This window comes from Lentilitoribacter sp. EG35 (genome assembly GCF_040784015.1).
Lineage (GTDB): Bacteria > Pseudomonadota > Alphaproteobacteria > Rhizobiales > Rhizobiaceae > Lentilitoribacter.
Genome location: NZ_JBFNGQ010000001.1, coordinates 576,715 through 692,057, shown reverse-complemented (window position 1 = coordinate 692,057; position 115,343 = coordinate 576,715). Strand labels below are relative to the sequence as shown.

Below are 115,343 nucleotides of genomic sequence, written 5' to 3'. Positions count from 1 at the left end.
GCGTCTTTCACCAAGACAACATCGTTTTCAGTACTCTGTTTACTCCCTGTTGATTGATATCGACCAACTTGATCAGGCTTCCAAACTGTCATCAATATTCTCAATTAACCGCTTCAACTTAGTTTCATTTTACCCCTCAGACCATATGGTAAAGGGATGCACAGGAACGCTTCGACAGCACGTCGAAGCCTGCCTAAACGAAGAAAGCATTCGTTGGACACCATCAAGAATTCTTCTTGCTTGCTATCCACGCATACTAGGACGTGTATTTAATCCGCTTTCCGTATTTTATATCTATAAGGAAAACCAAAAAATTGGTGCGATGATCTATGAAGTGCGCAATACATTCGGGGAGAAACACCTATATGTACTAGAAATCAACTCGAACGACACGACAAATAATCATATCCGCCAACAGGTGGACAAGAGTTTTTATGTCTCACCATTCATGCAAATGAACATGCGTTATTTCTTTATTATGTCAGAACCTTATAAAAAAATGAGCTGGCGGATTATAGAGAAACAACAAGATATCCCGACGTTGTCGGCAACATATTTGGGTACACAAACACACCTCTCAACAGCAAATCTCGCAAGATTTTTCTTGCAAATACCACTTTTAACGTGGAAAATCCTTGGTGGAATACATTTTGAAGCACTTAAGCTTTGGCTTAAGGGACTAAAATATGTGCCGCGCAAGAGCCACGAGAAAAGCACATCTTAAGTACTTCAAAATAATTTGAGCTGGGGAGCATCCAGTATTCAAAGGGAGATGATGTAATGTCAACTATGGCAACCGACCAAGGTACACAAAAAACGGAAAATTACCTTTCGTCTGAAAATGTTTCTACCTTCGTGAAAGGCTTACCTGCAAGAGCGCAAATTGCCCTGCGTTCATTGGTCAAATTGCAATATGGTATTCTGAATTTGCAGATTCCCGATGGTCGTCGAGTGACTATAAAGGGTAGAAATGCAGGACCGGAAGGCACACTCATTCTACACAATTGGAATTTGATACATAAGGCACTTACTAATGCGACCATTGGTGTCGGAGAATCCTATATTGATGGCGATTGGGAGAGTCCTGATGCAGGCGCTGCTTTATCAGTACTGGCGATGAACCAAGGTGTTGACGATACAATTGCCCGGCATGCTCGAGGTCTGCTTCGATTTTTTGAACGTTTGCGCCACTCTTGGAGATCCAATACCAAGACGCAAGCTCGAAAGAACATCTCTGCGCATTATGATTTGGGAAATGATTTTTATGCGCAGTGGCTTGATGAAACAATGACCTATTCATCTGCACTTTATGAAGACGGCGCTAATGATTTAGCAACTGCGCAAAAAGCTAAGTATAAAGCACTCGCAGAAGCCACTGGCATTCAACCAGGTGATCGCATCCTTGAGATCGGCTGTGGTTGGGGTGGATTTGCAGAATATGCAGCTAAAGAACTTGATTGTCACGTAACTGGCCTATCACTCAGCCAGGAACAATTGAAATATGCCCGTGAAAGACTAGATAAGCTTGGCCTTTCTCACAAAGTAGACTTTAAGTACCAGGATTATCGCGATGAAACCGAAAAATATGATCGTGTCATTTCAATTGAGATGTTTGAAGCCGTTGGTGAGAAATATTGGCGTACATATTTTGATAAAGTCAAAGACTGCCTAAAACCCGGCGGGAAAGCGGGTTTGCAAATCATCACCATAAACCCAAGAAATTACAAACACTACAAAAATAATCCCGACTTCATTCAAAAATACATTTTCCCCGGCGGAATGCTACCTGCCGACGATGCCATCGAAGAATTGGGCGCTGTTTCCGGTTTATCCACAAAATCGAATAGAGCATTTGGTCTTGATTATGCTAAAACATTGGCCGAATGGCGCAAACATTTCTGGGATAAGTGGGAATCTATAAAACCGTTGGGATTTGATAATCGCTTTAAAAAGCTATGGGAGTTTTACCTCTATTATTGTGAAGCAGGTTTTCGAGCAGGTACGATCAATGTACGCCAAATTGTTTATTCAAACGACTAGGTTTAAAGGCGACAAAGCGTACAAACGCCCAAAATATAGGAAGTTTTTATTTTGACGTCATGCCAACCAGTGCAAAATATAGCTTGTACGGCAGCAGGTTCAGAAACTTAAGCACATACGTAAAACGTTTGGGGAATGTTATCTCGAAACAGTCTTTTTTCAAACCTTCAGAGATGCGTTTTGCTGCTTCTTCTGCGGGTATAATCGCGGGCATTTTAAAATCATTCTGATCAGTTGCAGCGGTCTTAACAAAGCCTGGATTGATAACTTGAATTCGGATATTCAATTTGTCCAAATCAAATTTTAGGCTTTCAGCCATATTGATAACAGCAGCCTTTGTTGCACCATATGCTGCGCTTGTTGGCAGACCGCCATAACCTGTTACCGAAGAGACAATTGCGACCTGCCCCCATCCCTGAGTTTTCATAGCCTCAATGGCTGGAACCATACCATTCACAACACCATAGAGATTCACAGAAAACGTACTCTGAAAATCTTCAATTTTAAGACTGTTACCACTCACCGGAATATAGACACCTGCGTTTAATATAACGAGCGAAATAACCCCATGCTCGTTGGTAATACTGCCAACAATGTCGCTCATGGAAGCAGCGTCTGTTACATCACCTGCGCACGTAATAATCTCGCCGCGAAGGTTTGATGCCTCATTTTTTAGTGCTTCAAGCTTATCAACAGAACGTGCGGTTGCAACAACATTGTAACCTTCGGAACAAAGTTGGAGTGCAACAGAGCGGCCAATACCTGAACTCGCACCAGTTACCCAAGCAACGCCGTCTGACGGTGAAGCATTGTAGATAGACATGAATTTGTCCTCAGCTTTTGAGTACTATCCGATTAAATCGCCCACAAGTTGGCCCCATGAACCTGTCAATTTCACACCATCTTCAAGCACAGCAAACCCAATACAAGGGCGATCTGAGCCTGCTTTTGGTCTGTGATCAACACTTGCATCAGCAATTGAGATATCACCCTTGCCAAAACGCCCGCGCTGGTCGGTAAATGCACCATCAAGCACAATGGAAAGCTCGCACCCTTTGTGGGTATGTGCCGGCACAGTACGCCCGGGCCGGATCCAAAACATGTTTACGTGACACCCGTCCACTTCACCAAGGTCATATTCTTTGAAACCAGGCAACTTACTGCGCCAAGGAATATCATCTACATCATAACCAACAAAACGGCGCAAAGAACTTGGTAATTGAGTAGAATTACTACCGGATTGAATGATGTTTTCATTATCGACAATATCGTCTCCAGATGAAGCAAATATGGCAGCTAATGTATCGGAGGGCGCCAATAAATCTGTTGGCTGCAACTGCTCAAGGGCGCCACCAGCCACAGTTTCCAAATCCCGTACAAATCTCCGATTTTCAGATTTCAACTCAAGGTGAGCTTCAACTAATATACTTGCAGGCTTTGACAAACCGCCAGAAGCGTATTGCCCCAACAACGTATCTATCGCATCAATTTGACTTAGGCTCATTGTAAAATTATCTACCTATTGATCTGATTCAGTAACAGCACATTTAGACTCTAAATTGTCTGTTTTAGTTTGTTACGCAAAAACACTCAATTTGGATCATTTTACGAACTCAATCCACACTATTTCATCTTTTTTGAAAAATCACACAACAAACAATGACAAATTGTCTAATTTTTATTCACATTCAGAAATAATTTTCTACAATCACGAACATTCTATTATCTCAAATCCTTGTAATTTACATAGCAAAAATGCAATGACTGGAGAAATAGAAAACACATTTTGGAATTAAGATGAGCACCTCAGAAAATATACTAAACTTGATTGGAAATACACCGCTGGTAAGGCTGAAAAAGGCGAGTGAAGAAACAGGTTGCACAATCTTGGGGAAAGCCGAATTTTTAAACCCAGGCCAATCGGTAAAAGATAGAGCCGCACTTTCTATGATCAGAAACGCGGAGAAAAGCGGGAAACTAAAACCCGGAGGTACAATTGTCGAAGGTACAGCAGGAAATACCGGCATCGGAATAGCAATGATCGCGCGAGTTTTAGGATATCGCGCGTTGATCGTTATCCCGGAAACACAGTCTCAGGAAAAGAAAGACGCACTGCGATTAATGGGGGCGGAATTGGTTGAGGTTCCTGCTGCGCCATACAAAAATCCAAACAACTATGTGCACGTATCAAGCAGAATTGCAGAGCAATTGGCAAAAACAGACCCTAATGGCGCTGTTTGGGCCCAACAATTTGACAATGTTGCAAATCGGCAAGCCCATATTGATACAACAGGGCCTGAAATATGGCGCGACCTCGATGGAAAAATCGATGGATTTGTCTGTGCTTGCGGCTCTGGTGGTACATTAGCTGGCACTAGCATAGCGCTAAAAGAACGCAGCAACGATATTAAATCCGCAATTGTCGATCCCGACGGTGCAGCGCTTTTCAGCTACTACACTCAGGGGGAATTGAAATCTTCTGGCGGTTCAATCTCCGAAGGTATCGGTCAGGGTCGAATTACAGCTAATCTGGAAGGCTACAAGCCTGATATGGCTTATAATGTTTCCGATAAGGAAGCTCTTCCAATTATTTTTGATCTCGCACAAAATGAGGGACTTTGCATGGGCCTCTCAACTGGTATCAACATTGCGGGTGCTATTCGCATGGCGAAAGAAATGGGCCCCGGCCATACGATTGTTACAATCCTGTGTGATTATGGAAATCGATATCAGTCCAAGCTTTATAATCCGGAATTTTTGCGCTCAAAAGACTTACCAGTTCCGGCATGGTTAGAAAAGAAAGTTGATATCGAAATCCCCTTCATTACAGAAAGCTGATCGGAAGATGACAGAAACCCTTTTTCGGCAGGATGCATATCTTTCTGCGTGTGAAGCGCATGTTATAGACGTTGATCCACGGCGTGGAATTATTCTGGATAAAACATGTTTCTATGCAACATCGGGCGGACAACCAGGCGATATAGGGTTTCTTGAACGTGAAGATGGTTCAAAAATTGAGATATCCGATACCATTCACGGTGAAACCAAGGACATTATTCTACACATTGTTGCCGATGGTTCTGCCCTTCCGGAAAAGGGCGAAAAACTTGTACTTCATATCGATTGGCAGCGCAGGTACAAGCTTATGCGCATGCATACTGCGTGCCACCTCCTATCGGTCATATGTCCCTTCCCGATAACGGGTGCGCGCGTCGGAGAAGATGAATCCCGTATAGATTTTGATATGAGCGAGACCGTCGACAAAGTCGAGACAACAAAACAAATGATGAACCTAGTAAAAGAAAACCATACTATCTTCAATCAGTGGATTACCGAAGCTGAGCTTGATGCCAATCCAACATTGGTGAAATCCAAAAACGTTCGCCCTCCCCGTGGGTTAGGAGACATTCGGCTTGTCTGTATTGGCGAAGACTCAGCAATTGATAGCCAGCCATGCGGAGGAACACACGTAGCGGAAACGCAAGAAGTCGGAGACATTCACATTGGAAAAATTGAAAAAAAAGGTCGTGAAAATCGTCGATTCCGCATACGATTTGGCAAAATACCAAACTAAGGCAGAAATTATGACAGACCAACAGAACCCTTTTCTGAAATCATTCGAGTGGCTTGAAGAAAATTTGAGCGATAAAGACCTTCGTATCATCGATGCATCTTGGTTTTTGCCCGCTCAAAACAGAGATCCAATCGCAGAATTTGAAACTGCCCACATTCCAAACGCTATTTTCTTTGATCAAGATGAAATTGTCGATCCAGAATCAAACCTTCCACACCCACTCCCAGACCCAGATACATTCGCAAAAGCAGTCGGAAAATTAGGCATATCGGAAGAGAATGTGATTGTTGTCTACGATGCGATGGGAATGATTACAGCCCCTCGTATCTGGTGGATGTTTAAAATCATGGGAGCTCGATCTGTCTATGTGCTAGATGGAGGATTTGATGAATGGAAAGCAAAAGGCCTACCCATAAGTTCCGAAGAAAACCCGTCAAAACCATCAACTTTCACACCTTATTTTGACAAAGACGCAGTCTCTTCCATTGATGATGTATTGGCCGCTATTGGCGACGAGCAGATACAAATTCTTGACGCACGAGCTGCTGGCCGTTTTAACGGAAGCGAAGCCGAGCCCCGTGCAGGCATGCGCTCCGGACACATGCCAAGCGCTATCAATACACCAGTCTTATCACTATCAGAAAACGGAAAACTTAAATCTATCAGTGAGTTGAAAGCCCTATTTGAATCTAAATCTGTAGCTTTTGACAAACAGGTTATAACGACATGTGGATCTGGAGTTACCGCTGCGGTCATTACTTTAGCGCTTAATTCCATCGGACATACGAATGTGCAACTTTATGACGGCTCCTGGTCTGAATGGGGCGGAAGAGACGATACGCCAATTGAGACAAGCACCGATGATGTTTGAATACAAACCAAAACCAATTGAAACCACCATAACGCACTTGCGTATGGATGAGCACACTTCGCATGCTCACACGCGACCATCCAATATAAATGCTGCATTAATGCGTGCTGAAAATCCACCTCTACATTTCTATCGCTACCTACAACACAGCGTGGGCGAACAACATGTATGGGTTGCGCGCTTGCGCATGACTGATGATGAACTATCTAAAATCATCCACGCAAAGACAACAGACATTGATGTGCTTTACATCGATGGTGTTCCGTCTGGCTTTTATGAAATTGATAGATCCAAGCCGGAGTTTGTTGACCTCGCTTACTTTGGATTGATGGAGCATGCAATTGGACGCGGCTTAGGAAAATGGTTTCTATCCCAAGCCATATCATCTGCGTGGGCTTCTGAACCCGATGCAGTATCTGTTTGCACATGCACGCTCGATCATCCAGCAGCGCTTGGTCTTTATCAAAAACTAGGATTTAAGGCGATTGCTCAGCAACATAGCAAGTATGCGCCGCTCTCCAAAAAGGAACGACTGGCAATCCTTAAATAAAAAGCGCCGCCAATTTGGCGACGCTTTTCTCAATCTAAATTTCAGATCAACTATGCAACGTTGCGCACAGCTTCTTCTGATGGAAGCAAATCATAATTAAGTGCTTCAGCAACCGCCTGGTTAGTGATCTTGCCTTTGTGAGTGTTCAGACCTGCGCGTAAGTTAGCATCTTCAGCAAGAGCAGCTAGACCTTTATCTGCAAGGGCCAAACCATGTTGCAATGTTGCATTGTTAAGTGCATGTGCAGATGTGATAGGAACAGCGCCAGGCATATTCGCAACACAATAGTGCACAACATCATCAACCACGTAAGTTGGCTCAGAGTGAGTTGTTGCTTTTGAAGTCTCAAAGCACCCACCTTGGTCAATTGCAACATCAACAATAACAGCACCGTTTTTCATGCCGGACAACATCTCGCGTGTGACCAATTTAGGAGCCGCTGCACCTGGAATAAGAACCGCGCCAACAACGATATCAGCCGAGAAAACTTCATCTTCAAGAGAATCAATTGTTGAGAAACGTGTATGAATTGCGCCATTGAAAATATCGTCAAGTTCACGAAGACGTGGAAGCGAACGATCCAAGATCGTTACATCAGCACCTAAGCCAACAGCCATTTTTGCAGCATTCAAACCAACAACGCCACCGCCGATGATTGTAACCTTTGCAGGAAGAACACCAGGCACACCGCCAAGAAGAATACCACGACCACCATTTGCTTTTTGCAAGCCTGTAGCACCCGCTTGAATAGCCAAACGACCAGCAACTTCTGACATGGGCGCAAGCAACGGAAGACCACCACGATTGTCGGTCACAGTTTCATACGCTACAGCTGTACAACCACTGTCCAACAAGCCTTTTGTTTGCGCTGGATCTGGAGCAAGGTGAAGATATGTATAAAGCAACTGATCATCACGAAGTTGCGTATATTCAGATTCCTGAGGTTCCTTCACCTTAACGACCATATCGCTCTGTTCAAATATATCAGAAGCAGTAGCAACAATCTTCGCGCCCGCTGCCTGGTAAGCAGCGTCATCGGCGCTAATGCCAAGGCCAGCACCTGTTTCAACGATCACATCATGACCATGAGCTACATATTCACGAACAGAACTTGGTGTTAAGCCAACACGATATTCATGGTTTTTAATTTCTTTTGGGCAACCTACACGCATAACGTGATCTCCTCCGGGTTAAATTGAATTAGTCGGATTTAATCATTAATCGTTTGGTGAATCCTTGAAATTTGAATTGAAATTATCACGATTTTCGAATAATATTCGAATTTTTAACTTAATAACTAAGGAATATTCGAATGAACGATCTTGATACTGTGGATATCTCGATATTGAGAGTCCTCCAAAAAGATGGACGAATTTCCAACGCTGCACTTGCTGATGCTGTTAACCTTTCACCATCAGCATGTTCCCGTCGGGTAGATATACTTGAAAAAAAGGGAGCGATTAAAGGCTATCAAGCACGACTTTCCCATCGTGCATTAGGTCATAAGATGATGGTTATCGTTCATATCTCACTATCAGGTCAATTCACAAAAACTCTCAAAGAATTTGAATCTGCAGTAAAGCGCTGCCCGAATGTATTGGTTTGTTATCTTATGTCAGGAGAATATGACTATATATTGCGCGTAGCTGCCAAAGACCTTGAAGATTATGAATATATTCATCGGGACTGGTTATCTGCCCTGCCCCATGTTGTCAAAATCAACTCAAGTTTTGCCTTACGAGAAATCGTTGAAAGACCAAATGTAGGTCTTTCCTAGATCATTGTTGAAAAATTCGATCACCAAGTTGATCAATCATCTGCTTGCCCTTATGCATGGCGAATTCATCGGCTTGGTCTTTAGTCGGAAATAGATCAGCACGAATAAACTTATGTTCCAGCATTTCACCGTTCACTTCCTTCGTCACCGATCCGGCAAGGCGAAATTGTCCAGAGTCGGAAATAGGTTCGGCTGTGATAACAAACCCTTCGTACTCCTCTGTCGCCGCAGGAGCGTTAGCGCCGCTTGTATCGCCGCCAAATAATCGTTTTAAGAAACCAGCCATATCACTCACCTCAAACTGTCATGATTTTGTTACATTATTTTACAAGAAACTTCGCACACCCGCTAGCCCTTTTCAAAAGAAGCAAACAACCAAGACATCAATCATGCGAGGAAATCAGCTTTAATAGCTTCAAGATCAAGTTTCAACTTCGATAAGATATCCAATTTCAATTCTATTTCTGATATAAAAACAACACAATGATCATCAAATTGAATGGAGTTTTTGATGCTACGATTTTTTCTCTTGGTTTTCTCTCTGGGTTTTACGTGTCATCTGGCTACTGCGCAAAATCAATCAAACAATGCATTTAACGCAGAACAGGTTTTTTCGGTTGCAACAGGCGACTGGAACAATGACGAAACGCCAGATGCAGCCATGATCATGGTGACGAATGAACACCAATTTGATCTTCTAATCTATCAAAGTGACAAACAGCAAAGATTAAAACTACATTCGCATATGCCTGATTTTGTATGGGGGTCTGATGTAATGTATGGCCAAGAGCCATCTGTAATAGCGCTGAAAAATGGTTCGATAAACGTCACATCCCAAAATTCGGCGATTGGGCGAAACCGATGGGAACAAAACCTGACAATTGCCTATAGAGGCGGTGAATTTTTGGTCGCTGGTTTCTCCTACTCTTATTATGATACGCTTGATGTTGAAGCAAATGGTGGCTGCGATCTAAATCTGTTAACTGGCAGAGGCACAGTAGATGATTTGCCAATAAAACTTACTATCCCTGTCCCAACTGTAAAAAACTTCGCAAAATTCAATGATATATTGATCGAAACCTGTCTCAAGACCGAATAAAAACGTGATCTAAAACAAAATCAGTGCGCTCATCGATCGTTATTTTGGGTACGAAGATCAATTCGTACCCAAATTGTTCATAGGTTTTGATCAAAAACTGAAATTCATTGACTGCTTCAGTGTAACTTTTTCGTCGTTCGTCATCCTCTTCATAAATCTCCAACCATGGCGGCACCATAAAGACACGGCGTTGAAAACGCATTTGCTTTAAAAGGTTTGTAAGTTTCTCTGGAGTTGAAAGTTTTAACTGGCATAAATAAGCGTATAGATCGACAATTGAGCGATCAATAAAACTGATGTCTTCTGAATGTATTTGCATTCTCAGATCTTGCTCAACAAGTTCTGCAGCCAACAATGCAAACTTTTGAGGGTTCTTCCAAGGAAGCCCATCACTATCTCTAGCTATTTCAGCTTTAACGATCCGCCGACCGGCTTCTTCAATAACGGGAAACCCGCGAACCTTCATCTCCTTTAGGAGAGCAGATTTTCCGCCACCAGAACAGCCTGATAAAATAAATGGCAACATATGCCACACCTATAGTGATTAGATAATCGCTAGATCTCAATCAGAAGACCATCTCTTAATGTCACACAGCGATCCATACTTCTTGCCAATTCATGATTATGAGTGGCAACCATTGCTGAAAGGCCAGATTGCTTTACCAGCGCTTCGAGCGCCTCAAAAACATATGATGCTGTTTCCGGGTCAAGATTTCCGGTTGGCTCGTCGGCCAGAAGCACGCTTGGCGCATTTGCCACCGCACGCGCAATGGCAACACGTTGCTGCTCACCACCAGACAACTCCGAAGGCCTATGGGTAATACGATGCCCAAGCTTAAGATAACCAAGTAATTCGACAGCGCGTTGCTCCGCCTCAGATTTATCTAACCCATTTATAAGTTGGGGAATAACCACATTTTCAGCTGCGGTAAATTCCGGAAGAAGGTGATGGAACTGATATACAAATCCTATACTGTCACCTCTAACTTCTGTACGCCTCTCGTCACTCAGCTCACCACATGAAGTGCCATCGATTATGATATCACCTTCATCGGCCCGCTCAAGCAATCCAGCAAGATGTAACAAAGTGGACTTTCCTGCACCCGAAGGGGCAATCAACGCAACCGTCTCGCCACGGTAGAGTTTAAAATCCACACCATTGAGAATATCGAGCGTTTCCTCGCCTTGCTGATAACGGCGCTTTACGCCAATCATTTGCATAGCAAGGTTTTCAGCATTTCCTGATACGGAATTGTTTTTTGCTATTTGGCTTAATTCATTCATGAGTTATTACTCGTATCGCAAGGCTTGAACTGGATCAATTTTTGATGCGCGCCAGGCCGGAATCAGAGTCGCCAAAAATGTCAATACAAACGCCATGATAATAATTGAAACCGTCTCGCTAACATCCATATCGGCTGGCAACTGGCTTAAAAAATATAGTTCCGGGTCAAACACTGTTGTTCCAGATAACCACGAAAAGAAGTGACGGATATTCTCGACATTCAGACAAACCAATACGCCAAGCGCCACGCCTGCGCCTGTCCCGGCAACACCAATTGCGGAACCTGTCATAAAGAAAATGCGCATAACAGAACTTGATGTGGCACCCATTGTCCGCAAGATCGCAATATCCCTTCCCTTGTCTTTCACCAACATAATAAGGCCCGAAATAATATTTAGAGCGGCGACGAGTATGATCAAAGTTAAGATCATGAACATAACATTACGTTCAACTTCAAGTGCCGAGAAAAATGTACGATTGCGTTGCTGCCAATCTGTTATGAATATTTGACGTTCAACAGATGCTTCAATAGGTTGGCGATAGTCATCAACCATGTCCGGATCATCAATAAATACCTCAATTGACTGAACTTCATCATCTGAATTGAAATAAACCTGAGCTTCTTTCAGCGGCATATAAATAATCGATGAATCATATTCAGACATTCCGATCTCAAATACGCCAGAAATGGGATAAGCTTTTACCCGTGGCGTAACACCAAAAGGAGTTACATCTCCTTCCGGTGAAACAAGTGTTATATCATCACCTACAATAAGCCCGAGAGATTCAGCCATACGCGAGCCAATAAGAACACCATCTCCAGCGGCAAAACTGACTAAATCACCGGCAATTATATTTTTAGAGACCCAATCAAGGCGCGTAAGATCATCCATACTCACACCGCGAACCAATGCACCGCCACCTGCTCCGCCGTTGCCTGAAGCCAATGTCTGGCCTTCAACAGTAGGGATTGCCATTTGCACACCCGTTACAGCTTCAATGCGTTTTGCCAGGTCCAGATAATCATTCAATGGAGCATCAATTGGCTGAACAATCATATGGCCATTTATACCAAGAATTCGATTAATCAGCTCCGCGCGAAATCCATTCATCACCGCCATAACAATGATCAGTGTAGCAACGCCCAACATAATCCCTGCAAATGAAAACCCTGCTATAACAGAAACAACAGTTTCCTTCCGGCGAGAACGAAGATAACGCCAAGCAACAAGCCGTTCAAAAACACCAAATGGTTTTGCTTTTTCAGAAGTATTCATTTCGTCAGCCAAAGAGTGATCGCCTTTAGTCTATTTACCTGATGTCAGTTTGTTAATTGCTGCTTCAATTGTTAGATTATCGCGCTCCCCGGTTGCGCGAGACTTAAGCTCGACTTCGCCATTTGCAAGACCGCGCGGCCCGACAATGATTTGTTGTGGGACACCGATAAGGTCAGCGGTTGCAAACTTTCCACCAGCGCGCTCGTTGCGATCATCCAATAAAACATCAATCCCAGCTTTTGATAGCTCAGAATAGATCTTCATAGAGGCTTCGTCACAAGCTTCATCGCCCACTTTCATATTAATAATTCCCGCATTAAAAGGCGCAACAGAATCAGGCCAAATAATTCCATTTTCATCATGAAACGCTTCAATGATGGCGGGAACAAGGCGTGTAGGGCCGATACCGTATGACCCCATATGCACTGGGTGTTCGCGCCCATCTGGGCCCATCACCTTAGCACCCATAGCTTCTGAATATTTGGTTCCAAAATAGAATATGTGACCAACTTCAATACCACGAGCAGATACTTGCTCTGCGGCATCAATTTTTGCGAAGGCATCCATGTCATGCATTTCAGACGTTGCTGCGTAGGACGCTGTCCACTTATCAAAAATACCTTTCATCTCAGCGTGGTTTGAAAAATCAATATCTTCCGATGGGATATCAAAATCTAGGAAGTCTTTATGACAAAAAACTTCTGACTCGCCCGTGTCAGCGAGAATAATAAATTCGTGACTTAGATCGCCACCAATTGGTCCAGTATCTGCCTGCATGGGAATTGCCCGCAAGCCCAAACGATCAAAGGTGCGCAAGTAAGCAGCAAACATTTTGTAGTAAGCAAATTCGGCACTTTCTTGGTCGAGATCAAATGAATATGCATCTTTCATAATAAATTCACGAGAACGCATAGTACCAAAGCGAGGTCTAATTTCATCGCGAAACTTAGTCTGGATATGATAAAGGTTAAGCGGCAGTTCTTTATATGAACGTACATAAGACCGGAAGATATCTGTGATCATCTCTTCATTGGTCGGACCATAAAGCATCGCCCTATCCTGACGGTCGGTTATGCGCAACATCTCCTTACCATAGTCATCATAGCGTCCGCTCTCTTCCCACAATTCAGCAGATTGCACCGTGGGCATTAGACACTCAATTGCACCGCTACGATCCTGCTCTTGGCGTATAATCGTATTGACCTTATCCAAAACGCGTTTACCCAACGGAAGCCACGAATAAATACCAGCAGATTGCTGCCGGATCATACCTGACCGAAGCATGAGGCGGTGAGAAACTATCTCAGCTTCTTTTGGGTTTTCTTTCAAAATTGGTAAAAAATACTGAGAAAGGCGCATTCGAAATCCATCGATTTTTGAGGTTTGTTAACGAGGTGAAATTCCAACTGGAATCATTACCTACCTATTAAGAAACACTTCTAGCCCTTTACCTGCCGTGAGGAAAGAGCAATCACAAAATGCATGCATCTTTAACAGGAACGGTTAGGAGTTGAATAAATTTTGTCTGATTAAAATTTTAACGTGACAAAAAGACCTAGTTGGTCTACGTTGCAAAAAAAATGAGGCACAAGTGTCATAAATGTGTCCAAATCGCGATCAAGTCTTGGGAGGATTAGATCTCGGGCGCGCTTAGAGCGCTGCCACCGGCCGACGGTTAGGGATCCGCGACAACTTCATGGCAAGGCTTTTAGCCTTGCTTTTTTATTGGCCCTATCAAAATCATCCAAATTTCGGGAGGAAGGTAAATATATCTTCAAAACTTACCCCGAACACTTCAACAGTGATGTAAAAAATTGCAAACATCACACTCGCAACAATACTATTTATGATGATGATACGTCCAAATTTTGGGTCAGACGGTGCGCTTTTTACAGTTCCCAGTGTTACATCACCAGATTCTGCCTGAGACTTTCCTGTAAAAGGAAGTACTAAAAACAATGTGATCCACCACATGATGAAGTAAATTGCTAGATAGGTTGTAATGCCCATAATTTGGCTTTCGTTTAAACTTGTTCTAACTCAATTAAAGTGCCGGTAAAATCCTGCGGGTGCAAAAATAACACAGGCTTGCCATGCGCACCTGTCTTTGGTTCACCACCACCTAAAATACGAGCTCCTTGATTAATCAAGTGATCGCGCGCAGCAATGATATCATCAACCTCATAGCAGATGTGATGCATGCCACCTTTCGGATTTTTTTCCAAAAACGATGCAATGGGCGATGTATCATCAATAGCTTCTAACAACTCAATTTTACTGTTGGGAAGCTCTATGAAAACAACAGTCACACCATGTTCATCCAAACGTTGGCGCTCAGATACTTTTGCATTTAGCTTATCGGCATATTGCTTTATGGCAACATCAAGATCCGGCACAGCTATCGCCACATGGTTTAATCTGCCTAGCATAATGGCTCCTAAATCTTATCTACAAACACAGTCGCAATGGGCTTCTTTCCCCACTCTTCTCTTACAGCAGCACGTATGGCGCGTCGAACGGATTCCTGAACAAGTGCGAGGTCCTTTCGACGCACGCGCGGAATACTCTCTACCGCACCAATAATAGCGTCAAAAATCACATCATCAATCTCATCACCCGCACTATCATATTCAGGCAGACCAAAGCTACTTACCATCGGGTCACGATGGAATTCATGCCTGCTATTGAGCAGAACCTGAGCGCTAACATGACCGGCGAAAGAGAGCTTGCGACGAGCTGAAATGCCAAGTTCATCATAATCACCTATGAATCTTCCATCTTTGTAGATCCGGCCGCTTGGCGCATTGTCGATCACTTCTGGTTCACCAGGTGCCAAGCGAAGCATGTCGCCGTTACGAACATGCGGCACATGCGCAATACCATGCTCACTTGCAAGTTTTGAATGCGCAGTAAGGTGAGCTGCTTCACCATGCACAGGCACAAGTATTTCAGGGCGCACCCAATCATACATCTGTTTCAATTCATTGCGGCGCGGATGGCCAGAAACATGTATCGGCAATTCGTCAGAATCCTCTACAATTTCAATACCCATCTCTATCAGGCTATTTTTAATGTTCAGAATTGGCTTTTCATTACCTGGGATTGCACGTGCAGAAAACACAACTCTATCGCCTTTAGATAGTGCAACATGGCGCATCTCATCACGAGAAAGCTTAGCGAGTGCGGCGCGGGGTTCGCCTTGGCTACCTGTCATAATGATAACGACTTTGTCACGAGGAATAAAGCCAAACTCATCCTCTTCCAAGAAGTTTGCAATCCCTTCCATTAAACCAACTTCACGAGCAACAGAAACAACGCGCTTAATTGAACTACCCAAGAGCAAAACATCTCGTCCTGCACCTTCAGCCGCCTTTGCGATTGAACGAATACGACCAACATTTGATGAGAACGAGGTGATCGCCACGCGCCCGGGTGCTTCTTCAATCACATTGCGCAAGTTTGCACTTATTGACTGTTCAGTTGGCGATGCCCCTTCCCGCATAGCATTCGTGGAATCGCACATGATGGCCAATATGCCCTCATCACCCAACTCTCTAAATCTGTTCTCGTCCGTCAACGGCCCAAGCGACGGCGCATGATCAATTTTCCAATCACCGGTATGGATAGCTTTGCCGAGCGGTGTCTTAATAGCAAGTGAAAGAGGTTCCGGTATTGAGTGGTTAACCGCAATCGCTTCAATTTCAAATGAACCAAGTTCAAACTTATCACCGGCATTAAAAAGCGTAACTGGAATTTCTGATCTCGAGCGTTCATATGCGCGCTTGGCTTCAAGCATACCGGCAGTAAACGGAGTTACGTAAACAGGAACCTTTAAAAGTGGCCAAAGCTCATTTAGCGCTCCATAATGATCTTCATGGGCATGGGTAATGATAATAGCTTTTAAGTTATGTCGCTCTTCCTCCAAAAAACGAATATCTGGTAGAACCAGATCAACACCTGGGAGCTCATGATCTGGAAATGTGACGCCGCAATCAACCATGATCCATTCTCGATTTTGGGGTGAACCATACCCATAAAGAGCCAGATTCATACCAATTTCACCCACGCCTCCCAGCGGCAGGAATACAAAATCTTCACTATGCTTCGTCATCACAATACTTTCATACAGAATTACTTATCAAAAAACACGTCACCTGCGGAGATCTCAACGCTCTCTCCATCATCTTGTCGCAAAATCAGATTTCCGTTACCTGCCAAGCCAACGAACAAACCGTCCAGCGTTCGCCTAGGTAAATTGACTTTAATACTCTTGCCGATGCCAGCAGCCTTTTCAAGCCAAAGCTTACGTATAACGGCTATGCCATCGCTTTGTTTCCAAATATCAAGAACTATTTGCATCTCAGAATATAATTGAGTGAATAACTCCTGCGGAGAAACAGACGCGCCAAGTGAATTGATGGAAATCGTAGGGTAAAGACTTTCCTCAGGATGATGAGCAATGTTTACGCCACACCCAATGATAATCGCACGCTTACCATTAACGAGCTTCTCGGTCTCCAAAAGAATTCCGGAAACCTTAGCACCACTAATCAGAACATCATTTGGCCATTTTATCTGAGAGCGCTGGGCGCCCATTGGCAAGATCCGATCTATTGCCCTGCTCAACGCTATGGAAACAGCAAGCGGCAACGCCGAGAAGTCGGTTGATATATCATCCTCTAACAAAAATAGGGACGCATACAAGTTTCCAGGTTCAGAAACCCACGCCCGGCCACGACGGCCGCGCCCGCCAAGTTGCCTATTAGCAGTGACCCACAACCCACCTTTTTCACCAGATCTCGCATGTTCTAGACAAATATCATTGGTGGATGAAACGTCCGCCATCTCCAAATGACGCCATTCATTCAGGTGTGCATTGCTGCTCAGAAGAAAGTCCTAGCTGCAACATCAGCAGCTGTCCCAATACTTCCGCCTACAAGAACATAACCAAGAACGAACAACCCAGCTAAACTATAGACCAACTTCAGCTCACCTGCGACAGGAACAAACTCATGTTTGGATTCATCGAACCAAACAATCTTAACTATGCGGAGGTAATAATAAGCGCCGACAACTGACGCCAAGACGCCAATAACAGCAAGTGCATAGAGTTCTGCTTCTATAGCTGCAACAAACACAAAATACTTACCCCAGAAACCAGCAAGAGGTGGAATACCTGCGAGCGAGAACATGAAGATTGTCAACATCACAGCCATGGTCGGATTGGTTTTCGACAGGCCTGCTAGGTCACTAATATCTTCAAGCGAATCTTCCTTTGTACGCATTGCCAAAATACAAGCGAATGTTCCCAAAGTCATAATGGTATAAATAACCATGTAAAGAATAACACCCGATACACCAGTCATAGTGCCCGTGGAGAGGCCAACAAGCGCATAGCCCATGTGACCGATTGATGAATATGCCATCAAACGTTTGATATTGGTTTGTCCAATTGCTGCAAAGGCACCAAGAACCATTGACGCAATTGAGATAAAGACGACAATCTGCTGCCATTCAACAGTTATGGTTTGGAACGCCTCGATCACAAGACGAATCATGATCGACATAGCCGCGACTTTTGGTGCGGCTGCAAAGAACGCTGTCACAGGTGTCGGTGCACCTTCATAAACATCTGGTGTCCACATATGAAACGGTACCGCAGAGATTTTGAACGCGATACCGGCTAGCACGAACACAAGACCGAAGATGAAGCCAATTTCTGGTTTACCACCGGCAAGAGCCGACGCGATTTCGTCAAAGCCAGTATACCCCGTATAGCCATAAACCAAGGATGCGCCATACAGCAATATGCCAGACGACAATGCACCCAGTACAAAATACTTCAGACCGGCTTCAGTCGACTTCTGATTATCACGGTTAATTGCTGCGATAACATATAAAGCAAGAGATTGCAGTTCCAAACCAAGATATAGCGCAATAAGATCGTTGGCAGATATCATCAACATCATACCGACAGTGGCTAACAATATAAGAATTGGAAACTCGAATAACTTAGTTTCATCATTATTCTGATGGCCAATAGCCATAATGAGAGCAATTCCAGAACCGCCTAGCGCCAGTATCTTCATGAAACGTGCAAACGGATCAGAAAGATATGCGCCGTTAAATGCTTCACCTTCCTTAAAGAAGAAGACCAGCAAGATTGCAGCGATAATTAAAAGCGCGACCGAAAGTTGATTAACAAGATTATGTGCTGCTTTGCCGCCGTAAACGCCAATCATGAGCAAAACCATAGCACCACATGCCAAAACAAGTTCTGGCAGAACGTTTTGCAGGCTAGCTGTAAGGATCTCAGGAGTCATATGAGTAGTATCCTCGTCTTATTTTGCTGACATTGTCATTGTGTGAGCAGCTTCAACAGCTACCGAATATTGATTAACTAACGCATCTACCGAAGCGGCTGTCGCTTCAAATACAGGTATTGGATAAACACCAAAGAAGATGACGAGAGCGATGAGTGGGTAAAGAATTACTTTTTCTCTTCCGGAAAGATCAAGTAACGCTTTTAGGTTTTCCTTTTCAAGCGCACCAAATATCACGCGCCTGTAGAGCCATAATGCGTATGCGGCAGACAGAATAACACCTGTCGTTGCAAACAGTGCGGCCCAAGTAGACACTTGGAATACACCAAGAAGTACCAAGAATTCACCAACAAAACCAGACGTTCCCGGTAGGCCGACATTGGCCATTGTAAAGAGCATGAACGCGACGGCGTAGTTCGGCATATTATTGACCAAACCACCATAAGCAGAAATTTCACGTGTATGCATACGGTCATAAACAACACCAACACATAAGAACAATGCACCAGACACCAGACCGTGAGATAACATTTGGAAAATCGCGCCTTGAACACCTTGTGCATTCGCTGCAAAAATCCCCATTGTTACATAGCCCATATGGGCAACAGACGAATAAGCAATCAGCTTTTTGATATCAGACTGCATCATCGCGACAAGCGATGTGTAGACAATCGCAATGGCTGAAAGCCAAAACACAAATGGTGCAAAGTCTGCTGACGCAACAGGAAACATTGCAAGTGAGAAACGAATAAGCCCGTAACCGCCCAATTTCAACAAAACGCCTGCCAAAATCACTGAACCAGCGGTTGGCGCTTCAACGTGCGCATCAGGCAACCACGTATGAACCGGCCACATCGGCATCTTCACAGCAAAGGAGGCGAAGAACGCCAACCACAGCCATGTCTGCATCGAAATAGGGAACTGATAGGCCAGAAGCTCAACAATATTTGTCGTACCGGCTTCCCAATACATCGCCATAATTGCCAAAAGCATAAGAACTGAGCCAAGCAACGTATATAGGAAGAATTTGAAACTTGCATAAACGCGTCGCTTACCACCCCAAACACCAATAATGATGAACATTGGGATAAGGCCAGCCTCAAAGAAGACGTAGAACAACACGATATCAAGTGCGCAAAACACACCTATCATCAATGTTTCCAAGATCAGGAACGCGATCATGTAATCACGCAAGCGACTTTCAATAGAAGTCCAACTGGCTAGAATGCAAAGCGGCATAAGGAAAGTTGTCAAAATGACAAACAGCATCGAAATTCCGTCGACACCCATATGGTAGGAAATCCCTGTTCCAAGCCAATCCATTTTCTCGACCATCTGGAAGCCCGGATTTGCATTGTCAAAATTCTTCCATATGAAGAGTGACAAAACAAACGTGAAAAGCGTTACTAGAAGCGCAACATTACGGATATTACGGCGTCCTGTCTGGCTGCTATCATCTAGAAACAGAAGAACAAGTACACCAATTAGCGGAACGAATGTAACCGTTGAAAGTAGTGGCCAATCAATCATTTAAAGTGCACTCCCAAGCATCATCCATGTAGCCAATGCTGCAATACCTATCAACATGGCAAATGCGTAGTGGTAGAGATATCCAGTTTGAAATTTAACAATCCAGTTCGTAATCGACTGCACACGAGCAGCGACTCCGTTTGGTCCATAACCGTCGATTATACGACCATCTCCCTCTTTCCAGAGGAACGTGCCAAGCCACTTGGCTGGACGCACAAAGATAAAGTCATACAGCTCGTCAAAGTACCATTTATTGAGCAAGAACTTGTAGAGCATATTAAAATCTTCTGCTAAACGCTTCGGCGTTTCTGGCGAGCGAATATACATGTAATATGCTGTTAGGAAGCCAATGAGCATTGCAGCAAATGGGCTCCATTTCACCCATAGCGGCACATGGTGGTAATCATCCACAAGCGTATTTCCTTCAAGCGTAAATAGAGCGCTCTGCCAGAATTCCGCATAGTGATGATGATCGAAGAAATGACCAACGAATACGACACCAGCTAGCAACGCACCTACAGCCAGAATATATAGCGGCACTAACATAACAGGAGGAGATTCATGAACATGATGCATAACATCTGCTGATGCTCGAGGTTTGCCATGGAATGTTAAGAAGATTAAACGCCAAGAATAAAAGCTTGTGAACAATGCCGCAACAACGAGCAGCGTGAAGGCAAAACTTGAGGCGATCATCGGCGACGCATAAGCAGATTCAATAATTGCATCTTTTGAGAAGAAACCAGCCGTACCAATTATAGTTCCTGGAATTCCAACACCAGTAAGCGCAACGGTGCCAATCATCATCATCCAATAGGTTTTCTTAATGTGCTTGCGCAATCCACCCATACGGCGCATATCCTGCTCATCTGACACAGCATGAATGACTGAACCAGCACCAAGGAACAATAAAGCTTTAAAGAAAGCATGTGTGAACAAATGGAAAATAGCTGCGCCATAAGCGCCAATTCCAAGTGCAACAAACATATAACCAAGTTGCGAACAAGTTGAATAAGCAATCACACGCTTGATGTCATTCTGCACAAGGCCCACTGTTGCAGCAAAAAATGCTGTAATTGCGCCAATAACAGTCACAACGACCAGTGCACTTGGGGCAAACTCAAAAATCGGCGACATACGTGCAACCAAAAACACTCCGGCGGTAACCATGGTCGCAGCATGAATAAGCGCAGAAACAGGTGTCGGACCTTCCATCGCATCAGGTAACCAAGTGTGAAGCAAGAACTGAGCTGATTTCCCCATTGCTCCCATAAAGAGAAGCAGACAACAAATTGTCAGTGCACCATTCTTGTCCAACTCCATACCAAAGATATTCGCAATGATCTGGCCCTTTTCGGCCGTTGGGGCAAACTCAGCAGCACCAGCGAATATAGCATCAAACGATACAGAACCGAACAACATGAAAATGCCGAAGATACCAAGAGCAAAACCAAAATCACCCACACGGTTAACAATAAAAGCCTTCATGGCTGCCGCAGAAGCAGACGGTTTTTTAAACCAGAATCCGATTAGAAGATAGGAAGCAAGTCCAACACCTTCCCAGCCAAAGAACATCTGAACCAGATTGTCCGACGTGATCAACATCAACATAGCGAATGTGAAAAGTGACAAATAAGCAAAGAAACGAGGACGGTGTGGATCGTGGTGCATGTAACCAATGGAATAGATATGAACCAAAGTTGATACAGTATTCACAACGACAAACATGACTGCCGTTAACGTATCAATGCGCAAAGACCAATCGATTGAGAGCGAGCCGGATTCAATCCAGCGTAAAACCTGTATCTGGATAACATCAACATCGCCCATGGCAACTTGAAAAAACGCAACCCAGGACAAAATTGCAACAATAACCATCAAGGTACACGTCACATATTCCGAAGCCTTGGCGCCTATGCCACGGCCAAAAAAGCCTGCGATAATTGCCCCGATAAGAGGCAGGAAGACGATTGAGTGAAACATGGGTTAGCTCTAGCCCTTCATCATGTTGACGTCTTCCACGGCTATAGAGCCGCGGTTGCGATAGAAAATAACCAGAATAGCCAGACCGATTGAAGCCTCAGCGGCTGCAACAGTAAGGATAAACAATGCGAAAACCTGACCAACAAGATCATTAAGATGCTGCGAGAACGCAACCATATTAAGATTAACCGACAGCAAAATGAGCTCGACGGACATCAGAATAACGATGACATTTTTCCGATTTAAGAAAATTCCAAAAACGCCTATCGTAAAGAGTATAGCGCTAACGGTGAGATAGTGTGAAAGACCGATTTCCATAATGTATCCTCCCCGCTCCTAAAGGCCTTGACCTGGTTTAACTTTAACAACTTCAACAGCAGTCTCAGGACGACGCGCAACCTGGCGTGAAATATCCTGACGCTTAACATCTGGTTTATGGCTCAATGTCAAAACGATCGCTCCAATCATCGCAACCAACAATATAAGACCTGCTATCTGAAAAAATGCGATATAATCAGTGTAAAGAATGTCACCAAGCGCTTGCGTATTTGTGCGATCAAGAGGAATTGGGCTGGCCCCACCAACACCCGCTTCGACATGGAATAAGTTTCCGCTCAAAACCACGACCAACTCGACCACCAGTATCAATCCGACCAACGCTCCAATAGGCGCATACTCAAGTGCACCGCGTTTTAACTCGGCAAAATCTATATCCAGCATCATGACGACAAACAGGAAGAGAACCGCAACAGCACCGACATAAACGACCAATAAGATCATTGCCAAGAACTCTGCGCCCGTTAATAGGAACAGGCCAGCTGCATTGAAAAACACCAAAATGAGAAATAGCACGGAATGTACGGGATTGCGCGCTGCAATAACCATCAAAGCCGAAGCTATCGCGACAAATGCGAATATGTAGAAAAACAGAGCCTGAAGACCCATGATTACGACCTTTTCATTTTGGCAAGCTTCCCCTCGCCCAATCAGGAGTTCACCCGACCAAATTTTACATTCCGACACCCACATGAATGGGGTGCAATTCTTGCTCAACGACTACCTGTAAGGTGAATCCATTGAGATATTCCGAGCAATTTCCCGCTCCCAACGATCACCATTAGCAAGAAGCTTTTCTTTATCATAGTAAAGCTCTTCACGCGTTTCCGTTGCAAATTCAAAATTCGGACCTTCGACGATTGCATCAACCGGGCATGCTTCTTGACAAAAACCACAATAGATACATTTGACCATGTCGATATCATAACGAACCGTACGACGTGTTCCGTCATTCCTGCGCGGTCCAGCTTCAATAGTGATCGCTTGCGCAGGACAAATTGCTTCGCACAACTTACATGCAATGCAACGTTCTTCACCATTTGGATATCTGCGAAGCGCGTGCTCGCCGCGAAAACGCGGAGAGATCGGACCTTTTTCAAAAGGATAGTTGACTGTGGCTTTGGCTTTAAAAAAATACCGCATTGCCAAGAAAAACGCGCCTACAAATTCTTTCAAGAATAGTGATTTTGCTGCTTGTCCAATACCCATCTTAAGCGCTCCATCCAGTGAATTTCAACACAAAGGCAGTAATCACAACCATTGCCAATGAAATTGGTAAAAAGACTTTCCAACCAAGACGCATAAGCTGATCATAACGGTAGCGAGGAACAAAAGCCTTTACCATGGAGAACATGAAGAACATCATGCAGGTTTTAAGAACAAACCAGATAATACCCGGCACCCAGTTTAAGAACCAAATATCCACTGGAGGCAACCAACCACCTAAAAACAAAATAGTTGCAAGCGAACACAAGAGCATGATTGCCAGATACTCACCAAGCATAAACATCATGAAAGGCATGGATGAATATTCAACCATATAGCCAGCAACCAACTCAGATTCTGCTTCTGGCAGATCAAATGGCGGTCTGTTTGTCTCTGCCAATGACGAAATAAAGAAAATTACAAACATTGGGAAAAGAGCAAGCCAGTGCCAATCCAAGAATGAGTTTGGCAATCCAAGTTTTGTGCCAAATCCATCCTGTTGAGATAGAACAATGTCAGTCAGATTTAGCGAGCCGACTGCTAGCAACACAGTGACAATCACAAAACCAATAGACACCTCATAAGATACCATTTGTGCAGCGGAACGAAGCGCGCCAAGGAATGGATATTTAGAGTTGGATGCCCAACCAGCCATAATCACGCCATATACTTCCAGCGAAGAAATCGCGAAAACATACAGGATACCAACATTGATATTGGCTATAACCCAATTTTCATTAACCGGAATAACAGCCCATGTCGCCATGGAAAGTGTGACTGAAACCAAGGGCGCCAATAGAAAAACCGTTTTATCGGCACCTGCTGGAATAATAGGCTCTTTAAAGGCAAGTTTTAAAAGATCAGCAAAAGATTGGAATAATCCCCAAGGACCAACGACATTTGGTCCGCGTCTAAGCTGCACTGCGGCCCAAATTTTACGGTCTGCATAAAGAATATAAGCAATGAAAACGAGCAAACACACCATGAGGAGCAATGATTGCCCGATCATGATCGCTGCTGGCCAGACATATGTTGAAACAAAAGTATCCATATTCTGATTACCTATTCCGCTGCCACTTTAGTGTTACCCGACGCCAAAGCTGAACATTCTGCCATAACAGCTGAAGCTCGTGCTATTGGGTTTGTCAGATAGAAGTCTTTTACCGAAGAAGCAAATGCTGCCTTATTCATTCGGCCTGATTTTTTTGCTAATTTAGAAATATCCCCTGAATCTGCAACAGAAACCTCGTCTACATCTGCAAAATGAGGGTGAGCTTCATAAAGTAAAGCACGTAGTTCTGCAAGCGAATCAAATCCAAGTTTATGACCAAGCACATCTGATAGGGCTCGAATGATCGCCCAGTCGTCTTTAGCTTCACCCGGCGCAAAAGCTGCACGGTTTGAAACTTGTACTCGACCTTCCGTATTTACATAGGTGCCCGATTTTTCAGTATAGGTTGCTGCCGGTAAAATAACATCCGCATGATGGGCACCATTATCACCATGAGAACCGATATAGACAGTAAAGCCAGCAGTCTTCTTCGTGAAATCCAACTCATCCGCTCCAAGTAAGAACAGAACATCTGCACCAGTTAACATATCATCAGCAGACATTGCGTCTTTTGATGGAACAAACCCAAGATCTAAACCACCAACACGCGCGGCGGCACTATGTAAAACAGCAAAACCATTCCAGTCTTTAGTAATAGCTTTTGCATTTTCAGCAATTTTTGCAGCATTTGCCAGGATACCTGTACCATCTGCACGAGCAAGAGCGCCCTGCCCTATGATAATCATCGGACGTTTTGCGCGTTTCAATTTCGCAGCAAATTTGTTCTTACCATCTACAACATCTTTAAGCGTATCAGGACCAGCACCAAGATACTCATAATCATAACGAAGGTCTGTCTCGTCTCCGATCACGCCTATTGGCATTTCATTTGAACGCCAAGCTTTGCGGATACGGGCATTTAAAACAGAAGCCTCAAAACGAGGGTTAGAACCGATAATCAAAACAGCATCAGCGTCTTCGATCCCTTCAATTGTTGGATTGAAAATATATGATGCGCGACCCAAACTTGGATCAAGCGCTGCACCATCCTGACGACAATCAATATTTTCAGAACCAACAGATGAAAGAAGTGTCTTAAGTGCAAACATTTCCTCAACGCTTGCCATATCACCTGCAATCGCGCCAATTTTATTAGCTTTAGCCTTTGAAACAGCTGCACCAATCGTATCAAATGCCTCAGTCCAACTTACAGGAGTTAAACGGCCATTCTTCTTTACATATGGGCGATCAAGACGCTGCGTTTTCAAACCATCCCAGATGAAACGGGTTTTATCAGAGATCCACTCTTCATTCACCGCCTCGTTCATGCGCGGCATAATACGCATAACTTCGCGCCCGCGCGTATCAACCCGAATAGCAGAACCACATGCGTCCATAACATCAATGGATTCTGTTTTATTCAGCTCCCAAGGACGAGCCTGGAAAGCATAGGGACGTGACGTCAATGCACCCACTGGGCAAAGATCAATCACATTACCTTGCAACTCAGACGTCATGGCTTGTTCAAGATACGTTGTAATTTCTGCATCTTCACCACGACCGATCAAACCAAGTTCAGAAATTCCAGCAACCTCTGTTGTAAAGCGAACACAACGTGTGCAGTGAATGCAGCGATTCATGATCGTTTTAACAAGTGGTCCAATATATTTATCTTCAACAGAACGTTTTGATTCTTGATAACGTGAATTATCGATACCAAACGCCATTGCCTGATCCTGCAAATCACACTCACCGCCCTGATCACAAATCGGGCAATCAAGCGGATGGTTGATTAACAAAAATTCCATCACGCCTTCGCGTGCTTTTTTGACCATTGGCGTGTTTGTGAAAACCTCCGGAGGCTGGCCTTCAGGACCTGGGCGAAGATCGCGAACACCCATAGCACAAGATGCTGCTGGTTTTGGCGGACCGCCCTTTACTTCAACCAAACACATGCGACAGTTGCCAGCGATGGACAAACGCTCATGAAAACAAAAACGCGGCACTTCCGCGCCAGCTTCTTCACAAGCTTGTAACAATGTGTAGTGGTCGGGAACCTCGACCTCATTTCCATCAACTTTGATAACTGCCATAGTCAGTTGTCCACTTTATTTTCAATCTACGATCCAAAGATCGAATTTATCTTCAAAACTCTCAAACCAAAGGCCAAGAGCCAAAACTACTTATTCAGCCGCTTCTAATCTCGTATTCGTCGAATTATCAGCGTTTCGTGTATATGCATCAATCCGCGCCTCAATCTCAGGACGGAAATGACGGATCAAACCTTGAATAGGCCATGCTGCAGCATCACCAAGGGCACAAATCGTGTGACCTTCAATCTGTTTTGTAACGTCAAACAACATGTCAATTTCGCGTTTTTGCGCATTGCCAGACACCATGCGCTCCATAACACGCCACATCCAGCCAGTACCCTCGCGGCAAGGTGTGCATTGACCACAGCTTTCATGTTTATAAAATGCTGAAAGACGCGCAATCGCCTTAATAATGTCCGTAGATCGATCCATCACGATCACAGCTGCCGTACCGAGGCCCGACTGCAACTCACGCAAACTATCAAAATCCATCGGGCAATCAATGATCTGTTCCGCTGGTACACAAGGCACCGAAGACCCACCCGGTATAACTGTTAAGAGGTTATCCCAACCTCCGCGAATACCGCCACAATGTTTATCAATCATTTCACGGAAAGGAACCGACATTTCTTCTTCAAACGTCGCAGGTTTATTTACGTGACCAGATACACAGAAGAGTTTTGTGCCAGCATTGTTTGGACGCCCAAAGCCTGCAAACCAACCAGCTCCACGACGCAAAATTGTAGGCGTTACGGCAACTGATTCAACATTATTGACAGTAGTCGGGCAACCATAAAGTCCCATATTAGCCGGAAATGGAGGCTTCAAACGAGGTTGGCCTTTTTTACCTTCCAAACTTTCCAATAAAGCTGTTTCTTCACCGCAAATATAAGCACCGGCACCATGATGGAGATATACATCCATATCCCAGCCAAGTTTGCTATTCTTGCCCAGAAGACCCGCGTCATAGCATTCATCGATTGCAGCCTGCATAGCTTCGCGTTCGCGCATATATTCACCGCGGATATATATGTATGTCGCATGCGCACCCATTGCAAAACCTGCAATCACACATCCTTCAATCAGCGTGTGCGGATCATGCCGCATAATATCACGGTCTTTACATGTGCCGGGCTCGGACTCATCAGCATTGATGACGAGGTAATGCGGACGTCCATCGCTTTCCTTTGGCATAAATGACCATTTAAGCCCTGTTGGGAAACCAGCACCACCACGACCACGAAGACCAGAAGCTTTCACTTCATTGATGATCCAATCACGCCCTTTATCAAGGAATTTCTTTGTGCCATCCCAATGACCACGAGACATAGCTCCCTTAAGAGACTTGTCATGCAAACCGTAGATATTTGTAAAGATACGATCTTTATCTTGTAACATAATCTATCCTCTATCTCGGTTTCTTGCCAAAGACTTTGATATATTCAGCTTCACCACCCTTAGCGAGTGCCTTGGCTTGTTTTATCCAGTCATCACGGTCAATGCGGCCTTTGAATTTCAAATAACCATCAACCCATTCACGCTCGGCCTTTTTCCACTTGGAAACTTGCTCGAACTTATAAATACCAAGTCCGTTCAACACACCTTCCAATTTTGGACCAACACCAGAGATCAATTTCAGATCATCGGGCTTGGCTGGTTTGCGAACTTTTGGCGGGCGGTTTTTATCATCAAGAGATGCAACTGCGGCAGGTTTAGAAGCGGGCGACTTTGCTGGCGCTTTAACCGCAGTAGTTTTTGATACTGTCGTTTTAGCCGCCGCTGGCTTTGCCTTTGCAGCAGCCTTAACAGGTGCTTTTTTCGTGGCCGCCTTTTTCGTTGGCGCTTTTTTTGCCGCTGATGACGAACGCTTCTTTGAAGGATCTTCTAAAAGCGTAACTGGTCCACCTTCAGGCGCAGAGAATATACGGTCTATTTGAGGGCCAGTGGGAACATCGTCACCTTTACCAGCTTCAAAACGCTCTATGATAAATGACAAACGCTCTGGCGTTAAATCTTCATATGCATCCTTGAAAACCATGACCATTGGAGCATTTACACATGCGCCCTGACACTCAACTTCTTCCCAAGACATTGTCCCAGCTTCATTTGTCTTAAATGGTTCTGGGTTAATGCGTTTTTTACAAAGCGAGATCAGTTCTTCCGAGCCGCGCAACATGCATGGCGTTGTACCACAAATCTGAATATGCGCGCGCGTTCCAACTGGCTTAAGCTGGAATTGCGTATAGAAAGTAGCAACTTCCAATGCGCGAATATAAGGCATGCCAAGCATATCAGCGATATATTCAATAGCTGTTTTCGTAACCCAGCCATCCTGCTCCTGTGCAAGCATTAAGAGCGGAATAACCGCGGACTGCTCGCGGCCTTTTGGATATTTCTTGACCCACACTTTTGCTTCTGCTGCAAATGTGCGGTTGAACTTAAAACTCTCCGGCTGGAGATTATCTTCTGCTAAGCGGCGTACAGACATTATTTCCCCTTACGCGGCCAAAATTACAATAAAGTGAAGGTGTCCATTCATCGGTCAACCTCACCAAACACGATATCCAACGACCCCAACACTGCTGACACATCAGCTAGCTGGTGGTTTCGACAGACAAAATCCATTGCCTGCAAATGCGCATAACCAGGTGCGCGAAGTTTACAGCGATATGGTTTATTTGAGCCATCTGAAACAAGATAGACACCAAATTCACCTTTCGGCGCTTCCACTGCGGCGTAAACTTCACCCTCCGGCACATGATAGCCTTCGGTATAGAGTTTAAAGTGATGGATCAAAGCTTCCATAGAACGCTTCATTTCAGAACGTTTTGGCGGCACCATTTTGCCATCAAGAGATGACACTGGCCCAGTCGCTTCTTTTCCCAAAAGCTGATCGATACATTGACGCATGATCTTCGCAGATTCGCGCATTTCAATCATGCGGATCAAATAGCGATCGTAATTATCACCGTTTTTGCCGATTGGAATATCAAAATCAAGCTCGGAATAACACTCATATGGCTGCGAGCGTCGCAAATCCCATGCAGCACCAGAACCACGAACCATGACACCAGAAAAGCCCCATGCCCAAGCATCATCAAGAGCAACAACACCTATATCAACATTACGCTGTTTAAAAATGCGATTGTCGGTCAATAGACCTTCGATATCATCGCAAGTTTGTAAAAATGGATCAATCCACTTGCCGATATCCTCTACAAGTTCTTGTGGCAAATCCTGATGAACGCCACCAGGGCGGAAATATGCAGAGTGCATACGCGCACCACATGCTCGTTCATAAAAAACCATTAGTTTTTCGCGCTCTTCAAAGCCCCAAAGTGGTGGTGTTAGCGCACCAACATCTAGTGCCTGCGTCGTAATATTCAGAAGGTGGGATAAAATCCGCCCAATTTCAGAATAAAGCGCACGAATCAACTGGCCACGTTTTGGAACTTCAACTCCCATAAGACGCTCAACAGAAAGAGCGAACGCGTGCTCCTGATTCATCGGCGCGACATAATCAAGGCGATCAAAATAAGGAATTGCTTGAAGATATGTCTTGGTTTCAATCAGTTTTTCTGTTCCACGGTGCAGAAGCCCAATATGCGGATCAACACGCGTAACAACTTCACCATCAAGCTCTAACACTAAGCGCAATACGCCGTGAGCAGCTGGGTGCTGTGGGCCGAAGTTGATATTAAAATTACGAACATTATGCTCGGTTTCAGCTTGTTTGGTCACAACTTGATCACTCATGGCATTGTCACTCATGATTGACCCTCCGCCTTTTCATCACCTGGGAGAACATAGTCGGTCCCTTCCCAAGGGCTGAGGAAATCAAAATTTCGGAATTCTTGCTTCAATTCAACTGGCTCATAAACGACGCGTTTTTGTTCGTCGTCGTAGCGAACCTCAACATAGCCTGTTGTCGGGAAATCTTTGCGCAGCGGATGACCTTCAAAACCGTAGTCTGTCAGAATACGTCTTAAATCCGGGTGACCTGTAAACAATATGCCGTACATGTCATATGCTTCGCGTTCAAACCAGTCAGCGCCTACAAATACAGATGTAGCCGATGGCAATGTCTCACCTTCGCCGACAGCAACTTTAATACGAATACGAGTATTCTGCTGTGGTGACATAAGGTGATAAACAACATCAAAGCGTTTTTCGCGCTGCGGCCAATCCACACCACAAATATCGATGAAGCTTACAAATTTGCAGCGGGCATTATCGCGCAAAAATGTCAGAAGCTCTATGATACCGTCTGTTTCAGCCGTAATTGTAAGTTCGCCATAGGCAATCTCGGTCTCTTTAACCGAGGCACCTAGTGCTTCTTTAACTACACCTGCGAGTTCTTCCAAAGTTTCGCTCATACTTTTCTCTATCGCTCAATTGTACCGGTACGGCGGATTTTCTTTTGCAGCATTAATACACCATACAAAAGAGCTTCTGCCGTCGGAGGGCAACCAGGCACATAAATATCCACTGGAACAATTCGATCACAGCCGCGTACGACTGAATATGAATAATGATAATAACCGCCACCATTTGCGCATGAACCCATTGAGATCACATATCTCGGTTCTGGCATTTGATCATAAACTTTACGAAGAGCTGGCGCCATCTTATTGGTCAATGTGCCAGCAACAATCATCACATCAGATTGGCGCGGCGTACCGCGAGGTGCAAAACCAAAACGCTCGACATCATAACGCGGCATAGACGTATGCATCATCTCAACAGCGCAACAGGCAAGACCAAATGTCATCCACATAAGTGAGCCCGTACGCGCCCAGGTAATGAGGTCTTCAGCTGACGTTACTAGAAAACCCTTGTCGGCTAACTCATTGTTCATCTCGCCAAAAAACGCATCATCAGAACCTACTGGCTTACCCGTATTCGGATCAAGAATGCCCTTAGGTTGAGGAGCAATTAATGTTGTGTCCCCTAATCCCATTCCAGAGCTCCTTTTTTCCACTCATATGCAAAGCCGATTGTAAGAACGCCCAGAAACACCATCATTGACCAAAATCCAATCCAGCCGATATCAGCAAAAGATACAGCCCAAGGAAACAGAAACGCAACTTCCAGATCAAAAATAATAAACAGAATGGCAACTAGATAGAAACGAATATCAAACTTCATTCGCGCATCATCAAATGCATTAAAGCCACATTCATATGCAGATAGTTTTTCTGCATCTGGTGCTTTGTATGCCAATGCAAAAGGTGCAATGAGCAAAGCCAGCCCAATTACAAGCGATAATCCCAGGAAAATCGCAATTGGTAAATAATCACCAAGAAATTCAATCATTATTTCACTTCCCGTACGATAGCTTGAATGCAGTCCGCTATCTCACCATCGGTTTGACGAAACGATATTGACTATTAGTCGTTTGCCCGTGGTTAGCGCAGGCAGACAAAACGCGCAAGAGTCTGAATGATGATTTTTGAATTAAGCAGTGAATTAATCGACACTTCATTAAAAACGTGATCAAACTAAGGCGAAAAAGAATAAAGATAGACGATATTCTATACCACAGCTTATCCCGAAAAGAATCGATTAGGCTTGAAATACACTCATATAAAATATGATAAAAGTAGTCAAGTTTAAAAACAGATAACATACAACTGAAAAGAATGAACAACCATACTAATCGATCAGCTACAATAATTTCTGGAAATTTTAAGGTGGTGCACTCTGAGGAAGAAACCTTGAACACTTTTGATGAGTTAACTGAGGTGTTCGAAAATTGGCATATTCAGCTCCGCGTAGCCAATTTTGAACGATTTACAGATTTACCTGATGAAGTTCAGGAAGAATGCGAACCTGATTCCTCTACGCCACATCAAGACTATGAGCCCGGAGGGATGTCATGACCTCTGCCAATCAACAAAAGCGCCCTGCTCCGCTTTCTATTCGACTAACTGGTCGCGAACGCAAGAAATTAGAAAAGCTGGCTGGCGAAAAGTCTTTGAACAAGTATATCAAAGATCAGATTTTTACCACCCCATCAAAATTGCCCGATTCTGAGATCATGGATCGATATGAAATGCTCGCTCGGATTTTGTCAATATTGGGCGAAAACGATGTTTTCGGAAATTTGGATCGTGTTGTTAAAGCCATTGATCGCGGTGAGTTGGAACTGAATGACCAACAACAAGAGCAGATTGGCGCAGCATGTTTGCTGGTCTTGGAGATACGGAATGATCTCATAAAAGCTCTTGGGCTAAAACCGCCACCGATTTTTGAAGAACGAGATAATTGATGATTCTGCACGGCAATCAGCGCGGCGGCTCGAAAAATCTCGCCTTGCATCTCATGAAAGATGAAAACGAGCATGTCGAAGTCCATGATGTGCGCGGGTTTATTTCGCGCGATGTCATGGGCGCGTTGACTGAATCCTACGCCCTGAGCCGCGCAACAAAATGCAGACAACATTTGTATTCGTTAAGTCTCAACCCCCCAAAAGACAAAGACGTGACCGATGAGGATTTTATCGAAGCGGTTGAATTGGCAGAACAACGCCTCGGTCTGTCCAAACAACCGCGTATCATCGTTTTTCATGAAAAATACGGTTCTGACGGCGAATTACGCAAACATGCGCATGCGGTGTGGAGCAGGATTGATACAAGCCGGATGAAAGCCGTGCAGCTTTCCTATACGAAGAGAAAATTACAGGATGTTAGCCGTGAGCTTTATATTCGTCATGGATGGCGTATGCCCCATGGCTTTATAAATAAGCATTACCGCGATCCTAAAAACTTCTCGCTAGCAGAATGGCAGCAAGCCAAACGCCAAGACAAAGACCCAAAAGTTCTGAAAGCCATGTTTCAAGAACGCTGGTCAACATCCGACAGCTTGTCTGGCTTTGGTCATGCCCTAGAGGAACAAGGTTTTATATTAGCAAAAGGCGATAGACGTGGCTTTGTGGCGGTTGATTATAAAGGTGAGGTTTATTCGATCTCGCGATGGGTTGGCGTGAAGGCCAAAGCCGTACGCGAAAAATTGGGCGAGCCGGATAACTTACCGACCGTTGAAAACGCTCACGCGAAAGCAGCGACTATGACAGCGTACCGATTGAAAGAATTGCGCGATGTTCAAAATCAGAAAGTTGAGCGGTTCAAAGCGGTATTCGCCAAGCGCCGCGCTGTGCTTGCGGCAAAGAAAGCCCAAGAACAAGAGCGGCTTAAAATTTTACAAAGGCAGCGCCAAGCCAGAGAGGACGCACATCGCCGTGCACGTATCAGGCGCGGCCTTATCGGCTTTCTGGATCGCCTCACAGGCCGTAGGCGTCAAATGGAACTCCTGAACGCGCAAGAGCTGAATGAAGCGCTGAAACGTGATGTAAGCGAACGCAGAGTCGTCTCTGAAACCTATGAGCAACAAGATCAAAATTTAACTGCGCAAGATCGAGACAAACAGCAAGCTATCCAAGCCACCAATAATGACCTTCGCAGGGATATCAAATGGCTTGAACGTTCATCTGACCTCGATCAATCTGGCAGAGACGACGACAAAAACCAACAAACCCGTAACCGCGACGGGCCTGAACCCGAGATGTAATTTCTCTTGGCATTAAACAACTCTATAAATTATTTGACATAATTATTTATAATTGCAAATACTATCGAAATACAATTTATGAGGAAAACAAAATGTCATTGAACTTACAACCTATGAAGTGGTCAGATGTAACACATATTGATGATATCAAACCAATCGGTGAAACTGACCATGCTGTTTTTTCAGAAATAAAAGACGTTCTCAAGCGTCACAATGCGCTCGATAGATTTGGTATGTTCTTAGTCCATAAGCATTTTGAATTATCAGAAAATGAATATGTGCTCGAGGAAACAGACGAAGAAAATCGCCTGCAAACGTTATCAGTCGTCGAAGGGAATGACCCGGAAAAAGATACGATACAAACTATGTGGCGCTTTGCTGAAGAGGGTGCAGAACTGGTTACAGTTTGCGAACTACGATGTGATTATTTCTTAGGGCACAAACAAAAACATGTAAAAGTTGGACGTTAAGTTTATGTGATATCCTTAATGAGTTGGATTGGTACGTCTCCCCATTCGGCATTCCAATCCGTTGCAGTTTGGTTGTCCCAGTTTTTTCCTATATAGCCTGCATCTTCATAGAATTTGGTTGCAGAATTTACAGCATTCACACCAGAGAATTTTGCTCCAAGCGTAAACATAGCATTTTCAGATATCGTGAGCATCTTTCTCCCAAATCCTTGTGATTGATACTTTTTATCGATCAGGACATTTGTAATACCAAATATTTGGTTATCATATTTGGATTTTCCAAAACTAATCGTACCAACTGGCTCTCCGAAGGCTTTGAAAACGAAGTGGTCAAGTGATTGCTCACTCCAAAAGGGCAGAGAATCTAAGCAAATTACAGCTTGTTCAATTTCAATCTTGTCAGAAATGCGCGGAGATGCGTGCAATTCTTGGAATTGCAAATAATTATTATCTTCAAAAACAGAAACTAGACTAAAAATACAACCTCTATATTAATAATCTATTCTATCACTTTCTTCTATTAACATGCAAAAATTGTTGCTGCAGCCAACTACCCAAGAACAAGCAATGAAACAAACCCGCAACCGCTACTGGCCTGAACCTGCAGTTTGATGATCGGGCATACTCTGCTCAGCCCAACAAAACTTTGACACAGAACAAAAAATAATTTACAATTGTAAATACAATAATGAGGTAATATGACTGATAGATTTGAATGGGATGAGAAGAAGAATGCTTCAAATTTAAAAAAGCATGGACTTTCATTTGATGAAGCCAGTGAGATTTTCAACAATCCTATTTTAACGCGGGTTGATGATCGTGCTGATTATAGCGAAGTCAGAGAAATTAGCTATGGGATCATCGGCGACTTAGTTGTTGCTGCTGTTGTTCACACAGATCGTGACGGAACTATTCGTATTATATCAGCGCGATTAGCCAATAAATCAGAAAGGAGATTATATTATGCCTATCTCGAAAAAGCGCTTAGCTGAATTAGCAGCGATAGAAGACAAAGACATTGATATGTCAGAAATTCCCGAAGCCAATGAAGCTTTTTTTAAAACAGCTAAATTGTTGTTACCGCCGGGTGTTTCTAAAAAGACCGTAACGATGCGGATGGATGAAGATGTGCTTGATTGGTTTCAAAGCCAAGGCAAAGGCCATTTGACCCGCATGAATGCTGTTCTTCGTGCCTACATGATTTCACAAGATGAAGCGCGATAATTAATATGCAACGCGATATAAGGCCTTGTCAGCCATTTTAGTATTGAAACGACACACGGCGCATCTAAAACAACTCTCCCTGCCCACCAGCAATAACGCGTTTTTTCCAATGCCGTGATTGCGCTTCTATTTTCAGCCAATCGCGAATGAACGTCACAATATCATTTTTTGTGAAATCCATACTGTCCTGATGAAAGAAATGTGAACGATACCCCGTCTCCGTAATAGGTAGCGCAGCATTCTCTGGATGAATTGAACGGATTTCGAGATGGGACATAACACCAAATTTTTGCGGAGAATACGTCGCCTCGATTTGAATATCTGCAATGCCATCATGCCATGTGAATTTATGAACTTCGACACTCATTTTAATGGCTCCAAAACACATGAACGGCCTCAAAGCCTGTTTCAATTGCGATCACATCGCTGATTTCCAAATCTCGCGCCATGGCTTCATAATCAATATAGAAGCGCAAGTTTTCAGGGATTTGCGTTGTGTCTTCGGTGAGTTGCTCTGCAAACTCAGCCAACGAGCGATATTCGCCATGATAAAGATCATTAAGCGCCATTTCAGCGGCTTCAATATCACCAAAATGAATGATCGTCTCCGCGCCCAATTCACCGTGTTCCGATATAAAAGCTGCGAGTTCAACAACTTCTGAAATGCCAGAATATTCTGAGAGCTGGACACCTTCAAATCCTTCATAATCGTGAATGGCGTATTCTTCTGCATCCTTAATTGGCGAAGTCTTTAAAATCTCGGCAATTTCGTCATGAATTGCGTTTTCATCTTGATTGGCATCAATCCATGCTCCGTGAAGAATGCCATTATTGTAAGCCGCCAAACAGGCGACATAGATTCTGATTTCGCTGTTATTGTTGATAATTGGTTGTGTATTCTGTGTCATTTGGTTCCCCCTTAAATTAAAACAGAGTTGCGCATGCATCTCTGCCTCGTGGCGAATAGCGGGTGTGCAAATGGAAGGAAAAATCGGCGGCGGGCGCAGGGCTTTAGCCCGAGCCTCGGGAGACCGCCTATTTTTTTCTGAAATGCGCCGAGGGCAGCGCCCTAAGCAAAATCAACTCTTGAAAAGAAAAGTTTGAGGATTGAAGTTATGTTCACGAACGCAATCTCATGCAATTCAGGTGTTGCAATTTTTGATGCCGTTGTGTGAAGAGATATTAATTGTTTGGGTAAACACCGCTATTAAAATTCACAGTAGAGGCTCGAATACCTTTCCTCTGCTTCTTTCAACGCTAGCTCCTGTTTGTTGATCGAACGAATTTGTATGTGTAACATCGCTTTACAGTTGGGATTCTTATTGCATTCGGTTAGGTATTCGTCGTTTCTAACTTTTGCTTTTTGTAAATTTTTAATTCTCTGCTTAAGAAACATTTCTTCCGGAGAAACCGAATTTTCCAATTGAATTAACTGATCCTCCAAAATGTCTATCTCAGTAGCAATAACTTGATCTGGAATGTAACTTGCTCCATTCAAGCGCGCGAGCTCCGCTTCATTATCCAGCAATGCCTGTCGAATGTTGATCTCAAAATTTAGCTTCTCAACATCACTGCAGAAGTCGTATTGTTTTGCTAACGTTATATAATCCAATTTAGCTGCCTCAAGGCGCCTAATAATATCTGGCTTATTTCTATCGCGTAAACGCAACACTGCATTCCCAGATGCCTCCGCATATTTTTCGACAGCATAACTCACTAAATACCCTACACCCGCGCCAATTGCTGTTCCCAACACTGGAACTGGTATTGTCGCTGTTCCCCATGCAGCGCCAGCTCCGATTAGTGGTGCGCGAGAAACTCCTCCTAACCCGGTAGCAATAGCGCCAGAATAGTCGGATTGTTCCAACTTTCTTAAAGCTTTGTTAGCGTCACCAAGTGGGCCAGTAATTTTTGTCGCAGGGCCCCAAGCTGTTTGTTTTCCTATTCCAGATGCTACAGCATCCGATGTGGTTAAAATATCATTTGCAATAGATAGACCACTTTCAAACAATGATATGTCGGCTGATTGTTTGTCTTGAGCAAATGCCGAACTATGGATAGTCAAAAAAGACGTGGCAAAAGCCGCTTTCAGACTAATAGTCTTGTTTTTTGTCATTGAGTTTCACGTCCTAAACTGATTGATAAATCGGCCTCAAGCAGAGTTATCGCCTCATCATGAAGCTTCCATTTCTGAATTATGGATACGGTAGGGTCTTCCTTAACAGAATGAAGCGTTATGATATAATGCTGACCGTTGGATATATCTTCTTCAAGTCTCGACAAAGACACTGAATGTTCTTTTTCACCAACAAATTTATCTTGTGTAAGTTGGTCGATTTTTTGAGAAATTTGCAGATCAAGAAGTCTGATATTTGATTCATTCTTATAAAACATTGCCACCGCCTTATCGGGCGCGAAATAGCCCTGCTCAATATCTTTGCTGTTGGCGCATGTCTTTGGGTTAAACATCAACGAAAACCCTAGAGCCTGACTTGCAATAGAATCATCAATAGCTTGTTTAGCGGATATATTCTCTCTGAGCATTCGTTCAAACCACGAATTTAACTCGGGTTCATCATTTAAAGCTATTCCAAGCGACATTTCTGATTGAACTATTTTCTCTCTATCTTCTACCCAAAGAATTGTCCAAATATTGAGTGGTAAGTTATAAAAACCAAAAACTTCTGTTGGATCGCCGACGCACCCAAATAACACTATGGAACCTGATAGCAGTCGATCTCTTGCGGTTCGGCTCAACAATACAGGTTTTAAAGTTGGGTAAACTTCGCCTCCAAATTTGTCCCCGAACAGTGATGAATCCTCGATAAGTAATTGTTTAAATTTATCCGCAGCAAAATTAAGTTCTTGTTCTTGATTCAACAAATGAGTTTTGAGTTCTTCCGTTGTAAAACTGTGTAAATCACTCCCGTTTGACAATTTTTCACCAGCAGCAGGTTCGACTTCGGCTAAACTCTGGCTTTCATCATTTGGTTTGTAATCCTCGAAGTCTTCCCATTTTACACCCGTTGTAAATTCAATATGAGCAATCGCCACTACATCAAATGTGCTTTGTGTAACATAGTCCGTTCGTGACAAACCTTTAGATGTCAGAAATAAATTTAGCGCTGATATCGTCTTCTTGCCGATTAGGCCATCAGTTGGCCCCGGATCGAAGCCGAGTGCTGTAAGTGAACGCTGTAGAGCGAAAATCATTTCCGGCTCGGTGATTTCCGGTTCATTCGAAACTGATGATTGAGATACCGAACCTTCACACAGTCCAAAAGTTATCCTGTCCTGTGTAAACGAGGTTGAGGAGTTCAATGTCATATGCTCTCGTTCTGAAAACTCTTCACCTTCCGAACTACAAACACTTGTATACAGAACATCTGAACCAAGGACTTTGACATCCGCGATTCTACACGTCGATTCATAATGGAAGTCGATTGTACCGTCCTTGATAGTCCGAACGTTCAGAGCAGCCCCATCACCGAACTCATCAAAAATTTGCCCTTCGTCATACGAGCAGTAATTTTGATTGGTGACATAACGTCCATCCGTGAGTGGAAATTCATCTGATTGACTATTATTTACCGTTACAAGCACTAGTAAGAAACTTATAAATATAGGTATTAAAAAAATTGGTTTGAGTTGTTGCATAGTTATATTGCCAGTTTAATATCTATTAAAAAGTGTATTTTGAAACTGCTCTCAAGCCAAGGCCCAATTCATAATTTTATATTATTATAACAAAGTTGCTGCTGGCTATTTCTACTAATTGATGTTTAGAATATCCCTACAACCAGAATAAATAAAGGATAGCCGTTGCCTAGAATTTTAAAGACGCTAGAGTATCGACGTGCCAATTGGCTCTCAGATGCTAACAACTTAGAACAGTTGATCAGATCAGCATGGGACCAATTTGATACCCAACTTGAACGGACGATTTCACGCGGTGCCAATCGAGCAATAACAGGCTTAAAATCAAGGGACTTTGGTCAAATGGGTTTTGCCCTGCATTGTGCGAGGTACACGAATGGGCAAAGTATTGGCACAGTACCTATGGCACCACAAGCAAGCGCCGAGGTTGGTGAAAGGCCACCTGAAGCAAATGAAAATTTTATGAATGCGGACTTTATGGCATTGATAAAAGATAATCATGTTATAGTCATGAATTGTGGGCGTAATGCTGGTGCTCTTCGTGATTTTCTCACCAAACTTTTTGAGAAGGCAAACTTTGCCGACAACACTCAGATGTTGGATTTGGCGAGAATAGGTAACTTAGATAAGCTAGCGATGATTGAGACAGTTGGTGTCGGAACTATAGACATGGATATCAATATTTCAGACGCGGCTGCGAACGAAATTATTGGTTTAGAAGACCAAGGTATATGGAGCAAAGCCACTTCGCGTTTCTCAAATGCCATTCACGCGATAACAGCCCAAGATGAATCCATAGCTCAATTGAGATTGGCAGAACAGGGCCGAGTTCGCGTCTCTATAAACGTGCAGAAACGTGATCTTGAAGTGGCTAAATCTGGATTGGACAGTCTGGCTGAAGCTATCGCCGACGATGACGAAGCAGATAATTTTGTTATACACCTTCGAAATGGACAAACTATTCGTGCGGATGAAGTCACAGTCAAAAAGCAAGTTAGGCTTCAAGAAGTAGCCAATTCAGTTAGCGTAATTGAAGCATGGGATGAAATGGCAAGTTACTATTCTGAACTATCGGACTCTGGTCAAATTGAGGCATAAATGGCAACCAACTTTGAAAAAGTAAAAACTGATTGGTGGCGGTTAATTAAACTATTTGCTGCGCTAATTTTTTCAGCTTTTGTTGGATATAAATTTCAGCCAGAAATCTCAGGTAATAAGGATGCGATTAATACCATCGTAACAATATTTTCTATATTGGCTGGCTTTTTAATTGCCATAATCACATTGATTTCGGAACCTATTTTGAGGCAAGCTAAAGATTGGACTGAATTGCAAGGAATGAAGTCCACTATTCGTCGTAAATTGCTTCGCCAAAATATGCTTTTCTTTTTATATCTGCTGACTCTTGGATTGGCATTGATTATGTTTGTCGTCCCCTCAACTATGGTCGATGTTCAAAAATATATGCAGATGGGATTTCTAGGGTTAGCGACGTTTGTTTTTCTGGCCTCTTTTACCCTGCCGGGTTCGCTCCTGAAAATACAAATGGATCGTTATGATGCGGAGCTAAACGAAGAGAAACCGGAAGTAATTAAATCTGCTCAAAAAACAGCGAGAGAAGCTAAAAATCCTTAACTATTTTAGTAATAAATACCGAAGGGGATAGAACGGGGAACGGGTACGGTTCCCCTTCTCGAGGATGGCGAAGCCACCGCAGCAAAGCGTGTGGTACTACCACGCGCACACCTTGCGTAAATCGCAAATTCATCAAACCAACCAAAATTCTCCGATGCAAGATACGTTCACGAACTAATTTAATGGTAGTGCTGACCTGAGACCCCTCAACAATCAGTCACCACCATTTTTTATGCTTAGAAACGAATAGCCTGCATTCAGGAATTGAGACTGAGCCTCCAGACCAAGGCTGCTTATATGCAGGCTTTAAATCCTGGACAAGATTGTGTTTTGAGCCAAAAGAAGGTGTTTTATATCTTTTGGAGATTTTAGAATATCCACCACCACTGTTTTCGTTACCATCACTATCAAACCAAGATGTCGATTCAACATCAATAGCATATGCCCCGTAATGGACGGGTAAAACAGAAAGGCCTTCAGTCCAATAAAAAACACGCCCGAAATAAGCAGCATGACACCATTTCATCCAAGCTGTAGGACTATATTTACCATCGTTTAGTTTTTGATCAAATAAAGCTAACCAAAGAACATTGACCCCCAATTTAAAATATTCTGAGGTTCTTCTTGTTATTTGATCTACACTCAAGTTACTGCGTTGAACTTCAATCGCAACTGGGACTCCATCAATTTTGCAATATATATCAGCAACAACAGTGCCAAAGTCTTTCTCTATATCCAAGTCAGTTACATTTCCTTGTTTCATAAGTTCAAAGTATATTGTCTCTTTGCATTTGCGATGAGCTTCACTCTCACCGTCACCTCTTGAACAGTTATAGGGAGGTTTATGAGCAAAGTGATGAACCTTTATATTTCCCTTTTTCACTATCAGTTCATGGCCGCACCCTGCACAATGGTATGGCCCCTGCTCCTTAGTAACATGACGAGCAATTACTTTCTGATTTGAGTTGGTAATTATGCCGCAGAGCATTTTTATTCCCCGCCCATTTCGAGGAAGTTATGTTTCTTGGCGTTCAAAAAATAAGAACGGAAGAGCGCTTCTTCCTCCGCATCTTTTACAAGTCTCACACATCGCAAATTCGTCTTCGTTCGGGTACATGCTACATAAATTAAGTTTGCGTTTTTCTCCTTTTTTGATTGCTCAACCTCGTCAGAAAACGCACTTATAAAATCATATTGAGACCAAGAATATTCATCGAGCACAACCAAAACATTGTCAATCTCACCACCTTTAGTTTTATGCATTGTTATGAAAGGTAAATACTCATTTAGATAACAATAATAATTAAGAATTTCCTTGAAGCTTACTTCGTCAGCAAAAATCCTTTTGAGAAACACCTCTTTACCTATATCGCGTTTCTTCTCGTCAAAATTTTCCTCACTAAATTCCTTAAACTCATCATGCTCAACAACTCTCGCATGAGAACTAAAACGAGCAAACGTATTCCCTTCGTCTTCATAAATTTGTTTAAAAGTACCATGCAACTCATCAGCATTATAAAATTCTAGGTCAACTCTAGCTCTATCAAAGAAGCTTTCATTGCTATCTGATTTTTTTAAAAGCCCTAGGGAAAAAGCTTTTTCAAGGGTCTTGAGCGCTCCATCTCCAGAGTTAAGGATTTCTTTGATATTCTCTTGGATACGTTTTTTGTCTTTTATTGTATTTAATTGAAAACCATTTCTTTTAAGACTATGGATCACCTTACTGTAGTTTGGCCTCATCTTATCGGAGTCAGAAAGAGGCTGATATGCATCACACAATTCAAATAAGCTCTGAAATTGCCATAGGGAAAGCTTCTTTTCAATTTCATCTTTTGCTTCAAGGAAGCGACTATCAAAAACCTCAAATAAAGTCGGGAAACCTGCATCTCGGGCAATAGATTTATTTGTTAGTTTTAATACGGTATATTCAATCTCTCCATCTTGCCGTGCCGCTTCAATTAATACGTCCAGTTTTTGCGTATACTCTGTGAGGTAATTCACCTTGTCTTCCTCATACTGGGAAAGATGCTTGGCAAATTCAATTAAATCCGTCTCATACTTTTCTATTTTATCAGCGGTTGCATTTGCCCCAATTTTAGCTGGTTTTTTAGGTCTCACAGGCTTGGCTGGTTCAAAGCCGTAGAGCAATTCTACTTTGCCTTGGCGATCCTTGATTGTTTCTAACTGACCACTACTTTTATTTTTAAAGGCAACCTCTTGTTCCAATCCATCATACCGGACTTGGTTTGCAAAAATTACGACTTGTTTTGAACACCTGTAGTTATCTTCTTTTTCAATTTTTTTTATCAAATTTCTATTTATGTACTGATTTACATCTCCAATGCCATCTTCATAAATTGCTTGAACACTATCTCCAAATAAACCTATGACAGGACCATTGGCAGATATATTTTCAATAAACATATGAATGATACTGGGATGGGTATCCTGATATTCATCAATGAAAATATAGTCGTATTTATCTGCGAATATTTTTCTTAAAAGCTTAAACTCCTTCACCAATATACAAGCTATATCTAAGAGCCCATCATGCCCATATGTTAAATTAGATAAACTGTTGAACTTCGTTTCATTATATTCAATTAAGGAGCGGTCTTTTTGCGTAATGGTTGAATGAATTTCTTCATTTATTTTTTCTATGTGGTCATTAATCTCAGCGTTATATGTTTCAGGGTCTTTATCATAATCTCTTTTGCCCGTAACTTTTGGCATGCTTTCTTTCTTTAGCTGATATAAGCGCTTTGCATATTTTTCATATGCTTTCTTGTACTGATCATGCTCAAACTTTTTGAAAGCTTTTTCATCTTCATGATTTTCTAATGAAGTCCTTACAACTGAAGCAACACAGAATAACTGACCAATTATCTGATGAATGTTTTTTTTGTAGTCTTTTATAAGACCGTTCAGAAAAGAGTGAATTGTTGAAATAGTGTGGTCTTCTCCAACACGATCAATAATTTGCTGAACTGCAAAATTTGTATGAGTAATGCAGGCCACTTTTGCATTAGGGTATTCCTCAGAGATGTAGGCAAGTGTTCTTTTCAGAGTTTCAGTTTTACCACTGCCAGCTCCTCCTTGAAGAACAAAATTCTCGCTATTTCTCAGGCATTCATAAATAGATTCCATTGGCGTTAGTCTTGGCATAACCACCCCAATCCATCCTTAATGTATTTGGGCGTTTCCCAAGACTCGTTTAACACTAAAGCTTGATAAAGAATTGACGCTGCAAAATCAGATTTTTTATCGAGCACTTCTTCGGTTAGAACATAACTATCAATATCTTCTTCATCCAATTTGGCGATATTTTTTAAACCAAGAAGATCATCCTTCTTCTGTTTTATTTTATCTTTATTAATATGAATAAATGCGTCTTCAAAACTTCGGGCGTGATATTTGTTCTCTATTTGCTGGTAAGCACAATAAATTAAAGCATCACAAGTTGGAACTTTGCCAGCCTTAAAACTGGCAAACCACTTTGTAAAATCATCAGATTTAATATCAGCCGGTGCTTCAAAAAAATGCTTCAGCGACGTATTACTGGTATTTGACCCAATATCTACTTTGCAAGATTTATAACGTTCTCCCGCTTCACCAGCAATTGGCTCCGTAGTGTCTATGTCTGTAATAATTAATGATTTTACGCCAATAAAATAAAGAAAGTGAACGAATACCTTCGCATTAGCACCCACTTCCAACACGCTAATATTTTGAGCTTTTAAGTTTGTGCCATTCTCCTCGTCATATGCATCGATAAAATACGGGAGCAACATTCTTTCCGTTGTCCCTTCAATAAATATAACCTTGGAGGCGAAGAAGAGTTCTGCCGCGTTTAGAGTGATGTATTGTTTTAAGAACTTGAAATCATTTAGGTCTGTGTATTTTCCCGAAAGATCAGCAAGAAAATTTTTAACGACAACATATTTGTGTTCGGTGTGATTTTGTAAGTAGCGAATATTATCAAAATTGCAGCGACTAACTACATGAGAAGAATGTGTTGTAACTAAAGTTTGAAGGTTTTCCTTTTCGCTTAAAGCTTTGAGCGTTTTATCTGCGAAAACATATTGCATTTGAGGGTGTGTATGCGCTTCAGGTTCTTCAATAAAAAGAAGATTTATATCTTTACTTTCTGATTTGAAATCTTGTTCTCTCAAATCAATCTGCAATAAAAGATAAAGAATATTTAATATGCCTAGCCCATTCATATTTTCTGGGAGATTATTGTCATCTTCGCCATAAACAACTTGTGAATTACTTTCTAAAAGCATCTTGGTTTCAATATCAGATTTTACGCTTAAGTCATTCAACTCAAGCACACTTTTTGCATCTTCCAAAAATGGTTCAAAAACAGGTCTATATTCTTTTGTTAAACTATCATCAATTTGCGCAATTGCTTTCTCAATATCTTGAAACACCAGTTTATTTGCTTTGTCTATGTGATGAAAATATTGGCCTGCAATAGTTGATATCGGCTTCCTATTGCTGTCAGAGCTGGCAACATTTCGTTTGGCATGTATAATTTGTAAATTAATCAGCTTCTTTATATCGACAAGCTTTTTCTCTACTCGATTACCTTGATCATACGAATAATATGATTTCAGCATATATGCTGACAATTTCTTTTGGATGTATTTATTTCTCAAACCTTCATCAACGTCCGATAAGTCAGCTAAAAGCTTTTCATGGTTGATCGAGCACTCGAATAATATTGATATTTCTGTCTGATCTGGGTCTAAATCTTGTATAAACTCCGAAAGGGTTTTTAGATTGTCATCCTCAGTATATTTGACAGTCACTTGCAATGATATTTTTAGGCTCTCGAAATTACTATCCTTATTAATTCCATCGATATCACTTCTAAGAGAAGTATTGAAGTCATTGTAAGTAAAAGGCTTTTCATCAAAGAATTTCTCAAAAATCATTAAAAGTGATGTTTTGCCCGTGTTATTTTTACCAACAAGCAAAGAGACCTTTTCTTCAAGGTCCATCTCAACATCTTTCAATAACCTAAAGTTCCGAATTCTTAGTTTTGATATGTACATACTTCACCTTCGTAGAGCACATTATCACGTCTTTAGATTTATGAAAGAACGTAATGCAACTTGTGGATATCCAATACATGGGTGGTCTAAGCGAAGATTTGGGGGCGTAAAACAAATAAGATACACGGTGCTAAGAATATGGAGAATCGCTATGGTATTAAAAATGGAACTAAACGCTAAAAAGGCTGAACTTTTGCTTCGCTCTGCACTTTTAGATGATGCCAACAATATTAGTGAAAGGTTTGGTGCATTGCTTGCGGACATATCCGTCGATGAAAATGATGGCGAGTCATATATCGCGCTTGACGAAGACCTCTGGCCAGAAGGTAAGCTCTCACCGCAAGCTGAGGCTATCGCGAAAGCCTTAGGATTGGAAATTGAGTGGGAAGGAACTGGCAATACCTTTCCATTTGCTTGGCCAGCCATTGGAGAACATACCAACAAAACCACGGAGTATTACGAATTGGTTCTCGATGCTTACCGTAATCAAAAAACAAACCGGCCAGACGGATAAATAATTCACATTAGAGTTACTTACACTTGGTGGGCGCGGAAAAATTTAAGTCTCTGTTGAATCTTGATGCATTTCCGAACTTAAGTCCTCCAACGCTTCACGCACGTCTTTAACTTGCGCTTCGATTTCATGCAGTTTAGTCATTGCATCAATCAAAACATCAATTTTTTCTTCATCGGTCATACGCACCTCAAAACGCCCACGTTTTTCTGGCAAATTCGCGGTCTTCGCGTTTTGCGACTTTGACATAGATATTGGTGGTTCTGAGGCTGGCATGGCCTAGCCATTCTTTTAGTCGCGTTTCGGGAACTCCGCATAAGATGCAATGAACACCAAAGGTATGACGTAATCCTTTGGGCGTGGCTCTGATGCCAAATATTGATGCTTTAGTCATGACAACCTTCACCAATCGCCAGCCCTTTTGCCGTCCAAAGCGCCACAACAAACGTGCGTGATCGGCTAGAGCATTGCGCAGGGTTTCAAGAATGCGGTGAACCCTTTCCAGTTTTTTCATAAACTTGCGTGGCACATGAACGATGCGGAATTTCTTATCCTTGTTTTTACCGTGTTGTTTAAGCGTCTTGAACACCACGAACGAGTCCTCGACATTGATCCGCATGATCATCAAATTAAGCGCCTCACTGATCCGGCAACCTGTCCAGAAGATCAATTCAACGAATGTGCGTTCGGATAAATCCGTGATGATTTTTCGCGCTTTGTAAAACCGTTTGCGCTCTTCCTTGTTTAAATATTTTCGCTCGCCCTGATCGCTAAATAGCGTCATCACAGGATCATCAGAATAGTTCGTGTTCATAGGCAAATCTCCTCAAAGTGTTGTTCACCAATAGATACAGAACTGGTAATTCTGTACCATGATAAAACACCCTTTGAATCTATTACCTTTTATTAGAAAAATGCGGCAAAGTTTGTCCTTCGCTCTTTCAATATCATACAAAATTATATAGAAAAATCAAACTCTAAAACAGAATTACCAGTTTTGTAACAGGCCGAAATTCGGCAAAAATTCTTATGTAAAACGAATCAGTTTGGCATTATTCACGGTTGCAGGCCTGACAATTTCGGCTCCATTCGTGCAAGCCACAGAGCCCTCAAGGCAGATGGAAGAATTTCTGAATTTTGACCGGAAAAATCAGGATGGATTTATTTCAAATTCAATGTTGATGCTTGGTGTTATTGCCGCGCAAACAGAACCAAAAATCGCTCAGTGCTTAAATGAATGGTATCAAGGTTCAGATACAATAAAAATAAAACGGCACGATGAAATTTTAGATGCCATGCAAGACCTGCCTCAATATGTTCCAACAACCATTGTACTTGCTGTTGCTGAACGTGCATGTGGAAAATTCAAACGCAAGGAATAAAGCGTCTGTTTTATTGGGAGAAAACTGGAACGGCAGCTCCAAAACCAATTGATGCTGTTTCCGTTGTGGCTGCTGGATCATTGTTATCGAATTTCAATATTTGCTGCTCGTTGCGTTCTTGGATTGTTTCGGCTTCTTCCTCCAAGCCTTTCACACGATCTGGCTCTGGTTCGCTATCCATTTCTTCGCGGATTTCGCCAAGGCGGGCTTCATCTTGACGTATTTTTGTCAGAATCCCAAGATCAGTGTCGGCACGGTCTTGAGCGGATTGGATATATTCAAGACTACGCTCGCGGCCTGTCCATTCTATCTGGGCAGCTTCGTCCTGATCAACAAGTGCGCCGTCCAGCGTATAAACCAAACCATCTTTTTCGGATCGGGCAACAAGAGTGCCATCAGACAGCTCAGCCGCACGACCTATTGCCTCATCCAATGCTGCTTGGCTGTATGCATAGCGCGAAGTTGCCATTTGCATCGCACGCTCAACAGCGTCCTCTGCATCACGAACAGTTTGCATTGTTTTTTCATACAAAGCGGCATAATCGATATTTTGATTGAGGATAATGTCGGTAAGGTCGGATTTCTTGCCTTTACTAGAAATACCGCTGCCCGTTTCAAGCACATTCAAAAACCTCTCATTACGCCCATTGCTCACGCCAGCCTGAGCAGAAGCGAGATCGAATTTATCAACCTCAGCAGCAGATTTTATATTGAAATCAGCGATATAACTTCGCACTTGCACCCTCATTTATTGATTACTTCATTATACCATTTTGCGGAAAGTAAGTGCAAATTTGAAACGAGCGGACATAATTTGGTACAATATTAAAATGGTTGCTAAAGTCTTCGAGGAAATGAAATGGCGAAAAAATTACCTTACTGAGGTGCAAGAGCATGTCTTGGGTGTTTTGCATGAGTTTCGCGCTGACGCAGCTAATAACGGCAACAAAATCGAGATCGAAGATACGGCTGCGACAGTCATGGGGCCGACAATTGAAATAAAAGAATCTGGAGAAAGAAAAAGTAGCATCTATGCAGAAATCTATACGACTGGCGATATCGAGATCATGCGGGAATGTTCGGTGAATGGAAAATCCGGTAAAGCCATTGAAGAACGGCATTTGATAGATTTTTCAAAAGAGACAGAAGCAACAGCAGTAGATTTACTTCTTATTATGGCTCGAGATCATCTCGGCTTTGTCGGGGCCAAGCTTGAGAATTATCTGAATAATCAGATATCGGCTGATCAAAACCAAGACCTTAGCCAAAGTTGGGAGCCTTAATGTTCTGGCGCTTTTAGTCGCATTTATGGGTTAAAGTACCTCCCAAAGCGTCTAAGGCGACAAAATCTCCGTTTGGTCTCAACACTCCTTCTGTGCGCGGGGATACATCAAACCGCTTCGACGTTCCATCGATTAAATCAACTTCAAAAACTACTCTAGCTGCACGACCTAACTTAAATCCAAGGTCTTTTTCACTTAAGCATAATGGAAGTGGCGCATTTTCTGCGCATATGCCTCGGTCAATTTCATATATATCGAAACCAGAAATAAGCCGCCCACGTGTAACGGGCCCAAAACATAAGAGATTATTATTATGGCTGCGCTGTACGGCGCAAAGATCATCCACACAAGATATGTGGCGACTGATGTATTCCACCCGCGATGTTATATCAAAACCTTCTACGACAGTTTTAAGATGATAGTCTCTTTGAGTTGTTAGATCATATTCTTTCTCAGATTCTTTGCCTCCAACTAGATATGTTGCCCTGACGAGAAACTCTCCATCCGGTGCCAGAGATCGATCCAGTAGGTCGTCGCTTGGCTCGAAGGATGTCCATGCATTACTAAAGCGCGAATATTCTATCTTCGAAATTGGATTGTAGTTCGGTAAAACCAAATCCTTCAAGAATAGCTTACCATTCCAGACTGTGAATACTGCCCGTGGGGGATGGTGTTCACTGCGCCTTCTCTCACCGGATTTTGTTATTCTCAGGATATCAATCTCATCACGATCAGTGGTTTGCTGTTCTGATGTTGGTCGCGGGACGCTAGGTGAAATCTGGACATTGTCGGTTATAGCATTATCAGTTGTAAATTCGTTTTCCTTCTTAGGCTGTTCGCCAAACCACATCCAGTAAAATACTGCGACAACTAAGATTGCCATTGCGCCAACAATAATCCCGGCAATTGCACCAATCCTATTTGATCTCTTAATTGATATCGGGGATGCCTGATCACGCGCGATTATATCCCCACCACCCTCACCTTCATCGATTTTATGAGCGTGAATAATCTCATGCTCATTTTCATCAACCCATGTATCAAAATCGAGAACCGGATCGCCATCAACTATGTGTTTGATGAAAAGTTCAATAAGAGCAGGAAGATTCTCCTGAGTGTCTAAGCTGATCCTATGGCCACGCAAAATACGTTGAAATGTGCGTTTGCTAACCCCCATCTCTGCTTCGGCAATATCATTTGTATTTCTTGCGCTGCGTGCACGCAGACTTTCTAAGTATTTTCCAAACAATATGCGGCGATTCTCATCATCACCCTCATACACGTTCCGAACTAAGTCTTTGATTTCAAACAACTGTCACCATGACAGGGGTGACATGTCACCGTCTGCCCTCTTTTTAAATTCCTGATTTATGTAATCCTAAATCAAGAAATTTTGAAGCAGAACAGGTGATTAATTATGAATTTTCATTCTAACACTCCGAGTAAATCGTCCCGCCAAAGACGCCGCGCTCTTGAGAAAACGCAAAGTCAACTCAACTGTGATGATCACATGATTGAATATATACATCATGGTGGCACAGATGCGGCGATTTATAGTTGGGTTGAAAAAGCCAAAAAACGGCTCAACGACGAAATCGAACTCTTTAACGCTGCGGTTGATAGCCTCACTTCCAATCAAGTTCATGACATAGCTGATGTGAATCGACTGTTAGAACATGCGGAATCGCAAATGATCGCGATGTCAGATTCAGCCTCCTCTCGTCTGGCTTATGCGATTGATCAAGCCAAGACGGCACAGAAATCCGTCATTGCGTTTAAGCTCCAACATGGCATTACACGTCCACCACTCAAAACTGATATGGTTAATAACACTGCTTTGTTGTTTACGACGACAATTTTTGAAGGTGCTGCTAATGCCGTATTTTTCTTAAGCGGCGGCATTGTATCGGGTTTTGCCGAGGCATTGGGCTTTGGAGTGAGCATCGCTGGCGTCAGCACAGTGTTATCTGCATTGATTGGCGGCAACACATTTAGCAAGTATTGGAATGCAGGTAAAAATACACCCCGCGAACATTCACCGAGCATCCGCACAAAACGGGTTGTAGCTCGTATTTGCGCGGTCGGGACAGGCTTCTCAATTGCAGCACTTCTCGGCTTTGCGGCCATTGTTCGAACCACAGGTGATCCCGGCAATCTATCGCTCAATTCAGATGTCTTAAGCGCGGTATTTTCTGACTACCAATCCTACATGTTGATGGCAGTCGGGACGGCCTTTGCCATTTTAAACTGGCGCACAGGTCTTGGCTTAACGGGTGATCCCATACCCGGTTACAGTGAAGCCTCGAAAGCCTTCGATACCTCAATTGACGAGATCGATGATGTTCGTGAAAACGCACTAGATGACATCGAAGACGTTTTCGAAGATGCCAGCGATGAGCTGAATGACGTCCTTGACGATTGGGCAAGCGAAAAAGCTGATCGCGAAAATGAACATGACGCACTTCGCAAGGATCAACATGCATTGTTGGCTGCAATCTCCAATTTTGAAGATGCTTTGAAAGCTCGTATTGCCGAGGAAAACAATCTCTCCGATATCATGGGCGGTCATCGCGCGGTTCCAGCGGATTTACAGATCGGCCTCTCTGATAAATTACGCGAGCGCGTATATGCGGTTCCTGACGTTAATAATGAGGCCAGCCAACAAAATGAACATGCAGCGCATGACGCCGTTCAGTCCGCAATGATGCTTTTGAACGAAACGCATAAGAATGCTGTTTCTAAGGTTCTAAATGCCGCGCGTTTTCCTGACGCATCACCCTCATATTCGCAAGACAATTTACACGATGCTCCGCTGTTTTAATCGGCACGGCATAACTCATCCATAAACAAAAAATAAGGAGAATGATGATGGCAAGACGATCATCAAAACGGCGTTCTGGGCGTCGCACACAAAATAGAAATTACTTTGCACTGGCAGCAATGGTGTTGCTTTCAACAAGTGCGCTGAGTGCAATGGGCTACGTGGCCTATCAGGACATGAATACCGTCAAAGCTGATCTCGTGGGCTGCTATGCAACACCGCAACCGAAAGATCAGACAGTTATTTTGGTGGATTCATCCGAGCCACGGTTTGATGCTGTTCAAAGCCGTGATCTTAAAAACGCGATTAAAGCGGTTTACGATCATGACTTAGACTTTAACGAAAACCTAAAAATCTTCACGACTGAAAAAACCGATATCGGTAGCATTCCCGCCCCTGTTTTGGAGATATGTGGGTCTGCAAGAACCACCGTAGAGTTGGAAGAGATTGGTGCATCAGACGCCAGCCAAGCTTTTCTTGATCGCCAGCGCCAGCAGGTTTTTGAAAAGACTGTTGCGCCAATATTGGATCAAGTCTTTGCGCGTGAAGTTGACGATGCTCAAAAACAAGATCGCGAAAGTCCGATCCTAGAACAACTTCAAAACATGGCACGGCTGCGCGAAATGCACGATCAAGGACAAAGCCGCAAACTGATCATTGTGTCTGACATGATTCAGCACACGGTTGAAATGCAGGCATGTTCGGCAAAGGGTCATCTCCCAAGCTTCGCCAAATTCCAAACGCAACCTTATTTCAAGCAAGTTAGACCAAAGAATTTAAATGGCGTTGAGGCGACAGTTTATCTCTTGGTGCGTCCCGGTCTTGGACAAGGTGCCTATTCATACTGCACCGAAGATGAACTCGTTCAATTCTGGCAGGATTATTTTGATGCAGCGGGTGCGTCTGTAACATTTATCAGATTACGCGACGGTGCTTATGTCGCCTCCGATACATGAGGTGGGGACGATGGCAAACGCACACAATAACGCTCGCGCCAGTGGTCGCTACACACAATGCCTTATATTTGGTGGTGGTAGCGCCTCTGCATGGGATTATTTTGGTCCAGTCTTTCAGGGAAGCTATATCAATCTTTCGTCTTTTGCTGCGGCGAGTATCGTTACGGCTTGCGGCTTTACCATTGCCCAAGATGGCCTATGGGGCCTGAGCAAACATTATGACGCTCTGGCGGGGAATACGCCAACTGGTCATAAAGGCACTGCTGATTTTCTGACTGAGGTCGAAGACTTAAATCATGAGATCGCGCCGGATCATGATGCTCCCTATTGGGGAGCCATGAACCGCGAGGCCATAACCAGCAACTTTGCGTCCAATGCATTGATTGTCGGAACTGCTGGCTCCGGCAAAACGGTCGGAATTGTTCAGCCCACAATTTTGACCACCCCGGGCAGTAAACTAATCACCGACTTTAAGTCTGAAAACACGGCAGTTTTGAAACGTGCCTTGGAAGATAATGGTGAAGAGGTTCGGCTTTTAAACTTCGGCGATATCAATACCGATATTGTCGGCGCGTCGGATTACTACAATCCTCTAAATTTGATGGCAGATAATTTCTGGCGCGATGGCAGCCTACGTGATGTCTCTGATGACACCCATGAAATTGCAATGCAGCTTTATCCTGAACCTGACGGGGATGGCGGTGATAACAAGTTTTTCCGCGACGGGTCACGTGATCTCATTGGCTTCGCAATACAAGTCAGTATAACGATTGACGGATTTGAGGCCACGCTTGGCGATGTTGCTGCGCTTTTAAATGATCGTCAAAAACTGCTCAATCATGCCTTATGGGTCATTGGTAAATTACCCGCAACGCCAGATGAGAATGGTGAACCACAATTTGCAAAAATGCCAATAGAAGACTCCCCTTGGGTAAGCATCCACAACCAAGAAGACGTAAGCGACTATATTGCCTACTTCACCGAAATTGCCGAAAAGGCCGCACAACTCCTAGGCAGTGTGGATTCTAAAACCACTGAAAGTTTCCTGAGTGGAGCACAGCAAGCTTTGGAGCGCTATAACCGCGCAACGCGAGCTTTTAAGAAAACCAAACGCTCAACATTCCGCTTTGCAGATATGAAGCGTGATCCTGCGAATGGTCATAAACCTCTAAGCGTGTTTGTGATTGCTGATCCATCACGCATGAAAGCACAAAAGAATGTCGTATCGCTCATCCAATGGTGCGCATTGCAGGAATTTAAGCGTCATGAGAATTACCATGTTCCCGTGCATGTCATTGCTGATGAAGCGACAAACTTTAAAATCGATGGGCTGGCGGACTTGATGACATGGGGACGCGGGTTTGGAATTCGTCTCAAGCTGATCATTCAAGACCTCGCAGCCTTCCGCCGCGCCTATGGCAAAGACGCCCTAGAGACATTGTTGAGCGAGACGGAAATCAAATTATTTCTACCCGGTCAACGCAATCCCGAAACGCTGTCAGTGATTGAGAAGATGCTCGGCAAACAAGCTGTCATGATGCAAAGCCAGAGCGGCAAACCCGAAGCCAGCGAATATTGGAATTCGGGCTGGAATATCAGCGAAGATGCAAAGCCACTATTATCAACAGATCAAATCCGCGAGATGGATCAAGGCATTTTATTCATCCGCCGCAATAAGCCTGCATTGGTTGATGTGCCGCCGATTGCCGCGATTGACCCTTTGCGCGATCAGATCGATATCAACCCGTTTCATGGCAAGCCGTTTTTGCTGCCTGTTACAGTTTGGTTGAATGGTCGCTCTCGCTTTGCATTGGATAAAGTGTGGCGCAAGATCAAGCGCCTCTTCCGTCTTAACATTCGCGATGGCGTGCAAAAACGAAACCGCTATGAGCGCATCGCAAAACGGCTCAGATCACTCAGTGCATTAATCGGGTTCTGGTGGATCGCAGCACTTATTTACCTCTTTGCCTACACCGATATCCCCTATCGCATTTGGCATATCATTAATGGAGGTCTGTGATGACAGAGAATTTGAGACGCAAAAGCGTCGCGGATCAGTATTACGGGTCATGGATGAAACCAGAAGTGCTTGCTTCCCTACCGCAATTAGGGCGCGATTACCAGCGCCATTCTGATCCCGAGCGACACGCGATGTATCAACATTTTGCAAAACCGGACACGAGGAAACTACGGGAAAGCGTTTCCTATGAAGCGAAAGCACAAAAGTATAGAATTGTTCCAAACCAGCAAACAACGACCCGCGTGTTTAACTTACAAGATGAACAATCAAGCGGTGAAGGCCAAGGCGAGCAGTCAGGCGACAGCCGAGGCTCGTCAATGGTTGCCAAGCAACACCCCAAAGCCAATTTACGACCACCGGAACATATAGCGCGTCCGGTTGATCAATCAAACTTCAAATATGCGTGGATGCGAGAACAGAGAGATGCGGTCATGGCACAGGCTAAGAGCACTCAGCAAGATCAGTTCCATCAACATACCCACAATCAACCACAGGCCCCGAATTTAAGGGGGCCAGAAAGGTGATGCTTTTCATGAATACAAGAGCACTCGGAACTTTTGTTCTAAATCAGAGCTTTATAGATTTATGTTCTTGTTTTGTTCTTATTTGTGATAGGATCACGACCGTTTTGTCATCAACCAACCAAGAAAAGGAGTAAGACAATGACAGATGAAAACTCAAATGGAAATAAAAAGGCTCAACCTGTTGAGCGAATAAACGATGGAAGCGTTAATGCCAAAATTTGGAGAAATCATTCCAAAGACGGCAAGCCGTTCTACAATGTGACATTTGCGCGGACCTATACCCATCCGCAAACGGGTCAGCCTGCTGAAACCTATGCTTTTTCCGGCACGGATGTGTTGAAAATTCAGCGCCTAGCTGAAAAGGCATATCACAATGTTGATCGCCTGAAACAACAAGATCGCACTCATGATCAAGGGCAAAATCAGCAGCAACCCCCTACGCAAGAAAATGGTCACAATAACATGGCCGACCAGCGCGATCAGGCGATGAACAATGCTTCCCAGCAGTCAAACGATCAACAATCCTTTCAACAAAACCAAGGACATCAGGGTCATAATCAAAATGGCCCGGAGATCGGTCGGTAATTTACTTTAACCTTCGCGGACAAATTATCTGCCCGCGAAGGTCATACCAATCATAACACGAGGGTGACAATGACCAAAAAAACGCACATAAAGGAAATATTCCTCGATCAAGCAAAGATTGATCCAAACAACACTGCAACAGACAAAACATCACTCGAATTCGGCCTCGATATTGATTATTATCAGGCGTTTCTTGATGATGTGGATATTTCCGATGACCAAAAAACCGAATTGGTTGAAACACTCTGGCAAATTGTGGTCAACTTTGTAGAACTCGGCTTTAAAGTCCATCCGCTAAATTCTGTGCAGGATTCGGCGACAAAAGATGAGACGGCTATCGCACTCGAAAGAGTGTTAGGCGATTTTGCAAGCGACGCACTTGATGTTTTGAATACGTATGAGGATTCAGAGATTATAGAGGCTATCTCTGCACAAGATGAAACAGGACAAACATAGGAGAGAACGGGTGAAACAAAACGTATTGATCAAAGACAAAACAATCCTACCCCACAAAGCTCCTGAAAGGGCTATCATCTACTGCCGGGTATCTTCTAAGCGCCAAGCCAGCGATGGCGCAGGTCTCGAAAGTCAAGAACACCGATGCCGTGAGCATGCCGCTGACAAGGGCTACATTGTTGATGCCGTATTTCCTGACGACGTATCGGGCGGCGGTGATTTTATTAATCGCCCCGGTATGGTGGCGTTATTGGCCTTTTTAGATGCCATGAAAATCCAAAGACCAAATGAGAACTATGTTGTCATATTTGATGATCTGAAACGTTATGCTAGAGACACAGAATTTCATCTCAAGCTTCGCCGCGTTATGACGGCTCGCGGGGCAAGACGCGAATGTCTGAACTTTGATTTTGATGATAGCCCCGAAGGCAAATTCATCGAGACAATTATCGCCGCGCAGGGTGAGCTTGAGCGCGAACAAAATGGGCGGCAAACCATTCAGAAAATGAAGGCTCGCGTTGAGCAAGGCTTTTGGGTGTTCAAGGCACCAGAAGGTTACAAGTATAAAAAATCAAAATCAGGCGGCAGAATTCTAGTTCCTGACCCTGTCCTTGGCCCAATTGTCAAAGAAGCGCTAGAGGGATTTGCATCAGGACATTTTGCATCTCAAGTTGAAGTGAAACGCTTTCTTGAAAGCAAACCAGATTTCCCCAAAACACGGAAAAAAGGTGAAGTGCTCAATACGCGGATTACTCGGTTGTTGAACCAGCCAATCTATGCCGGATATGTGAGCGCACCAAATTGGAATATCTCCCCTCGCCCCGGCAACCATGAAGCACTGATTTCAAAAGCGACCTATGAAAAGATACAAGACCGATTAAATGAAAAGGCACACGTTACTGTGCGTAAAGACATTCACGAAGATTTTCCGCTGCGTGGATTTGCAACATGCTCAGATTGCGATGTTCCATATCGATCCGGTTGGTCAAAAGGTAAAAATAAAAAGTATGCTTATTACACCTGCCAAACGAAAGGATGTGCATCCTACGGCAAGTCCATTGGCAAAGAACGGATTGAGGGCGAGTTTGAAGCACTCCTTAAGACAATGCGCCCGACACACCAACTGGTCGCAATGCTAAGGGTGATGGTTGAACGAGCATGGGATATGCAAGCTGAGCGCATGAACGCCTTAAGAACTGCCTTCAAAAGCGATTTAAGAGCCGTAGAAGAGCAAATAGATAGTTTCCTAGAGAGAATCATTGAAAGCAGCAGCATGACCGCTACACGCGCTTATGAGCGTAAAATTAATGATCTGGAAAAAGAAAAGCTGCTTCTAGAAGAAAAGATACTGAATTTCGGCTCTAAAAAGATCGAAAAAACCTTCACCAAAAGGGACGCGCTTGAACACTCTCTTAAATTCCTCGCAAACCCTTGCAAAATATGGGATAGCGGCAATCTGGCACTTCGGAAATTGGTGCTCAAATTAGCGTTTTTTGGCCCTATGCGCTACCACCGAGACAAAGGCATCTTGAACACCAAAAAGTCATTACCTTTCAGTATCTTAGATGACATTAATACAGGAAATTTTAAGGTGGTGCGGGCACCGGGACTCGAACCCGGACGGCCTAGGGCCGAGGGATTTTAAGTCCCTTGCGTCTACCAATTCCGCCATGCCCGCAAACACCAAGGGCTGACTACACGAAGCACCCCATATCAATCAAGCCCTTTTATACGATTTGTATTGCAGAACTCATTTTTTTTGCGCTTGCTTTGACGTGCATCCACATTGAATCAGTATATGAAGCTCCTGAATCAATATACAAGACATTGGTACCAAAGCTTGAAATGCTGCTTGTAAATGATTCATTTGATTCATAAAAACAAGCTCAAACAAATTTTACTGTGTAAAGAATAAGCACACATAAAAGTCATCGGTATATATCTAATGAGCAACACAACTATATCTGCATCCGCACTCGCCATCGGTGATGAATTATTGTCAGGCAGAACGCGAGACAAGAATATTGGACACCTTGCCGTAACGCTCACATCAATTGGTGTGACATTGCGGGAAGTCAGAATTGTGCAAGATGATGAGCGCGCAATCGTCGAAGCTCTAAATGACCTCAGGTCAAAATACGACTATGTCTTTACTTCAGGCGGCATCGGCCCCACTCATGATGACATAACAGCCGATTCCATTTCAAAGGCATTTGATTTACCGTGTATATATGAAGACAAAGCTATGGAGCTTTTATCTGCACACTATAAACAGCGAGGGTTGGAATTCACAGCTGCACGACAGCGAATGGCGCGAATGCCTGAAGGCGCTGTTCATATTCATAATCCAGTGTCAGTGGCCCCGGGCTTTCACATTAAAAATGTGTATGTCATGGCGGGGGTGCCAAAAGTATTTGAAGCAATGCTCAGTAACGTGATCCCTGCTCTAAAAACGGGCACTATACTTCTATCAGATTCGATTATCAGCTTTCACGGCGAAGGCGATATTGGAACACCATTGGGTGACATACAGAATGACAATCCGGATATAAGCATTGGCTCATACCCTAAATTCACCCAAGATGGTGGCTATTCCAGCGAAATCGTCGTTCGCGGATTAGATAATGAAAAAATAGCCAAAGCAATCTTGGAAATCAAAGCAATGTTGAATAGCCTAGATTGACCTTTCACGAAACATTAGATTTATTTAGCTAAACTTCACAAATCTGCGAGATATGTAATGACACCTCCTGATAAATCATTCCCAGTATCTTGGGACCGCTTTCACCAAGATGCCCGCGCACTGGCATGGCGGCTTTCCGGACATGAAACAAACTATAGCGGTATTATTGCCATCACACGCGGTGGCCTGGTGCCAGCTGCAATCATTTGCCGTGAATTGAATATTCGGATGATCGATACTGTTTGTGTTGCGTCCTATCACGATTATAAAAACCAAGGTGACATGGAAGTCATCAAGGGCGTTTCACAGGATTTTTTAGAAACTGACGGTGAGAATCTGCTGATCATCGATGATCTAACTGATACCGGCAAAACCGCTGGCATCGTGCGCGCAATGCTTCCCAAAGCGCATTTTGCAACTGTCTATGCAAAGCCAAAAGGCCGGCCCTTGGTCGACACATATATTACAGAAGTAAGCCAAGACACATGGATTGTGTTCCCTTGGGACATGGGCACGTCCTACCAGGAGCCAATCGCAAAAGGCGGGTAGGCTTTTATTCACTGACCAATCACAAAAGGCTGGGAATAACTCCCAGCCTTTTTATTATAATTTATGTTTGGTCGCTACATAGCTGCCATTGCGTCCAATTTGATGAATTGTGTTTCACCATTTGAATCATCAACACCGTCATTGTCAGTTACAATGAACATTTCGCCATTTTTATCAATACCAAGGCCTTCGACTTTATCAAGAACATAGCCACCATACGATTGCATGATCGGCAGAAGGTCTTTGTGAAGTTCCTTTTTCACAATTGGTAACTCACTCCCGATTTTGGCAGGCTTTAGCTCACTTAAGGCAACTTTATACAGCTTCTTAGTAACCGCTGCTGCGCCAATTTGATTGTCACGCTCTAGAATATAAGCATGATCACCGAAGATTGAGATTTCAGATAGGCCGACCCAACCTCTTTCCTTTCCGTCAAGCGGGTAACTCACAGCACCCCATTCTTTGGATTTAAGATTGTAGTTTACAAGTTTAACCAAGCCTTTGGCATCATCTTGCCACTCACGCTGGATTGCAATCCAGAGATCATCACCATGTTTGGCGATACCTTCAGAGCCGAAACGTTTTTGAACAGCTAATAATTCTTCAGGAAATGCAATTTCATCTTCAATTTCGCCCTTAGCATTCACATGATAGATCGCATGAGGTGTCAAACGGTCGTTACGACCTTCTGATGCGATAAAGAAACCACCCTCCCCGTCAAGCGTAACACCTTCCATGTCAAGTTTTTGTGCTGGCATACCATCACGTGTAATAGGTAACGCTGAGATGATCTGAGCGGGTTGTTGTGTCGCATCAATTTTAAAGATCTGCGGCTGAGAGCGATAGAAACTATCATTTACTGCATAGAACACACCCGGCGTTTCAGCATCACCTACCAGACCAGACAATGCACCCCAACCAATTGGACGACCATTATCATCAAGCTTTGACGTCAACATCGGATATTTAGGTGTGGCTGCGCCATACTGATATATCGTCACGTGCGAGCGAACACCGCCATCTTCAATAAGATCTTTTTCATTCGAAGCAACAAAAAGATTACGCTCTGGGATCGCTATGGCTCCCTCTGGGGCAAGACCCGTTGGCAAAAGCTGAACAAACTCAGGTTCACCACCAGTGTCTTTATATACACCAATAACCGATCCACGCTCTGACAGAACAAAAATGTAGTTCGTGTCTCCAAACTTACCAACTTCCAGACCTTCTGGTTCAGCGCCTTTATTTCCAGAACGTTTTTCCGGGTAGTGACCTGCCATCGCAACCCGATATTCGAAATCAAGACCAGATTCGTATAGCACCTCGCCAGATTTCGAGAAAATTGTAAATCCACGTGATCCGCCTTTATAATCACCTTCGTTGGCGATAACAAAACGATCATTATCCAACCACTGAACAGCATCTGGTTCACGCACGACACCCGATAACGTCGCATCAAATGTCAGCGCACGCTCTTCATCCACGTCCACATTTTTAAGATCGACACTACCGGCTGAAAAATGCGATTGAACCTTACCGTCTTCAGATATGACAACAATATGGTTGTTTTCCTGCATTGTAAGGACAATTTCATTATTATCGTTAAAATCAACAAACTCCGGCTCAGGGTCACTACCGGCAACATCCGACAAACCACTAACATCAGCCTTAATCATTGTGTCGCAATTCAATTTTCCATCTCTCACCTGCAAAATTGAAACAAAACCTGCGGGTGCTTGTGGGATGATACCATCATTAAGGTCTTCATCGCGCTCATTTTCAATTGCAACCGCAATCAAAGATCCATCTTTCGATACGGCAACAGAATCAGGTTGGCCGCCTAACTCACAAGATTGGGCAATTGATTTCGATTTCAAATCAATAACTGCAAGATTTCCAGATGGTGATACAAAATCTTTCGATGTGTTTACACCAACAAACGCAAAACCTTTTTTGATTGAGACAGAAGTCGGCTCACCACCAAGTTTAATAGTACCAAGGGGAGCAGGCGATCCAGGGTTGGTGATATCAATCATTCCAATCGCGCCAAGAGGGCTATCAGAATAAACAACCATATTACCATCTTCTGACGCTGAGATAATTTCGGCAGACGTCTCAGTTTTCTGAGACATATCCGATGGCAAATTCAAATTTACAGGGAAGGATGCGATTCGATTGAAATACTCATCGGCACACACACTTGATGAGAATGTAAAGACACTTCCCATAAGAAAAGAAAAAAATATTTTTTTTGTTGATAGTCGCATCAGATATTCTCCGCAAAATGTATAATCATCTGCTTCAGATAGCTAAATAGATTAAATCTTGAGCGACAGATTGATGAAGGTTTAATGACACTCTCTGCATAAACACTGGTTTTAAAGGGAAAGTGCTTTAATGATTTCATCCAAAAAGACTCAATTTGAAAAAAAGTAAATGTTTCCCCAATTTCCACATGTTCCATACACAATATATCGTGGGTAATATTTGTGTAGCAACTACCCCTTGACGACAGCATCCGAGTCGCGCCTTATAGAGCTACGTTGCATTGTGACGAGCTGGAGGGGTTTTTCAGACCAGCAATTTCATAGTTTTATTGAGTTTATGCATCTGAGTTCAGGTGCAGGGTTTGTTATGGCCAAAATTTGGAGAAAATCAGAAAATATTTCATTTTTTGACTAACTTCTTTTTTAAACATTAACGTTCTGTTAATACTGTATTTAGTAACTTGATAAATACAAAACACAAGATATAGATGTTCCTTGGGGGAATACTCTGTTATAATTAACTGGCTTTTGTCGCACTCGCGCTTGCTGAAAGTAAACGCAGTCGATGCTAGCTGCTGGGGAAATACTGCCTATTTGCTATTAAAAGGAAGCAATGGGTCAACACTTAAAAGGATTAATAAATTATGCGGATTGAACGCTGCTTTACTAAAGATGGACAAGGCGCTTATTCAGGTATCGAGTTTCGTAAGGCGACAAGCGAAATTAAGAACCCGAATGGCTCAATTGTTTTCCGTCTTGAGAATATTGATGTGCCAAATCAGTTCAGCCAAGTAGCTGCTGATATTCTGGCGCAAAAATATTTCCGTAAAGCAGGTGTCCCCGCTGCTTTGAAAAAAGTGGAAGAAAACGATGTTCCTTCATGGCTTTGGCGTTCTGTTCCAGATGAAGAAGCACTCGCTGCACTTCCAGAGGACGAGCGTTATGGTTCTGAAATTGATGCACGTCAGGTTTTTGACCGCCTCTCAGGCACGTGGACTTATTGGGGCTGGAAGGGCGGTTACTTCAACAACGAAGAAGATGCCCTCGCCTTCCGTGATGAACTTGCCTATATGCTCGCAACCCAGCGCGTAGCACCAAATTCCCCACAGTGGTTCAACACAGGTCTTCATTGGGCATACGGCATTGATGGACCAAGCCAAGGCCACTTCTATGTTGATCCGTTCAGCGGCAAGCTGGTCAAGTCAGGGTCATCTTATGAGCATCCGCAGCCTCATGCATGCTTTATTCAGTCTGTTGAAGATGATCTCGTCAATGAAGGTGGTATTATGGACCTTTGGGTTCGTGAAGCGCGCCTCTTCAAATATGGCTCTGGTACAGGCTCAAATTTCTCACACCTTCGTGGTGAAGGTGAAGCTCTTTCAGGCGGCGGAAAATCTTCCGGCCTCATGAGCTTCTTGCGCATTGGTGATCGTGCTGCTGGTGCAATTAAATCCGGCGGGACAACACGCCGCGCAGCAAAAATGGTCGTCGTTGATATCGATCATCCAGATATTGAAAGCTACATCAACTGGAAAGTTGAAGAAGAACAAAAAGTTGCAGCCCTTGTAACCGGTTCGAAAATCGTATCGCAACACCTCTCATTGATTATGAAAGCCTGCATTAATTGTGAGGCTGACAATGATGCCTGTTTTGACCCAAAACAAAACCCGGCTCTTAAGCGCGAAATTAAAGCAGCAAAGAAAAATCAAGTACCTGAAAACTACGTCAAACGCGTTATCCAATTTGCTCAACAGGGTTACAAGGACATTGAATTTAAAACCTACGATACAGACTGGGATTCTGCTGCTTATTTAACTGTTGCGGGGCAAAATTCAAATAACTCGGTATCCATTAAGGACGATTTCCTTCGCGCTGTTGAAAGTGATTCTGATTGGGATCTGATCGGCCGCCGCGATGGCAAGGTAACCAAAACACTTAAAGCACGCGAACTTTGGGAATCCATTGGTTATGCTGCATGGGCATCGGCTGATCCTGGGTTGCATTTCAATACAACAATGAATGACTGGCACACATGCCCTGCGGCGGGTCCAATTCGCGCATCAAACCCATGTTCTGAATACATGTTCCTTGATGATACGGCATGTAACCTTGCCTCAATGAACTTGCTTCGTTTTAAAGATCAAGAATCCGGCAACCTTAATATCGGTGATTTTGAGCATGCGACGCGTCTTTGGACAATTGTTCTTGAAATCTCAGTGATGATGGCGCAATTCCCATCTCGCCAGATTGCTGAATTGTCTTACAAATACCGCACAATCGGTCTTGGTTATGCTAATATTGGTGGCCTGCTTATGACAAGTGGCATTCCATATGATTCAGATGAAGGCCGCGCAATTTGCGGTGCCATTACATCGATCATGACAGGCGTTTCCTATGCGACATCTGCTGAAATGGCTGGTGAGTTGGGGCCATTCCCGGGCTATAAGCCAAATGCAAAAAACATGTTGCGTGTTATCCGCAACCACCGTTTAGCAGCTCACGGTGAAGCAGACGGATATGAGGCGCTGTCCGTAAACCCTGTTCCTTTAGTCCATGATGATTGTCAGGACAAAGACCTGATCAAACATGCGACAGATGCATGGGACGGTGCGCTTGAACTTGGTAAAAAATACGGTTTCCGTAATGCTCAAGCCACAGTTATAGCGCCAACAGGCACAATTGGCCTTGTCATGGATTGCGATACAACGGGCATCGAACCTGATTTCGCTCTTGTGAAATTTAAGAAACTTGCGGGTGGTGGCTACTTCAAAATTATCAACCGCGCAGTGCCAGAAGCCCTTCGCACACTTGGCTACACAGAAAGCCAAATTGCTGAAATTGAAGCTTATGCAGTTGGCCATGGTAATCTTAATCAGGCGCCTGGCGTCAATCCCGGCTCACTAAAAGCAAAAGGCTTTAGTGACGAACAAATAGCAATGCTCAATGAGAGCCTTAAAAGCGCTTTTGATATTAAATTTGTGTTCAATAAATGGTCATTGGGCGAAGAGTTCTGCAAAGAAACACTTGGCCTGAATGATGAGCAACTTGATGACATGTCATTTGATTTGCTCGCAGCAATCGGCTTTGATAAAAAAGACATCGAAGCGGCCAATATTCATATTTGTGGTGCCATGACACTTGAAGGTGCTCCATTCCTAAAAGACGAACACCTTCCAGTCTTCGATTGTGCAAACCCATGCGGTAAAATCGGCAAGCGTTACCTCTCAGTTGATAGTCATATCCGCATGATGGCAGCGGCACAGCCATTTATTTCCGGTGCGATTTCCAAAACGATCAACATGCCAAACGATGCGAATGTTGATGATTGTAAAGAAGCTTACATGCTGTCTTGGAAGCTCGCACTTAAGGCGAATGCGCTTTATCGTGATGGTTCAAAACTTTCACAACCGCTCAATGCTTCCTTAATTGCCGATGATGATGAAGATGCAGTGGAAGCAATTGCTGAGGCACCAGCAGCTGCGCAAGCTGTGCAGATCACAGAGAAAATTGTCGAGCGTGTTATCGAGCGCGTTGTACGAGAGCAGGAAAAGCTTCCTACACGCCGCAAAGGCTACACACAAAAAGCAAAAGTGGGCGGCCACACCGTCTTCTTGCGCACTGGTGAATATGATGATGGTCGCTTGGGTGAAATTTTCCTCGATATGAACAAGGAAGGCTCAACCTTACGTGCATTGATCAACAATTTTGCAATTTCCGTCTCACTTGGCCTTCAATATGGTGTGCCGCTGGAAGAATATGTGGATGCATTCGTGTTCACCAAGTTCGAACCAGCAGGTATCATTCAGGGTAATGACGCGATTAAAAACGCAACATCAATTCTTGATTATGTCTTCCGTGAACTGGCTGTTTCTTATCTTGATCGTCATGACCTTGCACATGTAGATCAATCTGAATTCTCATCAACTCCAATGGGTAAAAGCATTCAGGACGGCACAACTGATGCTGTATCTAAAGGTTGGACACGTGGTCACAAACTGTCCATCATCAACCAAGACCCATCTGGTTCAGACGGATCAAATGTAACAGCAATTGCCTCCGGAACCGTTGCAACTGCAGCTGTTGCATCAAATGCTGTCGCTGAAATGTTCGAAGATGCGGAAGCATTTAATCGCCAGTATGAAAAAGCTGATGATACAGTCGAAGTCAAAGAAAATGCCGAAACAGCCAAAGCAGAAGCAACAGGCCTTTCCTCTGCATCCGAACAAAGCGCTGCTAAAAAACTTGAAGCAGATCGCAGGGTAAAAGCCATGATGCAAGGCTATACAGGTGACATGTGCACCGAATGTTCAAACTTTACCATGGTCCGCAACGGCACATGCCTAAAATGCGACACCTGCGGAAGCACAAGCGGCTGTAGTTAGAAACACCCACTTACGGGATAGACACCCCTCGCCGGGAAACTGGCGAGGGTTTTCATTTTCAGCTATGGAAATAATGGCAAATGAAAACAGTTAAATTAGGCGAAGCAACAACACCTAAAGATATGCGGATTTATGCCATTGGCGATATTCACGGATATATCGATCTACTGCACGATCTACATCAACAGATAAACGAAGATATTTCGGCTAATCCAATTGCAAATCACAAAATCATCTTCCTCGGAGATTACATCGATCGCGGGCCGGATTCCAAAGCGTGCCTTGATTATCTTGTCAAACTCAAGAATGAAAATCCCGACGTAATTTGTCTTAAAGGAAACCATGAAGATCAATTTGAGGCTTTTCTCAACAGGCCGCTAGAAACCGCTAAAACATATTTAACTTATGGCGGCGTTGAATGCGCACGATCATATGGAGTTGAGTTCTTTTACGGACATGTATCAGATGACGATATCCTTCAAAAGCATGCTCGATTAAAGGAGATTGTTCCCCAGTCACACCTGAATTTCATGACAACATTAGAGAAGTCTGCCATATTCGGAGATTACATGTTCGTTCACGCTGGCATACGCCCAAATGTAGCCTTGGATAAACAAAACGAACATGACTTCATGTGGATAAGGTCAGATTTTATTCCATATCGAGGCCTATATGAAAAAGTCATCATCCATGGTCATACACCTCACTATCCGATAGAAATTCTACCCAACCGGATAAATGCCGATACCTGCGCCTATGAAACAGGTGCATTAACATGTGTGATTTTACAAAATAACGAATATAGAATCTTATCAACCGGCAGTTAGATAAAATAAAAGCCAACATAAGGCTTATCATTCATCCCACTATTTTACTTGTAAGCATATCAATAACAAAACAATCTAATCAATATTTGGAACGTATCATGAATTGCAATTTTACTATTCACATTACAAAGTTAGTATTGGCACCATTTCTACTTGCGCTGACATTTGTAACCATGAATCTTGCACACGCGGAAACCACAGAAAGCAAAATTGAAGCAGCCTTTAACCAGGGGAAATTGCCGAACTTACATAGCGTATATGCGACAATTGGCCAGCAAACGATCAGTGAAATCTATTTCAGCGGCCCGGACGAAAGCTGGGGGCAAAAACGGGGTGAAGTCAATCATGGACCAAATACATTGCATGACTTGCGATCTGTTACAAAATCAATCATCGGACTTCTTTACGGCATAGCGCTAGCTGAGGGAAAAGTTCCCTCACCAAATGAACCACTTCTTGACCAATTTTCCCAATATAGTGACTTAAAAGACGGGTCTGGACGCGAAAATATTCTCATTGAGCATGCTTTAACAATGAAGATGGGAACCGAGTGGAATGAGAATCTCCCTTATACAAGCGCAAAGAACAGCGAAATCGCAATGGAATTGGCCAAGGATCGCTATCGTTTCATCTTAGATCGCCCCATGGTTTCAAAACCGGGTGAAAAGTGGACCTATAGCGGCGGCGCAGTCGCAATCATCGCCAAACTAATTGCCGATGGTACAAATATGTCTATTGATGCTTACGCAAATGAAAAACTATTCGCCCCACTTGGGATTTCCAATTATGAGTGGGCCAAAGGCGCAGATGGTGAACCATCAGCAGCTTCAGGATTGAGGCTTAGCGCCAGAGATCTATCAAAGATTGGCGAAATGATCAGCAAAAATGGTAAGTTTGAAAATAGGCAGATTGTGTCAAGCGAGTGGTTACACCAATCCTTTCAGCGCAAATCTGAACTCGAACCCGGTTTTTATTACGGTTATCTATGGTATTTGGCTGGCTCCAAAGACAAACAAATCATCGTTGGATTGGGAAATGGCGGTCAACGATTTACAATCCAACCTGCCTATAACTTTGTTGCCGTGACCTTTGCTGGCGGCTATAATCATCCTAATGCATGGAAAGTTTCATACAAGGTATTAACCGACTTCATCCTGCCTGCTGCTAAAAAAAGCATTTAGCGAAATAGAGTTATTCCGCACGAACCACTGGTTCACCTTGTTCGGCCAAGGCTGCAAGATCTGCAGGTTTAAGTTCAACAGATTCACCACAACCACATGCAGATGTTTGATTAGGATTGTTAAATACAAATCCTGAACGAAGCGTTGTCACTTCAAAATCCATTTGTGTGCCGAGTAGAAACAATGTTGCCTCTGGTGCCACGAATACTTTAACGCCATCACGTTCGACCATATCATCTGCGGGGTTGGCCTCAATCGCCAAATCAACGGTATATTCCATACCAGCGCAGCCACCTTTTTTGATACCGACGCGAATGCCTGCAGGGTTTTGATCTGACGATGCAATAATCTCGTGGATACGAGTCACCGCAGCATCTGTCAAAGTTACGACTTCAAAGCCCATTTTAATCTCCTAAAGTATCAGATTAAAGGTCCGATATTTGTCATGTATCTCAAATGTAATCATTCAAGGGTTAACAAACAACCCTGTGAGAAACATCTATTAATACCAACCAACGGCGATTTGTGCCTCTTCAGACATTCTATCAGGCGTCCAAGGAGGATCAAATGTCATCGAAACTTCGACGCCCGCAACACCTTCAACGGTACTGACAGCATTTTCTACCCAACCCGGCATTTCGCCCGCAACAGGGCAACCGGGGGCAGTTAGCGTCATTTCGACTTTAACCATACGATCATCTTCAATATCAACGCGATAAATCAGGCCAATCTCATAAATATCAGACGGAATTTCAGGATCGTAAACCGTCTTTAGAGCAGCAACAATATCGTCAGTCATACGCGCTAGTTCTTCACGCGATATTTCTGTCGCAGTGAATGTACGTTTGATTTCATTCGGGCCAAGTTCAGCTTCTGAGTTTTGATCTTCTTCGCTCATGATAGCTCCTATTCAAAAAATGCGCGCGCTTTATCCAGCGCAACGACTAATGCATCAACTTCTTGACGCGTATTATACATACCAAAACTTGCGCGACAGGTCGATGTGACACCAAATCGTTTAAGCAATGGCTGCGCACAATGTGTACCCGCTCTAACAGCAACACCTGAACGGTCAATCACCATTGAAATATCGTGAGCATGAATGCCCTCAATCTCAAACGAGATAATCGCACCTTTATCAGGCGCATTGCCAATGATCCGCAGCGAATTGATACCGCTCATCTGATCATTTGCATATGCCAACAAATCAGCTTCATGGGCAGCGATTTTATCCCGGCCGATAGATTCCATATAATCAAGCGCAACACCCAGCCCAATCGCCTGCGCAATAGGTGGTGTACCCGCTTCAAATCGATGCGGCGGATCATTGTATGTAACGCCAGTCTCGGTCACATCCAAAATCATTTCGCCGCCACCTTGAAATGGCTGCATGGATTTCAGACGATCCATTTTCCCATAAAGAACACCAATACCCGAAGGTCCATAAAGCTTGTGACCCGTCATAACGAACCAATCGCAATCCAAGTCCTGAACATCAATTGGCATATGAACAGCACTTTGAGAACCATCCACCAAAACCGGAATGCCGCGCTCCTTTGCAATGGCACAAATATCTTTGATCGGCACGACTGTACCCATCGCATTCGACATTTGTGTAATAGCAATTAGTTTCGTTTTGTCCGTGATGCGGGCTTTAAATTGATCAAGATGAAAAACACCTTCATCATCAACTGGCGCCCACACCAGTTTTGCGCCATTGCGCTCTCGGATAAAATGCCAAGGTACAATGTTAGAATGATGTTCAAGGATGGAAATAAGGATTTCATCTCCCTCACCCAGTTCCATCATACCGTGCCCATAAGCCACCGTATTAATTGCCTCTGTTGAGGACTTTGTGAAAATAACATTGTCAACGGACGGGGCATTCAAAAACTTGCGAACTTTCTCCCGCGCGGCCTCATAGGCATCTGTCGCAGCATTGGACATATAATGAAGGCCACGATGCACATTCGCATATTCATTTTCGTAAGTATGCTTTATAGCATCGATTACTACTTTGGGTTTTTGCGCGGATGCACCATTGTCTAAATAGACTAAAGGTTTACCGTAAACCTCCTTTGAGAGAATCGGAAAATCCTGCCTGATACGCTCAACGTCATAATCGTTTTGGTCAGCCATTTGCGTCTAACCAATCGCTGATAACACCTTCAAGTGCATCCACAACAGCCTCATTATCAAACTCTTCGACAACTTCAGCCACAAAGCCCTTAACCAGCAGACCACGAGCAGATTTCTCAGAAATTCCACGCGCCATGAGATAGAACAAATGCGTTGGATCAATGTCCGTTACCGTCGCGCCATGGGCACAAATCACATCATCGGCAAAAATCTCGAGTTCAGGTTTTGCTGAAAAGTCCGCATCATCTGACAATAGCAATGTATTACAAGCCATCTGCGCATCAGTTTTTTGTGCAATTTGAGCAACTTTAATCTGACCTTGAAACACGCCCTTAGCATTATCAAAAAGCACATTACGGAACGTTTCTGATGATGTCGTGTTAGGTGTATTGTGACCTAATTTAAGCGTTACATCTGTGTGTGTATCACCTGAAAGCAAGTTAACGCCACGCAGGGTTAGATTTGTTTGTGCCCCCTCAACATTGGCAACAATTTCCTGACGTACAAGCTTACCGCCAGCATTAATGAGGTAAAGTTCCAACTCCGCGTTTTCTGCCAATTCAATATTGAGCTGACCAAGATGTGTATCATCAGCCCCTTGAGTTTGAACAATGATCCAACGTGCATGTGCACCTTTTTCTACTTTAATATGCGCAACTGCGCTGACAAGCGCTGCGGCATCGTCACTAGATAAGTGACGTTCGATAATTGTAGCTTTCGAATTTTCCTTGAAAACAACAGGTAATTTACTGTGATGTTGTCCACCAGTTTGGACAAACTGCAACTCTAGCAAATCATCAACATGAGTATCTGCTGCAATTTCAATCTGATAGCCATCCGTAACCAAAGCGCCGTTAAGTTGACCTATTGCATCATCAGCAGCAAGTTCACGAAACACAGCATCTGCTTCCCCAGATTGTAATTTAGAAGACAACGACGATATATCTACGCCTTCAGGTACCTTCATAGCAGCATCAGTTACACCATTGCGAATACCAACCACCCATGAACCCGCAACAAAAGGCGCAACGACACTAGCAGATTGATCTGTTTGCTGAACTGGCACACTACTTAAAAGACGGCGCAAATCGGTATAGTGCCATGCTTCCACACGACGTGTAGGCAGGCCATTTTTTAATAAAGCGGCGAAATTGTTATCACGCATTCGAACAATATGAGTGGAACCACTTAACTGCCCAACCATATCACCAAAATAGGATGTTAACGCTTCTTCCGCGGCTGTTTTCTGTAATTTACTCTGAATATTCATCAGATATCTCCTGATATGTGAAATGAAGGTAAAGCGCTTATATTAAGCAGCATCTTCGATCACATTTGCATAGCCATTTGCTTCAAGCTCCAGAGCAAGTGATTTATCGCCTGACTTGATAACCTGGCCTTTATAAAGAACATGAACACTATCAGGCACAATGTGCTCAAGAAGGCGTTGATAGTGCGTAATGACGACGACAGCTCGCTTAGGATCGCGAAGCGCATTTACACCATCGGAAACAATCTTCAATGCATCGATGTCAAGACCGGAATCAGTTTCATCAAGTACACATAGCTGTGGTCCAAGAAGTTTCATTTGCAAAATTTCTGCACGCTTTTTCTCACCGCCGGAAAATCCAACATTAAGTGGACGCTTAAGCATTGCCATATCGATCTGAAGATCACTTGCAGCAGCTTTCACTTTCTTAATAAAATCAGGAATTGAAAGAGGTTCTTCACCGCGCGCTTTGCGTTGCTCATTCATCGCAACTTTCAAAAATTCCATTGTCGCGACGCCGGGGATTTCGACAGGATATTGAAATGCGAGAAAGATGCCGCTTGCAGCTCGTTCGGAAGGGTCCATTTCAAGCACTGATTCACCGTTATAAAGGATGTCGCCTGATGTGACTTCGTAATCTTCGCGACCCGCCAGAATATATGATAAAGTTGATTTACCAGAACCATTGGGCCCCATAATTGCGGCAACTTCACCAGCTTCAACTTTAAGATTAAGTCCACGAATAATTTCTGTATCTGTGTCAGCGATTTTCGCGTGTAGGTCTCTAATTTCTAACATTCTTACATCCGTTTTTAAGTTCAGGCGCCATATGGCTGCCAATATTCATTTCAATTTTCTAACTTTTAATATCCGATCATGCCGCGCATCAAAGGAAATAAACTGGCAGCTAAAATTCCAACAATTGCACCGACAACAATACGAGAAATGCGCCCACCCAACGATGGAGCAAACGCAGAAAGCGCTCCGCATATGGCCGCATACCAAGCAATTGCGCTGAAATCCATTAGCCCACACTCCCCTCAAGAGAGATGCTAATCAACTTTTGAGCTTCAACCGCAAATTCCATTGGCAATTCTTGGATCACTTCTTTAACGAAGCCATTGACGATTAATGCAATAGCTTCTTCCTCGGGAATACCCCGTGCAAGGCAATAGAAGAGTTGATCATCAGAAATTTTAGATGTTGTGGCTTCATGCTCAAACTGTGCGGACGTATTTTTTGCTTCAATATAAGGCACGGTATGTGCACCACATTGATCGCCGATCAACAGCGAGTCACATTGCGTGAAGTTCCGCGCATTTGTTGCTTTTCTATGGGCTGAAACCTGACCACGATAGGTATTTTGCGAGTTGCCGGCAGAAATACCCTTCGAGATAATACGGCTCGAAGTATTTTTACCCAAATGGATCATTTTTGTACCCGAATCCACTTGCTGATAACCGTTGGAAACGGCAATCGAATAAAATTCGCCTCGAGATCCATCCCCACGTAAAATACAGGACGGATATTTCCATGTGATTGCAGAGCCGGTTTCAACTTGCGTCCAAGAAATTTTCGAATTTACACCGCGACAATCTCCGCGCTTGGTCACAAAATTATAGATGCCGCCCTTGCCGTCTTTATCACCAGGATACCAATTCTGAACTGTTGAATATTTAATCTCCGCATTATCCATCGCTACCAACTCAACCACAGCTGCGTGAAGCTGATTCTCATCTCGCTGCGGTGCTGTACAGCCCTCAAGATAAGAAACATAGGCATCATCTTCGGCGATAATCAATGTTCGCTCAAACTGGCCTGTATTTTCTTCATTAATGCGAAAATAAGTTGATAGCTCCATTGGGCAGCGAACACCTTTTGGAACGAAGACAAATGAACCATCGGTGAAAACAGCTGCATTGAGCGTCGCATAGTAATTGTCCGTTGTTGGAACAACTGAGCCTAGATACTTTTTGATAAGTTCCGGATGCTCTCGGATAGCTTCTGAAATTGACATGAAAATGACGCCAGCCTCGGAAAGCTCCTTCTTAAAGGTTGTGACAACAGATACTGAATCAAATACAGCATCAACTGCAATTTTGCGATTTTGAACACCAGCAAGAACTTCCTGCTCGTGAAGAGGAATTCCAAGCTTCTCATATGTACGCAGTAATTCCGGATCAACGTCATCAATTGTCATAGGTCCTGTTTGACCCTTTGGTGCGGCATAATAATAGATATCATTAAAATCAATCTTCGGGTAATTCACCCGTGCCCAATCCGGCTCTTCCATTGTCAACCAGCGCGCGTAGGCATCCAAACGCCATTCAAGCATCCATTCCGGCTCTTCTTTCTTTGCAGAAATAAAGCGAATGATATCCTCATTCAGACCTTTTGGCGCTTTATCGACTTCGATATCGGTATTAAAGCCATATTTATACTGATCAACATCAATTAATTTAACCTGATCAATCGTTTCCTGCACAGCTGGCATGAAATGCTCCTTAATGCGAATTCATTATTCTTACTTCAGCCTATAACTTTAGGCCGCAGCTACTTTTCGTCGATCCAATCGACGTTTATTAATTCTTTCAAATGCGCTCATAAACGCTTTAACTTCTTCATCACTTGTGCCATGCCCGGTACTAATCCGCAGGGCACCTGCTTTTGTATCAGCACCCATCGCCGCCAATACATGGCTCTCGCCAACTTTTCCCGATGAGCAAGCAGACCCAGATGATGCAGCAATCCCATCAATATCAAACGCAATTTGCAACGTTTCTGACTTTGTATCCGGTAGTGAAAAACAGATCGTATTGCTTATACGTTCAACCTCTCTGCCGTAGATCACAATATCCGGTGCTATTTTCGATATATTTCCCTCAATTTGATCACGCAATTTTGAAAACTTATAAAAATTATATATGTTTTCTTTTGCATACAAACAAGATGCGCCAAACCCTGCAATCCCAATTAAATTCTCAGTACCACCACGATGACCTTTTTCATGGCCTCCGCCAGAAATAAGCGGTTTCGGCATCAATACCTCACCTTGAGAGATAATCGCACCGACACCTTTCGGGCCACCAAGTTTATGTGCAGAGATAAATACAAAATCCGCACCTATATTTCCCATCGAGAATTCAATCTTCCCAACAGCTTGCACAGCATCCAGAACTGTGATTGCTTTATGTGCTTTCGCAAGTTCTAACGCTTTCTCAACAGGTTGCAAAACACCAGTTTCATTATTGGCAACCTGCAGCGCTAGCAAGGGCAAGCCTTGCTCATGGTCATGATTTGAAAGCGCTTGTTGCAGGGCATCTAAATTAATACGCCCCTGACTATCGACGGCAATAATTTCAACATCACCGGATTCAAATCGGCCACCGGATAGCACACACGGATGTTCAACCGCTGAAATATAAAGTTTTGCGACCTTTATTGGAGAGCGGCCCATTTTGTAATCAGGTGTTAGTAAATGATACGCAGCTTCAGTCGCGCCCGAAACAAACGTTACATGGGCCGGATCAGCATCACAAAGATGTGCGACTTGAGCGCGGGCTTGATTAATCATCCGCCGCGCCATTTGCCCCTCACGGTGCACCGAAGACGGATTTCCCAGTTCATCCATGGCCAGAATCATTGCGTCCTTAGCACACGACAAAAGCGGCGCAGTCGCATTATAATCCATATAGACCCGTGAAACCATTAACCAAACACCATCAATCTTGCCACAAAACCTGACTTTGTACGTTTATGCTTGAATTTTTAACCCCGCTTGTCCTATGAAGCGGCGTCTGACAAAAAAACTATAATGTGAATTATAGCTACTTTCGAATAATTCTAAACTAGGTTTTATGAAGACTGGTAGCCATCGTCAAGGCTCGTTGCATAAAATCGCCAGATTATTTCAATGATTTATGAAATATATTCTGGAAACCACGAATGGAGAAAAAATGCCTGAGGTAATTTTTAACGGACCACAAGGTCGTCTTGAAGGACGTTATCAACCCGGTACAGATAAAAATGCTCCAATTGCAATTATCTTACACCCCCATCCACAATTCGGCGGCACGATGGATAACCGCATTGTATATGAACTTTTCTACATGTTCAAAGCACGTGGCTTTACAACGCTTCGCTTTAATTTTCGCGGTATTGGCCGTAGCCAGGGTAATTTTGATCATGGTGCAGGTGAATTATCTGATGCAGCAGCAGCTCTTGATTGGATACAAACACTCCACCCAGATTCAAAAAACTGCTGGGTTGCGGGTTACTCATTTGGATCATGGATTGGTATGCAATTATTGATGCGTCGTCCTGAGATCGAAGGTTTCATGTCCATTGCTCCGCAGCCAAATACCTATGACTTTTCATTTTTGGCACCCTGTCCGTCTTCCGGTCTCATCATTCATGGTGATGAAGACCAAGTAGCGCCCGAAAAAGATGTTCAGGTTTTAGTTGATAAACTACGCACCCAAAAAGGTATCTTGATCACACATCAAACGATGCTCGGTGCAAACCACTTCTTTACAGATAAAACAGATTTGCTTATCGCTGAGTGTGCTGATTATCTCGATCGCCGCCTGAATGGAGAGCTTGTTCCCGAACCCCGCCCATCAAAGCGTCTTCGCTAGTCGGATGAGCTAAACTAAAAGTTCCAGTCCAAACCCTCTAATCAACTGCGCTTTTGAGAAGCTGACCGTGGACGATGTAAACAGGGCTACATCCTTATCAGGTTGCCCTGATACTTGAGCGCGGTCAATCAAACTTATTGCATGCCGTGCAATTGCCTCAGCCGGATCTAACCAATCAACTGGCCAGGGCGAGATTTGACGAAAACGATTTGCCAAAAATGGGTAATGCGTACAAGCCAGCACAACAATATCAGTATGGTTTCCATCAAGCTCAATAAGACATTGCTCGATAATTGGGCGCAATGCATCATCACTTACCTTTCCCCCGCTCATATAAGCCTCCGCCAGTCCGGCAAGGTCTTCTGAACCAACAAGTCGCACATGACATTGACTGGCAAATGACTGTATCAAATCGCGTGTATAAGCTCGTTTGACAGTGCCCGGGGTTGCCAATACAGAAATCACGCCAGATTTTGTGCGTTCAGCGGCAGGTTTAATTGCAGGTACTGTGCCAACAAATTTGACTTCAGGAAACCTCGATCGCAAAGCCGTCATAACAAGAGTAGAAGCAGTATTACAGGCGATGATTATAAGTTCAGGTCGATAGGTTTCTATCAACTTACCCATAAGCTCTACAATATGGGATTCTAGATTAGTCTCATCCCATGAACCATAAGGAAAAGCAGCATCATCGGCGACATAGATAAACTGCCTCTCCGGCACTAAAATTCGTGCCTCACGCAACACGGTTAAGCCACCTATACCACTGTCAAAAAGCAGAATTGGTGCCTGCTTATTCATCATTCAAACCATCATCAGCACTACGACCACCTAAGCCAGGGCCTGATTTCCCTTTAGGGGCTGATCGGCTATACTGGTCTAACGACGAGAAAACGCCTCTCAAAAAGAAGATTTCGTTTTCTGAAAAAGCTGGCCTCGAAAAAACCGCACGAAGATTATCAATCAAAGCAGGCCGTTTTTTCTTTGATCTAAAATATCCACGAGAATCCAAAGCTTCTTCAACTTGATCAATTAAACCACGTAGATGGTGTTTCTCCGCAGGCGCAAAATCTGGTGACTGGTGAGGAATATCAGTTTCACTATCAAGCCCACTTTTTAGCCATTCATACGACATTAAAAGCACTGCTTGTGATATATTTAATGATGCAAATGCAGGATTTACTGGAAATGTAACAAGTTCATCAGCCAGACTTACTTCATCGTTGCGTAAACCAATTCGTTCTCTGCCGAAAAGTATCCCAATCTTCTCCCCACGCTTAAACCGAACACGGAGCTCTTTTGCCGCCGAGACAGGGCCTTGTACCGGCTTATGCCCATCACGTTCCCTTGCCGTTGTGGCGAGGACGAAATTTAAATCCGCGATTGCTGATGAAAGATCATCAAAAATCTGCGCTCCATCTAAAACATGATCTGCTTTACTCGCTGCGGATATAGCTTTCTCATTTGGCCAGCCATCGCGCGGCGCCACAATTCTGAGGTCATCCAAGCCGAAATTGGCCATGGCGCGTGCCACCATGCCGATATTTTCGCCCAGTTGTGGTTCAACCAATATAATAATTGGTCCCTCAGAGATCATCTGTTTTTTACTATTCGTACCAGACATAAATATTCCATCTTAATCACTACGCTCGTGTTGCACATTTGTACCTAATTTAAAAGCACTTCAATAATCTCCAAACAGAGCAAATGTGTGTTCAGAGCTTTTTTCCCATAAATATTGCACTGCGAGCTGTGCTTTGCTATGAGGGCGCATCAGTTCAATCCTGCACTTCAAGCAGGTTACGCACTTCCAATATAAAGGTCCCAAATATGGCGAAAATTAAAGTCGAAAATCCTGTTGTGGAACTCGATGGTGATGAGATGACACGTATCATCTGGCAATTCATCAAAGATAAATTGATTCACCCCTATCTAGATATTGACCTAAAATATTACGATTTAGGTATGGAAGCACGTGATGAGACTGACGATCAGATCACTGTAGATGCTGCAAATGCAATCCAAAAATATGGCGTGGGTGTCAAATGCGCGACCATTACGCCAGATGAAGCCCGCGTTGAAGAGTTCGACCTCAAAAAAATGTATCGTTCACCAAACGGCACAATCAGAAACATTCTCGGTGGTGTAATCTTCCGCGAACCAATCATTTGTAAAAACGTCCCACGTTTGGTTCCGGGCTGGACAAAACCGGTTATCGTTGGTCGTCACGCATTTGGTGACCAATATCGCGCGACAGACTTTAAATTCCCTGGCAAGGGTAAAGTTACTATGAAATTTGTTGGCGAAGACGGCACCGAGCAAGAGTATGATATCTTCGAAGCACCATCTGCTGGTATCGCAATGGGCATGTACAACCTTGATAAATCCATTGAAGACTTCGCTCGCGCATCCATGAATTACGGCTTGCAACGCAAAGTTCCAGTTTATCTGTCTACTAAAAACACTATCATGAAAGTGTATGATGGTCGCTTTAAGGATATCTTCGAAGAAGTTTATCAAAACGAATTCAAAGAAAAATTCGAAGAAGCAAATATCACTTATGAACACCGCTTGATTGACGACATGGTCGCATCAAACCTTAAATGGTCTGGTGGTTACGTTTGGGCTTGTAAAAACTATGATGGCGATGTTCAGTCGGACACCGTTGCTCAAGGGTTTGGTTCACTTGGCTTAATGACGTCGGTTCTTATGTCTCCCGATGGCCGCACTGTCGAAGCAGAAGCCGCTCACGGAACAGTCACACGTCACTATCGCCAGCATCAAAAAGGTGAAGAGACTTCTACCAACTCAATTGCCTCTATCTTTGCATGGACACGTGGCCTGGCTCACCGCGCAAAGCTTGATGATAATGCCGAGCTTGCAAAATTTGCGCTAACACTTGAAAAAGTATGCGTGGACACAGTGGAATCTGGCTTTATGACAAAAGACTTGGCATTATTGATTGGTCCTGATCAGCCTTGGCTGTCAACAACAGGCTTCCTAGATAAGATCGATGAAAATCTACAAAAAGCAATGGCTTAAGTTCATAACTTGATTCAAAAAGCCCGCTGCATTATTTGCAGCGGGCTTTTTATTTTTGATATCAGTATAACTGGTTTAGAGTAACGCCTTAATAGCATCTATAGCGTCAGGGCTTTTTGATGTATCAGGACCACCAGCTTGCGCCATATCAGGACGACCGCCGCCACCCTTCCCACCGAGAACTTCCGATGCAGCACGAACCAAGTCGACTGCACTGTATTTTCCAACAAGATCATCCGTCACACCCACAACAGCACCAGCTTTACCACCGTCAATACCAATGAAGGCCACAATTCCAGAACCAATTGAATTCTTGCCGTCATCTGCCAGAGCCTTTAACTCACGGCCGCCAATACCCTCGACGACCTTACCTATAAAGCTGATGTCATTGATCATTTCAGCACCGTCAGATTTAGCGCCCCCGCCCATAGCAAGTTGGCGTTTTGTATCTGACAATTCTTTTTCCAACTGCTTTCTCTCTTCAAGCAACTGCGCAACTCGATTGGGAACTTCTGATGGCGAGGTTTTAAGGGCAGCAGCGGCAGATTTTAACGTGGCCTCTTGCGTTCTGAAGTAATCCCGCGCCGCATCACCACTTAGTGCCTCAATACGCCTAACACCAGCAGATACCGCACTTTCACCCACGACAGCTACAAGGCCAATTTCACCTGTGTTCGAGACGTGTGTCCCACCACAAAGCTCCACAGAGAATTGACCATCTTCACCTGAACTATCGGGTTGTGATCCCATCGCTACGACACGAACTTCCTCACCGTACTTTTCGCCAAACAAGGCACGAGCTCCTGCTTCAACAGCATCGTCTACACCCATTACACGCGTCGTCACAGGTTCGCTTTGCAAGACAACTTCATTAGTAATAGTTTCAATTTTTGAAAGCTCATCAGCTTCAAGTGGCTTCTGGTGAGAGAAATCAAATCGAAGCCTATCTGCCGAAACAAGAGACCCTTTTTGTGCGACATGGTCACCCAGCACTTGACGAAGGCTCTCGTGCAGTAAATGAGTGGCAGAGTGATTTCGACAAATATTAGCCCTGCGGTCGGGATCAACCTCTAAACGACCGGCTTCACCTACAGAAACCTCTCCCTCCTTTAGAACCGCATGGTGAACAAATAGACCATCAGCCTTCTTTGAAACATTTTTTACATCTGCAATGGCGCCATTTTCAAAAAATATCTGCCCAGTGTCACCCATCTGACCACCCATTTCTGCATAGAAGGGTGATTGATTAAAAACCAAACTTACCTCATCGCCATTACCGGCTTTTTTGACCTCTTCGCCATCCTTAACTATTGATTCTATAACGCCTTCTGCGAGTAACTTTTCATAACCCAAAAACTCGGTGGACCCAACACGATCAAATACGCTGAACCATATAGCTTCTGATGCAACATCCCCAGAACCGGACCAATTTGCCCGAGCTTCTGCTTTTTGCTTCTCCATGGACGTATTAAAACCATCTACATCAACGTCAATCGAACGCGAGCGAAGCGCGTCTTGCGTCAAATCAAGCGGAAATCCATAAGTATCATAAAGTTTAAATGCCACATCGCCTTTGAGCTCATCACCCTCATGCATATCAGCTGTAGCTTCATTTAGAAGCTGTAGACCCCGACCAAGCGTTCTCTGAAAGCGCACTTCTTCAATCTCAAATGTTTCTCTTATGAGACTTTCGGTCTGACGCAACTCTGGAAAAGCATCCCCCATTTCCGAAACGAGGCTTGGAACCAATTTGTGCATCAACGGTTCTTTCGCACCAAGAAGATTAGCGTGTCGCATTGCACGACGCATGATACGTCTAAGCACATAACCACGCCCCTCATTTGAAGGAAGAACACCATCGGCAACGAGAAAACTGCAAGCTCGCAAGTGATCAGCTATCACACGATGACTAGGCAGTTGATCGCCATCAGCCATCACGCCCGTTGCTTCAACCGACGCATTAATGAGCTTCTCAAATAAATCGATCTCATAGTTGTTATGCTTGCCTTGCAGAACAGCAGCGATACGTTCTAGCCCCATGCCTGTGTCAATAGATGGTTTAGGTAAGTTTTCGCGTTGATCTTTGGAAATCTGCTCATATTGCATGAACACAAGGTTCCAAATTTCGATAAAGCGATCACCATCTTCTTCCGGTGAGCCGGGAGGGCCACCCCATATATCTTCACCATGATCAAAGAAAATTTCAGAACATGGGCCACAAGGTCCAGTATCACCCATAGACCAAAAATTATCACTGGTTGGAATCCGAATGATACGATCATCTTTCAAACCAGCGATTTTTTTCCAAAGATCCGCAGCCTCGTCATCCTCTGAATAGACGGTCACCAATAACTTCTCTTCCGGTAGAGCATATTCTTTAGTTATCAAATTCCACGCATGGAGAATGGCTTGCTCTTTAAAATAGTCACCAAATGAGAAATTACCTAACATCTCAAAAAATGTATGATGGCGTGCTGTATACCCAACATTATCCAGATCATTGTGCTTACCACCAGCACGTACGCATTTTTGCGATGTTGCAGCTGTCGAATATGGTCTCTGCTCAAGCCCCGTAAAAACATTCTTGAACTGAACCATTCCGGCATTTGTGAACATCAATGTTGGATCATTTTGCGGAACCAGCGAACTAGAAGATACAACTTCATGTCCGTGGGATTTAAAATAATCCAAAAATACAGATCTAATATCGTTTACGCCGCTCATACCTAATCAAACCTCAAATGGCCAAAAGTAGTTTTTTCTTAAGGCTGAAAGAAGGCTTAATCAACCAAATAATCTTCCGAATCCCGCCAAGCGCCTAAGAATATGACAAAGCAAAGATAAATAAGCCGCCCCCATCAAATGATGGAGACGACAAATAAATTTCAAATACTTAAAGCAGATTAAGCTTTTGCAGCATCATCCTTATCATCGGATGCACCACCAGAAGGGTCATCAAGCAATTGCTCTGCAATCAGACCAGCGTTCTGACGCAATGATAATTCAATCTCATCCGCAGTTTCTGGGTGATCAGCAAGGAATTGCTTTGCGTTTTCACGTCCCTGTCCCAAGCGTTGACTATTATATGAGAACCAGGAGCCAGATTTCTCGACTATTCCAGCTTTGACTCCTAAATCAACCAATTCGCCCGTTTTGGAAGAACCTGCACCATACATAATATCAAATTCAACCTGCTTAAATGGAGGTGCCATCTTATTCTTTACAACTTTAACACGTGTCTGGTTACCTACAATTTCATCGCGGTCCTTTACAGCACCAATACGGCGAATATCCAAACGGACTGATGCATAAAATTTAAGCGCATTGCCGCCTGTTGTTGTTTCCGGTGAACCAAACATCACACCAATTTTCATACGGATTTGGTTGATAAAAATAACCATGGTATTTGATTTTGAAATCGAACCTGTCAACTTGCGTAAGGCTTGGCTCATCAAACGAGCTTGCAAGCCCGGGAGACTATCGCCCATTTCACCTTCAATCTCTGCTCGGGGAGTAAGAGCTGCCACAGAATCAACAACAAGAACATCAAGCGCACCAGAACGAACCAGTGTATCCGTAATTTCTAATGCCTGCTCACCAGTATCTGGCTGTGATATCAAAAGGTCTTCAAGATCAACACCAAGCTTACGCGCATAAACCGGATCAAGAGCATGCTCTGCATCAATGAAACCACAGATACCGCCATCTTTTTGAGCTTGAGCAATCGTCTGTAATGCCATGGTCGTTTTACCTGAACTCTCAGGACCATAAATCTCAATAACACGGCCTTTAGGCAGACCACCAATACCAAGGGCAATATCAAGGCCGAGAGAACCTGTTGAAACCTTTTCAATCTCGACAACACTCTCATTTGAGCCGAGTTTCATGATTGAGCCTTTTCCGTATGATCGCTCAATCTGAGAAAGTGCTGCATCCAGCGCCTTACTTTTATCCACTGATTTTTCCTCTACAAGTCGCAAAGAGTTTTGTCCCATGATTACATACCTTCAAATTATTTAGCCGCCGCAAGTAATCAGCGCTTCCATAACCTAAACGTACTCTATTTGTTCTCATTTGGCAATACCAACTTAACTATATGAAAATATTTAATAAATACGAATATGTTCTATTTTTGTCCAACAACTTCAACAATCTATTTCAAGTCAAATAGATTTAAACTAAAATCGCTTTCAGCATGATAGACGATTCGCCGAAAGGAATAACCCATTGAAACCTATTCTTATTATGGGTGGTGCTCATATCGACCGAAATGGAACCATGAACAAACCCTATATAACAGGTTCGAGCATCCCGGGAACCATGAGGGAAGACATAGGCGGCGGCGCGTTTAATGTAGCAAGTAACTTAGCACAATTAGATATTCCCGTGATATTTTCCTCACCGCGTGCGGATGGCAACCTAACATTTGCGATTAAAAACAAGTTGCGAAATTTATCAAATTTTATTGACTTTCCAATTCAGCTTGAAGGCAATTCACCAAGCTACACAGCTCTTAAAGATAAAAATGGTGAACTTATTGCAGCTTTAGCGGATATGCAGCTTTATGATGAACTTACTACGGAAAGTTTTCTCACAGAGAAGCTACGAACGAAAATCACACAAGCTGATATAATCATAACAGACGCGAATTTTCCGGCACATATATCAAGCGCCATCGGTAAATTAAAAACTGAGCAATGCAGCTGGTATGCAGTGGCAACTTCACCTGCCAAAGTCAAAAGACTTCAACCCTCGCTACCAAGCCTTAATTTATTATCGATGAATATGAACGAAGCAATAGAATTGACGGGGCTTACAAAGCATTCCATACCGGAATTGATTGAGCAACTTCATAATATGGGACTGAAGTCTGGAATTATTACAGATGGGTCAAATGGCCTGCACTATTTTTCCAACCATACCCAAACAATCAGCCTACCGCCCTACCCTTCGGATAAAATACAGGATGTGACCGGCGCAGGCGACGCCATACTTTCCGGTTTCATTGCATCAACACTAAAAAACGCCAACGCAGAAGAAGCGTTAAGCACTGGTCTGGCTGCCGCCAAAATAACAATAGAAGTAAACGGTGCATGTAGTGAGCAATTATCAACAAAAACTATTGAAGCAATAATGCAGCCAGATTAAAGATCGGCAAACAATAATCAAAGCAGGATATCTAATGCAATTGCATTTTAGTAATGAAGTAAAACAGGCCATCGACAACAAGGCGCCAATTGTTGCTCTTGAATCAACTATTATAACACATGGCATGCCTTGGCCGGGCAATTTTGAAATGGCGACAGGCGTCGAGCAGCTCATTCGCGATGGTGGCGCAACGCCAGCTACAATTGCTGTCATACAAGGTAACTTACATATCGGATTAGAGCAAAAGACACTAGAAGAACTTGCTCAAACCAAAGATGCAATGAAAGTGTCTAGAGCCGACATGGCCTTTGCTATTTCTCAAAAGAAAACAGGAGCTACGACGGTTGCTGCAACGATGATGGCGGCGCACGAAGCTGGAATACAAGTTTTTGCGACTGGCGGGATTGGTGGCGTACATCGCGGAGCATCGGATAGTTTTGATATCTCTGCAGATTTACAAGAACTTGGCAGAACGCCTGTTGTTGTGGTCGCGGCCGGAGCAAAAGCCATTCTGGATATAGCCAAAACACTTGAGGTACTGGAAACATTGGGGGTGCCTATAGTGACGATTGGCCAAGATAGCTTTCCCGCTTTTTGGTCACAAAAGTCAGAATATAAATCTCCGCTACGTGTCGAAAACGCGTTGGACGTTGCTTCATTTGAGAAGACACGGCAAAAGTTTGGTAATCATGGTGGAATGCTTGTAGGAAACCCCGTCCCTACGGCAAATGAAATTTCGGCTAGTGAGATGAATACCTATATTGAACAAGCACTTACCGAGGCTAGTAAGCAGAACATATCCGGTAAGGATGTAACGCCATTTTTGCTTGGAAAAATATTTGAATTAACTAACGGCAAAAGCCTAGAAACAAATATTGCGCTTGTGCGCAATAACGCAAAAATCGCGACAGAAATCGCGATTGAGTTAGCGTCATAAGTCTTGAAATTGTCTGGCGTTCAAAACGCCAGACAATTTATTAGATTAACTAAGTGGTGAAAGTTGAATTTCGACCCGTCTATTAGCCGCACGACCAAATTCCGTACTATTATCTGCAATTGGACGCGTTTCGCCAAAGCCAAGAGTTCTAAAGCGGCGTGGGTCTACACCAGTTTGCGATAGATAATTAGCAACAGATTGCGCACGCTGATTAGACAAAATCTGATTTGACTGATCACTACCGGTTGAATCCGTGTGACCGTAAACATCTACCAATGTTTTGTTAAACTTACTTACAACGATAGAAACGCCATTAAGCGTATTAACAAATGTAGGTTTGATTACCGATTGCCCCACATCAAATGTAATATTGGACGGCATGTTCAAAATAATTTGGTTACCATTTCGTGTAACCGTTACGCCCGTACCCTGCAATTGTGCACGAAGTTCAGCTTCTTGTTGGTCCATATAGTTGCCAATTGCACCACCGGCTAAAAGGCCGATACCAGCACCGACAAGCGCATTTCGGCGATCATCGCCACCAGCTAGGAGACCAAGACCAGCACCTGCAGCAGCGCCCAGTGCGGCACCTTTACCTGTGTTACTAATCTTTTGCTGACCAGTATAAGGATCAGTTGTGGTACAAGACGCTAAGAAAACTCCCGCAAGAAGAGTGGCGATAATTTGGGTTTTCATGGGATTCCCCCTGTTAAAATTTCCGTAATTCAGTTGTCACCATGAAATATGGCATTAAGATGAATTAATCGTTTCAAACTAAGTGAAGCAAATAAATTACTATTTATCAAGCATATCACGAACAGCAGTTGCTAATTGCTTTAATGAGAACGGTTTTGCCAAGAAGCCAAATTGAGCGCCTTCTGGCAGATTTTTTGCAAATGCATCTTCTGCATAGCCCGATACAAAAATAAATTTTATATCCGGATAATCCTTACGAAGTTCACGTAGCAACGTTGGGCCATCCATTTCTGGCATAACTACATCAGATACAACAATGTCCACTTTGCCTTTAAGTTCATGAAGAATTTCAAGTGCTTCCGCACCATCTCCTGCTTCGTGCACATCATAACCACGCGTTTCGAGCATTCGCTTTCCACCGCGACGCACAGCTTCTTCATCCTCAACCAATAGGACTGTTGTCGAATCACCAGTTAGGTCAGAACTTTCGTCACCAAGTTTAGCGTCCGCAGGCTTCTTTGCGATAGAAACATCATCGCCTTTATCTTTTCCTGATTTCTGCTCATCATCATTGGCAGCTGCAATTTCTTCGAAGCGGGGTAGGAATATATTGAACGTTGTACCTTTACCAACTTCAGATTCAGGATAGATAAAACCACCGGATTGCTTAATAATGCCGTAAACCATAGACAGCCCAAGACCCGTTCCCTTACCAACGTCTTTGGTTGTGAAAAATGGTTCAAAAATCTGTTCCAATACTTCAGGTTCTATACCTGTTCCCTGATCTTCAACCTCAACCAGAACATACTCACCAGATGACATTCCGCGATAATTCAGAGCTGCAATCTCATCCTCTTCCACATTCCGTGTCCGAATTGTAACCTCTCCGCCTTCGGGCATCGCATCCCGTGCATTGACAGCCAAATTAACAAGCACTTGCTCAAATTGACCGAGATCTGTTTTAACAGGCCATACATCTTTGCCAAACTCCACCTTTAGCTTAACGTTTGTTCCCGTCAAACGGTCGACCAACATGCGTAAATCACCAAGAACATCCACCATGGACAACACTGACGGGCGCATTGTTTGTTTCCGTGAAAATGCCAACAATTGCCGCACAAGTACGGCAGCCCGGTTGGCATTACGTTTAATCTCCATCAAGTCAGCAAAATCACTGCTGGCGGGACCAGAATTTAGAAGCAAGTGATCCGATGAAAGAAGAATTGCCGTTAAAACATTGTTGAAATCATGAGCAATACCTCCTGCCAACGTGCCAACCGCATTCATTTTCTGAGTTTGCGCCATTTGAGATTCAAAAGCTTTTTGTTCAGTTGTTTCAACAACATATATGATTGCTAGCTCACGAGATACCTCATCCGGTTGCTCAATAACCGAGTTAACATAAAAACGAAAATAGCGCTCATCGTCCTTTGGATGTCTTGCATCTACGGGTGCGATATTGCCTTGCTTATCTGCTGCCTGAACAAGGCTTTCACGGTAACCGTCAATATCCTCATCACGGAATAAACTTTCAAGTAAAACTCCATTTTCAATATGCTGCCGACCAATAATTCCATCAAACATTTTGAAAAATGGTGCATTAGTTCGGAGTATTTTTCCAGATGCATCAACGGAAGCAATCGCCATCGGCGTATTGTTGAAAAACCGCGTAAATCGCATCTCTGCGGTCGCAGATGGAACTTGCGCACCATCATTATCTTTTCGGCCAACGACAATAGTTCTGCTTTCACCTGGAGCCCCATCATGAGTGGCCGAAACTTTATGAACAAGTTGAACAGGCAGGCTTTGACCATTCGTTTTCAATAGATCAAGGTCAATGAAAGCTGTCTTATTTAGCCCAGGCTCTGCTTGGACTGAATTAATTAACGCAAGCCCTTCTCCAGCAACAATATTAGAAATCGGAACATTTTCTGTTTTGAAGCTCGTTAGATCAATTGAAAGCCAGTCCGCCAAGGTCGCATTTAGATAAACAATCTCACCCTTATTGTTGGCGGAAAAGAACCCAACTGGCGCATGATCAAGATAATCAATAGCGTATTGTAACTCCTTGAACACACGCTCTTGGTCGGCTCTCTCCTCAGTTATATCAATGAGTTCCCATGCGATCATTTGGTCTCGGGTCTCATCACTATAGGGTTTTGCAGAAAGTCTGTACCAACGTGGACCCTTATCATCTGTCTGACTACCAATTGGCGCATCAAGGCGAAATTCTTCATAGGACGATTTTTGATCTCGTACAGCTCTTATCAATCTATATGCAGCTTCTGTAGCCCCAGGATCTTGATTAAGTAGCGCGCCAATAGACTTTAATGCTTCCCCGCCCGTCGAACCGACAAGCATTCGATATGCGTCATTACCAAAAATAACCCGATCTTTCTGATCAGAAATCACGATACCTTGTGTCTGATTATTCAAAATACTTAATGCAAAGGGGTCAATTTGTGGCTTGGGCATAAACCCGATAAGGCCTGTCACCAATCCGATAATCAGAAAAATGCCTAGAAAACTCAAAATTCCAAAACAAACGAGTAACACCTGCGTTGTGATAATATCTTTTAGAAAAAAGAAAGCTATGGAAACAACTATCATAGCAGTTGAAACAACTATAAGACGTATAGCTGGTCTCGATTTAGGCCCCTGATTCATATATCAACCCAACATAAGCGGTTATGATCTTACTTGCACCAAAATGGTCTTGCGACTCGAATTCAAGGAAAATTTCCCAGATTCCATTAAGTTTAATATTTAATGCAATTTATGTCGACTGAAAGCGTAATAAAAAGATATCCCCACGCCATTCGCAAATGAGTTGTTTAAATACAAAAATTGAGAGTTGTTTTTTATTCAAGAGTCAGAAAAAGCTTTTATGGGTAATTCTTGGGGTCATTAATGCTCGAATCGACGACATCTGGTAATATGGGGAACTTGCTTTTTGCTGCCATTCTCGTAATGGTTGCTATTGCTGCTTGCGCAGGTTTGGCATTCTTCCTCAAAACAAAATTTAATTTTGCTACACTCTCGAGACACATGAACCCGCATGCTCGTTTAAGCATAGTGGAGAGCCTAGATGTCGACCAAAAACGTAAACTTATTCTCATACGAAAAGATGAAATTGAACACCTGGTTCTAATTGGTGGACAGGAAGATTTGGTCATTGAATCATCCGGACTTCTAAATTCATCAAAAAATACCACCGTTAGCTCTCCTGAGTCTGAGCAAAAAGCCCAGGCAGTTCTGAGTGACAACAAAGTCGTGAAGGCATCAAATGATGAAAATCTTCATCAAAATGGCGCAACTGAACCACTACAACCTAATACTGTTTCTGCCCCTTCAACTAGCATAGCACAGGCATCTGATCCGGTAGAATACCAGAAATCCTCACGGTCAGTGCCGTCTGAAATAAACGAAGCCGAATTGACAAGGCTGATTAGCGATGCATTAGAAGCCTCTAAATCCAATCAGGTAAACGAAAAGACCGTTGCCAAAGCTGTGAGCATGTTAAGCTCTGAGGAAGAAGTCTCAGATTTTTTTGATCAGGCACGTAGCAGAATATTTGCAAAGCCGACTACGACTGAACGGCCGCGTGAAGACACTGATGATTTTCAGGCTGTATTGAGAAATCAGAAAGAGGCCGCCGCGCGCGCGCAATACCGCGCTAGACTACAAGAAAGCAAAGCAGCTGCACCGGCCCCAAGAAAGTTTGATCCCATCCCGGAGACGGCGGAAGAAAGAATTAAAAAGCTGAAAGCACTTTTAGGCGACAGCAATAGGCGCCTAAAATAATTATTCGTCTTTATATACTTTTTCGCGACGCTCATGACGCTCTTGAGCTTCAATGCTCAAAGTAGCAACTGGCCGCGCATCCAAGCGCTTTAAATTAATCGGCTCGCCACTATCTTCACAATAACCATATGTACCGTCTTCAATTCGATGTAGAGCTGCGTCAATTTTAGAAATTAGTTTTCTCTGACGATCTCTTGCGCGAAGTTCAATCGCACGATCCGACTCAGACGATGCTCGATCAGCAACATCAGGATGATTGGAACTTTCCTCTGCAAGATTACCCATTGTCTCACGGGCACCGGCAAGAATTTCTTCTTTCGAAGCTAAGAGCTTAGCCTTGAAATATGCCAGTTGCCGAGGGTTCATGAACTCCTCGTCTTCAGAAGGTACGTATGAATCCATATGTGAGGTATCACTCATTTTAAGCCTCCCAACAATTTTAACTGACGCGGTGTATACCGAGTGTCTAGATCGCTTTCAAGACGTAAAAATCACATTCAGCGCATAATTCAATTTTTATCGAATTTGGTGTTCATAAACCTGTTAATTTGAAAAATTCTGGCACATCTACAAATCAACAATGCATACGCCTATATCTATTCTAATCCCCGTTCGGACAAGGAAACTATCAATTGCGAGATTTTTCACTGTTAAATTTAAAAAATGAAGCATTTGGTGTTTATGACAATTTGGCGTCAGTAACCACAGGTGTGTTTGATCCTACAATAAGGCTCGGAGTAACTGGCCTTGCCAGATCTGGAAAAACGGTCTTCATCACATCTCTCATCCAAAATCTACTCACCGCATCTCGTATGCCAGTTCTTAAAGCGCAAAACGAGGGGCGTATCTCGCGGGTAAATCTTCAACCGCAACCAGATGATGATGTTCCCCGGTTTTCTTATGAGGAGCATGTTGAGAGCTTAATGAAGGACCGAAGATGGCCTCAGTCCACAACATCCATCTCACAACTACGCTTGAAAATTGAATATGAAACGGCTGAAGGTTGGGGCAAGTATTTTTCTCCCGGACATCTCAATGTCGATATTGTTGACTATCCTGGTGAGTGGCTGCTCGACCTTCCACTTCTTTCGCAGAGTTTTGAAACATTCAGCCAAAACGCATTGGATCTTGCCACGAAAGGCGCACGTCGCCAGCTAAGTGCCACGTGGCTAAATAGTTTAATGCAGATAGATTCAACCTCTCCTATGTCGGAGCCAGAGATTAAGCGAATTGCAACCGAATTCTCTGACTACCTTAAAGCTTGCAAGGATGAGAAGTGGGCATTTTCCACACTGCCTCCAGGGCGCTTTCTATTGCCGGGTGACCTTGAAGGATCACCAGCCGTAACGTTTTTTCCGCTGGCAAAAACAGCTGAGGGTAAATCCGACCCAAACTCCCTTTATTCGACAATGGAACGACGATATGAAAGTTATAAATCCAAAGTCATAAAACCATTTTATCAAAACCACTTTGCGCGCCTTGACCGACAAATCATTCTTATCGATGCTCTGCAAGCACTAAATGCGGGCAGCGATGCTGTGGTGGATCTGGAACGCGGGATCGCCGATATACTTATGAGTTTTAACATCGGCAAAAATAACTTCTTTGAAAATCTTTTCACGCGGCGCATCGACAAAATTATGATAGCTGCAACCAAGGCGGATCATTTGCACCACCAGAGTCATGGCAAACTTCAGAAGCTAATCAATCGCCTTGTTGAACGGGCAATGACAAAGGTCGGCGCAAGCGGTGCGGAGATTGATGTCATTGCAATGGCAGCTGTTCGGGCAACAAAAGAAGCCAGCTACAAAGATGGTACAGACGAACTTCCGGTAATCATCGGGACGCCTGATGTCGGACAGCAAATAAATGGTCTTTCTTTCGATGGAAAATCGGAAAAAGCAATATTTCCCGGGGACTTACCAGAAGATCCGGATTCAATTTTCAAAGCACTTGAATCAAAGTCTGACAAAGACCTTCGTCAAACCCACGATCTGAACTTTGTTAAATTCAGACCGCCAGAACTTACTTCTGAGAAGAACACGATCAACGTCTCACTGCCCCATATTCGATTGGATAAAGCAATTGAGTTTCTTATCGGAGATAGATTGCAATGACTAACAACCGAAGACCTGCAGCATTTGACATCAAAACTAACGGCAAGAAGCCGTCTGATAAACCGTCCAAACGTAAAATAAACTCAGGACCAAGACCTGCAAAATCAATTGATATTGAAAACAAAAACCTACAAATTGCGTCCGAAGAAGATGACATATTTGCCGCTCAATTGAATACACTTGACGAAATGTCAGAGCATGAACCTCCAGTCAAATTGAAAAAATCCAAATTTTCAATTCTACGGTTGGCCGCCGCTGCTATCGTAATGCTTTTGAGCCTTTCATTTGGTTTATGGGCAGAAACTCTCATTACTGATCTTTTTGAACGCTCCCCACTCACGGGTTGGTTGGGAGCATCAGCACTGCTAGTGTTGCTGGTATCGTTCTTGTTTCTGATTGTCCGCGAAATCATTGGAATTGCAAAGTTACGCTCTGTCGAAAAATTACGTAAAGATATTGAGAAAGCACTCCCCACCCCCAATATTCCACAAGCAAGGGACTTGGTTTCACGTATAACTAAAATTGTGATCGAACGGCCTGAGACAGCGCGCGGACGCCAAATCTTATTGGAAGCCGAAGACGATATCATCGATGGCAATAATCTTTTGGCCCTTGCTGAAACTCAGCTTCTCGGAAACCTTGATAAAGAAGCTCGTAAATTGATCTTGTCCTCCGCCAAACGCGTTTCCGTTGTAACGGCAATTAGTCCGAAAGCTTTGATTGATACAGGCTACGCCCTATATGAAATGGTGCGTCTCACGCGCAAGTTAGCAAACCTATACGGCTCTCATCCGGGATTTTTTGGCATACTAAAACTACTTAGGTCCGTTATATCGCATCTAGCAGTTACCGGAACCGTTGCAATTGGTGAAAGCCTTATCCATCAATTTGTCAGCCATGGAATAGCTGGCAAGATATCTGCCCGTTTTGGTGAAGGTGTTATTAATGGCATTATGACAACCAGATTTGGCATTGTGGCGATGGAACTTTCACGACCAATGCCGTTCAAAGAGCTGAAAAGGCCGCAAATCAAGAGTTTCCTCTCTGAATTAACGACGACCAGTCCCCCAAAAGATGTTGAAAAATGACTTCATGCTTAATAAAATGATGACAAATCTTCAAAAATTAGGTGCATAATTACCAAGCATTAACCATTACAGGGCAATTTAGGTAAAGTTCCTAATAAACAATTGGTAGTCACATGTCGATTTTCAAAGCATCTAAGCTTTTCTTTATTGGTCTCGTTCTTTCAGCAGCAACTGCCGTCAATGTTGCAAATGCGAGTAATGACCGTGCCTTTTTCAATTCAGTTGAAGGAAACTGGAAAGGCCCGGGGAAAATCGTTGCTGGAAAATACAAAGGTACAAAATTTAATTGTAACTTTGCAGGTATCCCTTCGGCTGGAAAAAAGCTGGGCATAACCATGGATGGAACATGCCGTGTTGGTGTTTTTAATCAGAAAATGAATGCAACGATTCAAAAATCCGGTAATCGTTATAAGGGCAAATTTCTGGATGGTGCCGCTGGACAAGGCCTTGATATCGTTTCTGGAAAATTCAAGAAATCAAAAGCTGTCGTTGGCATTAATAGAAACAAGTTAGACGGTGCCATGGTCGCTGATTTTATTAATCCTGATACAATGAATGTTACAATTTCTGTAAAAGTAGGATCCAGCATGGTTCCCGTTATCGGAATGACTTTGTCACGAAAACTAGTTCGCAAGACGTCTCTTTCAGATTAAGAAGTCAGGCTTTGCCTTTTTGCCACCACAAGGGAGTATCATCAGCGACTTCGATATCATCTTTACTAAGCCTATCAGCCCAAAACTGAACAATATTTTCTTCAATTATTTTATCTGGCACCACATCAGACAACGGCACCATCACAAAAGCTCGTTCAGTCATTCGTGGATGTGGTAACTCTAGTCCAGGTTCGTCGACCTGCACATCTGCGTAGAATAAAACATCAAGATCAATGGCTCTAGGGCCCCATCGCTCCAAGCGAACGCGCCCCAACTCTCCCTCAATAGCCAAACATACTTCAAGAAGCCGTCTTGCGGAAAGGTTTGTACTAATCAAAACACATGCATTTAAGAACGACGGTTGATCCGTATTTCCCCAAGGTGCAGTCTTATAAAGATGAGATACGGCTTCAATATCTATATTCTCATTAGCACTTAATAGTAACAAAGCCTCCTGTATTTGCGCCTTGGGATCTCCTAAATTTCCACCCAGACCAAGTGCAGCTTGAATTGTCTTAGTCATCATTTCGCGCTTCTACATTAACTTCAACATAATCAAATTCACCATCTATCGGCGCATCAGGTTTACGCACAGTAATGGAAGCAGAAATGACTTTTGAAAATTTTTGACAAATTCTCCGACTGATCTCATGAGCAAGTGTTTCAATCAAGTCATAGCGTTCCTTGGTCGTAATCTGTTCTATTAATTCGAAAACTAGAGCGTAATTTACAGTATCATTCAGATCATCATTACCAAACTCCGGTGGTCGCTCGATAGTCAAAACGGCATCAACAAAAAAGTTCTGCCCCTTCTCTTTTTCAAAATCTAGTACGCCATGATACGCGTAGAATGCGCAATTTTTAATATGGATTGTGAAAATTGACTTCATTCAACTCGACCTTTTATCAGCAGAACGTTTAATAAGCCCATCTGCAATAGCTAATGCATCGCGATTTAAACCGACATCATGAACACGAAAAATCGAAGCGCCTTGCATTCTTAGTAATACAGATGTCGCTGACGTTCCAATATCACGGCTGCGTATATCAATATTTTCTGGATCACGGTCAACCAGCGCTCCAATAAACCTTTTACGGGATGCACCTGCTAAAATAGGATACTCGAACTGATTGAGTTCAGAAAACCTCAACATCAGTTCCAGATTTTCATCAACATTTTTGGCAAACCCAAATCCCGGATCAAGGATAATGGCATTATCGGCAATAGAAGCGCGAGTTGCAATTTCTAATGACTTACGAAACCAGAGTTTCTGATCATTGATTACATCATCGTCTTTATCTCTGTCTCGACCGGTATGCATAATACAGACACCTGCATTGTGACGAGCGACAACATCAGCGATATCTTCTTCCCGCCGAAGTCCCCATACATCATTTACGATGTGCGCGCCTGCTTTAACACCAAGCTCTGCTGTTTCTGCCCTATATGTATCTATTGAGATTAAAGTGTCGAAATTCTTGGCTAAAGCCTCAATCACCGGAATTACCCGTTGTTGTTCAATATCAGCAGTTACAGCTGTTCCATTTGGCTTAGTTGATTCACCGCCCACATCAATTATATGAGCCCCCTCGCCGATCATTTTCTCAGCTTGGCTTAATGCTGCATCGATATTTGAAAAATGACCACCATCCGAAAATGAATCGGGCGTAACGTTTAATATCCCCATCAGAATCGCTTTTGGACCGAGCTCCAGTTGGCGACCATGTCCTACTTTCCATGTTCTGGAACGAAAAAGGTCCGATTCTAAACGATTAAAGCTCAATTTCATCCTGACTTTCCACAGATACCTTCAAATACCTAAATACTCAAACTAGCCCATAGAGCCGTAAAACCGACACAATATGCTATTATTTCGTGTTTTAACTAAAATATACCATTTCCAACCCATTAAAATTGATAATGGCGCAACCTATCAGTGTCAGCTACGACTAACATTAAGTTAAGCAATTGATTCGAAAGGTACTCCCGGCGCACGAATGCGTATTGCGCGTTCCTCCCACGCTTCCTACGCGGCGCCCAATTCACCTCACCACATAGTGGTGAGGTTTTTTTTGAGAGATTTATGCTTGTTTTTCTGGAATACGAACAACCAACCCATCAAGTTTATCGCTAACCGTGACTTGGCATGACAATCGTGATTCAGGCTTCATCTCGTACGCAAAATCAAGCATATCTTCTTCAATCGCCTCGGGTTTTCCAACAACCTCTGCCCAATCCTTATCAATGTAGATATGGCAGGTGGCGCATGCACAAGCGCCTCCACATTCTGCCTCAATACCAGGAATAGAATTGCGAACAGCATTTTCCATCACTGTAGTGCCGTTGTCAGCATCTACACTGTGTTCATTACCATCGTGAGTTATATAAGTGATTTTAGCCATGAAGTTCCAAACATCTATCTAATTGCTCGGAAACAACAATCATAATCAAATTGAGAGTGCAAGCAGAAATAACCGCGCACCCAGTTCTAGGCTAGTAAAAACGACTATACTCGACGAATGGAAGCCAGAAATATCGATGTAGAGACCATAGATTGCGTCAGTTTAGCAAGTTTTCCTGCATCTTTTGGATTGGAAAGAAATGCCGATGCTTTTACAACAAGATCCGAGGCGCAGACATCTTCTGCAGCGAGTTTTAGCTCTTCAACAAACCGTGCACGTCTCTTCCCTGTATTCATAGCGATTTCCAGCATATCTTTACGCAACCGTACCGAAAAATTCTTCAAAATTTCATCTAGCACAATTACATCACTAGAGGTTTTATCTGATAATTCAGCCATATTTATTGGTCTATCCTCAGCTACGCGACCACCACCAAAGTCAGGCGCCTCTAAAACTATTTCATTCAATTTCATCTTCATCACCGCAATCCCATTGTCCGTAATAAAATTGGAACATAAGAATGGGGCAATTTCGTTAAATACGACAATTTACCATTTACATTTTTGGCATTATGGTTAACAGGCAATTAACGCTTGTTTTGCAGGGACTTAAGCCTCCACCTTTCCACAGGTTGCCATACGGAGTGCTTTTTGCCTGTTAACCTTTCGCCCAGTCCAATTGTTAATTGGCTGTAAATATGGCAAAACGTTTTATAAATTAGTATTTTGTTAAGATATCGGGACGGTACCTTACGACATAAATAGGCCTAATTAATTGCCTACAATTTCGTTTGGTCACACAAATCCAGATATAAAAGAGGTAATGGCAGTATGGCAAAGAAGCCCGCTGGTAATAATTCTGATAGTTCTTCAACTATTTCTGATGATATTAAAGATTCAAATTTCTCACTGGATGAGAAATCTTTTGAGGATCTTGAACAACAAGTATCGAGTGCGGCCAGAGAATTGGCCATTTCCTCTGATCTGCATGAAGATGTCGATCGTACTTACCTGGATCAGGAAATTGACAAACCAAACGAAAATGAAAAAAGTTCAGCATCTCAATCAACACTCTTAGATGCGGCCAATGATTCAGACTTCAGCTCTTCCGGCCTGCTTGCAATACTTGATCAAAAAGTATCAGGGTCTGCTTATACTGTTGCTAGTTTCCTATCAACAATTTGGCTGCTCGGAGTTGCCGCATGTGTATTTCTTATATGGGGAGATGAACTCGGACAATTCACAAGTCTGAAAGATATTGCAAGCAACCCGGTTATAATTGGCCTCACGCTCGCTTTCTTAGCACCGATCTTTGTGTTCTTCTCTTTTGCCGTCATGGTAACGCGCTCGCGCGAGTATCGTATTGCAGCTAGAGCTATGACGGAAGTTGCCATCCGATTGGCCGAACCTGAAGCGCGTAATTCTGAGAAACTAGCGACTGTTGGACGTGCAATTCGACGCGAAGTAACCGCCATGAATGAGGGCATTGAGCGAACTATTGCTAGAGCATCGGAACTTGAAACAATAGTTCACTCCGAAGTGAATGCTCTGGAACGAAGCTACACTGAGAATGAAATTCGAGTGAGAGGTATTGTCGATGAATTGAGCGGTGAGCGAGACTCTGTAATCTCACATGCCGAACGCTTAAGATCATCTATCCTTGGCGCAAGAGATGAATTGAAAGATGAACTTGGCAACGCAGGTGAAGAAATTGCCATGCGTATCGCGTTATCTGGTGAAACCGTAGCACAATTAATGGACACTCATTCTGCGACTTTGCAGGATCGTACCACCGAAATTTCACATTCAATTCAATCACTGTTCACACAGAACTCTGATGATTTGCTCAATAACCTGCGTGAATCTGGCAATTTAATTACGGGCGAAATTGACAGCCGCCTGAACATGATTAATTCGCAGTTCGTCTTAAACAGCAAGAGCTTACTGAGTGATTTTGAAACACGTGTGAATACTCTAGACACAACTGCGGAGAAACTAACAGGTGCGCTTACACGACGAACTGAGCAATTGAATGAAGCACTATCTGCAAAGAACATTGAAATCTCAGAAACACTGACTGTTGGTCAACAAGCACTAACTCAGGGAATGGACGATGTCATTGGCTCAATGAATGCAGCGCTAGATGAAAAAGGCATTGCGTTCAAGCAGACGCTAACCAGCAGCTCTGAAGAAGCGATCATGGACTTTGACTTGCGTGCCGGTCTAATTAGCGAACAAATGATGGCAGCAAGCGCCGATGTTAATGCAAATTTCTCTAACAATATAGAGCGCCTAGCGGAAACATTGGATGCCAGAACAAAAACGCTTAATGATGCCGTGAAGGGCAACATATCACAAGTAAACGAGGCCCTACTTACAGGTAACCAACACCTATCAACGATTATGACAAGTGGTGTAGATAAACTTGTCGGTCATGCGGATAATCTCAGCAGTTTAGCAGAGAGCGCGGTCAACCGAATAGACGATAGTCTTGCTGCAACAAATATGGCAGTTGATATGGCCATCTCCTCTGGTGTGGATAGTTTGACGGAAACCCTAGATACAGGTTCAGCAGCTATTCAGAATCAAACGAATCAGATCACTGCGGATATGACGCGCAGTCTTGTCGATTTAAATGAAACACTTACCTCTACAAACATTGCTCTTGGCGAGACTATAAATCGAGGAACTGAGAATATCAGTCAGTCGTTGCAGAGCCAGACAAGTACGCTTGAACAGGTCGCAACTGAAAATATATCCAAAATTGAGGATACATTCAAAGACCGTTCTGACAAGCTTGAAAAAATTACAACATTGACTGTCGAACACCTAAATGACTCCATGCAGAAAAACATGGAAACTCTTGAAAGTATAACGACTGAAGGCGTTGAAAAACTCGACCAATCTATCCAGTTGCGATCAGAGGCGATGGAGAAAATCACACACGAAAATATGACAAAGCTCGATGGAGCTTTGCAAACTCGTGCTGACGATCTCCATAATATCGCTTCAAGAAATATTGCCGAACTGGAAAATACGTTAGTAGAACGTACAAATGCCATTGAAAATGTCGCCAACGAAGGCGCTGGCCTGATCACCAAAGCAATGAGCACAATGACGGATACGCTAGCTGGTGCTCTTGACAAAGAGGCTAGCAAAATCTCGGTCACATTGATGAACAATGAGGAAAAACTCGGAGAGCTGCTGGATCAGAAAACCAGAACCCTTGAAGAAAAAGCCGACACGATTTCATCTATTTCCAAGAACTCAGTTGAAGTCATTTCCGAAGCTGTCGACAATTCACTTACAAGAGTTGAAGACCACGCTAACAGCGTCGCTGACAAAACAAAATCTGCGATCGAAACGATCGAGGCGGCATTTGATGACAAGACCGAACATGTTGAAAAACGGTTTGGCATTTTGAATACAACGCTTTCAGATGGCTTAGATCGCGTCTCACAAACTCTGGGCAATCAGGCATCTGCACTTGCAAGTTCACTTACCAAGAGTGTGACAGAAGCAACTGGGCAACTTTCTGCGGAAGCTGCAAAAGCGCAAGCCGGCCTCAGAGAAGTGAGCGGTGAATTTGGTGATAACTTCCAAAAGACGAATGATCAAATCAGTGAAACGCTAAATGAAGCACTGGTTGAGCATTCATCAAAAATTGGGCATAACATCAATAACTTCTCCTCTGATTTAGATGAAAAACTCACCGCTCATGCAAGCCACATGTCAACGAATGTCGATGCATTGTCCTCCGAAGCATCTCGCTTGAGTGAAATATCATCAATATCCAATGATATCGGCAAAACCCTTACAGAAAATACGAATGAACTAACCAACCTTATGGAAGATAAGCTTAAACCGCTATCAGACCAAATCTCTCAAACGACACAAAATGCGGCCGAAGCACTTACTCAAACAACACAAGATGCGACCGATAAAATCTCGCAGACGACACAGCATGTGAGAAACGAAATATCCCAAACAGCAAAAAGCGCAGCCGATGCCCTAACACAAACAACTCAAAATGTTACGGGCGAAATATCTAAATCGACACATAGCGCGGCAGAAACACTTGTACAAACCACACAAGATGTGACGGATAAAATTTCGCAAACCACGCAATATGTTACAAATGAAATTTCCCAAACTACACAAAACGCAGCTGATGCGCTCAATGAACGAACTCAAAATGCGTCAGATGAAATTCGAAACGTTATACGTTCAAATGCTGACCTTATAAAAAATGAAAATGAAGCTCTAATTGATGCGATAACTATTCGCAGCAGTGAAACACTAAGTGCTGTTAGAGGTGTGGAAGTTAATTTATCTGAAAACGTAGCTTTACTCGTCGATAAAATGGATAAAAGCAGCTCGACAATCGCCGACGTTGTCCAACGCGCAAATGCAAATGTTACTCTCATGGACAGACGTTTAAGCGAAACATCTGAAAATCTCTCAGAGAGCACGAGTAAAGCTGCCGATGTCATTTCGACATCTTCCAATATATTATCTAATAATATTGGCAACCTGGATCGCGTTTCATCTGAAACACTCGCACAAATCGGAGATATATCCGACCACTTTGAGAAACATTCTCTTGTCCTTTCATCTGCAACCCACCTACTCGGTGACGCGCAGAACCGCCTGAATTCGACTATGGATGAGCGTAAACAAGCGCTAGAAACATTATCTGACGGTTTGCTTGTCAGGTCAGAAGAAGTTGAGCGAAATATGCGCTCTTTAACATCGATTATTGAAGGTGCATTTACGCAAGCAACAAACCTATCGCAGAGCGCTGCCTCCAATTTAAACACTGAACTACATGCATCAGTGACGGAAGTGGAAGGCTTAATTAGCCAAACCGAACAACGTTCGGCAAGTATTGCACTAACACTTAAGGATACGTTACGCGACGCAATTGAAGAGGCTGTTGGTCGCTTCTCAAGCGCAACCGACGAGATCAGAAATTCTGCGACAAACATTCGCCAGGAATTGAACGCAACTCGGGAAGAACTGAAGCGCGGTGCATTTGACCTGCCTGAAGAAACGCGTGAAAGCGCTGCTGCAATGCGCAATGCAGTAGCCCAACAAATTGATGCATTGCAGGAGTTATCTACCTTGGTCAGTAAAACAACGCGGCGCAGTGATGCCAGTGTTGAAACAGCTGCCCCCCGTAAATCTGCTCCTGTCGCAAAAGCACCAACAGATAGTGCACGGCTTCAATCGGTTAGAGAACCCGTCGAATTACCAGAGCTAGAGCAATCAGAGCATGTAAGTAATTTCACATCTCCAACTTCAACTATATCCACACCACCGACAGAACCAACCATTGGTGACAAACGTCAAGGGAACAATAGTGGCTGGGTTCGCGATCTTATTCGGGGTGCGGATACGCAAGAAAAATCACAAGATCAGGCTAGCCCGATAAACCAAAATCAGCGTAAACCACAGCATGTTGTCGAATCGCTAAATTCTCTTTCGGTAGATATTGCCAGAGCGATCGATCACGATGCATCTGTCGAACTTTGGCAGAGATATCAACGCGGTGAGAGAGACATATTTACCCGCCGCCTGTACACCATTAAAGGCCAGAAGACCTTTGATGATATTCAGGCCAAATATGCAAGAGAACCAGAATTCAAAAAGGCTGTTGATCGCTATATGGCAGACTTCGAGAAGCTTTTGTCCGATGTATCAAAAAATGATCCAAGTAATGTGATTGGCCAAAGCTACCTGACATCGGACACAGGAAAAGTTTATACAATGCTGGCGCACGCAAGTGGTCGTCTGAAATAAGCTTAGATCCATATGAATTTAAAAAAGCGGCTTCCAAATGGAGCCGCTTTTTCTTTATCTTAAACTTGTCATCTAATCTGCTTTATCGAACATATTTAAGTGACCACGTAACAATATCTGAGATCACTTGTGACGAAGCCGAGTTTAGCGAGTCAACGTAAGCTTCATTGCTATTTCCAACGACGTTCGTAATTTGTCGGAACACCTTCTGCGCACGCACAGTGCCGTTCCGGTCGTTCAAAATCTTAACGGAGACTTCGGCAACCGCAACTCGCGCGCTACTTGCCACAACCTCAAATGAACGTAGTGATGTTACAACCTGATAATCAATTGCAAGCCCCTCACCTGGCAAACCTACACCACTAAGCCTTCCGGAATTTTCGAAAGCGCGAGCAAGCTTAACCTGAAACACTTTTGGTAATCTGTCATTCCACTGTGCTTTTGATAAGTACTGCACAGCAGATGGAGATGTACGTACCAGGATTTGCTCACTGTCTAAGGTTTTAAGCGCCGAAGGTTCGGTAATAAGAATTTGTCGCCTGCTACGAACGCCCGGCGTTGAAATCTCACCATTATGAGCTAACGTAAATGTATCAGGTATCGAAGCATTTCCGCCGCCAATGCAACCACTCAGAGCCAAACAGGTGGTTAGAGCTAAAATTTTACGCAACATAAAGACGGACGCTCTCATCAAATTTCATTAAAGTTTCATTAACCATAAACCACAGCCTTAATCAAATAAAGATGATAGCCAAATTATACATTAGCGCCGCGTGCGACCATCAAACTGTTTCACACTTTCCCCGCCAAATAACAACCGTTGCGGGTCGCGCTCAATAGAACTCACACTTCTTTCAATGCGCGAAATTGATCGTCTTGCTTCTGTCACTAGCGCCTCTATATCTTTAAGTCCAGAACCAGTAAATCGCTCCAGATTTCCAGCAATAGGTCCAATACGCTTGTTGAGGTTATCCGCAACATCTTTAAATGATTTCAAAGTCTCTTGTGCATCCGCGATAAGGCTGCCGGAATCATTATCTCCAAGAAAACCGTCAAGCTTTGCTAAAACACCATCAATACGCGCGGACGCACCGTTTAAACGACCCGCTAATTCCGATACATCGGTAATCATCTGATCTATATCCTCGGACCTCTCACCCACGGTACCCACAATTTCTTTAGCATCTGCAAGCGTTTGTTTAGCATCTGCGCCCGCAGCAGAGATATCTGCAACTGTTTGCTTAACTAGAGTGGGGTCTACTTCCGCTAGAAGGGTATCAACTTTTTCTGTTGCATCACTCAACTTCTTGGCCGTTATATTAACGTTTGAAATCAGATCCTCAATCTCGCTGGTCTTTCCACCAATACTCTCTGCAATTTTTCGTGCTTCAGATAGAGCCACCTTTGCATCATTACTCGCAACTGTAATATTATTCATTGTATTGCTGATTTGTTCCGGCTTAACTTCCGCTAGCAAGGTATCAACCTTAGCCGTTGCTTTGTTAAGTTGCTTTGCAGTGCTACTCACGTCGGTAATCATTTGGTTGATTTCACCAGTACTTTCGCCAATCCCGCTAATAACAATCTTCGCCTGGTTGAGTGCCTCTTTTGCATCTGCACTTGCCTGCGCCACATTCTTTATTGTTGAATCTATTTGTCCCGGCTCAACTTCACTGATCAAAGCATCAATCTTTGCAAGAGATTGAGTCGCATTTGCACTTAATGTTTCGAAATTAGAAAGAGTATTACTTATCTTCTTAGGCTCAATTGCCGTAATCAACCTATCGGCAGAGTTTAAAGTCGTTTCTAGTTTAAGCGAAAGCGTTTGAACAGTTGCAGTAAGTCCTGTAACACTTGCAAGAAACTGATCGATTCCTTCCGAGTTTTTTGCAATAGCCTCTGAAAAAGCTTCCGCATTTCTAAGCGTATTGGTAATAGGGGCTTGAGCATCTTTAACAAAACCCTCGACCTCACCTAAAATACTGTTCGCACGAACCATAATCGTTTCGGCATTTTCAATCAGACCCGCTATGCCAGATGTTTGCGCCTCAATTTCTATAGGAACATCTGTTTCGAATGCTTTGCGCAGCATGTCAGTACCCGAACCCGTGGGCGTCGAAACTTCAAATAGCGAAGCGCCTGTTAGACCTTGAGACTCCAATTTAAAAACAGTCGTATCATTCATCGGCATATCGACGGAAACTTCAGCAATTGCAACCACATATTTCGGACGTTGAAAATCAATCTGGACTGATTTCACCTGCCCCACAGGTATCCCATTAAACCGAACTGGTGAGCCTACGTTAAGACCCGCTGCAGAGCCGGGAACTCGCACAATCACTTTTGCAAAGTTGCCCGTCTGAGACAGTTCTGCATACCAATAGATAAAGCCAAATGCAGCGAAAGTCACTATGATCGCAAACAAGCCAACAATGGTGTAATTAGCTTTCGTTTCCATTTAAAGCAGTTACCTCTCAGCGCGAAATAGTACGCGCACGTTTCCCTTTAAAATACGATTGCACCCATTCATCATCAAATGCCAGCATCATATCGATATTACCTTCTACGAGAACTTTTTTTTCGCCCAGAACGGCAATTCTGTCACACACTGAAAATAAACTATCAAGATCATGCGTCACCATATAAACGGTTAACCCCAAAGTATCTCGGAGTTTAGCAATCAACTCATCAAACTCAGCAGCACCAATTGGATCAAGCCCCGATGTCGGCTCATCAAGAAATACGATATCAGGATCAAGTGCCAATGCACGAGCGAGAGCTGCACGCTTTATCATGCCACCTGAAAGCTCCGACGGATATTTATCCGCAGCGTTTTTGGCCAAACCAACCATATCAATTTTTACACGAGCCAATTCGTCCATTATATCCTGTGGCAAATTAAGATATTCACGCATTGGGACCTGAATGTTTTCTTTGACTGTCAGTGATGAAAACAACGCACCGTGTTGGAATAGAACGCCCATCCTCATATCAATCGCAAGACGTTCGGCTTCAGTTATATCATCGTAATCCTTGTCAAAAATTTTAACGATACCTTTTTGCCGGGGTAAAAGTTTTAAAATCGACCGCATAAGAACTGATTTGCCGGTACCTGATGCGCCAACAAAGCCTAGAATTTCACCTCGGTATACACTCAAATCAAGATGATCGAGAACCACATGATCACCAAATGCAACACAGATATCTCTTGCGGACAGGATTAGTTCCTTATGAGGTGACTGATTATTCATACTCAATCCTGGCCCTTCCATCCCTGCCCTAAAAATCAATCGCAGCGTAGAAGATAGCAAATATACCATCAATAACGATGACAAGGAAAATTGCTTTAACAACCGATGCTGTCACACGCTTACCCAAAGATTCGGCACTACCTTCAACTTTAAGGCCTTCAACTGCGGCAACAACACCAATAATGATGGCCATAAAAGGTGTTTTAATCATACCGGATGTAATTGTCGTGTAATCAATAAAGGCTTTCATACGTTCCAAAAATACATTCGGCGGGACATCTGAATAAAAATAAAGAACAACAGCAGCAGCTGTCAACGCGGTAAAATTGGCTACAATTGTTAGCAGTGGGAGCGTGAGAATTAGCGCGATCATCCTTGGGAAAACCAAGACGCCAATTGGGTTTAACCCCATAACCGTGAGCGCATCCACCTCCTCACGCATCTTCATCGAGCCAATCTCAGCCGTAATCGCGCTCCCCGAGCGGCCTGCTATCATTATCGAGGTAATCAAAACCCCCATCTCACGCAACTGCAGCACACTAACAAGATCAGCCGCAAAGACATCCGCGCCAAACGCTCGTAGTTGAAATGCTGTTTGTTGCGATACAATCGCGCCAATCGCAAGAGACATTAAAATGACGATGGGAACGGCGCGAACCCCAATTTGATCCATCTGGTGGATGATTGGCGCAATTGAAGAGTTTTGTTTGCGTCCAGCTTTCAGCTGCGGACCATAAATCATGGCCCCTAGTATATTAAGGCCCATCTTAATATCGCCTAAAAGCGCTTCTGCACCAATGCCTGTTCGCCTTAAAAAACCGTGAACAAGCCCAAGAGAATGGTCTTCTTTTGGTTCATTTTCCAATTCATCACATGTTGGAATTTCCGCCAATAAACTTTGCATTCCTGCACTAACATTCACAAAATCAAGTTTCAGAAATTTATCAGCGCAAGTTTTTTCGAACTTCCTAATAAGCCAGGCGCCAGCAGTATCAAACTCCGATATATTTTTAGCGTCCAATATGACTTCTGTTTCACTAAAACTATTTGGTAAATCCGGAAACACCATACATATTTCATCAACACCATGATGGCGCCAATCACCGAACAAATGCACAAAAGTGCTCGTTGCTGACCGCTCTAGTTCGAAAGTAGCATGGCTCATTTTGGCATTCATCGCATCCATCATTTCAGTTATTTAACCTGCCATCACAGCCATGTCACTGAATTAAGTTCAATTAAATCGAAAAGTGGGGTTTAATAAGTTTAAACTTACGAATAAATTCGTCATTCGATCTTGTTCTCATGCAAACATACGATTCGGCGGACTAGAAATAAAACTCGGCCAACGTGCCAAAGAAGTGGAATTAGGTAATATGGAAAATAGCGGCAAATCCAAACAACAAGAAACAGATGATCTTGATAAACAGGCCTTATTTTACCACAATTATCAAACCCCAGGCAAACTGGAAATCCGCGCCACAAAACCACTCGGCAACCAGCGCGACTTGGCTTTGGCTTATTCGCCCGGTGTTGCAGCACCCTGCAGAGAAATCAGCAAAGACCCAAATGCAGCATCATTATATACAGCACGAGGAAACTTAGTCGGAGTTGTATCAAATGGAACCGCTGTTTTAGGATTAGGCGCCATTGGTCCCCTCGCCTCCAAACCCGTTATGGAGGGCAAAGCCGTACTCTTCAAAAAATTCGCAAATATTGATGTGTTCGACATCGAAGTCGATGCAATGGAAGTCGATAGAATGGTTTCTGTTATTTCCGCGTTAGAACCAACATTTGGCGGCATAAATCTTGAAGATATCAAAGCACCGGAATGTTTTGAAGTAGAAGAACAGCTTCGAGAAATTATGGATATTCCTGTATTTCATGATGATCAGCACGGCACCGCCATCATCGTAGCCGCCGCTGTACTTAACGGCATAGAACTTGCCGGAAAACAATTGGAAGATGTCAAGATCGTGACGTCTGGAGCTGGTGCTGCGGCGTTAGCGTGCTTAAACCTTCTCGTTTCAATGGGGGCGAAGCGTGAGAACATTTGGGTTCATGATATTGAAGGTCTTGTCTATGAAGGGCGCACCTCGCAAATGGATCGCTGGAAATCCGTATATTCTCAAAAGTCCGACAATAGAACTCTGGATCAATCCATCGGAGATGCTGATGTCTTTCTTGGTCTGTCAGCGGCAGGTGTCTTAAAAAAAGAGCTTCTTGCAAAAATGGCCCCTCAGCCACTCATTCTTGCTCTTGCCAATCCTACGCCCGAGATCATGCCAGAAGAGGCGAGAGATGCGCGCGAAGATGCTATGATATGCACGGGTCGTTCTGATTTTCCTAACCAGGTCAACAATGTATTATGTTTTCCGTACATTTTTCGTGGTGCCTTGGACTGTGGTGCAAGCACGATTAATGAAGAAATGAAAATTGCAGCAGTAAAAGCAATTGCAGAACTTGCGCGAGAAGAACCGTCCGAATTGGCCGCGCAAGCCTATTCAGGCGAAACGCCAACATTTGGTCCGAACTACCTCATCCCCTCACCTTTCGATCAACGCCTAATTCTACGCATAGCACCAGCCGTTGCGAAAGCGGCAGCAAATAGCGGTGTTGCACTAAGGCCGATTGAGGATATGGAAGCCTATTTGGATAAACTCAACCGCTTTGTCTTCCGGTCCGGTTTTGTCATGAAACCTGTGTTTGCTGCAGCTAAAGCATCAAAAAACAATCGCGTAATTTTTGCAGAAGGCGAAGATGAACGCGTATTGCGCGCTGCCCAAATCCTTATTGAGGAGAAAGTCGCAAAACCTATTCTCATTGGTCGACCAAATATCATTGAGCTGCGCTTAAGACGGTATGGGTTGAGGATCGATATGGAAAACGAGTTGGAAATCGTTAATCCTGAAAATGATAGCCGTTTCCGTGATTATGTTGACGAATATTTTTCGCTAGTGGGACGAAAAGGCGTCAACCCAGAAGCGGCAAGCACCATTGTTAGAACAAATATGACAGTTATCGGCGCGCTTGCGGTCAAGCGCGGTGATGCTGATGCGCTTATTTGTGGCATTGAAGGGCGATACAAAAGCCACCTCAAACACGTAAGTCAGATTATTGGCAAGAAGGAAGGTATTACTGATTTATCAACTCTAAGCCTGCTCATTTCTGAACGTGGTGCTACATTTCTAACCGATACTTATGTAACCTATGATCCATGCGCGGAGGAACTTGTGGAAATGACACTTCTTGCCGCTGAAGAGATTAAACGGTTTGGTATTGTTCCAAAAGTAGCGCTCGTTTCTCATTCTAGCTTTGGGGCACACGACACGCCAACGGCACTTAAAATGCGTAAGGCAACTCGTATATTAAACGAAATTGCGCCAGATCTTGAAATTGATGGCGAGATGCAAAGTGATTCCGCAATCTCAGAAGTTTTACGAAAACGTGCTATGCCCAATAGTAAGCTAACAGGAGAAGCCAATCTACTTGTATTTCCAAATATTGATGCTGCAAACATCACACTTGGCGTCGCTAAAACCATGCTTGATGCGCTCCATGTAGGTCCAATATTGCTGGGCGGCGCTATGCCTGCGCATGTTTTATCACCGTCTGTAACATCCAGGGGCGTTGTTAACATGGCAGCATTATCAGTGGTCGAAGCATCTAGCGGCTCATAACCTACCCAAATAATGGGTAATGTTGAATTCTGTAATAACATAATAATAATCTATTAGAACTATAGTTTTAAACTAAGTCATAATTCCAATAGATTGAGATGCGTTTATGCGCCGGTTTATATTGCCAAGTTTATCAGTTGCTATGCTGACTATAGTTGCACCTCAAGGTGCACATGCTCAATCATGTGAGGTACTTAAGGCGCAACTCACAAAAGCTTCAAAGGTAGGCACAAACAGTAAGGCAGTTAAGCGCTACAGTAACGCCATAAAACAACAAACCAAAATGATAGCGAAGGTCAAAGGTGACCTTCAACGATATAAATGTAGCTCTGGCAACAATGCGGCTGCCTGCAAAAAACTAACAGATGCACAAAAACGTATGCAGGCAAATTTGAATCAACTCGATAAAAAGCGCTCCAATTTATCAAGTGGCAAATCTAAAGCTAGAATTGCGAGGATAAAATCAAAGCTATCCGCCAATAACTGTTATGGAAATTCCTCAGTCATCAATGTTAATGCGCAAAAGCAACCACATCGAGAAGAAAACGGTGTAAAAATTATTGGAAAAAGCGGTGGACATAGGCTGAAAAGTAAAGTTGTCACACTATCAAATTCCAGTAGAAAACCAGGCAACTACCGGACCATGTGTGTTAGAACCTGCGACGGTTTTTTCTTTCCAATATCATCAAATACATCACCTCAGTCCTTTGAGAGAGACGAGCTAGCCTGTAAACTAATGTGCCCGGGAACTGAAACAAACCTCTTTTTTCATCGCTCTTACGATGAGGAAAGCCAGGACATGATTTCATATCGTGACCAAACCCCTTATGCAGATAAAGAATACGCTTTCATTTACAGGACAAAGGCACCCGGCAGTACACAAACCTGCTCATGCAATATGGCCGCTTTCTATGCAGAGATGAACAGACGTGAAGCTTTATTAAACGGCAATGGCGAAAAATCATCAAAAGAAATTGAAAATATCACGTCTGTGATTCCAGCAACAAAACAAGATCCCGGCGAGGATCCTGAAACGATTTCCAATCTTGAAGGTAACCTGAACGATCAAGATCTAGATGCATTTGTAGCTGTAAATCAAGATACAAATCCCGCCCAATCGGATAGTAAGAATATACGTATCGTGGGTCCGGTATTTCTACAAAATACAGATGCTGTAGATCTGAAGTAATACCTATCTATCACATGGTACATGGTTTCAGAGAATAAAATTCATCGTCACTATAAATAAAAAAACCGTTCAATTTCCCGAACGGTGTTTTTTTGATTTTAGGAAGTTTGATTTACTACTTGTACATTGCGCGATTGCCGTTGGTCTTTTTCATCCGCTCAGGGTCATAAACCTGAACTTGGTTCCTGCCCTTATTTTTGGAGAGATAGAGCGCTTCATCAGCAGCACCATAGAGATGCTCAGAATTATTACATTCCGATGCCATGCATACACCAAGAGAAATGGTAATTTGACCATAGTCCGCGCCAGACTTGCGGTCCTTGAGTGATGTCTTTTCAACGGCGAGACGTATTCGTTCCGCAATAAGCTCCACCTTGCCCGCAGAGGTATTTGACACAACGATCCCGAACTCTTCACCGCCGGTTCTGGCAATCAATGAATCATCACGTAACTCTGTACTCATGGCTCTTGCGACAACGCCCAAGACACGATCACCGATCGGATGCCCATGTGTATCATTGAAGCTCTTGAAATGATCGATATCAAGCAAAATCAGTGCACTTGTCGAAATGGAGATATTGCTATCATAAACCATTGACATTGCTTCATCGAATGCTCGTCGATTAGGTAGCTGTGTCAATGGATCCGTATTTGCAATTGATTTGTATTCATCTAGCTGTTCTTTAACTTGTGCTAGTTCCTTTGTAGCTTCCAATACCCGATCAATGATTGCTTTACTGTTTTCAATCTTATCACCAGTAGCTTGAGCTAATTCTTCCGTAACGGACAAGATATCCTTGTTACGTGGATTTTCAGACATGTGATTAAGTTTATTGGCATTATCACCCAGAACCTGCGTATAATCCTGCAAAGTTGTATTTTCTTTATTCAACTTACCCAAAAGATCATCAAGTTCGCCGGAAATTTTCTCTTGAGCAGAATCGACAACCCCGCCATGGTGGTGATGAGAGAAATATTTTTTGCCAACAGCATCAAGATCACCCTGAGACGGCTGACTGCCAAGTGCTGCAAATTCCCTCGTAAGCGTGGTATTGCTTTTATTCAGCGCTTCATAAACAAGCTCATAGTTTCTTGGTAATCCGGAGATACCTCGTTTATGCATCGTTGCAACTACTATTGACGCTGTATTCATTTAGGAAACACCCCATTTTAACTTAATTCTGGCCACCAAATGAAAGCAGACAGATAACACATATGTTAAAAATAATCGGAAAGTATTGGCGAACTGTTAACTCAAACCCAATTTTCAAAAAAAAAGGCGCTCATAATAACAAGCGCCTGATCCAAAGAAATAGAAAGTATCTTAACTCAACTTATTTAGGGCCCAGCATTTGCTCAGGTCTAACAACTTTATCAAAGGTTTCTTCATCTACAAACCCAAGACCAATAGCTTCCTCTTTCAGGGTAGTTCCATTTTTATGAGCCGTCTTTGCAACTTTCGTTGCATTGTCATAACCAATCTCAGGCGCGAGTGCCGTTACCAACATTAAGCTTTCCCACATCAACTTGCTGATCTTATCCTCATCAGGGCGAATGCCAGCGACACACTTATCCACAAAGCTGACGGAAGCGTCGCCTAAAAGTTGCATCGATTGCAGCACATTATATGCCATCATCGGTTTATAAACATTTAGCTCAAAATGCCCTTGAGAACCTGCAAAGCCAACAGCTGCATCATTTCCCATAACATGAGCACAAACTTGAGTAAGAGCTTCACACTGAGTTGGATTTACTTTTCCCGGCATAATAGAAGAACCAGGCTCATTTTCAGGTAGAATAAGTTCACCCAAACCACAGCGTGGACCAGAACCCAACAACCGTATATCATTGGCAATTTTAAACGCACTAGCAGCGACGGTTTTAAGCGCACCAGATATCTCGACCAAAGCATCATGCGCTGCGAGTGCTTCAAACTTATTTGGAGCTGTATAAAAAGGCAAACCGCTTATTTCTGCCATGTTGGCAGCTACTTTTTCAGCCCAACCCTTCTTTGTGTTAAGACCAGTACCTACGGCTGTTCCACCCTGAGCGAGCGCATAAATGTTCTTCAAAGCCTGCTCAACACGCGCAATGCCCTGCTCTATTTGAAATGCATAACCTGAGAATTCCTGACCAAGTGTAATTGGTGTTGCATCTTGAGTATGAGTACGACCAATTTTGATTATGTTCTCAAATGATTTTGCTTTTTCTGAAAGTGCATCATGAAATTTTTTCAAACCCGGCAACAAGACGTCTCGCGCCATAGTAGCAATCGCGATATGCATAGCCGTAGGGAATGTATCATTAGATGATTGCCCCATATTGCAATGGTCATTAGGATGAACAGGAGACTTAGAACCGATTTCACCACCCAGCATTTCAATAGCGCGGTTAGCAATAACCTCATTCGCATTCATATTTGACTGCGTCCCTGAACCCGTTTGCCAAACGACAAGCGGAAAATGATCATCAAGCTTACCGTCGACAACTTCACCCGCAGCACTTACAATCGCATTACCAATTTCTGGTTCAAGGGAACCAAGCTCAATATTTGCTTGCGCGCACGCTTTTTTGATAACGCCCAAAGCTCTAACAATGGCTACCGGTTGTTTTTCCCAACCAATTGGGAAATTAATTAAAGATCGTTGTGTTTGAGCGCCCCAATATTTATCCGCAGGCACTTCAAGAACTCCGAAACTATCTGACTCTGACCTCGTATTTGACATAAAGAAATCCTCTTAAATGGGTTGGAAGCGACAACACGCATAATCCAAACTTGGTTATTTGTGTTTCATCTAGTCAAAAAACCCAAACTTCACAATAAGAAGTTCGTCTCATGTTCTAAAATTTTGATCAATCTAGGAGATAGGTTCTTCCAATGAATCACATGTTAAGCTATGGATAGCTCGACAATTTACAGAGGAAGGTTGCAAAATTGACCCGGAAGTTCACGAAAAACGCTGTTATTCTGCTTACTGCTTTTACAATAATAGAAGTTTCGCCTTTGCCAATAGTGCAACTTGTGCAGCCTGCGGCGGCGGAAAATAACTTTTTGAATGCATTATTCGGTGTAAATGCAAGAAAACGCCGTCAAGCTGAAAAGAAACGCCGAGAGGAAGCCCTCCGTCAGCAACCCAAGAAACCTGCTCCAAGAATTAGAGGAGCAAGATATAAGACCTACATTGCTGATAAATTAGTAACAGCAAAGCTTGATCAAATTGTAGATCCCGTAACGACGTCTGCAGTTTCCCATAACGAAAATATCGCAACAACAGCACAAGCTAATTCAACAGCAAAGACTGATCCTTTTGCTCTTGGATTTGAGACCTTGTCTTCTTTGAACCTCAAAACATTACCAGAAGTTTCTGAGGCACTGGTAACACATTATTCGAGCAGCCCGAGTTATCGCTGGGTGAATGAAAATGGCCCGACAAAACAAGCCTTAGCGCTTCATAAAGCCCTCCAAGAAGCTTATATGGTCGGTCTACCTAATGAAAATTATACGGTCGATCTGCCTAATGCCGCCGTACTCGCTACGGGCGAAAGTGCTTGGTCGGACTACATGCGTTTTGAAATGGAGTTATCCGCTGCCATTTTGACTTATATGGTTGATGCAAGCCGTGGTTTAATCAGCCCGAAAAAGATTTCTGGTTACCACGATTTCAAGCGTAAAAAGCTGGATTTGGATAAAGCATTATTTAAAGCCGCACTTTCTGACAATCCGACAGAGTTTTTACATAGTTTCAACCCGTCCGGTGAGCATTTCTTGGCGCTAAAGTCTGAACTGGCTGAACTTCTAGGTGCAGAAGAAAAAGAACGCATCACAATCGCTCCTGATACGTTTCTCAAACCGGGAAAATCAAGCCCTGAGATGAGAAACATTGTTGCCAGCATTCGCTTGAAAGGTTCAGAAGAACTAAAAACGAATTACGCTTTTGAAATGAATACCTATCGCGGTGATGATCTTTACACACCGGAGCTTGTTACATTGGTCAAAGCTTTCCAGAAAGAAAACAACCTTTCTGATGATGGTATTATCGGCAGAAAAACCATTCGAGCGATGGTTGAAGATTCCAATGCCGTTAAAATTGAAAAAGTAAAACTGGCGATGGAACGCGCTCGTTGGCTACCAGGCAAGCTGGCAGATCGGCGCGTCTTCATTAATCAACCAGCATATAATGTAACTTATTATGAAAATAATAAGTCAAAACTCTCTATGCGTGTTGTGGTTGGGAAAAAATCAAACCAAACAAACTTTTTTGACGATGAAATCGAAAAAGTCGAATTCAACCCATATTGGGGTGTGCCGCAATCAATCATCACAAATGAAATGCTGCCTAAACTTCGTGCAGACCCATCTTATCTTGATCGCCTAGGCTATGAGGTCAGCTACAATGGACGTAGGTCTTCATCAAGCTCAATTGACTGGTATAGTTTGAATTCAACCAGAG

Annotated in this window: 107 protein-coding genes, 1 tRNA gene and 1 pseudogene (2 of these 109 only partly in view); 43 read left to right on the top strand and 66 right to left on the bottom strand. The window is 43.4% G+C overall.

What is annotated here, in order from left to right:
• A protein-coding gene (locus AB2J24_RS03205) for a DUF1365 domain-containing protein (RefSeq protein ID WP_367384404.1) crosses the window boundary here: on the top strand, positions 1–724 show its 3' portion. 68 nt of this gene lie to the left of the window's left edge; only the last 724 of its 792 coding nucleotides appear in the window; its start codon lies beyond the left edge, outside the window; its stop codon occupies positions 722–724.
• 56 nt (positions 725–780) lie between these two features.
• Positions 781–2,040 carry a class I SAM-dependent methyltransferase gene (locus AB2J24_RS03200; RefSeq protein WP_367384403.1) on the top strand — a complete coding sequence of 420 codons (1,260 nt, stop codon included), beginning with the start codon at positions 781–783 and terminating at the stop codon, positions 2,038–2,040.
• Between the two features lie 46 nt (positions 2,041–2,086).
• Here the strand turns inward: AB2J24_RS03200 and AB2J24_RS03195 are convergent, their stop codons facing one another.
• Together AB2J24_RS03195 and AB2J24_RS03190 are read right to left on the bottom strand one after the other, a co-directional pair.
• Positions 2,087–2,863 (bottom strand): SDR family NAD(P)-dependent oxidoreductase, encoded by a 777-nt coding sequence (locus tag AB2J24_RS03195; RefSeq protein ID WP_367384402.1) that lies wholly within the window; start codon positions 2,861–2,863, stop codon positions 2,087–2,089.
• A 24-nt stretch (positions 2,864–2,887) separates the two neighbouring features.
• Complete coding sequence (locus AB2J24_RS03190) at positions 2,888–3,544, bottom strand: ChrR family anti-sigma-E factor (RefSeq protein WP_162652359.1); 657 nt, start codon at positions 3,542–3,544, stop codon at positions 2,888–2,890.
• Between the two features lie 293 nt (positions 3,545–3,837).
• Here AB2J24_RS03190 and AB2J24_RS03185 point away from each other — a divergent pair, with 293 nt between their 5' ends.
• From AB2J24_RS03185 to AB2J24_RS03170, 4 genes are read left to right on the top strand one after another with little or no spacing between them, the layout of a single operon-like run.
• Positions 3,838–4,878: a cysteine synthase A gene (locus AB2J24_RS03185; protein WP_367384401.1), complete on the top strand. Its 1,041-nt coding sequence runs from the start codon at positions 3,838–3,840 to the stop codon at positions 4,876–4,878.
• Positions 4,879–4,885: 7 nt separating this feature from the next.
• Positions 4,886–5,614 carry an alanyl-tRNA editing protein gene (locus tag AB2J24_RS03180; protein WP_367384400.1) on the top strand — a complete coding sequence of 243 codons (729 nt, stop codon included), beginning with the start codon at positions 4,886–4,888 and terminating at the stop codon, positions 5,612–5,614.
• 10 nt (positions 5,615–5,624) lie between these two features.
• The gene (sseA, locus tag AB2J24_RS03175) at positions 5,625–6,485 is read left to right on the top strand and encodes a 3-mercaptopyruvate sulfurtransferase (RefSeq protein ID WP_367384399.1); all 861 of its coding nucleotides are present in this window, start codon (positions 5,625–5,627) and stop codon (positions 6,483–6,485) included.
• Complete coding sequence (locus AB2J24_RS03170) at positions 6,475–7,035, top strand: GNAT family N-acetyltransferase (RefSeq protein WP_367384398.1); 561 nt, start codon at positions 6,475–6,477, stop codon at positions 7,033–7,035. The genes sseA and AB2J24_RS03170 overlap by 11 nt, the downstream gene beginning before the upstream one ends.
• 50 nt (positions 7,036–7,085) lie before the next feature.
• Here the strand turns inward: AB2J24_RS03170 and ald are convergent, their stop codons facing one another.
• On the bottom strand, positions 7,086–8,207 hold the full coding sequence (gene ald / locus AB2J24_RS03165; RefSeq protein WP_162652364.1) for an alanine dehydrogenase: 1,122 nt from the start codon (positions 8,205–8,207) through the stop codon (positions 7,086–7,088).
• 140 nt (positions 8,208–8,347) lie between these two features.
• Here ald and AB2J24_RS03160 point away from each other — a divergent pair, with 140 nt between their 5' ends.
• Complete coding sequence (locus tag AB2J24_RS03160; protein WP_162652365.1) at positions 8,348–8,812, top strand: Lrp/AsnC family transcriptional regulator; 465 nt, start codon at positions 8,348–8,350, stop codon at positions 8,810–8,812.
• A gap of 1 nt (position 8,813) precedes the next feature.
• Here AB2J24_RS03160 and AB2J24_RS03155 read toward each other — a convergent pair whose 3' ends face one another.
• A complete protein-coding gene (locus AB2J24_RS03155; RefSeq protein WP_162652366.1) occupies positions 8,814–9,098 on the bottom strand; it encodes an HlyU family transcriptional regulator in 285 nt (94 codons plus the stop codon).
• 225 nt (positions 9,099–9,323) lie between these two features.
• Here AB2J24_RS03155 and AB2J24_RS03150 point away from each other — a divergent pair, with 225 nt between their 5' ends.
• Positions 9,324–9,911 (top strand): hypothetical protein, encoded by a 588-nt coding sequence (locus AB2J24_RS03150; protein ID WP_367384397.1) that lies wholly within the window; start codon positions 9,324–9,326, stop codon positions 9,909–9,911.
• On the opposite strand, the gene AB2J24_RS03145 is transcribed toward AB2J24_RS03150, so the two are convergent.
• The 22 genes from AB2J24_RS03145 to AB2J24_RS03040 form a co-directional block, all read right to left on the bottom strand.
• Positions 9,898–10,437 (bottom strand): AAA family ATPase, encoded by a 540-nt coding sequence (locus AB2J24_RS03145; RefSeq protein ID WP_367384396.1) that lies wholly within the window; start codon positions 10,435–10,437, stop codon positions 9,898–9,900. The two genes, AB2J24_RS03150 and AB2J24_RS03145, sit on opposite strands and share 14 nt — an antisense overlap.
• 29 nt (positions 10,438–10,466) lie before the next feature.
• Entirely contained in the window at positions 10,467–11,195 is a 729-nt protein-coding gene (locus AB2J24_RS03140; protein ID WP_367384395.1) for an ABC transporter ATP-binding protein, read from the bottom strand.
• A 6-nt stretch (positions 11,196–11,201) separates the two neighbouring features.
• Positions 11,202–12,473, bottom strand: coding sequence for a lipoprotein-releasing ABC transporter permease subunit (locus tag AB2J24_RS03135; protein WP_367384514.1), 1,272 nt, complete (start codon positions 12,471–12,473; stop codon positions 11,202–11,204).
• A 30-nt stretch (positions 12,474–12,503) separates the two neighbouring features.
• On the bottom strand, positions 12,504–13,832 hold the full coding sequence (proS, locus tag AB2J24_RS03130; RefSeq protein ID WP_162652371.1) for a proline--tRNA ligase: 1,329 nt from the start codon (positions 13,830–13,832) through the stop codon (positions 12,504–12,506).
• A 381-nt stretch (positions 13,833–14,213) separates the two neighbouring features.
• A complete protein-coding gene (locus AB2J24_RS03125; RefSeq protein ID WP_367384394.1) occupies positions 14,214–14,483 on the bottom strand; it encodes a DUF1467 family protein in 270 nt (89 codons plus the stop codon).
• A gap of 14 nt (positions 14,484–14,497) precedes the next feature.
• The gene (mce, locus tag AB2J24_RS03120) at positions 14,498–14,902 is read right to left on the bottom strand and encodes a methylmalonyl-CoA epimerase (protein ID WP_367384393.1); all 405 of its coding nucleotides are present in this window, start codon (positions 14,900–14,902) and stop codon (positions 14,498–14,500) included.
• Between the two features lie 8 nt (positions 14,903–14,910).
• Positions 14,911–16,584 (bottom strand): ribonuclease J, encoded by a 1,674-nt coding sequence (locus tag AB2J24_RS03115; RefSeq protein WP_162652374.1) that lies wholly within the window; start codon positions 16,582–16,584, stop codon positions 14,911–14,913.
• Between the two features lie 20 nt (positions 16,585–16,604).
• A complete protein-coding gene (locus AB2J24_RS03110) occupies positions 16,605–17,318 on the bottom strand; it encodes a biotin--[acetyl-CoA-carboxylase] ligase (RefSeq protein ID WP_367384392.1) in 714 nt (237 codons plus the stop codon).
• 38 nt (positions 17,319–17,356) lie between these two features.
• Entirely contained in the window at positions 17,357–18,796 is a 1,440-nt protein-coding gene (gene nuoN / locus AB2J24_RS03105) for an NADH-quinone oxidoreductase subunit NuoN (RefSeq protein ID WP_367384391.1), read from the bottom strand.
• A gap of 18 nt (positions 18,797–18,814) precedes the next feature.
• Positions 18,815–20,326, bottom strand: a complete 1,512-nt coding sequence (locus AB2J24_RS03100; RefSeq protein ID WP_367384390.1) for an NADH-quinone oxidoreductase subunit M — start codon at positions 20,324–20,326, stop codon at positions 18,815–18,817.
• Positions 20,327–22,309, bottom strand: a complete 1,983-nt coding sequence (nuoL, locus tag AB2J24_RS03095) for an NADH-quinone oxidoreductase subunit L (protein ID WP_367384389.1) — start codon at positions 22,307–22,309, stop codon at positions 20,327–20,329.
• 9 nt (positions 22,310–22,318) lie between these two features.
• Positions 22,319–22,627 (bottom strand): NADH-quinone oxidoreductase subunit NuoK, encoded by a 309-nt coding sequence (gene nuoK / locus AB2J24_RS03090; protein WP_367384388.1) that lies wholly within the window; start codon positions 22,625–22,627, stop codon positions 22,319–22,321.
• Between the two features lie 18 nt (positions 22,628–22,645).
• Positions 22,646–23,254 (bottom strand): NADH-quinone oxidoreductase subunit J, encoded by a 609-nt coding sequence (locus tag AB2J24_RS03085; protein ID WP_162652380.1) that lies wholly within the window; start codon positions 23,252–23,254, stop codon positions 22,646–22,648.
• 111 nt (positions 23,255–23,365) lie between these two features.
• A complete protein-coding gene (gene nuoI, locus AB2J24_RS03080; RefSeq protein ID WP_162652381.1) occupies positions 23,366–23,854 on the bottom strand; it encodes an NADH-quinone oxidoreductase subunit NuoI in 489 nt (162 codons plus the stop codon).
• 1 nt (position 23,855) lies between these two features.
• A complete protein-coding gene (gene nuoH, locus AB2J24_RS03075; RefSeq protein WP_367384387.1) occupies positions 23,856–24,902 on the bottom strand; it encodes an NADH-quinone oxidoreductase subunit NuoH in 1,047 nt (348 codons plus the stop codon).
• A gap of 11 nt (positions 24,903–24,913) precedes the next feature.
• A complete protein-coding gene (nuoG, locus tag AB2J24_RS03070; RefSeq protein ID WP_367384386.1) occupies positions 24,914–26,995 on the bottom strand; it encodes an NADH-quinone oxidoreductase subunit NuoG in 2,082 nt (693 codons plus the stop codon).
• A gap of 90 nt (positions 26,996–27,085) precedes the next feature.
• Entirely contained in the window at positions 27,086–28,393 is a 1,308-nt protein-coding gene (gene nuoF / locus AB2J24_RS03065) for an NADH-quinone oxidoreductase subunit NuoF (RefSeq protein WP_367384385.1), read from the bottom strand.
• Between the two features lie 10 nt (positions 28,394–28,403).
• A complete protein-coding gene (gene nuoE, locus AB2J24_RS03060; RefSeq protein WP_367384384.1) occupies positions 28,404–29,483 on the bottom strand; it encodes an NADH-quinone oxidoreductase subunit NuoE in 1,080 nt (359 codons plus the stop codon).
• A gap of 47 nt (positions 29,484–29,530) precedes the next feature.
• Complete coding sequence (locus AB2J24_RS03055) at positions 29,531–30,751, bottom strand: NADH-quinone oxidoreductase subunit D (protein WP_367384513.1); 1,221 nt, start codon at positions 30,749–30,751, stop codon at positions 29,531–29,533.
• A gap of 11 nt (positions 30,752–30,762) precedes the next feature.
• Positions 30,763–31,371, bottom strand: a complete 609-nt coding sequence (locus AB2J24_RS03050) for an NADH-quinone oxidoreductase subunit C (protein WP_367384383.1) — start codon at positions 31,369–31,371, stop codon at positions 30,763–30,765.
• Between the two features lie 8 nt (positions 31,372–31,379).
• On the bottom strand, positions 31,380–31,955 hold the full coding sequence (locus AB2J24_RS03045; protein WP_162652387.1) for a NuoB/complex I 20 kDa subunit family protein: 576 nt from the start codon (positions 31,953–31,955) through the stop codon (positions 31,380–31,382).
• Positions 31,946–32,311, bottom strand: coding sequence for an NADH-quinone oxidoreductase subunit A (locus AB2J24_RS03040; RefSeq protein ID WP_162652388.1), 366 nt, complete (start codon positions 32,309–32,311; stop codon positions 31,946–31,948). Before AB2J24_RS03040 ends, AB2J24_RS03045 begins: the two co-directional genes overlap by 10 nt.
• A 401-nt stretch (positions 32,312–32,712) precedes the next feature.
• Between AB2J24_RS03040 and AB2J24_RS03035 the strand changes: the two genes are divergently transcribed.
• The 4 genes from AB2J24_RS03035 to AB2J24_RS03020 all read left to right on the top strand — a co-directional run bounded on the left by AB2J24_RS03035 (position 32,713) and on the right by AB2J24_RS03020 (position 35,034).
• Entirely contained in the window at positions 32,713–32,877 is a 165-nt protein-coding gene (locus AB2J24_RS03035) for a hypothetical protein (protein ID WP_367384382.1), read from the top strand.
• On the top strand, positions 32,874–33,266 hold the full coding sequence (locus tag AB2J24_RS03030; RefSeq protein WP_367384381.1) for a hypothetical protein: 393 nt from the start codon (positions 32,874–32,876) through the stop codon (positions 33,264–33,266). Before AB2J24_RS03035 ends, AB2J24_RS03030 begins: the two co-directional genes overlap by 4 nt.
• Positions 33,266–34,564 carry a relaxase/mobilization nuclease domain-containing protein gene (locus AB2J24_RS03025; RefSeq protein ID WP_367384380.1) on the top strand — a complete coding sequence of 433 codons (1,299 nt, stop codon included), beginning with the start codon at positions 33,266–33,268 and terminating at the stop codon, positions 34,562–34,564. The genes AB2J24_RS03030 and AB2J24_RS03025 overlap by 1 nt, the downstream gene beginning before the upstream one ends.
• Before the next feature lie 92 nt (positions 34,565–34,656).
• Positions 34,657–35,034 carry a hypothetical protein gene (locus tag AB2J24_RS03020; RefSeq protein ID WP_367384379.1) on the top strand — a complete coding sequence of 126 codons (378 nt, stop codon included), beginning with the start codon at positions 34,657–34,659 and terminating at the stop codon, positions 35,032–35,034.
• A 2-nt stretch (positions 35,035–35,036) separates the two neighbouring features.
• On the opposite strand, the gene AB2J24_RS03015 is transcribed toward AB2J24_RS03020, so the two are convergent.
• The gene (locus AB2J24_RS03015; RefSeq protein WP_367384378.1) at positions 35,037–35,474 is read right to left on the bottom strand and encodes a GNAT family N-acetyltransferase; all 438 of its coding nucleotides are present in this window, start codon (positions 35,472–35,474) and stop codon (positions 35,037–35,039) included.
• Between the two features lie 258 nt (positions 35,475–35,732).
• Here AB2J24_RS03015 and AB2J24_RS03010 point away from each other — a divergent pair, with 258 nt between their 5' ends.
• Together AB2J24_RS03010 and AB2J24_RS03005 are read left to right on the top strand one after the other, a co-directional pair.
• Positions 35,733–36,026, top strand: a complete 294-nt coding sequence (locus AB2J24_RS03010; RefSeq protein ID WP_367384377.1) for a BrnT family toxin — start codon at positions 35,733–35,735, stop codon at positions 36,024–36,026.
• On the top strand, positions 35,998–36,258 hold the full coding sequence (locus AB2J24_RS03005; RefSeq protein WP_367384376.1) for a BrnA antitoxin family protein: 261 nt from the start codon (positions 35,998–36,000) through the stop codon (positions 36,256–36,258). Before AB2J24_RS03010 ends, AB2J24_RS03005 begins: the two co-directional genes overlap by 29 nt.
• A 64-nt stretch (positions 36,259–36,322) precedes the next feature.
• On the opposite strand, the gene AB2J24_RS03000 is transcribed toward AB2J24_RS03005, so the two are convergent.
• From AB2J24_RS03000 to AB2J24_RS02985, 4 genes are all read right to left on the bottom strand, one after another.
• A complete protein-coding gene (locus tag AB2J24_RS03000; protein ID WP_367384375.1) occupies positions 36,323–36,625 on the bottom strand; it encodes a hypothetical protein in 303 nt (100 codons plus the stop codon).
• 1 nt (position 36,626) lies between these two features.
• Complete coding sequence (locus AB2J24_RS02995; protein WP_367384374.1) at positions 36,627–37,166, bottom strand: antirestriction protein ArdA; 540 nt, start codon at positions 37,164–37,166, stop codon at positions 36,627–36,629.
• A gap of 299 nt (positions 37,167–37,465) precedes the next feature.
• Positions 37,466–38,374 (bottom strand): hypothetical protein, encoded by a 909-nt coding sequence (locus AB2J24_RS02990; RefSeq protein ID WP_367384373.1) that lies wholly within the window; start codon positions 38,372–38,374, stop codon positions 37,466–37,468.
• Positions 38,371–39,915: a peptidoglycan-binding domain-containing protein gene (locus AB2J24_RS02985; protein ID WP_367384372.1), complete on the bottom strand. Its 1,545-nt coding sequence runs from the start codon at positions 39,913–39,915 to the stop codon at positions 38,371–38,373. Before AB2J24_RS02985 ends, AB2J24_RS02990 begins: the two co-directional genes overlap by 4 nt.
• 165 nt (positions 39,916–40,080) lie before the next feature.
• Here AB2J24_RS02985 and AB2J24_RS02980 point away from each other — a divergent pair, with 165 nt between their 5' ends.
• Together AB2J24_RS02980 and AB2J24_RS02975 are read left to right on the top strand one after the other, a co-directional pair.
• Positions 40,081–41,013, top strand: a complete 933-nt coding sequence (locus AB2J24_RS02980) for a hypothetical protein (RefSeq protein ID WP_367384371.1) — start codon at positions 40,081–40,083, stop codon at positions 41,011–41,013.
• Positions 41,014–41,550, top strand: coding sequence for a hypothetical protein (locus tag AB2J24_RS02975; RefSeq protein ID WP_367384370.1), 537 nt, complete (start codon positions 41,014–41,016; stop codon positions 41,548–41,550).
• Positions 41,551–41,767: 217 nt separating this feature from the next.
• On the opposite strand, the gene AB2J24_RS02970 is transcribed toward AB2J24_RS02975, so the two are convergent.
• Genes AB2J24_RS02970 through AB2J24_RS02960 form a run of 3 tightly spaced genes read right to left on the bottom strand, consistent with a single transcriptional unit; the run spans position 41,768 to position 46,610 of the window.
• Positions 41,768–42,538 carry a competence protein CoiA gene (locus tag AB2J24_RS02970; protein ID WP_367384369.1) on the bottom strand — a complete coding sequence of 257 codons (771 nt, stop codon included), beginning with the start codon at positions 42,536–42,538 and terminating at the stop codon, positions 41,768–41,770.
• Between the two features lie 2 nt (positions 42,539–42,540).
• Complete coding sequence (locus AB2J24_RS02965) at positions 42,541–44,715, bottom strand: UvrD-helicase domain-containing protein (protein ID WP_367384368.1); 2,175 nt, start codon at positions 44,713–44,715, stop codon at positions 42,541–42,543.
• A complete protein-coding gene (locus AB2J24_RS02960) occupies positions 44,703–46,610 on the bottom strand; it encodes an ATP-dependent nuclease (protein WP_367384367.1) in 1,908 nt (635 codons plus the stop codon). Before AB2J24_RS02960 ends, AB2J24_RS02965 begins: the two co-directional genes overlap by 13 nt.
• 151 nt (positions 46,611–46,761) lie before the next feature.
• On the opposite strand from AB2J24_RS02960, the gene AB2J24_RS02955 reads away from it, so the two are divergent.
• Positions 46,762–47,124 carry a hypothetical protein gene (locus tag AB2J24_RS02955; RefSeq protein ID WP_367384366.1) on the top strand — a complete coding sequence of 121 codons (363 nt, stop codon included), beginning with the start codon at positions 46,762–46,764 and terminating at the stop codon, positions 47,122–47,124.
• Positions 47,125–47,169: 45 nt separating this feature from the next.
• Here AB2J24_RS02955 and AB2J24_RS02950 read toward each other — a convergent pair whose 3' ends face one another.
• Positions 47,170–47,307, bottom strand: coding sequence for a hypothetical protein (locus tag AB2J24_RS02950; RefSeq protein ID WP_367384365.1), 138 nt, complete (start codon positions 47,305–47,307; stop codon positions 47,170–47,172).
• Positions 47,308–47,314: 7 nt separating this feature from the next.
• Positions 47,315–47,938 carry a tyrosine-type recombinase/integrase gene (locus AB2J24_RS02945; RefSeq protein ID WP_367384364.1) on the bottom strand — a complete coding sequence of 208 codons (624 nt, stop codon included), beginning with the start codon at positions 47,936–47,938 and terminating at the stop codon, positions 47,315–47,317.
• Between the two features lie 232 nt (positions 47,939–48,170).
• On the opposite strand from AB2J24_RS02945, the gene AB2J24_RS02940 reads away from it, so the two are divergent.
• Positions 48,171–48,506, top strand: a complete 336-nt coding sequence (locus AB2J24_RS02940; protein WP_367384363.1) for a hypothetical protein — start codon at positions 48,171–48,173, stop codon at positions 48,504–48,506.
• 10 nt (positions 48,507–48,516) lie between these two features.
• Here AB2J24_RS02940 and AB2J24_RS02935 read toward each other — a convergent pair whose 3' ends face one another.
• Entirely contained in the window at positions 48,517–49,242 is a 726-nt protein-coding gene (locus AB2J24_RS02935; RefSeq protein WP_367384362.1) for a hypothetical protein, read from the bottom strand.
• Positions 49,243–49,336: 94 nt separating this feature from the next.
• Here AB2J24_RS02935 and AB2J24_RS02930 point away from each other — a divergent pair, with 94 nt between their 5' ends.
• On the top strand, positions 49,337–49,789 hold the full coding sequence (locus tag AB2J24_RS02930) for a hypothetical protein (protein WP_367384361.1): 453 nt from the start codon (positions 49,337–49,339) through the stop codon (positions 49,787–49,789).
• Positions 49,790–49,802: 13 nt separating this feature from the next.
• Here AB2J24_RS02930 and AB2J24_RS02925 read toward each other — a convergent pair whose 3' ends face one another.
• Positions 49,803–51,101, bottom strand: a complete 1,299-nt coding sequence (locus AB2J24_RS02925) for a hypothetical protein (protein ID WP_367384360.1) — start codon at positions 51,099–51,101, stop codon at positions 49,803–49,805.
• 105 nt (positions 51,102–51,206) lie between these two features.
• Here AB2J24_RS02925 and AB2J24_RS02920 point away from each other — a divergent pair, with 105 nt between their 5' ends.
• From AB2J24_RS02920 to AB2J24_RS02890, 7 genes and pseudogenes are all read left to right on the top strand, one after another.
• Positions 51,207–52,610, top strand: a complete 1,404-nt coding sequence (locus AB2J24_RS02920; protein WP_367384359.1) for a hypothetical protein — start codon at positions 51,207–51,209, stop codon at positions 52,608–52,610.
• A 47-nt stretch (positions 52,611–52,657) separates the two neighbouring features.
• Complete coding sequence (locus AB2J24_RS02915) at positions 52,658–53,566, top strand: hypothetical protein (RefSeq protein WP_367384358.1); 909 nt, start codon at positions 52,658–52,660, stop codon at positions 53,564–53,566.
• A gap of 10 nt (positions 53,567–53,576) precedes the next feature.
• A complete protein-coding gene (locus tag AB2J24_RS02910) occupies positions 53,577–55,586 on the top strand; it encodes a type IV secretory system conjugative DNA transfer family protein (protein WP_367384357.1) in 2,010 nt (669 codons plus the stop codon).
• The gene (locus AB2J24_RS02905; RefSeq protein WP_367384356.1) at positions 55,586–56,110 is read left to right on the top strand and encodes a hypothetical protein; all 525 of its coding nucleotides are present in this window, start codon (positions 55,586–55,588) and stop codon (positions 56,108–56,110) included. Before AB2J24_RS02910 ends, AB2J24_RS02905 begins: the two co-directional genes overlap by 1 nt.
• Before the next feature lie 138 nt (positions 56,111–56,248).
• Positions 56,249–56,695 carry a hypothetical protein gene (locus tag AB2J24_RS02900; RefSeq protein WP_367384355.1) on the top strand — a complete coding sequence of 149 codons (447 nt, stop codon included), beginning with the start codon at positions 56,249–56,251 and terminating at the stop codon, positions 56,693–56,695.
• 69 nt (positions 56,696–56,764) lie between these two features.
• Complete coding sequence (locus AB2J24_RS02895; RefSeq protein ID WP_367384354.1) at positions 56,765–57,151, top strand: hypothetical protein; 387 nt, start codon at positions 56,765–56,767, stop codon at positions 57,149–57,151.
• Positions 57,132–58,238 (top strand): annotated as a pseudogene (locus tag AB2J24_RS02890) (recombinase family protein); the annotation flags it as partial. The gene AB2J24_RS02895 and the pseudogene AB2J24_RS02890, both read left to right, overlap by 20 nt.
• 505 nt (positions 58,239–58,743) lie before the next feature.
• On the opposite strand, the gene AB2J24_RS02885 reads toward AB2J24_RS02890, so the two are convergent.
• A tRNA-Leu gene (locus AB2J24_RS02885) sits at positions 58,744–58,829 on the bottom strand.
• 267 nt (positions 58,830–59,096) lie between these two features.
• On the opposite strand from AB2J24_RS02885, the gene AB2J24_RS02880 reads away from it, so the two are divergent.
• Positions 59,097–59,834: a competence/damage-inducible protein A gene (locus AB2J24_RS02880; RefSeq protein WP_367384353.1), complete on the top strand. Its 738-nt coding sequence runs from the start codon at positions 59,097–59,099 to the stop codon at positions 59,832–59,834.
• Between the two features lie 57 nt (positions 59,835–59,891).
• Positions 59,892–60,383: a xanthine phosphoribosyltransferase gene (gene gpt / locus AB2J24_RS02875; protein ID WP_162652390.1), complete on the top strand. Its 492-nt coding sequence runs from the start codon at positions 59,892–59,894 to the stop codon at positions 60,381–60,383.
• Between the two features lie 74 nt (positions 60,384–60,457).
• On the opposite strand, the gene AB2J24_RS02870 is transcribed toward gpt, so the two are convergent.
• Positions 60,458–62,647, bottom strand: a complete 2,190-nt coding sequence (locus AB2J24_RS02870; RefSeq protein ID WP_420883605.1) for an esterase-like activity of phytase family protein — start codon at positions 62,645–62,647, stop codon at positions 60,458–60,460.
• Positions 62,648–63,291: 644 nt separating this feature from the next.
• Between AB2J24_RS02870 and AB2J24_RS02865 the strand changes: the two genes are divergently transcribed.
• The 3 genes from AB2J24_RS02865 to AB2J24_RS02855 all read left to right on the top strand — a co-directional run bounded on the left by AB2J24_RS02865 (position 63,292) and on the right by AB2J24_RS02855 (position 69,037).
• Complete coding sequence (locus AB2J24_RS02865) at positions 63,292–67,029, top strand: vitamin B12-dependent ribonucleotide reductase (RefSeq protein ID WP_367384352.1); 3,738 nt, start codon at positions 63,292–63,294, stop codon at positions 67,027–67,029.
• Positions 67,030–67,109: 80 nt separating this feature from the next.
• Positions 67,110–67,856, top strand: a complete 747-nt coding sequence (locus AB2J24_RS02860) for a metallophosphoesterase family protein (protein WP_367384351.1) — start codon at positions 67,110–67,112, stop codon at positions 67,854–67,856.
• 98 nt (positions 67,857–67,954) lie between these two features.
• Positions 67,955–69,037 (top strand): serine hydrolase domain-containing protein, encoded by a 1,083-nt coding sequence (locus AB2J24_RS02855; RefSeq protein WP_367384350.1) that lies wholly within the window; start codon positions 67,955–67,957, stop codon positions 69,035–69,037.
• 10 nt (positions 69,038–69,047) lie between these two features.
• On the opposite strand, the gene sufA is transcribed toward AB2J24_RS02855, so the two are convergent.
• From sufA to AB2J24_RS02815, 8 genes are all read right to left on the bottom strand, one after another.
• The gene (gene sufA, locus AB2J24_RS02850; protein WP_367384349.1) at positions 69,048–69,440 is read right to left on the bottom strand and encodes a Fe-S cluster assembly scaffold SufA; all 393 of its coding nucleotides are present in this window, start codon (positions 69,438–69,440) and stop codon (positions 69,048–69,050) included.
• 99 nt (positions 69,441–69,539) lie between these two features.
• A complete protein-coding gene (locus AB2J24_RS02845) occupies positions 69,540–69,935 on the bottom strand; it encodes an SUF system Fe-S cluster assembly protein (RefSeq protein WP_162652396.1) in 396 nt (131 codons plus the stop codon).
• Between the two features lie 8 nt (positions 69,936–69,943).
• Positions 69,944–71,176: a cysteine desulfurase gene (locus AB2J24_RS02840; protein ID WP_367384348.1), complete on the bottom strand. Its 1,233-nt coding sequence runs from the start codon at positions 71,174–71,176 to the stop codon at positions 69,944–69,946.
• Positions 71,169–72,446 (bottom strand): Fe-S cluster assembly protein SufD, encoded by a 1,278-nt coding sequence (gene sufD, locus AB2J24_RS02835; RefSeq protein ID WP_367384347.1) that lies wholly within the window; start codon positions 72,444–72,446, stop codon positions 71,169–71,171. Before sufD ends, AB2J24_RS02840 begins: the two co-directional genes overlap by 8 nt.
• A gap of 42 nt (positions 72,447–72,488) precedes the next feature.
• Complete coding sequence (sufC, locus tag AB2J24_RS02830; protein ID WP_162652399.1) at positions 72,489–73,244, bottom strand: Fe-S cluster assembly ATPase SufC; 756 nt, start codon at positions 73,242–73,244, stop codon at positions 72,489–72,491.
• A 65-nt stretch (positions 73,245–73,309) separates the two neighbouring features.
• Complete coding sequence (locus AB2J24_RS02825; RefSeq protein WP_174244216.1) at positions 73,310–73,471, bottom strand: hypothetical protein; 162 nt, start codon at positions 73,469–73,471, stop codon at positions 73,310–73,312.
• Positions 73,471–74,940 carry a Fe-S cluster assembly protein SufB gene (gene sufB, locus AB2J24_RS02820; protein ID WP_162652400.1) on the bottom strand — a complete coding sequence of 490 codons (1,470 nt, stop codon included), beginning with the start codon at positions 74,938–74,940 and terminating at the stop codon, positions 73,471–73,473. Before sufB ends, AB2J24_RS02825 begins: the two co-directional genes overlap by 1 nt.
• Before the next feature lie 48 nt (positions 74,941–74,988).
• Entirely contained in the window at positions 74,989–76,155 is a 1,167-nt protein-coding gene (locus AB2J24_RS02815) for a cysteine desulfurase family protein (RefSeq protein WP_367384346.1), read from the bottom strand.
• Between the two features lie 247 nt (positions 76,156–76,402).
• Here AB2J24_RS02815 and AB2J24_RS02810 point away from each other — a divergent pair, with 247 nt between their 5' ends.
• Positions 76,403–77,083, top strand: coding sequence for an alpha/beta hydrolase (locus AB2J24_RS02810; RefSeq protein WP_162652402.1), 681 nt, complete (start codon positions 76,403–76,405; stop codon positions 77,081–77,083).
• 9 nt (positions 77,084–77,092) lie between these two features.
• On the opposite strand, the gene murI is transcribed toward AB2J24_RS02810, so the two are convergent.
• Both murI and AB2J24_RS02800 read right to left on the bottom strand, forming a co-directional pair.
• On the bottom strand, positions 77,093–77,887 hold the full coding sequence (gene murI / locus AB2J24_RS02805) for a glutamate racemase (protein ID WP_367384345.1): 795 nt from the start codon (positions 77,885–77,887) through the stop codon (positions 77,093–77,095).
• Positions 77,877–78,707 carry an RNA methyltransferase gene (locus AB2J24_RS02800; protein ID WP_367384344.1) on the bottom strand — a complete coding sequence of 277 codons (831 nt, stop codon included), beginning with the start codon at positions 78,705–78,707 and terminating at the stop codon, positions 77,877–77,879. The genes murI and AB2J24_RS02800 overlap by 11 nt, the downstream gene beginning before the upstream one ends.
• Positions 78,708–78,913: 206 nt before the next feature.
• Here AB2J24_RS02800 and AB2J24_RS02795 point away from each other — a divergent pair, with 206 nt between their 5' ends.
• Positions 78,914–80,125, top strand: a complete 1,212-nt coding sequence (locus AB2J24_RS02795) for an NADP-dependent isocitrate dehydrogenase (protein ID WP_367384343.1) — start codon at positions 78,914–78,916, stop codon at positions 80,123–80,125.
• Between the two features lie 75 nt (positions 80,126–80,200).
• Here the strand turns inward: AB2J24_RS02795 and alaS are convergent, their stop codons facing one another.
• Positions 80,201–82,849: an alanine--tRNA ligase gene (gene alaS / locus AB2J24_RS02790; RefSeq protein WP_367384342.1), complete on the bottom strand. Its 2,649-nt coding sequence runs from the start codon at positions 82,847–82,849 to the stop codon at positions 80,201–80,203.
• Between the two features lie 179 nt (positions 82,850–83,028).
• On the bottom strand, positions 83,029–84,120 hold the full coding sequence (gene recA / locus AB2J24_RS02785; protein ID WP_162652407.1) for a recombinase RecA: 1,092 nt from the start codon (positions 84,118–84,120) through the stop codon (positions 83,029–83,031).
• A gap of 232 nt (positions 84,121–84,352) precedes the next feature.
• On the opposite strand from recA, the gene AB2J24_RS02780 reads away from it, so the two are divergent.
• Both AB2J24_RS02780 and AB2J24_RS02775 read left to right on the top strand, forming a co-directional pair.
• On the top strand, positions 84,353–85,273 hold the full coding sequence (locus tag AB2J24_RS02780; RefSeq protein WP_367384341.1) for a carbohydrate kinase family protein: 921 nt from the start codon (positions 84,353–84,355) through the stop codon (positions 85,271–85,273).
• Positions 85,274–85,307: 34 nt separating this feature from the next.
• Positions 85,308–86,210 carry a pseudouridine-5'-phosphate glycosidase gene (locus tag AB2J24_RS02775; protein ID WP_367384340.1) on the top strand — a complete coding sequence of 301 codons (903 nt, stop codon included), beginning with the start codon at positions 85,308–85,310 and terminating at the stop codon, positions 86,208–86,210.
• Between the two features lie 45 nt (positions 86,211–86,255).
• Here AB2J24_RS02775 and AB2J24_RS02770 read toward each other — a convergent pair whose 3' ends face one another.
• Together AB2J24_RS02770 and cckA are read right to left on the bottom strand one after the other, a co-directional pair.
• On the bottom strand, positions 86,256–86,906 hold the full coding sequence (locus tag AB2J24_RS02770) for an OmpA family protein (protein WP_162652410.1): 651 nt from the start codon (positions 86,904–86,906) through the stop codon (positions 86,256–86,258).
• 99 nt (positions 86,907–87,005) lie between these two features.
• Positions 87,006–89,573 carry a cell cycle histidine kinase CckA gene (gene cckA, locus AB2J24_RS02765; RefSeq protein WP_367384339.1) on the bottom strand — a complete coding sequence of 856 codons (2,568 nt, stop codon included), beginning with the start codon at positions 89,571–89,573 and terminating at the stop codon, positions 87,006–87,008.
• A 243-nt stretch (positions 89,574–89,816) separates the two neighbouring features.
• Here cckA and AB2J24_RS02760 point away from each other — a divergent pair, with 243 nt between their 5' ends.
• Positions 89,817–90,710, top strand: a complete 894-nt coding sequence (locus AB2J24_RS02760) for a hypothetical protein (protein WP_367384338.1) — start codon at positions 89,817–89,819, stop codon at positions 90,708–90,710.
• Here the strand turns inward: AB2J24_RS02760 and dksA are convergent, their stop codons facing one another.
• Positions 90,711–91,130, bottom strand: a complete 420-nt coding sequence (dksA, locus tag AB2J24_RS02755) for an RNA polymerase-binding protein DksA (protein ID WP_162652413.1) — start codon at positions 91,128–91,130, stop codon at positions 90,711–90,713.
• Between the two features lie 212 nt (positions 91,131–91,342).
• On the opposite strand from dksA, the gene AB2J24_RS02750 reads away from it, so the two are divergent.
• The 3 genes from AB2J24_RS02750 (at position 91,343) to AB2J24_RS02740 (ending at position 94,568) form a co-directional block, all read left to right on the top strand.
• The gene (locus tag AB2J24_RS02750) at positions 91,343–92,827 is read left to right on the top strand and encodes a YcjX family protein (protein ID WP_367384337.1); all 1,485 of its coding nucleotides are present in this window, start codon (positions 91,343–91,345) and stop codon (positions 92,825–92,827) included.
• Positions 92,824–93,915: a YcjF family protein gene (locus tag AB2J24_RS02745; protein WP_367384336.1), complete on the top strand. Its 1,092-nt coding sequence runs from the start codon at positions 92,824–92,826 to the stop codon at positions 93,913–93,915. Before AB2J24_RS02750 ends, AB2J24_RS02745 begins: the two co-directional genes overlap by 4 nt.
• A 113-nt stretch (positions 93,916–94,028) precedes the next feature.
• Entirely contained in the window at positions 94,029–94,568 is a 540-nt protein-coding gene (locus AB2J24_RS02740; protein WP_162652415.1) for a hypothetical protein, read from the top strand.
• Between the two features lie 4 nt (positions 94,569–94,572).
• On the opposite strand, the gene folK is transcribed toward AB2J24_RS02740, so the two are convergent.
• The 5 genes from folK to AB2J24_RS02715 form a co-directional block, all read right to left on the bottom strand.
• A complete protein-coding gene (gene folK / locus AB2J24_RS02735) occupies positions 94,573–95,094 on the bottom strand; it encodes a 2-amino-4-hydroxy-6-hydroxymethyldihydropteridine diphosphokinase (RefSeq protein WP_367384335.1) in 522 nt (173 codons plus the stop codon).
• Positions 95,084–95,458 carry a dihydroneopterin aldolase gene (gene folB / locus AB2J24_RS02730; protein ID WP_367384334.1) on the bottom strand — a complete coding sequence of 125 codons (375 nt, stop codon included), beginning with the start codon at positions 95,456–95,458 and terminating at the stop codon, positions 95,084–95,086. Before folB ends, folK begins: the two co-directional genes overlap by 11 nt.
• Positions 95,459–96,358: a dihydropteroate synthase gene (gene folP, locus AB2J24_RS02725; RefSeq protein ID WP_367384333.1), complete on the bottom strand. Its 900-nt coding sequence runs from the start codon at positions 96,356–96,358 to the stop codon at positions 95,459–95,461. It abuts the gene before it with no gap.
• Between the two features lie 292 nt (positions 96,359–96,650).
• Positions 96,651–96,971 carry a 2Fe-2S iron-sulfur cluster-binding protein gene (locus AB2J24_RS02720; RefSeq protein WP_162652419.1) on the bottom strand — a complete coding sequence of 107 codons (321 nt, stop codon included), beginning with the start codon at positions 96,969–96,971 and terminating at the stop codon, positions 96,651–96,653.
• Positions 96,972–97,075: 104 nt separating this feature from the next.
• Positions 97,076–97,450, bottom strand: coding sequence for a hypothetical protein (locus tag AB2J24_RS02715; RefSeq protein WP_367384332.1), 375 nt, complete (start codon positions 97,448–97,450; stop codon positions 97,076–97,078).
• Between the two features lie 351 nt (positions 97,451–97,801).
• Here AB2J24_RS02715 and AB2J24_RS02710 point away from each other — a divergent pair, with 351 nt between their 5' ends.
• Positions 97,802–102,772 carry a hypothetical protein gene (locus AB2J24_RS02710; RefSeq protein WP_367384331.1) on the top strand — a complete coding sequence of 1,657 codons (4,971 nt, stop codon included), beginning with the start codon at positions 97,802–97,804 and terminating at the stop codon, positions 102,770–102,772.
• Positions 102,773–102,854: 82 nt separating this feature from the next.
• Here AB2J24_RS02710 and AB2J24_RS02705 read toward each other — a convergent pair whose 3' ends face one another.
• The 4 genes from AB2J24_RS02705 to AB2J24_RS02690 form a co-directional block, all read right to left on the bottom strand.
• On the bottom strand, positions 102,855–103,463 hold the full coding sequence (locus tag AB2J24_RS02705; protein ID WP_367384330.1) for an ABC-type transport auxiliary lipoprotein family protein: 609 nt from the start codon (positions 103,461–103,463) through the stop codon (positions 102,855–102,857).
• 72 nt (positions 103,464–103,535) lie between these two features.
• On the bottom strand, positions 103,536–105,230 hold the full coding sequence (locus AB2J24_RS02700) for an MlaD family protein (protein ID WP_367384329.1): 1,695 nt from the start codon (positions 105,228–105,230) through the stop codon (positions 103,536–103,538).
• Positions 105,231–105,246: 16 nt separating this feature from the next.
• Positions 105,247–106,023 carry an ABC transporter ATP-binding protein gene (locus tag AB2J24_RS02695; protein WP_367384328.1) on the bottom strand — a complete coding sequence of 259 codons (777 nt, stop codon included), beginning with the start codon at positions 106,021–106,023 and terminating at the stop codon, positions 105,247–105,249.
• A 28-nt stretch (positions 106,024–106,051) separates the two neighbouring features.
• Positions 106,052–107,188, bottom strand: a complete 1,137-nt coding sequence (locus AB2J24_RS02690) for an MlaE family ABC transporter permease (RefSeq protein ID WP_367384327.1) — start codon at positions 107,186–107,188, stop codon at positions 106,052–106,054.
• Positions 107,189–107,399: 211 nt separating this feature from the next.
• Between AB2J24_RS02690 and AB2J24_RS02685 the strand changes: the two genes are divergently transcribed.
• Entirely contained in the window at positions 107,400–109,703 is a 2,304-nt protein-coding gene (locus AB2J24_RS02685; protein WP_162652426.1) for an NADP-dependent malic enzyme, read from the top strand.
• Positions 109,704–110,094: 391 nt separating this feature from the next.
• Positions 110,095–110,892, top strand: coding sequence for a DUF2865 domain-containing protein (locus AB2J24_RS02680; protein ID WP_367384326.1), 798 nt, complete (start codon positions 110,095–110,097; stop codon positions 110,890–110,892).
• A 115-nt stretch (positions 110,893–111,007) separates the two neighbouring features.
• Here AB2J24_RS02680 and AB2J24_RS02675 read toward each other — a convergent pair whose 3' ends face one another.
• On the bottom strand, positions 111,008–112,045 hold the full coding sequence (locus tag AB2J24_RS02675; protein WP_162652428.1) for a GGDEF domain-containing protein: 1,038 nt from the start codon (positions 112,043–112,045) through the stop codon (positions 111,008–111,010).
• A gap of 181 nt (positions 112,046–112,226) precedes the next feature.
• Positions 112,227–113,618: a class II fumarate hydratase gene (fumC, locus tag AB2J24_RS02670; RefSeq protein ID WP_162652429.1), complete on the bottom strand. Its 1,392-nt coding sequence runs from the start codon at positions 113,616–113,618 to the stop codon at positions 112,227–112,229.
• A gap of 209 nt (positions 113,619–113,827) precedes the next feature.
• On the opposite strand from fumC, the gene AB2J24_RS02665 reads away from it, so the two are divergent.
• Positions 113,828–115,343, top strand: the 5' portion of a protein-coding gene (locus AB2J24_RS02665) for a L,D-transpeptidase family protein (RefSeq protein ID WP_367384325.1). Its footprint extends 398 nt past the window's final position; the window shows 1,516 of its 1,914 coding nt (coding positions 1–1,516); its start codon is at positions 113,828–113,830; its stop codon lies beyond the right edge, outside the window.

Bases quoted from the DNA above. Each gene is read 5' to 3' on its own strand.
- AB2J24_RS03200 (WP_367384403.1), top strand. From the start codon at position 781: ATGTCAACTATGGCAACCGACCAAGGTACACAAAAAACGGAAAATTAC.
- AB2J24_RS03195 (WP_367384402.1), bottom strand. From the start codon at position 2,863: ATGTCTATCTACAATGCTTCACCGTCAGACGGCGTTGCTTGGGTAACT.
- AB2J24_RS03190 (WP_162652359.1), bottom strand. From the start codon at position 3,544: ATGAGCCTAAGTCAAATTGATGCGATAGATACGTTGTTGGGGCAATAC.
- AB2J24_RS03185 (WP_367384401.1), top strand. From the start codon at position 3,838: ATGAGCACCTCAGAAAATATACTAAACTTGATTGGAAATACACCGCTG.
- AB2J24_RS03180 (WP_367384400.1), top strand. From the start codon at position 4,886: ATGACAGAAACCCTTTTTCGGCAGGATGCATATCTTTCTGCGTGTGAA.
- sseA (WP_367384399.1), top strand. From the start codon at position 5,625: ATGACAGACCAACAGAACCCTTTTCTGAAATCATTCGAGTGGCTTGAA.
- AB2J24_RS03170 (WP_367384398.1), top strand. From the start codon at position 6,475: ATGATGTTTGAATACAAACCAAAACCAATTGAAACCACCATAACGCAC.
- ald (WP_162652364.1), bottom strand. From the start codon at position 8,207: ATGCGTGTAGGTTGCCCAAAAGAAATTAAAAACCATGAATATCGTGTT.
- AB2J24_RS03160 (WP_162652365.1), top strand. From the start codon at position 8,348: ATGAACGATCTTGATACTGTGGATATCTCGATATTGAGAGTCCTCCAA.
- AB2J24_RS03155 (WP_162652366.1), bottom strand. From the start codon at position 9,098: ATGGCTGGTTTCTTAAAACGATTATTTGGCGGCGATACAAGCGGCGCT.
- AB2J24_RS03150 (WP_367384397.1), top strand. From the start codon at position 9,324: ATGCTACGATTTTTTCTCTTGGTTTTCTCTCTGGGTTTTACGTGTCAT.
- AB2J24_RS03145 (WP_367384396.1), bottom strand. From the start codon at position 10,437: ATGTTGCCATTTATTTTATCAGGCTGTTCTGGTGGCGGAAAATCTGCT.
- AB2J24_RS03140 (WP_367384395.1), bottom strand. From the start codon at position 11,195: ATGAATGAATTAAGCCAAATAGCAAAAAACAATTCCGTATCAGGAAAT.
- AB2J24_RS03135 (WP_367384514.1), bottom strand. From the start codon at position 12,473: ATGAATACTTCTGAAAAAGCAAAACCATTTGGTGTTTTTGAACGGCTT.
- proS (WP_162652371.1), bottom strand. From the start codon at position 13,832: ATGCGCCTTTCTCAGTATTTTTTACCAATTTTGAAAGAAAACCCAAAA.
- AB2J24_RS03125 (WP_367384394.1), bottom strand. From the start codon at position 14,483: ATGGGCATTACAACCTATCTAGCAATTTACTTCATCATGTGGTGGATC.
- mce (WP_367384393.1), bottom strand. From the start codon at position 14,902: ATGCTAGGCAGATTAAACCATGTGGCGATAGCTGTGCCGGATCTTGAT.
- AB2J24_RS03115 (WP_162652374.1), bottom strand. From the start codon at position 16,584: ATGACGAAGCATAGTGAAGATTTTGTATTCCTGCCGCTGGGAGGCGTG.
- AB2J24_RS03110 (WP_367384392.1), bottom strand. From the start codon at position 17,318: ATGGCGGACGTTTCATCCACCAATGATATTTGTCTAGAACATGCGAGA.
- nuoN (WP_367384391.1), bottom strand. From the start codon at position 18,796: ATGACTCCTGAGATCCTTACAGCTAGCCTGCAAAACGTTCTGCCAGAA.
- AB2J24_RS03100 (WP_367384390.1), bottom strand. From the start codon at position 20,326: ATGATTGATTGGCCACTACTTTCAACGGTTACATTCGTTCCGCTAATT.
- nuoL (WP_367384389.1), bottom strand. From the start codon at position 22,309: ATGTTTCACTCAATCGTCTTCCTGCCTCTTATCGGGGCAATTATCGCA.
- nuoK (WP_367384388.1), bottom strand. From the start codon at position 22,627: ATGGAAATCGGTCTTTCACACTATCTCACCGTTAGCGCTATACTCTTT.
- AB2J24_RS03085 (WP_162652380.1), bottom strand. From the start codon at position 23,254: ATGGGTCTTCAGGCTCTGTTTTTCTACATATTCGCATTTGTCGCGATA.
- nuoI (WP_162652381.1), bottom strand. From the start codon at position 23,854: ATGGGTATTGGACAAGCAGCAAAATCACTATTCTTGAAAGAATTTGTA.
- nuoH (WP_367384387.1), bottom strand. From the start codon at position 24,902: ATGGATACTTTTGTTTCAACATATGTCTGGCCAGCAGCGATCATGATC.
- nuoG (WP_367384386.1), bottom strand. From the start codon at position 26,995: ATGGCAGTTATCAAAGTTGATGGAAATGAGGTCGAGGTTCCCGACCAC.
- nuoF (WP_367384385.1), bottom strand. From the start codon at position 28,393: ATGTTACAAGATAAAGATCGTATCTTTACAAATATCTACGGTTTGCAT.
- nuoE (WP_367384384.1), bottom strand. From the start codon at position 29,483: ATGTCTGTACGCCGCTTAGCAGAAGATAATCTCCAGCCGGAGAGTTTT.
- AB2J24_RS03055 (WP_367384513.1), bottom strand. From the start codon at position 30,751: ATGAGTGATCAAGTTGTGACCAAACAAGCTGAAACCGAGCATAATGTT.
- AB2J24_RS03050 (WP_367384383.1), bottom strand. From the start codon at position 31,371: ATGAGCGAAACTTTGGAAGAACTCGCAGGTGTAGTTAAAGAAGCACTA.
- AB2J24_RS03045 (WP_162652387.1), bottom strand. From the start codon at position 31,955: ATGGGATTAGGGGACACAACATTAATTGCTCCTCAACCTAAGGGCATT.
- AB2J24_RS03040 (WP_162652388.1), bottom strand. From the start codon at position 32,311: ATGATTGAATTTCTTGGTGATTATTTACCAATTGCGATTTTCCTGGGA.
- AB2J24_RS03030 (WP_367384381.1), top strand. From the start codon at position 32,874: ATGACCTCTGCCAATCAACAAAAGCGCCCTGCTCCGCTTTCTATTCGA.
- AB2J24_RS03025 (WP_367384380.1), top strand. From the start codon at position 33,266: ATGATTCTGCACGGCAATCAGCGCGGCGGCTCGAAAAATCTCGCCTTG.
- AB2J24_RS03020 (WP_367384379.1), top strand. From the start codon at position 34,657: ATGTCATTGAACTTACAACCTATGAAGTGGTCAGATGTAACACATATT.
- AB2J24_RS03010 (WP_367384377.1), top strand. From the start codon at position 35,733: ATGACTGATAGATTTGAATGGGATGAGAAGAAGAATGCTTCAAATTTA.
- AB2J24_RS03005 (WP_367384376.1), top strand. From the start codon at position 35,998: ATGCCTATCTCGAAAAAGCGCTTAGCTGAATTAGCAGCGATAGAAGAC.
- AB2J24_RS03000 (WP_367384375.1), bottom strand. From the start codon at position 36,625: ATGAGTGTCGAAGTTCATAAATTCACATGGCATGATGGCATTGCAGAT.
- AB2J24_RS02995 (WP_367384374.1), bottom strand. From the start codon at position 37,166: ATGACACAGAATACACAACCAATTATCAACAATAACAGCGAAATCAGA.
- AB2J24_RS02990 (WP_367384373.1), bottom strand. From the start codon at position 38,374: ATGACAAAAAACAAGACTATTAGTCTGAAAGCGGCTTTTGCCACGTCT.
- AB2J24_RS02985 (WP_367384372.1), bottom strand. From the start codon at position 39,915: ATGCAACAACTCAAACCAATTTTTTTAATACCTATATTTATAAGTTTC.
- AB2J24_RS02975 (WP_367384370.1), top strand. From the start codon at position 41,014: ATGGCAACCAACTTTGAAAAAGTAAAAACTGATTGGTGGCGGTTAATT.
- AB2J24_RS02970 (WP_367384369.1), bottom strand. From the start codon at position 42,538: ATGCTCTGCGGCATAATTACCAACTCAAATCAGAAAGTAATTGCTCGT.
- AB2J24_RS02965 (WP_367384368.1), bottom strand. From the start codon at position 44,715: ATGCCAAGACTAACGCCAATGGAATCTATTTATGAATGCCTGAGAAAT.
- AB2J24_RS02960 (WP_367384367.1), bottom strand. From the start codon at position 46,610: ATGTACATATCAAAACTAAGAATTCGGAACTTTAGGTTATTGAAAGAT.
- AB2J24_RS02955 (WP_367384366.1), top strand. From the start codon at position 46,762: ATGGTATTAAAAATGGAACTAAACGCTAAAAAGGCTGAACTTTTGCTT.
- AB2J24_RS02950 (WP_367384365.1), bottom strand. From the start codon at position 47,307: ATGACCGATGAAGAAAAAATTGATGTTTTGATTGATGCAATGACTAAA.
- AB2J24_RS02945 (WP_367384364.1), bottom strand. From the start codon at position 47,938: ATGAACACGAACTATTCTGATGATCCTGTGATGACGCTATTTAGCGAT.
- AB2J24_RS02930 (WP_367384361.1), top strand. From the start codon at position 49,337: ATGGTTGCTAAAGTCTTCGAGGAAATGAAATGGCGAAAAAATTACCTT.
- AB2J24_RS02920 (WP_367384359.1), top strand. From the start codon at position 51,207: ATGAATTTTCATTCTAACACTCCGAGTAAATCGTCCCGCCAAAGACGC.
- AB2J24_RS02915 (WP_367384358.1), top strand. From the start codon at position 52,658: ATGGCAAGACGATCATCAAAACGGCGTTCTGGGCGTCGCACACAAAAT.
- AB2J24_RS02910 (WP_367384357.1), top strand. From the start codon at position 53,577: ATGGCAAACGCACACAATAACGCTCGCGCCAGTGGTCGCTACACACAA.
- AB2J24_RS02905 (WP_367384356.1), top strand. From the start codon at position 55,586: ATGACAGAGAATTTGAGACGCAAAAGCGTCGCGGATCAGTATTACGGG.
- AB2J24_RS02900 (WP_367384355.1), top strand. From the start codon at position 56,249: ATGACAGATGAAAACTCAAATGGAAATAAAAAGGCTCAACCTGTTGAG.
- AB2J24_RS02895 (WP_367384354.1), top strand. From the start codon at position 56,765: ATGACCAAAAAAACGCACATAAAGGAAATATTCCTCGATCAAGCAAAG.
- AB2J24_RS02880 (WP_367384353.1), top strand. From the start codon at position 59,097: ATGAGCAACACAACTATATCTGCATCCGCACTCGCCATCGGTGATGAA.
- gpt (WP_162652390.1), top strand. From the start codon at position 59,892: ATGACACCTCCTGATAAATCATTCCCAGTATCTTGGGACCGCTTTCAC.
- AB2J24_RS02870 (WP_420883605.1), bottom strand. From the start codon at position 62,647: ATGCGACTATCAACAAAAAAAATATTTTTTTCTTTTCTTATGGGAAGT.
- AB2J24_RS02865 (WP_367384352.1), top strand. From the start codon at position 63,292: ATGCGGATTGAACGCTGCTTTACTAAAGATGGACAAGGCGCTTATTCA.
- AB2J24_RS02860 (WP_367384351.1), top strand. From the start codon at position 67,110: ATGAAAACAGTTAAATTAGGCGAAGCAACAACACCTAAAGATATGCGG.
- AB2J24_RS02855 (WP_367384350.1), top strand. From the start codon at position 67,955: ATGAATTGCAATTTTACTATTCACATTACAAAGTTAGTATTGGCACCA.
- sufA (WP_367384349.1), bottom strand. From the start codon at position 69,440: ATGGGCTTTGAAGTCGTAACTTTGACAGATGCTGCGGTGACTCGTATC.
- AB2J24_RS02845 (WP_162652396.1), bottom strand. From the start codon at position 69,935: ATGAGCGAAGAAGATCAAAACTCAGAAGCTGAACTTGGCCCGAATGAA.
- AB2J24_RS02840 (WP_367384348.1), bottom strand. From the start codon at position 71,176: ATGGCTGACCAAAACGATTATGACGTTGAGCGTATCAGGCAGGATTTT.
- sufD (WP_367384347.1), bottom strand. From the start codon at position 72,446: ATGAATATTCAGAGTAAATTACAGAAAACAGCCGCGGAAGAAGCGTTA.
- sufC (WP_162652399.1), bottom strand. From the start codon at position 73,244: ATGTTAGAAATTAGAGACCTACACGCGAAAATCGCTGACACAGATACA.
- AB2J24_RS02825 (WP_174244216.1), bottom strand. From the start codon at position 73,471: ATGGATTTCAGCGCAATTGCTTGGTATGCGGCCATATGCGGAGCGCTT.
- sufB (WP_162652400.1), bottom strand. From the start codon at position 74,940: ATGCCAGCTGTGCAGGAAACGATTGATCAGGTTAAATTAATTGATGTT.
- AB2J24_RS02815 (WP_367384346.1), bottom strand. From the start codon at position 76,155: ATGGTTTCACGGGTCTATATGGATTATAATGCGACTGCGCCGCTTTTG.
- AB2J24_RS02810 (WP_162652402.1), top strand. From the start codon at position 76,403: ATGCCTGAGGTAATTTTTAACGGACCACAAGGTCGTCTTGAAGGACGT.
- murI (WP_367384345.1), bottom strand. From the start codon at position 77,887: ATGATGAATAAGCAGGCACCAATTCTGCTTTTTGACAGTGGTATAGGT.
- AB2J24_RS02800 (WP_367384344.1), bottom strand. From the start codon at position 78,707: ATGTCTGGTACGAATAGTAAAAAACAGATGATCTCTGAGGGACCAATT.
- AB2J24_RS02795 (WP_367384343.1), top strand. From the start codon at position 78,914: ATGGCGAAAATTAAAGTCGAAAATCCTGTTGTGGAACTCGATGGTGAT.
- alaS (WP_367384342.1), bottom strand. From the start codon at position 82,849: ATGAGCGGCGTAAACGATATTAGATCTGTATTTTTGGATTATTTTAAA.
- recA (WP_162652407.1), bottom strand. From the start codon at position 84,120: ATGGGACAAAACTCTTTGCGACTTGTAGAGGAAAAATCAGTGGATAAA.
- AB2J24_RS02775 (WP_367384340.1), top strand. From the start codon at position 85,308: ATGCAATTGCATTTTAGTAATGAAGTAAAACAGGCCATCGACAACAAG.
- AB2J24_RS02770 (WP_162652410.1), bottom strand. From the start codon at position 86,906: ATGAAAACCCAAATTATCGCCACTCTTCTTGCGGGAGTTTTCTTAGCG.
- cckA (WP_367384339.1), bottom strand. From the start codon at position 89,573: ATGAATCAGGGGCCTAAATCGAGACCAGCTATACGTCTTATAGTTGTT.
- AB2J24_RS02760 (WP_367384338.1), top strand. From the start codon at position 89,817: ATGCTCGAATCGACGACATCTGGTAATATGGGGAACTTGCTTTTTGCT.
- dksA (WP_162652413.1), bottom strand. From the start codon at position 91,130: ATGAGTGATACCTCACATATGGATTCATACGTACCTTCTGAAGACGAG.
- AB2J24_RS02745 (WP_367384336.1), top strand. From the start codon at position 92,824: ATGACTAACAACCGAAGACCTGCAGCATTTGACATCAAAACTAACGGC.
- AB2J24_RS02740 (WP_162652415.1), top strand. From the start codon at position 94,029: ATGTCGATTTTCAAAGCATCTAAGCTTTTCTTTATTGGTCTCGTTCTT.
- folK (WP_367384335.1), bottom strand. From the start codon at position 95,094: ATGATGACTAAGACAATTCAAGCTGCACTTGGTCTGGGTGGAAATTTA.
- folB (WP_367384334.1), bottom strand. From the start codon at position 95,458: ATGAAGTCAATTTTCACAATCCATATTAAAAATTGCGCATTCTACGCG.
- folP (WP_367384333.1), bottom strand. From the start codon at position 96,358: ATGAAATTGAGCTTTAATCGTTTAGAATCGGACCTTTTTCGTTCCAGA.
- AB2J24_RS02720 (WP_162652419.1), bottom strand. From the start codon at position 96,971: ATGGCTAAAATCACTTATATAACTCACGATGGTAATGAACACAGTGTA.
- AB2J24_RS02715 (WP_367384332.1), bottom strand. From the start codon at position 97,450: ATGAAGATGAAATTGAATGAAATAGTTTTAGAGGCGCCTGACTTTGGT.
- AB2J24_RS02710 (WP_367384331.1), top strand. From the start codon at position 97,802: ATGGCAAAGAAGCCCGCTGGTAATAATTCTGATAGTTCTTCAACTATT.
- AB2J24_RS02705 (WP_367384330.1), bottom strand. From the start codon at position 103,463: ATGAGAGCGTCCGTCTTTATGTTGCGTAAAATTTTAGCTCTAACCACC.
- AB2J24_RS02700 (WP_367384329.1), bottom strand. From the start codon at position 105,230: ATGGAAACGAAAGCTAATTACACCATTGTTGGCTTGTTTGCGATCATA.
- AB2J24_RS02695 (WP_367384328.1), bottom strand. From the start codon at position 106,023: ATGAATAATCAGTCACCTCATAAGGAACTAATCCTGTCCGCAAGAGAT.
- AB2J24_RS02690 (WP_367384327.1), bottom strand. From the start codon at position 107,188: ATGAGCCATGCTACTTTCGAACTAGAGCGGTCAGCAACGAGCACTTTT.
- AB2J24_RS02685 (WP_162652426.1), top strand. From the start codon at position 107,400: ATGGAAAATAGCGGCAAATCCAAACAACAAGAAACAGATGATCTTGAT.
- AB2J24_RS02675 (WP_162652428.1), bottom strand. From the start codon at position 112,045: ATGAATACAGCGTCAATAGTAGTTGCAACGATGCATAAACGAGGTATC.
- fumC (WP_162652429.1), bottom strand. From the start codon at position 113,618: ATGTCAAATACGAGGTCAGAGTCAGATAGTTTCGGAGTTCTTGAAGTG.